Annotated in this window: 112 protein-coding genes (2 of these 112 running past the window's edge); 71 read left to right on the top strand and 41 right to left on the bottom strand. The window is 33.9% G+C overall.

Annotated features, from left to right (window positions below; all coding sequences use genetic code 11):
• Positions 1 to 971, bottom strand: partial view of a TcaA NTF2-like domain-containing protein gene (locus ACF91D_RS14155; RefSeq protein WP_107589816.1) — the 5' portion only. The gene continues 370 nt to the left of window position 1, outside the view; the window shows 971 of its 1,341 coding nt (coding positions 1–971); its start codon is at positions 969 to 971; the stop codon falls past the left edge of the window.
• Between the two features lie 4 nt (positions 972 to 975).
• Positions 976 to 1,731 carry a zinc ribbon domain-containing protein gene (locus ACF91D_RS14150; RefSeq protein WP_107589815.1) on the bottom strand — a complete coding sequence of 252 codons (756 nt, stop codon included), beginning with the start codon at positions 1,729 to 1,731 and terminating at the stop codon, positions 976 to 978.
• 312 nt (positions 1,732 to 2,043) lie between these two features.
• Here ACF91D_RS14150 and ACF91D_RS14145 point away from each other — a divergent pair, with 312 nt between their 5' ends.
• The gene (locus ACF91D_RS14145; RefSeq protein WP_107513220.1) at positions 2,044 to 2,700 is read left to right on the top strand and encodes an HXXEE domain-containing protein; all 657 of its coding nucleotides are present in this window, start codon (positions 2,044 to 2,046) and stop codon (positions 2,698 to 2,700) included.
• Between the two features lie 45 nt (positions 2,701 to 2,745).
• Here ACF91D_RS14145 and ACF91D_RS14140 read toward each other — a convergent pair whose 3' ends face one another.
• The 5 genes from ACF91D_RS14140 to dcuS all read right to left on the bottom strand — a co-directional run bounded on the left by ACF91D_RS14140 (position 2,746) and on the right by dcuS (position 8,535).
• On the bottom strand, positions 2,746 to 3,225 hold the full coding sequence (locus tag ACF91D_RS14140; RefSeq protein WP_107589814.1) for a GNAT family N-acetyltransferase: 480 nt from the start codon (positions 3,223 to 3,225) through the stop codon (positions 2,746 to 2,748).
• Between the two features lie 170 nt (positions 3,226 to 3,395).
• A complete protein-coding gene (locus ACF91D_RS14135; RefSeq protein ID WP_107589813.1) occupies positions 3,396 to 4,580 on the bottom strand; it encodes an NAD(P)-dependent malic enzyme in 1,185 nt (394 codons plus the stop codon).
• A 50-nt stretch (positions 4,581 to 4,630) separates the two neighbouring features.
• Positions 4,631 to 6,001, bottom strand: coding sequence for a 2-hydroxycarboxylate transporter family protein (locus tag ACF91D_RS14130; RefSeq protein WP_107527333.1), 1,371 nt, complete (start codon positions 5,999 to 6,001; stop codon positions 4,631 to 4,633).
• Positions 6,002 to 6,217: 216 nt separating this feature from the next.
• Positions 6,218 to 6,931 carry a response regulator gene (locus ACF91D_RS14125; protein ID WP_107589812.1) on the bottom strand — a complete coding sequence of 238 codons (714 nt, stop codon included), beginning with the start codon at positions 6,929 to 6,931 and terminating at the stop codon, positions 6,218 to 6,220.
• A complete protein-coding gene (gene dcuS / locus ACF91D_RS14120; RefSeq protein WP_107589811.1) occupies positions 6,931 to 8,535 on the bottom strand; it encodes a DcuS/MalK family sensor histidine kinase in 1,605 nt (534 codons plus the stop codon). Before dcuS ends, ACF91D_RS14125 begins: the two co-directional genes overlap by 1 nt.
• Before the next feature lie 379 nt (positions 8,536 to 8,914).
• On the opposite strand from dcuS, the gene ACF91D_RS14115 reads away from it, so the two are divergent.
• Positions 8,915 to 9,751, top strand: a complete 837-nt coding sequence (locus tag ACF91D_RS14115) for a MerR family transcriptional regulator (RefSeq protein ID WP_107589810.1) — start codon at positions 8,915 to 8,917, stop codon at positions 9,749 to 9,751.
• Positions 9,752 to 9,839: 88 nt separating this feature from the next.
• Positions 9,840 to 11,336, top strand: a complete 1,497-nt coding sequence (locus tag ACF91D_RS14110; RefSeq protein WP_107589809.1) for an MFS transporter — start codon at positions 9,840 to 9,842, stop codon at positions 11,334 to 11,336.
• A gap of 319 nt (positions 11,337 to 11,655) precedes the next feature.
• Here ACF91D_RS14110 and ACF91D_RS14105 read toward each other — a convergent pair whose 3' ends face one another.
• Genes ACF91D_RS14105 through ACF91D_RS14095 form a run of 3 tightly spaced genes read right to left on the bottom strand, consistent with a single transcriptional unit; the run spans position 11,656 to position 14,825 of the window.
• Positions 11,656 to 13,263, bottom strand: coding sequence for an ABC transporter permease (locus tag ACF91D_RS14105; protein WP_107589808.1), 1,608 nt, complete (start codon positions 13,261 to 13,263; stop codon positions 11,656 to 11,658).
• Positions 13,264 to 13,277: 14 nt separating this feature from the next.
• Positions 13,278 to 14,168, bottom strand: a complete 891-nt coding sequence (locus ACF91D_RS14100) for an ABC transporter ATP-binding protein (protein ID WP_103298476.1) — start codon at positions 14,166 to 14,168, stop codon at positions 13,278 to 13,280.
• Between the two features lie 33 nt (positions 14,169 to 14,201).
• The gene (locus ACF91D_RS14095; protein WP_232166640.1) at positions 14,202 to 14,825 is read right to left on the bottom strand and encodes a TetR/AcrR family transcriptional regulator; all 624 of its coding nucleotides are present in this window, start codon (positions 14,823 to 14,825) and stop codon (positions 14,202 to 14,204) included.
• 300 nt (positions 14,826 to 15,125) lie between these two features.
• Here ACF91D_RS14095 and ACF91D_RS14090 point away from each other — a divergent pair, with 300 nt between their 5' ends.
• The 4 genes from ACF91D_RS14090 to ACF91D_RS14075 all read left to right on the top strand — a co-directional run bounded on the left by ACF91D_RS14090 (position 15,126) and on the right by ACF91D_RS14075 (position 18,690).
• Positions 15,126 to 15,695: an LPXTG cell wall anchor domain-containing protein gene (locus ACF91D_RS14090; protein WP_107589807.1), complete on the top strand. Its 570-nt coding sequence runs from the start codon at positions 15,126 to 15,128 to the stop codon at positions 15,693 to 15,695.
• A 595-nt stretch (positions 15,696 to 16,290) separates the two neighbouring features.
• A complete protein-coding gene (locus ACF91D_RS14085) occupies positions 16,291 to 16,845 on the top strand; it encodes a TetR/AcrR family transcriptional regulator (RefSeq protein ID WP_107589806.1) in 555 nt (184 codons plus the stop codon).
• A gap of 88 nt (positions 16,846 to 16,933) precedes the next feature.
• Positions 16,934 to 18,133, top strand: a complete 1,200-nt coding sequence (locus ACF91D_RS14080) for an MFS transporter (protein WP_107589805.1) — start codon at positions 16,934 to 16,936, stop codon at positions 18,131 to 18,133.
• Positions 18,134 to 18,339: 206 nt separating this feature from the next.
• Positions 18,340 to 18,690, top strand: a complete 351-nt coding sequence (locus tag ACF91D_RS14075; protein WP_042737758.1) for a zinc ribbon domain-containing protein YjdM — start codon at positions 18,340 to 18,342, stop codon at positions 18,688 to 18,690.
• A 100-nt stretch (positions 18,691 to 18,790) separates the two neighbouring features.
• Here the strand turns inward: ACF91D_RS14075 and ACF91D_RS14070 are convergent, their stop codons facing one another.
• From ACF91D_RS14070 to lepB, 7 genes are all read right to left on the bottom strand, one after another.
• Positions 18,791 to 19,303 (bottom strand): hypothetical protein, encoded by a 513-nt coding sequence (locus ACF91D_RS14070; protein WP_107591380.1) that lies wholly within the window; start codon positions 19,301 to 19,303, stop codon positions 18,791 to 18,793.
• A gap of 493 nt (positions 19,304 to 19,796) precedes the next feature.
• Positions 19,797 to 20,414, bottom strand: a complete 618-nt coding sequence (locus ACF91D_RS14065; protein ID WP_107589802.1) for an ATP-binding cassette domain-containing protein — start codon at positions 20,412 to 20,414, stop codon at positions 19,797 to 19,799.
• Complete coding sequence (locus ACF91D_RS14060; RefSeq protein WP_107589801.1) at positions 20,407 to 21,741, bottom strand: hypothetical protein; 1,335 nt, start codon at positions 21,739 to 21,741, stop codon at positions 20,407 to 20,409. Before ACF91D_RS14060 ends, ACF91D_RS14065 begins: the two co-directional genes overlap by 8 nt.
• Positions 21,742 to 21,767: 26 nt before the next feature.
• Positions 21,768 to 22,049 (bottom strand): hypothetical protein, encoded by a 282-nt coding sequence (locus ACF91D_RS14055; protein ID WP_107512486.1) that lies wholly within the window; start codon positions 22,047 to 22,049, stop codon positions 21,768 to 21,770.
• A 281-nt stretch (positions 22,050 to 22,330) separates the two neighbouring features.
• Entirely contained in the window at positions 22,331 to 23,524 is a 1,194-nt protein-coding gene (locus ACF91D_RS14050; RefSeq protein ID WP_107526889.1) for a GTP-binding protein, read from the bottom strand.
• A 233-nt stretch (positions 23,525 to 23,757) separates the two neighbouring features.
• Positions 23,758 to 25,263, bottom strand: a complete 1,506-nt coding sequence (locus tag ACF91D_RS14045; RefSeq protein WP_107589800.1) for a flotillin family protein — start codon at positions 25,261 to 25,263, stop codon at positions 23,758 to 23,760.
• Positions 25,264 to 25,505: 242 nt separating this feature from the next.
• The gene (lepB, locus tag ACF91D_RS14040; protein WP_107526887.1) at positions 25,506 to 26,090 is read right to left on the bottom strand and encodes a signal peptidase I; all 585 of its coding nucleotides are present in this window, start codon (positions 26,088 to 26,090) and stop codon (positions 25,506 to 25,508) included.
• 198 nt (positions 26,091 to 26,288) lie between these two features.
• Between lepB and ACF91D_RS14035 the strand changes: the two genes are divergently transcribed.
• The 10 genes from ACF91D_RS14035 (at position 26,289) to ACF91D_RS13990 (ending at position 36,181) form a co-directional block, all read left to right on the top strand.
• Positions 26,289 to 26,762 (top strand): DUF805 domain-containing protein, encoded by a 474-nt coding sequence (locus ACF91D_RS14035; protein ID WP_107589799.1) that lies wholly within the window; start codon positions 26,289 to 26,291, stop codon positions 26,760 to 26,762.
• Between the two features lie 65 nt (positions 26,763 to 26,827).
• Positions 26,828 to 27,097, top strand: a complete 270-nt coding sequence (locus ACF91D_RS14030) for a hypothetical protein (RefSeq protein ID WP_107512490.1) — start codon at positions 26,828 to 26,830, stop codon at positions 27,095 to 27,097.
• Positions 27,051 to 27,473 carry a hypothetical protein gene (locus tag ACF91D_RS14025; RefSeq protein ID WP_107512491.1) on the top strand — a complete coding sequence of 141 codons (423 nt, stop codon included), beginning with the start codon at positions 27,051 to 27,053 and terminating at the stop codon, positions 27,471 to 27,473. Before ACF91D_RS14030 ends, ACF91D_RS14025 begins: the two co-directional genes overlap by 47 nt.
• 293 nt (positions 27,474 to 27,766) lie before the next feature.
• A complete protein-coding gene (locus ACF91D_RS14020; protein ID WP_042737751.1) occupies positions 27,767 to 29,080 on the top strand; it encodes an NtaA/DmoA family FMN-dependent monooxygenase in 1,314 nt (437 codons plus the stop codon).
• Positions 29,076 to 30,650: a BCCT family transporter gene (locus ACF91D_RS14015; RefSeq protein WP_107526885.1), complete on the top strand. Its 1,575-nt coding sequence runs from the start codon at positions 29,076 to 29,078 to the stop codon at positions 30,648 to 30,650. The genes ACF91D_RS14020 and ACF91D_RS14015 overlap by 5 nt, the downstream gene beginning before the upstream one ends.
• A 258-nt stretch (positions 30,651 to 30,908) precedes the next feature.
• Positions 30,909 to 31,892, top strand: coding sequence for an aldo/keto reductase (locus ACF91D_RS14010; protein ID WP_107589798.1), 984 nt, complete (start codon positions 30,909 to 30,911; stop codon positions 31,890 to 31,892).
• A gap of 279 nt (positions 31,893 to 32,171) precedes the next feature.
• A complete protein-coding gene (locus ACF91D_RS14005; RefSeq protein WP_042737748.1) occupies positions 32,172 to 32,918 on the top strand; it encodes an SDR family NAD(P)-dependent oxidoreductase in 747 nt (248 codons plus the stop codon).
• Between the two features lie 168 nt (positions 32,919 to 33,086).
• Complete coding sequence (gene solA, locus ACF91D_RS14000; protein WP_107589797.1) at positions 33,087 to 34,271, top strand: N-methyl-L-tryptophan oxidase; 1,185 nt, start codon at positions 33,087 to 33,089, stop codon at positions 34,269 to 34,271.
• Between the two features lie 3 nt (positions 34,272 to 34,274).
• Positions 34,275 to 35,405 carry a M20 family metallopeptidase gene (locus ACF91D_RS13995; RefSeq protein WP_107589796.1) on the top strand — a complete coding sequence of 377 codons (1,131 nt, stop codon included), beginning with the start codon at positions 34,275 to 34,277 and terminating at the stop codon, positions 35,403 to 35,405.
• A gap of 98 nt (positions 35,406 to 35,503) precedes the next feature.
• Complete coding sequence (locus tag ACF91D_RS13990) at positions 35,504 to 36,181, top strand: LysR family transcriptional regulator (RefSeq protein WP_232166641.1); 678 nt, start codon at positions 35,504 to 35,506, stop codon at positions 36,179 to 36,181.
• A 236-nt stretch (positions 36,182 to 36,417) separates the two neighbouring features.
• Here the strand turns inward: ACF91D_RS13990 and ACF91D_RS13985 are convergent, their stop codons facing one another.
• Entirely contained in the window at positions 36,418 to 37,335 is a 918-nt protein-coding gene (locus ACF91D_RS13985; protein WP_107526881.1) for an AEC family transporter, read from the bottom strand.
• A gap of 315 nt (positions 37,336 to 37,650) precedes the next feature.
• Between ACF91D_RS13985 and ACF91D_RS13980 the strand changes: the two genes are divergently transcribed.
• A complete protein-coding gene (locus ACF91D_RS13980; RefSeq protein ID WP_042737743.1) occupies positions 37,651 to 38,151 on the top strand; it encodes a GNAT family N-acetyltransferase in 501 nt (166 codons plus the stop codon).
• 84 nt (positions 38,152 to 38,235) lie between these two features.
• Here the strand turns inward: ACF91D_RS13980 and ACF91D_RS13975 are convergent, their stop codons facing one another.
• Together ACF91D_RS13975 and glpT are read right to left on the bottom strand one after the other, a co-directional pair.
• Positions 38,236 to 39,021: an arylamine N-acetyltransferase gene (locus ACF91D_RS13975; RefSeq protein ID WP_107589795.1), complete on the bottom strand. Its 786-nt coding sequence runs from the start codon at positions 39,019 to 39,021 to the stop codon at positions 38,236 to 38,238.
• Positions 39,022 to 39,112: 91 nt separating this feature from the next.
• Complete coding sequence (glpT, locus tag ACF91D_RS13970) at positions 39,113 to 40,471, bottom strand: glycerol-3-phosphate transporter (RefSeq protein ID WP_182476712.1); 1,359 nt, start codon at positions 40,469 to 40,471, stop codon at positions 39,113 to 39,115.
• Positions 40,472 to 41,056: 585 nt separating this feature from the next.
• Between glpT and ACF91D_RS13965 the strand changes: the two genes are divergently transcribed.
• Together ACF91D_RS13965 and ACF91D_RS13960 are read left to right on the top strand one after the other, a co-directional pair.
• Positions 41,057 to 41,701, top strand: coding sequence for an aggregation-promoting factor C-terminal-like domain-containing protein (locus ACF91D_RS13965; protein ID WP_107526877.1), 645 nt, complete (start codon positions 41,057 to 41,059; stop codon positions 41,699 to 41,701).
• A 252-nt stretch (positions 41,702 to 41,953) separates the two neighbouring features.
• Positions 41,954 to 42,163 (top strand): XRE family transcriptional regulator, encoded by a 210-nt coding sequence (locus ACF91D_RS13960; RefSeq protein WP_232166642.1) that lies wholly within the window; start codon positions 41,954 to 41,956, stop codon positions 42,161 to 42,163.
• A gap of 243 nt (positions 42,164 to 42,406) precedes the next feature.
• On the opposite strand, the gene ACF91D_RS13955 is transcribed toward ACF91D_RS13960, so the two are convergent.
• Positions 42,407 to 42,502, bottom strand: a complete 96-nt coding sequence (locus ACF91D_RS13955; RefSeq protein WP_107512500.1) for a type I toxin-antitoxin system Fst family toxin — start codon at positions 42,500 to 42,502, stop codon at positions 42,407 to 42,409.
• Between the two features lie 167 nt (positions 42,503 to 42,669).
• Positions 42,670 to 43,215, bottom strand: coding sequence for a TetR/AcrR family transcriptional regulator (locus ACF91D_RS13950; RefSeq protein WP_107589793.1), 546 nt, complete (start codon positions 43,213 to 43,215; stop codon positions 42,670 to 42,672).
• 151 nt (positions 43,216 to 43,366) lie between these two features.
• Between ACF91D_RS13950 and ACF91D_RS13945 the strand changes: the two genes are divergently transcribed.
• On the top strand, positions 43,367 to 44,044 hold the full coding sequence (locus ACF91D_RS13945; protein ID WP_107589792.1) for an SDR family NAD(P)-dependent oxidoreductase: 678 nt from the start codon (positions 43,367 to 43,369) through the stop codon (positions 44,042 to 44,044).
• Positions 44,045 to 44,340: 296 nt separating this feature from the next.
• Here the strand turns inward: ACF91D_RS13945 and ACF91D_RS13940 are convergent, their stop codons facing one another.
• Entirely contained in the window at positions 44,341 to 44,859 is a 519-nt protein-coding gene (locus ACF91D_RS13940) for a TetR/AcrR family transcriptional regulator (protein ID WP_107589791.1), read from the bottom strand.
• A gap of 143 nt (positions 44,860 to 45,002) precedes the next feature.
• On the opposite strand from ACF91D_RS13940, the gene ACF91D_RS13935 reads away from it, so the two are divergent.
• The 10 genes from ACF91D_RS13935 (at position 45,003) to ACF91D_RS13890 (ending at position 53,252) form a co-directional block, all read left to right on the top strand.
• The gene (locus ACF91D_RS13935) at positions 45,003 to 45,920 is read left to right on the top strand and encodes a ketopantoate reductase family protein (protein ID WP_107589790.1); all 918 of its coding nucleotides are present in this window, start codon (positions 45,003 to 45,005) and stop codon (positions 45,918 to 45,920) included.
• Between the two features lie 178 nt (positions 45,921 to 46,098).
• The gene (locus ACF91D_RS13930; protein WP_232166649.1) at positions 46,099 to 47,364 is read left to right on the top strand and encodes a condensation domain-containing protein; all 1,266 of its coding nucleotides are present in this window, start codon (positions 46,099 to 46,101) and stop codon (positions 47,362 to 47,364) included.
• A gap of 86 nt (positions 47,365 to 47,450) precedes the next feature.
• The gene (locus ACF91D_RS13925; protein ID WP_142400635.1) at positions 47,451 to 47,636 is read left to right on the top strand and encodes a hypothetical protein; all 186 of its coding nucleotides are present in this window, start codon (positions 47,451 to 47,453) and stop codon (positions 47,634 to 47,636) included.
• Between the two features lie 33 nt (positions 47,637 to 47,669).
• Positions 47,670 to 47,867 carry a hypothetical protein gene (locus ACF91D_RS13920; protein WP_107589788.1) on the top strand — a complete coding sequence of 66 codons (198 nt, stop codon included), beginning with the start codon at positions 47,670 to 47,672 and terminating at the stop codon, positions 47,865 to 47,867.
• 295 nt (positions 47,868 to 48,162) lie between these two features.
• The gene (locus tag ACF91D_RS13915) at positions 48,163 to 48,957 is read left to right on the top strand and encodes an SDR family oxidoreductase (protein ID WP_107589787.1); all 795 of its coding nucleotides are present in this window, start codon (positions 48,163 to 48,165) and stop codon (positions 48,955 to 48,957) included.
• Between the two features lie 23 nt (positions 48,958 to 48,980).
• The gene (locus tag ACF91D_RS13910) at positions 48,981 to 50,855 is read left to right on the top strand and encodes a BglG family transcription antiterminator (RefSeq protein ID WP_107589786.1); all 1,875 of its coding nucleotides are present in this window, start codon (positions 48,981 to 48,983) and stop codon (positions 50,853 to 50,855) included.
• Position 50,856: 1 nt separating this feature from the next.
• Complete coding sequence (locus ACF91D_RS13905) at positions 50,857 to 51,330, top strand: transcriptional regulator GutM (protein WP_107589785.1); 474 nt, start codon at positions 50,857 to 50,859, stop codon at positions 51,328 to 51,330.
• Positions 51,314 to 51,865, top strand: coding sequence for a PTS glucitol/sorbitol transporter subunit IIC (gene srlA / locus ACF91D_RS13900; RefSeq protein WP_107589784.1), 552 nt, complete (start codon positions 51,314 to 51,316; stop codon positions 51,863 to 51,865). The genes ACF91D_RS13905 and srlA overlap by 17 nt, the downstream gene beginning before the upstream one ends.
• 10 nt (positions 51,866 to 51,875) lie before the next feature.
• A complete protein-coding gene (gene srlE, locus ACF91D_RS13895; RefSeq protein WP_182476699.1) occupies positions 51,876 to 52,883 on the top strand; it encodes a PTS glucitol/sorbitol transporter subunit IIB in 1,008 nt (335 codons plus the stop codon).
• Positions 52,884 to 52,901: 18 nt separating this feature from the next.
• Positions 52,902 to 53,252 (top strand): PTS glucitol/sorbitol transporter subunit IIA, encoded by a 351-nt coding sequence (locus tag ACF91D_RS13890; protein WP_107589783.1) that lies wholly within the window; start codon positions 52,902 to 52,904, stop codon positions 53,250 to 53,252.
• A 68-nt stretch (positions 53,253 to 53,320) separates the two neighbouring features.
• On the opposite strand, the gene ACF91D_RS13885 is transcribed toward ACF91D_RS13890, so the two are convergent.
• Positions 53,321 to 54,172 carry an NAD-dependent epimerase/dehydratase family protein gene (locus ACF91D_RS13885; protein ID WP_107589782.1) on the bottom strand — a complete coding sequence of 284 codons (852 nt, stop codon included), beginning with the start codon at positions 54,170 to 54,172 and terminating at the stop codon, positions 53,321 to 53,323.
• Between the two features lie 200 nt (positions 54,173 to 54,372).
• A complete protein-coding gene (locus ACF91D_RS13880) occupies positions 54,373 to 54,960 on the bottom strand; it encodes a TetR/AcrR family transcriptional regulator (protein WP_107589781.1) in 588 nt (195 codons plus the stop codon).
• Positions 54,961 to 55,194: 234 nt separating this feature from the next.
• Between ACF91D_RS13880 and ACF91D_RS13875 the strand changes: the two genes are divergently transcribed.
• The 5 genes from ACF91D_RS13875 to ACF91D_RS13855 all read left to right on the top strand — a co-directional run bounded on the left by ACF91D_RS13875 (position 55,195) and on the right by ACF91D_RS13855 (position 62,173).
• Positions 55,195 to 56,694 carry a CoA transferase gene (locus tag ACF91D_RS13875; protein ID WP_392437208.1) on the top strand — a complete coding sequence of 500 codons (1,500 nt, stop codon included), beginning with the start codon at positions 55,195 to 55,197 and terminating at the stop codon, positions 56,692 to 56,694.
• A gap of 287 nt (positions 56,695 to 56,981) precedes the next feature.
• Positions 56,982 to 58,409 (top strand): sugar porter family MFS transporter, encoded by a 1,428-nt coding sequence (locus ACF91D_RS13870; RefSeq protein ID WP_107589779.1) that lies wholly within the window; start codon positions 56,982 to 56,984, stop codon positions 58,407 to 58,409.
• A 108-nt stretch (positions 58,410 to 58,517) separates the two neighbouring features.
• A complete protein-coding gene (gene iolD / locus ACF91D_RS13865) occupies positions 58,518 to 60,434 on the top strand; it encodes a 3D-(3,5/4)-trihydroxycyclohexane-1,2-dione acylhydrolase (decyclizing) (protein WP_107589778.1) in 1,917 nt (638 codons plus the stop codon).
• A gap of 19 nt (positions 60,435 to 60,453) precedes the next feature.
• Positions 60,454 to 61,311 (top strand): sugar phosphate isomerase/epimerase family protein, encoded by an 858-nt coding sequence (locus ACF91D_RS13860; protein WP_042737718.1) that lies wholly within the window; start codon positions 60,454 to 60,456, stop codon positions 61,309 to 61,311.
• A 25-nt stretch (positions 61,312 to 61,336) separates the two neighbouring features.
• Complete coding sequence (locus ACF91D_RS13855) at positions 61,337 to 62,173, top strand: sugar phosphate isomerase/epimerase family protein (protein ID WP_107589777.1); 837 nt, start codon at positions 61,337 to 61,339, stop codon at positions 62,171 to 62,173.
• A gap of 433 nt (positions 62,174 to 62,606) precedes the next feature.
• Here ACF91D_RS13855 and ACF91D_RS13850 read toward each other — a convergent pair whose 3' ends face one another.
• Positions 62,607 to 63,365, bottom strand: a complete 759-nt coding sequence (locus ACF91D_RS13850; protein ID WP_042737716.1) for a DeoR/GlpR family DNA-binding transcription regulator — start codon at positions 63,363 to 63,365, stop codon at positions 62,607 to 62,609.
• A gap of 181 nt (positions 63,366 to 63,546) precedes the next feature.
• On the opposite strand from ACF91D_RS13850, the gene ACF91D_RS13845 reads away from it, so the two are divergent.
• From ACF91D_RS13845 to ACF91D_RS13815, 7 genes are read left to right on the top strand one after another with little or no spacing between them, the layout of a single operon-like run.
• Positions 63,547 to 65,001 (top strand): CoA-acylating methylmalonate-semialdehyde dehydrogenase, encoded by a 1,455-nt coding sequence (locus ACF91D_RS13845; protein ID WP_042737715.1) that lies wholly within the window; start codon positions 63,547 to 63,549, stop codon positions 64,999 to 65,001.
• 15 nt (positions 65,002 to 65,016) lie between these two features.
• Positions 65,017 to 65,835, top strand: a complete 819-nt coding sequence (iolB, locus tag ACF91D_RS13840; RefSeq protein WP_107526723.1) for a 5-deoxy-glucuronate isomerase — start codon at positions 65,017 to 65,019, stop codon at positions 65,833 to 65,835.
• 8 nt (positions 65,836 to 65,843) lie between these two features.
• Positions 65,844 to 66,815, top strand: coding sequence for a 5-dehydro-2-deoxygluconokinase (gene iolC / locus ACF91D_RS13835; protein WP_107526722.1), 972 nt, complete (start codon positions 65,844 to 65,846; stop codon positions 66,813 to 66,815).
• Positions 66,816 to 66,854: 39 nt separating this feature from the next.
• A complete protein-coding gene (gene iolE / locus ACF91D_RS13830) occupies positions 66,855 to 67,766 on the top strand; it encodes a myo-inosose-2 dehydratase (protein WP_042737712.1) in 912 nt (303 codons plus the stop codon).
• A 12-nt stretch (positions 67,767 to 67,778) separates the two neighbouring features.
• On the top strand, positions 67,779 to 68,642 hold the full coding sequence (locus tag ACF91D_RS13825; RefSeq protein ID WP_229366792.1) for a class II fructose-bisphosphate aldolase: 864 nt from the start codon (positions 67,779 to 67,781) through the stop codon (positions 68,640 to 68,642).
• Positions 68,643 to 68,659: 17 nt separating this feature from the next.
• Positions 68,660 to 69,667 carry a Gfo/Idh/MocA family protein gene (locus ACF91D_RS13820; protein ID WP_042737711.1) on the top strand — a complete coding sequence of 336 codons (1,008 nt, stop codon included), beginning with the start codon at positions 68,660 to 68,662 and terminating at the stop codon, positions 69,665 to 69,667.
• A gap of 18 nt (positions 69,668 to 69,685) precedes the next feature.
• A complete protein-coding gene (locus tag ACF91D_RS13815) occupies positions 69,686 to 70,624 on the top strand; it encodes a sugar phosphate isomerase/epimerase family protein (RefSeq protein ID WP_107526721.1) in 939 nt (312 codons plus the stop codon).
• 123 nt (positions 70,625 to 70,747) lie between these two features.
• On the opposite strand, the gene ACF91D_RS13810 is transcribed toward ACF91D_RS13815, so the two are convergent.
• The 5 genes from ACF91D_RS13810 to ACF91D_RS13790 form a co-directional block, all read right to left on the bottom strand.
• Positions 70,748 to 71,269, bottom strand: coding sequence for a hypothetical protein (locus tag ACF91D_RS13810; RefSeq protein WP_042737709.1), 522 nt, complete (start codon positions 71,267 to 71,269; stop codon positions 70,748 to 70,750).
• 112 nt (positions 71,270 to 71,381) lie between these two features.
• The gene (locus ACF91D_RS13805; protein ID WP_107589776.1) at positions 71,382 to 73,286 is read right to left on the bottom strand and encodes a coiled-coil domain-containing protein; all 1,905 of its coding nucleotides are present in this window, start codon (positions 73,284 to 73,286) and stop codon (positions 71,382 to 71,384) included.
• A gap of 634 nt (positions 73,287 to 73,920) precedes the next feature.
• On the bottom strand, positions 73,921 to 74,103 hold the full coding sequence (locus ACF91D_RS13800) for a FeoB-associated Cys-rich membrane protein (RefSeq protein WP_107589775.1): 183 nt from the start codon (positions 74,101 to 74,103) through the stop codon (positions 73,921 to 73,923).
• 12 nt (positions 74,104 to 74,115) lie between these two features.
• Positions 74,116 to 76,110, bottom strand: coding sequence for a ferrous iron transport protein B (gene feoB / locus ACF91D_RS13795; protein WP_107589774.1), 1,995 nt, complete (start codon positions 76,108 to 76,110; stop codon positions 74,116 to 74,118).
• The gene (locus tag ACF91D_RS13790) at positions 76,103 to 76,339 is read right to left on the bottom strand and encodes a FeoA family protein (RefSeq protein WP_042737706.1); all 237 of its coding nucleotides are present in this window, start codon (positions 76,337 to 76,339) and stop codon (positions 76,103 to 76,105) included. Before ACF91D_RS13790 ends, feoB begins: the two co-directional genes overlap by 8 nt.
• A 361-nt stretch (positions 76,340 to 76,700) precedes the next feature.
• On the opposite strand from ACF91D_RS13790, the gene ACF91D_RS13785 reads away from it, so the two are divergent.
• From ACF91D_RS13785 to ACF91D_RS13760, 6 genes are all read left to right on the top strand, one after another.
• A complete protein-coding gene (locus ACF91D_RS13785; RefSeq protein ID WP_042737705.1) occupies positions 76,701 to 76,997 on the top strand; it encodes a hypothetical protein in 297 nt (98 codons plus the stop codon).
• A 262-nt stretch (positions 76,998 to 77,259) separates the two neighbouring features.
• Positions 77,260 to 78,162 (top strand): ABC transporter substrate-binding protein, encoded by a 903-nt coding sequence (locus ACF91D_RS13780; RefSeq protein WP_107589773.1) that lies wholly within the window; start codon positions 77,260 to 77,262, stop codon positions 78,160 to 78,162.
• Positions 78,163 to 78,336: 174 nt separating this feature from the next.
• Positions 78,337 to 79,236: a LysR family transcriptional regulator gene (locus tag ACF91D_RS13775; RefSeq protein WP_107589772.1), complete on the top strand. Its 900-nt coding sequence runs from the start codon at positions 78,337 to 78,339 to the stop codon at positions 79,234 to 79,236.
• 131 nt (positions 79,237 to 79,367) lie between these two features.
• A complete protein-coding gene (locus ACF91D_RS13770) occupies positions 79,368 to 80,348 on the top strand; it encodes an aldo/keto reductase (protein WP_107589771.1) in 981 nt (326 codons plus the stop codon).
• Positions 80,349 to 80,418: 70 nt separating this feature from the next.
• A complete protein-coding gene (locus ACF91D_RS13765) occupies positions 80,419 to 81,270 on the top strand; it encodes an aldo/keto reductase (RefSeq protein ID WP_107589770.1) in 852 nt (283 codons plus the stop codon).
• Between the two features lie 35 nt (positions 81,271 to 81,305).
• The gene (locus ACF91D_RS13760; RefSeq protein WP_107589769.1) at positions 81,306 to 82,313 is read left to right on the top strand and encodes a quinone oxidoreductase family protein; all 1,008 of its coding nucleotides are present in this window, start codon (positions 81,306 to 81,308) and stop codon (positions 82,311 to 82,313) included.
• A gap of 172 nt (positions 82,314 to 82,485) precedes the next feature.
• Here the strand turns inward: ACF91D_RS13760 and ACF91D_RS13755 are convergent, their stop codons facing one another.
• Positions 82,486 to 83,319 (bottom strand): aldo/keto reductase, encoded by an 834-nt coding sequence (locus tag ACF91D_RS13755; RefSeq protein WP_107589768.1) that lies wholly within the window; start codon positions 83,317 to 83,319, stop codon positions 82,486 to 82,488.
• A gap of 186 nt (positions 83,320 to 83,505) precedes the next feature.
• Here ACF91D_RS13755 and ACF91D_RS13750 point away from each other — a divergent pair, with 186 nt between their 5' ends.
• The 9 genes from ACF91D_RS13750 to ACF91D_RS13710 all read left to right on the top strand — a co-directional run bounded on the left by ACF91D_RS13750 (position 83,506) and on the right by ACF91D_RS13710 (position 91,814).
• Entirely contained in the window at positions 83,506 to 84,549 is a 1,044-nt protein-coding gene (locus ACF91D_RS13750; RefSeq protein WP_107589767.1) for an NADH:flavin oxidoreductase/NADH oxidase, read from the top strand.
• Between the two features lie 21 nt (positions 84,550 to 84,570).
• Positions 84,571 to 85,581 carry an LLM class flavin-dependent oxidoreductase gene (locus ACF91D_RS13745; RefSeq protein ID WP_107589766.1) on the top strand — a complete coding sequence of 337 codons (1,011 nt, stop codon included), beginning with the start codon at positions 84,571 to 84,573 and terminating at the stop codon, positions 85,579 to 85,581.
• A 200-nt stretch (positions 85,582 to 85,781) separates the two neighbouring features.
• Positions 85,782 to 87,212: an APC family permease gene (locus tag ACF91D_RS13740; protein WP_042737696.1), complete on the top strand. Its 1,431-nt coding sequence runs from the start codon at positions 85,782 to 85,784 to the stop codon at positions 87,210 to 87,212.
• Positions 87,213 to 87,358: 146 nt separating this feature from the next.
• Positions 87,359 to 87,811 carry a MarR family winged helix-turn-helix transcriptional regulator gene (locus ACF91D_RS13735; protein WP_107591278.1) on the top strand — a complete coding sequence of 151 codons (453 nt, stop codon included), beginning with the start codon at positions 87,359 to 87,361 and terminating at the stop codon, positions 87,809 to 87,811.
• Positions 87,812 to 87,826: 15 nt separating this feature from the next.
• A complete protein-coding gene (locus tag ACF91D_RS13730) occupies positions 87,827 to 88,342 on the top strand; it encodes a GNAT family N-acetyltransferase (protein WP_107526548.1) in 516 nt (171 codons plus the stop codon).
• Between the two features lie 7 nt (positions 88,343 to 88,349).
• A complete protein-coding gene (locus ACF91D_RS13725; protein WP_107589764.1) occupies positions 88,350 to 88,970 on the top strand; it encodes an FMN-binding negative transcriptional regulator in 621 nt (206 codons plus the stop codon).
• Between the two features lie 180 nt (positions 88,971 to 89,150).
• On the top strand, positions 89,151 to 89,510 hold the full coding sequence (locus tag ACF91D_RS13720) for a DUF1304 domain-containing protein (protein WP_042737692.1): 360 nt from the start codon (positions 89,151 to 89,153) through the stop codon (positions 89,508 to 89,510).
• 107 nt (positions 89,511 to 89,617) lie between these two features.
• Positions 89,618 to 89,995: a nuclear transport factor 2 family protein gene (locus tag ACF91D_RS13715; RefSeq protein ID WP_042737691.1), complete on the top strand. Its 378-nt coding sequence runs from the start codon at positions 89,618 to 89,620 to the stop codon at positions 89,993 to 89,995.
• A gap of 445 nt (positions 89,996 to 90,440) precedes the next feature.
• A complete protein-coding gene (locus ACF91D_RS13710) occupies positions 90,441 to 91,814 on the top strand; it encodes an MFS transporter (RefSeq protein ID WP_107589763.1) in 1,374 nt (457 codons plus the stop codon).
• Positions 91,815 to 91,978: 164 nt separating this feature from the next.
• Here the strand turns inward: ACF91D_RS13710 and ACF91D_RS13705 are convergent, their stop codons facing one another.
• A complete protein-coding gene (locus ACF91D_RS13705) occupies positions 91,979 to 92,350 on the bottom strand; it encodes a hypothetical protein (protein WP_042737689.1) in 372 nt (123 codons plus the stop codon).
• Positions 92,351 to 92,735: 385 nt separating this feature from the next.
• Here ACF91D_RS13705 and ACF91D_RS13700 point away from each other — a divergent pair, with 385 nt between their 5' ends.
• The 7 genes from ACF91D_RS13700 to ACF91D_RS13670 all read left to right on the top strand — a co-directional run bounded on the left by ACF91D_RS13700 (position 92,736) and on the right by ACF91D_RS13670 (position 95,911).
• Positions 92,736 to 93,128, top strand: a complete 393-nt coding sequence (locus tag ACF91D_RS13700; protein WP_392437196.1) for a hypothetical protein — start codon at positions 92,736 to 92,738, stop codon at positions 93,126 to 93,128.
• The gene (locus tag ACF91D_RS13695; RefSeq protein WP_107526545.1) at positions 93,118 to 93,714 is read left to right on the top strand and encodes a hypothetical protein; all 597 of its coding nucleotides are present in this window, start codon (positions 93,118 to 93,120) and stop codon (positions 93,712 to 93,714) included. Before ACF91D_RS13700 ends, ACF91D_RS13695 begins: the two co-directional genes overlap by 11 nt.
• A gap of 147 nt (positions 93,715 to 93,861) precedes the next feature.
• Positions 93,862 to 94,593 carry a CPBP family intramembrane glutamic endopeptidase gene (locus tag ACF91D_RS13690; RefSeq protein WP_157946362.1) on the top strand — a complete coding sequence of 244 codons (732 nt, stop codon included), beginning with the start codon at positions 93,862 to 93,864 and terminating at the stop codon, positions 94,591 to 94,593.
• 310 nt (positions 94,594 to 94,903) lie between these two features.
• A complete protein-coding gene (locus ACF91D_RS13685) occupies positions 94,904 to 95,113 on the top strand; it encodes a hypothetical protein (protein WP_107589762.1) in 210 nt (69 codons plus the stop codon).
• Positions 95,103 to 95,456 (top strand): hypothetical protein, encoded by a 354-nt coding sequence (locus tag ACF91D_RS13680; protein ID WP_107589761.1) that lies wholly within the window; start codon positions 95,103 to 95,105, stop codon positions 95,454 to 95,456. The genes ACF91D_RS13685 and ACF91D_RS13680 overlap by 11 nt, the downstream gene beginning before the upstream one ends.
• A 19-nt stretch (positions 95,457 to 95,475) precedes the next feature.
• A complete protein-coding gene (locus tag ACF91D_RS13675; protein WP_142400634.1) occupies positions 95,476 to 95,664 on the top strand; it encodes a hypothetical protein in 189 nt (62 codons plus the stop codon).
• A gap of 52 nt (positions 95,665 to 95,716) precedes the next feature.
• Positions 95,717 to 95,911: a hypothetical protein gene (locus ACF91D_RS13670; RefSeq protein WP_107589760.1), complete on the top strand. Its 195-nt coding sequence runs from the start codon at positions 95,717 to 95,719 to the stop codon at positions 95,909 to 95,911.
• 300 nt (positions 95,912 to 96,211) lie between these two features.
• Here the strand turns inward: ACF91D_RS13670 and ACF91D_RS13665 are convergent, their stop codons facing one another.
• Together ACF91D_RS13665 and ACF91D_RS13660 are read right to left on the bottom strand one after the other, a co-directional pair.
• Positions 96,212 to 96,481 (bottom strand): Txe/YoeB family addiction module toxin, encoded by a 270-nt coding sequence (locus ACF91D_RS13665; protein WP_107589759.1) that lies wholly within the window; start codon positions 96,479 to 96,481, stop codon positions 96,212 to 96,214.
• Positions 96,482 to 96,730, bottom strand: a complete 249-nt coding sequence (locus ACF91D_RS13660; RefSeq protein ID WP_042737684.1) for a type II toxin-antitoxin system Phd/YefM family antitoxin — start codon at positions 96,728 to 96,730, stop codon at positions 96,482 to 96,484.
• 467 nt (positions 96,731 to 97,197) lie between these two features.
• Between ACF91D_RS13660 and fadX the strand changes: the two genes are divergently transcribed.
• The 5 genes from fadX (at position 97,198) to ACF91D_RS13635 (ending at position 105,160) form a co-directional block, all read left to right on the top strand.
• The gene (fadX, locus tag ACF91D_RS13655) at positions 97,198 to 98,772 is read left to right on the top strand and encodes a fatty acid degradation protein FadX (protein WP_107589758.1); all 1,575 of its coding nucleotides are present in this window, start codon (positions 97,198 to 97,200) and stop codon (positions 98,770 to 98,772) included.
• 14 nt (positions 98,773 to 98,786) lie between these two features.
• Positions 98,787 to 100,310 carry a long-chain-fatty-acid--CoA ligase FadD gene (gene fadD, locus ACF91D_RS13650; RefSeq protein ID WP_107526541.1) on the top strand — a complete coding sequence of 508 codons (1,524 nt, stop codon included), beginning with the start codon at positions 98,787 to 98,789 and terminating at the stop codon, positions 100,308 to 100,310.
• 93 nt (positions 100,311 to 100,403) lie between these two features.
• The gene (gene fadE, locus ACF91D_RS13645; RefSeq protein ID WP_107526540.1) at positions 100,404 to 101,612 is read left to right on the top strand and encodes an acyl-CoA dehydrogenase FadE; all 1,209 of its coding nucleotides are present in this window, start codon (positions 100,404 to 100,406) and stop codon (positions 101,610 to 101,612) included.
• A gap of 51 nt (positions 101,613 to 101,663) precedes the next feature.
• Positions 101,664 to 103,922 carry a 3-hydroxyacyl-CoA dehydrogenase/crotonase FadB gene (gene fadB, locus ACF91D_RS13640; RefSeq protein WP_107589757.1) on the top strand — a complete coding sequence of 753 codons (2,259 nt, stop codon included), beginning with the start codon at positions 101,664 to 101,666 and terminating at the stop codon, positions 103,920 to 103,922.
• A gap of 41 nt (positions 103,923 to 103,963) precedes the next feature.
• A complete protein-coding gene (locus tag ACF91D_RS13635) occupies positions 103,964 to 105,160 on the top strand; it encodes a thiolase family protein (protein WP_107589756.1) in 1,197 nt (398 codons plus the stop codon).
• A gap of 92 nt (positions 105,161 to 105,252) precedes the next feature.
• Here ACF91D_RS13635 and ACF91D_RS13630 read toward each other — a convergent pair whose 3' ends face one another.
• The 6 genes from ACF91D_RS13630 to ACF91D_RS13605 form a co-directional block, all read right to left on the bottom strand.
• Positions 105,253 to 107,130: a diflavin oxidoreductase gene (locus tag ACF91D_RS13630; RefSeq protein ID WP_241959797.1), complete on the bottom strand. Its 1,878-nt coding sequence runs from the start codon at positions 107,128 to 107,130 to the stop codon at positions 105,253 to 105,255.
• 359 nt (positions 107,131 to 107,489) lie between these two features.
• Complete coding sequence (locus ACF91D_RS13625; RefSeq protein WP_042737677.1) at positions 107,490 to 108,230, bottom strand: cyclase family protein; 741 nt, start codon at positions 108,228 to 108,230, stop codon at positions 107,490 to 107,492.
• A 24-nt stretch (positions 108,231 to 108,254) separates the two neighbouring features.
• Positions 108,255 to 110,501 (bottom strand): 5-methyltetrahydropteroyltriglutamate--homocysteine S-methyltransferase, encoded by a 2,247-nt coding sequence (metE, locus tag ACF91D_RS13620; RefSeq protein ID WP_107589754.1) that lies wholly within the window; start codon positions 110,499 to 110,501, stop codon positions 108,255 to 108,257.
• Complete coding sequence (locus ACF91D_RS13615) at positions 110,495 to 112,339, bottom strand: bifunctional homocysteine S-methyltransferase/methylenetetrahydrofolate reductase (RefSeq protein ID WP_042737675.1); 1,845 nt, start codon at positions 112,337 to 112,339, stop codon at positions 110,495 to 110,497. Before ACF91D_RS13615 ends, metE begins: the two co-directional genes overlap by 7 nt.
• Positions 112,293 to 113,468, bottom strand: coding sequence for a cystathionine beta-lyase MetC (gene metC / locus ACF91D_RS13610; protein ID WP_107589753.1), 1,176 nt, complete (start codon positions 113,466 to 113,468; stop codon positions 112,293 to 112,295). The genes ACF91D_RS13615 and metC overlap by 47 nt, the downstream gene beginning before the upstream one ends.
• Positions 113,465 to 114,568 carry a PLP-dependent transferase gene (locus tag ACF91D_RS13605; protein WP_107589752.1) on the bottom strand — a complete coding sequence of 368 codons (1,104 nt, stop codon included), beginning with the start codon at positions 114,566 to 114,568 and terminating at the stop codon, positions 113,465 to 113,467. Before ACF91D_RS13605 ends, metC begins: the two co-directional genes overlap by 4 nt.
• 646 nt (positions 114,569 to 115,214) lie before the next feature.
• On the opposite strand from ACF91D_RS13605, the gene ACF91D_RS13600 reads away from it, so the two are divergent.
• Positions 115,215 to 115,343, top strand: partial view of a ParB/RepB/Spo0J family partition protein gene (locus ACF91D_RS13600; protein WP_107526532.1) — the beginning only. The gene runs 711 nt beyond the window's last position; 129 of the gene's 840 nt are visible here — the first part of the coding sequence; the start codon lies at positions 115,215 to 115,217; its stop codon lies off the right edge, out of view.

Raw genomic sequence — 115,343 nt, 5'->3', positions numbered from 1 at the left:
TTAACAGGCACTGTTTTTTTACCTTTTTCTAACGTAGGTGCTTCTACTGAGTCTGTTTTAAATGTTTTGCCATCAACAGTTGTTTGTGCAAAGACATTTAATTTAGCATCTGGTTTATAGGGGCCATATAGATAATCATCATATATATCATAAGTTGATGTTTTCTTGTTATTTACATATAAATATATTTTTGAATTATCATTAATTGCTTCCTCATTGATACTAACATCTAAATATTTTTCGTTGAAATCTTCACTTACAGTATCATCATCAGACATTTTAATAACGATATAACCATCAAATGTATCTTTGCCTATCGTTTTCTTTGCTTTAAGTTTATAATCGCCGATTGGTAGTGTGGCAAAAACCTTTTCTTCATCTTGCGATAATTTGATTTTATGGTCTTTGTTATTATATTTGTATTCGATTGTACTGTTGCTATCAGGGTCGATTTTCACACTTTGTTTACCAACAGTGAAATCATAGTTATTGAAAATCCCATACTTCTTACCATTTTTTCTTATGTTTATAATTTCAGTATCATTCGCACTTACTGAAGCAATACCAGTTTTGTTTTCTTTCATGCTTTTAACATTACTTTCAATTTCATTTGCAATTCGATCTGGACTATCTGTTTCTTCAATATATTTGTATAGTGCTTTAGATTCTGTTTTATTTAAATTTCTTCCATTAAATTCTAAATCTTTTGCTAAGTTGTTAGTGTTACCCTTTTTTAAATCCTGAGCAACTGCTTTCGCTTGGTTTGTTGGAGATAATGTTGATTCAATAATTTTAAATAATACGAAAAACAAAATTAATATAATAACGATTACACCAACAATGATTAAAGTTTTTTTATTACTTTTATTGCTTTTGTTACTTTGCTTATTATCTTCTAAAGATTTTCCGCAATTGGTACAATTCTTTTGGTGGTCTTTTACTTTTGCGCCACAATTTCTACAATAATTCATCTGTTTAAACTCCTAAATATGATTGGAAAAGATCTATTGTACTTGAAATACTGCTTTCAACTATTATTCTTATAATAATTGCGATGATAATAAAATAAATTAAAATTCCATATACGACAGGAATACGTAAGTTACTTGATGAACTGTATTTAGCGAATAAATAAATAGGAGAAATAATAAATAGTAATAAACTGACAATAATTAAGAAAATAGCAAAGCTAGGTACTTGTATTAACAGGAAAATTGCACCGATAAAAAATAACAATGTAGCATATGTATTAAATGCAATGAAATCAGATAAAGTTTTATGGATGGTTGTTTTAATATTTAAAATTTTATTAATACCAACCGTAATTGCAAAGAGAACTACTAATGCGATAATTACAAAGAAGAATATTTTTGCAACGATAGATCCCTTTGAAATACCAAGATAACTTATCTCAGTAGGGATTAAGATAGAAGTGAAAATAAGCAATAAAATTAAGCCAATACCTAAAAGGGTTGCTATAAATTTATATGAGAAGGTCCTCGTACTTTCAATTTCTGAATCTAATTTTGTAAATACAGATTGGAAAAACCGCTTACCCTCAGCAAAAATATTACTTGAATACTGAGTAACATTTTGCTTGAATATCTCTACTCTTTCGTTGTTATTATTTGATGATTCAGGGGATTGAGAATTGGTTTGTAGTTGATTACCACATTCTCCACAAAAACGATCATTTTCACTTACTAATGAGCCGCAATTTGAGCAATGCATTGTAAACACTCCTTATTTTTAAGTTTATTTAGAGTTTACCATATTTTTTTGTAAAATTTTATAGAATTTTTAGAAAATACAATCAATTTACTAGTATTAAAATTAAAATGTTATGTTGTGGCATATGTTTTTTATTTGAAACAAAATGAGCACACTGCAAATTGACAAAATCTAAGTAAAAAGCCAGTGTTGTTTTCTTTTATTACAAAAGTGGTATAGATAACTTAATTTGAAATTATAAATTACATAAAGTATTAATTTCTTTGTGTATTTAAAAATTAGTTAAATATACTTGGTGCTTGGAGAGAGAACATGAAATTTATCAGCAATTATTGGCAATACCTTACTGTGTTCGTTGTGATTATACTTAGTTTATATATGGTTTTTTGGGGTTATCAACGTTTAGATGGACTGCAAATGATATTGATGTTTAGCATAATTGCGTTAGCTATACATCAATTTGAAGAATTTGTTTATCCTGGCGGGGCACCTATTGTAGTTAATAAAGCAAGTTTCAGAGAAGAAGTTGATTTTAGCCATTACCCAGGAAATACTTTGTCGACATTTGTCGTCAATATGAGTGTATATGTTCTTTATATATGCGCTTTAATATTTCCTCAACTTATTTGGTTAGGATTAGCGACTATGATATTTAATTTAATGCAGTTTTTTGGACATGGTTATTCAATAAATAGGGCACTAGGCACTTGGTATAATCCTGGGCTCGTATCTAGTGTGGTATTCTTTTTACCAATAAGTATTTATTATGTCTATTACGTTCATCATTTTCATCTAGTCAATTTTGTTACATGGATTTTAGCGATTTTAGTCTATTTCATAGCGGTCTTTTTAACTATTACTTTGCCATTTGAGAAGTTGAAAAGTAGAAAGTCGCAGTATGTCATTTCTGACTGGCAACATGAACGGTATAATAAAGTATTGGAATTTGCTAAATTTAAAAAAGGATAAAGCAAAGGCCCCTAATCTCTAGATAAAGAGTTAGGGGCTTATTTATTAGAAATTATCTAATGGTTTAAACATGGAAACAATGGTTAACGGATGTGATGTATCTTTATAGATTTGTTCTTGCTTATAAATATGGTAACCACTTTGTTTATAGAGATTAATGTTTTTCCAAATGTTAGCACGAACTTTACATTTAATTTTAGAAATTTGATGCTTCATACAGTAATCTTCTAAATGATTTAATAAAGATTTTGCAACTCCTTGTCTTTGATAAATAGGGAGTACAGAAAGGCGATAGAAATATAATTCTGTTTCTTCTATTTGAAAGCGTAACATACCGATTGCTTTGTCATCTTGATATGCTATTAAGGCACATTCCCCTTTATTAAATGCATTTTTTATTGTATTTATGGTCTCCTTTAATGCACTTGATGGTACGTTATCATATTGATACTCAGAAAAGGATTGTAGCATTATTTCATGAATAGTCATGACATCCGACTCTGAGTTTGTTGCAGATATGTTCAAATAATCACCTTCATTATTAAGATTTTCAACTAGTATAGTTGAAACTATTTAATTCGTAAATTATTTGGCAAAGGCCCCTAATCTCTAGATAAAGAGTTAGGGGCTTATTTAGATGTAAAAAAGCCAACGATTGAAGTACGTCACTCAATCGTTGGCTTATGATATAAAACTTATTTTGTCGGTATTGCGATTTCTTTTAATGCATTTTCTTGAACGGCTTTGGCTACTTCTGAGATAACGCGAGGATCTAAGGCATTTGGAATAACGAACTCGGGGTTTAGTTCATCTTCCGTGATGACACTGGCGATTGCTGTCGCTGCAGCAACTTTTGTATCCATTGAGATATATTTAGTTTTTGCATCTAAAATTCCTCTGAATATGCCAGGGAATGCAAGTAGATTGTTAATTTGGTTAGCGAAATCAGAGCGACCGGTACCTACTACTGCAGCACCTGCAGCTAATGCTTCTTCTGGATAGATTTCAGGTACTGGATTCGCTAGTGCAAAGATGATAGGTTGGTCATTCATAGATTTAATATGTGCTTGAGTAAGCACTTTTGGACCAGATACACCGATAAATACATCGGCACCATCAATAACTTGAGTTAAGTTACCACGCTGATGTGTACGATTAGTGCGCTGTGCAATGTCTTGTTGCGCAGTGTTCATCCAAGTTTCACCTTCACAAACTACACCTTCTAGACTGACAAGTGTTATATCTGTATAACCAGCTTCGAGCAGTAATTTAGCAATTGCAATACCAGCTGAACCGGCACCATTAATGATTATTTTAATGTCATAGTGTTCCTTTTCAACTACTTTAATAGCGTTAATTAATGCGGCTAAGACAACGATGGCTGTACCGTGTTGATCGTCATGGAATACAGGAATATCAAGTTCTTCGATAAGTCTTTTTTCAATTTCAAAGCAACGTGGTGCGGAAATATCTTCTAAATTGATTCCAGCAAAGTTAGGTTGTAATGCTTTGACAATTGAGATAATCTCTTCAGTGTCTTTAGTATCAAGCGAAATAGGGAAAGCATCAACACCTGCTAATTGCTTGAATAGAATACTTTTACCTTCCATAACTGGAATAGCAGCCTTAGGTCCAATGTCTCCTAAACCAAGAACGGCTGTACCATCGGTGATGACACCGATCATGTTACCGCGAGATGTAAGCGTGTTTGCCTTCGTTTCATCATTTGCGATAGCTGTACATACTTGTGAAACGCCAGGTGTATAAACAACACTCAAATCTTCTTCTGAATAGACATCAACTTTACTATTGATTGCTATCTTACCTGCATGTTGTTCGTGAAATTTAACTGGGTCTAACTTTTCTTCTTCTACTGACATTATGATTACTCCTTAATCCTTATTTAGTCTCTTATATTCATCATGCTATGTTAACTGAATAACTTTAATAATAAAGTGGCTAATATGACTGTTGATACGCCACCAATTCTTGTAGCGACTTGTGCGAAAGGCATTAACGCCATACGTTTAGATGCAGATAGAATAGCAACATCACCAGTTCCTCCTAAACCACTATGACAACCTGTAACGATGGCTGCATCGACAGGGTACATCTTCATAATTTTTCCAACAAAGTAGCCTGATGCAATCATCGTTAAGACAACTGCGGCACAAATAATGACATAGGCAGGTGTTACGATTTTAACGACATCACCTAGTGGAATATATAACATCCCTAAACCAACCATGAGTGGCCATGTTAAGCTAGTTGAGATAAATTTATATAAATGGTGTGCGCCTTCTTCCATTTTATTAGGCATCCAGCTTAAGCATTTAATGAATGTTGCAAATAAAATCATAATAACTGGTCCAGGAATACCAATAAATTTATGTCCAAGTGTACCTACAATAAAGAATGTACATGCGATTAATAAGCCAGCTCCCATTAGTGAAAAATCTACAGGTTTATCGCTCGCATCTTTTTCTTGTAATAAATCATCACCTTTATCTGCTTTTACTAGTGAACCATTACCAGATAGGTGTGTTTTCTTTTCACCTAAGCGCATCATTAAACCAGCACAGACTACTGCGAGTATATTACCGATAACGGCTGCCGGAATCATTTGCCCTACAAAGGATTCTGCAGATTCACCTAAAATAGATGAATACGCAATCGAAAGTGGTAAGATACCTTCACCAATTCCACCACCAATGATTGGCACAATGATAAAGAATAATGTATGTTTAACATCATATCCAAATAAAAGACCAACCAAGATACCCATACCTACAGCGGATAGTGTGCCGACGACTAATGGGACAAACATACGTGTAAAGCCTTGAATCAATACTTTTCCATTCATGCCTAAGATACTACCAACGACTAAGCAAGAAATGTAGAAATATAGGAAGTTGGAAGTTTTCATTAATGTTGTTACAGCTTTCATTGATGCCGGGTTAATCAAGTTTAAAAATACTAAAATGGACGGTATGAGTAATGCCAAAATTGCAGGACCGCCAATGTCCTTTAATATGGGTATACGGTTACCTAGATCACCTAATAAAATACCTAAGATCATGATGACTGCGAATCCGCCAATCATATCTGGTGGCAATGTATTGTAAACTGATGCAGCAAAGATAATGGCTGCCAATGTAACATAGAGTGGTAAAGGAACGACGCCAATCTTTATCTGCATGAGCTTAGCCCAAATCCCCTTTGACTTACCTTCTTGAACGTCATATTTCGCCTGTTCTTCGCCATCAACAGTAAGCGCTTTCATTTCGCTTTTTGAAATCATATTAATCCCCCTTAATTATCATATGCATATCATAGGATTAAATAAGGGAATTGCACAGTTTATGAAAGTTTAATAATCTTTTTGTAATTAAAAAAAGAGCAACAGTATCTTACATTTGTATACAACTGATATAGATGCTGTATAGTCTGCAAGGGTACTGCTGCTTTTAATTATGGTTAATAAAAATTTAACCCATACGCTATATATTCGAATAGCTTAATTTAAATAGGGCGTTAAATAATGTAAATTATCTTGCCTGAATTTATATTGATATACGGGACGACCAATGCCGTATGTTAGTGATTCTTCTAACACATTAATATCTGCAAGGAATTTCAGATATTTTCTAACTGAAACTCTAGAAACATCTGCAATTTCTGCTATTTCATCTGTTGAAAAGGTTTGTTTGCCAGAGTGGTTTACCTTATCGATAATAGCTTGAAGTGTACCTTTTGTTAAACCTTTAGGTAAGGTAGCTGTTCCATCGCTTTTTGTTTCTGATTTATTAAATAATCTACTGTCTAACGTTGATTGATCAAAGCTTTGATTTTCATTGAAAAATTGGTGCTTGTGTTTATATTGTAATAGCGACTGTTTAAAGCGCTCAAATTCAAATGGCTTTATGAGATAATCGATTGCACCATAACGCATTGCTGTTTGTATTTTATCTGCATCAGAAGCGGCAGTTATTAAAATTGCGTCTATTTTATAGTGATGTTCTCTTATATAAGTTAATAATGTTAGACCGTTTTCGTCTGGCATATAGACATCTAATAATACTAAGTCGATGGGTTGAGTTTCGATGACTGAAGTAGCGTCTTTTACATTATGTGTAATGTCGACTAAATCGTATCCTTCAACTTTTTCTATAAATTGTTTGTTTAGTTGAGCTACCATTGGATCGTCTTCCACTATAAGTACTCGTATCATTATTGATTCCTCTTTTCTGCATATGGCACTACTACTGTAAAGTGTGTATTTCCTCGAGTATTTGTCTGGAGGGTAATTTGACCTTCAAGGTTGTCGATACTTTGTTTAACAAGGTACAATCCATACCCCCTATGATCTCCTTTGGTAGAATAGCCTTTTTTGAAAATATCTGCCTCAGATGATTCAGATAAACCATGACCTGAATCGATCACATCTATTGTTAATATATCATTATTATATTGTAAATAAACTTCGATCGATTTGTGCTTAAGTTCAGCATTAGTTAAGGCTTCTAGACTGTTGTCAATCAGATTTCCAATAATTGTAATCGTATCGTGTGTTAAATATGAATGTTGTGGTTCTGGAATGACGGTTTGATTGATGATTTCAAGTTCAATATTATGTTCTCTTGCAAGGCTTAATTTTCCGATTAAAAAACCAGCCAAGGCTGCATCTTTGATATTGACTGCGATATTCTCATTTTCCTGGGTACCGTGTTCAACTATTTCATAAATATATTGCTTTAAGTCATTATAATTTTCCATTTGAATCATGCCTAAGATAACATGTAGGCGATTACTAAATTCGTGTGACTGTGCGCGCAAAGTTTCTGCATAAGTCTTTACACCAACTAATTGCTCAGATAATTGGCTGATTTCTGTTTTGTCTCTAAATGTTGAAATTGCACCGACAATTTCGTTATTCACATAGAGTGGCACACGATTTACTAATATTTTAATGCCATTAATATTTTGTTCTTCATCGACTTCCGGACGACCATTTTCTAATACTTTCGGAAGTTGGGTAGACTGCATATAGTCATTAATTTTGACGCCAATCGCTTTGTCTGGAAGACCTGCCTTACGGAAAATATCTTTCGCTGAACGATTAACTAAATTAATCTTACCTTCGTGGTCAACAGCCACAATACCTTCATGCACAGATTGTAGCATTGTATTACGTTCTTCTAGTAATTTAGCTATAGCAGAAGGTTCTAAACCGAGCAGTGTTTTTTTAATATAACGGGATACTAGAAAGGCACCTATAATACCTACCAAGATACCTAATACCGTACCGATTAAAATTTTCTTATTTCCATCGGCAAATGCCTCATTAACGTGTTTCATTGGTACACCAACAGCGACGACACCAATCTGCTTGTCATGACTGTCGTATATAGGAGTAAATGAGCGTAATGATTTACCGAGCGTTCCTTCTGAAATCGAAGACGTACTGTGACCGTGTAAAGCTTTAGTCTCATCGCCGCCTTGGAATCGCTCACCGATTAATTTTGGATTCGGATGCGATTTACGGATACCGTGCATGTCCATAACGACAATAAATTGGACACCCGTAGCCTTTTGTATTTCAGAAGTATATTTTTGAATCGACTGTGCTTCTTGTTTATGTTTTAAACCAGTTTTGACAATATCTGATTGTGCAATAGTACGTGAAATAACTTCAGACTTTTCTTCTGCAGTTTTTTGTACGGCATGACGTACTGTATTACTAATCAGTAAACTGGTGATTAACAGTGAAAATATAACCACTAAACAGACGTATATAATGATGATTGTACTAAGTTTAAGTTGTCGTTTTTGCAAAATAATTCCCATCCTAACTATGTTTAAACAATATATAAGTCAAATCATATCAGTTCTTAAAATTTTGATTCATTACATAAATTGTTACTAAATATATACTTATTTCTTCTAAATAAGAATATCTCAAAATTATAATTTTACAACCTTTAAATGGGAAATTAAGATATTTAAGGATTTAAAATACTACAATAGAAATGAGTTAATTAAACTAAAAGAGATTGTCACTATAAAGGTTAGTTTTTTATTATCATTGAAAAATCAGTTAAAATAAAAATAATACAATGCAGTTATTGTGATAGTGTAGTGATGTTATTTTGTGAGAGAAAAATGTTTTTCTCAAACATTGAATAGAATCTGTGAAAGATTGAGGAGATAAATAATGAGTGTATCAGAGGCGATATTTACAACAGGCGAATTTGCAACATTATGTGGAGTGAAAAAGCAAACACTGTTCCATTATGATGAAATCGGTATTTTACAACCAGAGTATAGAAATGACAAAGGCTATCGCTATTATTCCTTAAAGCAGCTTGAAATATTTAGTGTGATTGAGATATTAAAGGACTTACAGCTATCGTTGACTGAAATCAAGACATTTTTAGATGATAGATCAGTTACAGAAACGATTAAGTTGTTGGAGCATAAAGCGCATGAAATCGACCGGCAGATAAAGGAGATGGAGCAACTTAAATTATCAATTCAAAATCGTAGACAGCATTTAATAGAATCTAATGAAGCGGATTTCACGAATATCGAAATCGTTACTCTGCCTGAAAGTTATTATTTGCTTAGCGAAAGTGTTACAGGCAACTCGATGAAGGAGACATCTCATGCTTTAATGCGCTTTATTCGAGACAACCGGTTAGACTTCGGTCACCCTATCGGCGCACTGCTCTCTCAAGACCATATTATGAATGGGAATTATGATGACTATCAATATTTCTATATAAAGATAGATTATGGTATTGATCAGGCGCATCATATGCGAGCAGCAGGGCAGTTCGTTGTTGCCTATCATGAAGGTCACGATGATACGATATATAAGACACATAAGAGAATTAAGGCATTTTTAAAGCTGAAGGGTTATCAAATTGATGGTGATAGTTACGAAGAGTATGTTGTAGATGAGGTAAGTACAGACGGACCGGATAAATACGTCACAAAAATATGTATACCAGTAAAACAGAATGATTCATTTGAAAGGACATTATTGTAGTAATTGTAAAAAAATAAATCTCACTTGTTGACTATACGGTTACCGTATAGTTTATATTTTTTATTGTAGAGAAAGCAGGTGAGTATACATGACATTTAAAAAAGCAACGGTATTAGCATTAGTATCTAGTGCACTATTCTTAATCGTCATTGACATGACTGTATTATATACAGCGCTACCGATACTAACGCATGATTTACATGCTACAGCAACGGAAAAACTATGGATTGTTAATGCATACGCACTCGTCGTGGCAGGGTTATTACCAGGTTTAGGTACATTGGGTGACTATGTGGGGCATAAGCGTATGTTTTTAACAGGATTAATGATATTTGGAGCTGCCTCTGTGCTAGCTGCTAGTGCAACATCACCAGAGATGTTAATTATTGCAAGAGTGATACTAGCGATAGGCGCAGCAGCAATGATGCCACCCACATTATCTATAATTAAACGTACATTTGTCGATGAACAAGAGCGTGCATTTGCGTTAGGCGTATGGTCTGCAATCACAGCTGCAGGAGCAGGTTTAGGACCTGTAATTGGTGGTGGTTTGTTGGCCTACTTCTCTTGGCATTCAGTATTTATAATAAATATACCAATTGTGGTTATTGTCTTAATATTATCTTATTTATTTGTACCGAATTATCCTGTCCAGAAAACGGGGCGTTGGGATGTTATCAGTTCTATACAGATTATGGTTGGACTGATTAGTGTTGTTTACGCGATTAAAGAAGTTACTAAACAAGGACCGAATTTCATAATAGCAGGGACGACTTTGGTGATTGGTTTAATAGCGATTACTTTATTTATTATGAGACAACGTAAGGTTCAACAACCATTAATTAATTTGAAAATCTTTAAGAATATCCACTTTACGGTGGGGACGTTAGTTGCGATTGTTACAGCATTTACGATGATGGGATTTGAATATATCTTGTCTCAGCGATTACAATTTGTATTAGATTTAACAGCATTTCAAGCTGGATTAATAGTGATGACAATGTCCGTAGCTTCATTAGTTGGGGCAATAGGTATCGGCATGATTTTAACGAAGTATGGCACAATAAAGTTACAGTGGGTAACATTGATGATTGCTTGGGTTGGAATCATCTTGTTCTATTGGATACTTGATAGCTCTTTAGTGATTCAAATTATTACATTGATGCTAGTAGGATTAGGGCTCGGTGGTGCCATGACATTGGCATCTACAGCTATAATGACAAATACATCCGATGAAAATTCAAGTATGGCAGCATCTATAGAGGAAGTGTCATTTGAGTTTGGTGGATCATTAGGTATCGCAGTACTTGGAGGTTTGTTTTCAATGTTTTATAGCTTATCATTTAACTTTAAAGATAGTGGAATAGATTTGGCTAAGGCTAAAGGAAGTCTTGACGAAACTTTGATTCAAGCTGAACAGCAACCAGAGTCTATCAGCAAACCATTGATTGCAGCAGGGAAACTTGCATTTGATCAGTCATTTTCCATTATTATGATGATTGGTAGTGTGATTATAGGAGCAACTATTATTCTATTGATATTATTAGATTATAAAAACAAACGACAAACTTCAGTCATTGAATAAGTGAGCGCTGATATTATATTAGCTAAAATAAACTACTGACACTTAGGAGATGGAAAAAGGCAGCACAGATATAATCTATGAAAAAGGCAGTAAATGAGTTTATACATTCATTTACTGCCTTTATATTTATAATCATTTATCTGTTTAGTTCACTTATTTAATTACACTATCCTAGAAGTCATCTTTGACTGGTATGACTACCTATAAAACCGCGTTTAAAAGTATCTTAGTTCTATGTGTATTGTTTTTGCCATAAATATAAGGATTGGTAATTTATAATGAAATGTATTGTTTAGTTCGTTTTTTTCAAATAAATTGTTTATCCAATTAAATCTCGATTTCTATAGCCAACATAACCTAGAATAATCAAGATGATACTAATTAAAGTCATAATCGTAAATGGCATGATTTCAAAGCTTTCTTTTGGCATTTGAGGAAGCCAATTAAATAGTGCTGTTTTTGAAAACCAGTCAGGTAAATCTAAAATACCACCAAAATAATTGATAGCAAAATTATAGCCAAGATAAGCATAAGTTAATTTGCCAAGTCTCGGTGCCCAGCCAAGCGCCAAAGTAGCTAGCCCTGTGAAAAATAATATTGCTGGAAAATAGTTGCACCCAGCGGCAAGAAAATCTATAAGCTTTAACTCAACATGTCCATCCATTACAGTTAATGCAGTTCCACCTAGGCTAAGGGTAACCGCTAAAATACCAATAATGATAAACAATAATGCTAATCCAATCGTGGTCCAATAAAGTCTACCGCGCGTTACTTTAGTAGGGAAGATTTGACTAAAACGAAATTTACTTTCTTCAGAGAATAATTTATTAACAATTGCAATTGGTAATATCGTTACAAGACTCACCATAATGATCATTATCGTACTAGTGAATGAAGATTCTAGAGAATCGTTAGAATTAGCAAACATTTGTTTAATCATTGCATTACCTTCTATGAAATTCTGCATATCGCCATAAATTGAACCGTAAGCTATACCCATAGTTATAAAGGCAATAATCCAGCTAATAATTGCTGTTTTATTAATTTTAAATAATAAGCCATGGATAGACAATAATGATTTTTTAGCATGTGCTTTTCCTTTTAGCTCAGGTATATAACTCGCACCCATATCGCGTTTGCCTTCAAGTATCATAGCGATAATAACGACTACCATATTAAATAGGGTTGCCATGATGATTGGATACCAATGATTATCTGTAAAAGGATATCCAAGATAGCTCCAACCAAGCGGGTTAGCATAAGACAAATCAATATTAGAAACGTCTGTACCGGCACGAAGGATATATAATAAACCTACAATACCAAGAGATGCACCAGTAGCAGATGAAGCGGATGGCATGATTTGAGACATTATGAGTGCAATGCTACCTCCCATAATCCCAGTCATACCTATTGAGATGCCAAAGAGCAATGAGCCTTGCATTGTAATTGTATCTACATTAAAGCTCATCATAATCCCAAATATAAGCAACGATATTAACACGTTAACTAATAAGATTTCTATAAATGCAGCAAGAGAATTTGCTTGTCGCCCAACATGAAATGAACGTACTAGTTCAGTAAGTCCCAATTCCTCTTCTTTACGTGTATGACTAATCACATGTAACATGGACACAATCATTGAACATAGTCCGCAAAACAGTAGCATTTCATGTGCATACATCGCGCCCAAAGTGTAGTCTTTCGCTGTTTCTATAGGAGTAGGGCCAATGATAGAGATCATCGCAGGGTTTTGTAATGTTTCAAACATACCAATGAGCCCATTTCCTTTGGACATTTCTTTAAAAGAAGGAACAAATCCTGCAGAAAATATAGCAACAGATAGCACCCAAATCATTAATTTTTTCCAGTCGCGCTTTAAATACTGTAAAAAAAGTATGTGCCAAAGAGCAAATTTTTCACTCATCTCAAATGTACCTCCTAACTATTTTTATTTTCATAATGGCGCATAAACAACTCTTCCAAAGTTGGTGGTGTAGATTCAAATTTCTTAACACCTAATTTTGCGGCTTCATTCAAAATATGACTTAGCTGCTTATTATCTGCAGAAAATGTTGCTTGATTAAGGTGTTGCTTAAAGTCAAATACGCCTTCAACATTTGATAATTTAGACACATCTGTTTCTGTTTCTAGTGTTATCGTTGAAGATGTTAAATGTCTTAATTCATCGAGTGTTCCACTTTCTACAATTTCTCCTTGTCGAATAATAGCCACTCTATCTGCTAAACGTTCCACTTCACTTAAAATATGTGACGATAATAAAATGGATTTCCCATTATTTTTAATTTTTTCCACTTCTTCTTGAAATACGACTTCCATTAATGGATCTAATCCAGAAGTAGGTTCATCAAAAATATATAAATCTGAATCTACAGATAATGCTGATATCAAACCTACTTTTTGACGATTACCTTTTGAATAGCCCTTTGCTTTTTTCTTAGGATCTAGCTCGAAACGTTTTATGAGTTCATCACGTTTATCCGTATCACCATTACCATGTAATTTCATAAATAAATCGATGATTTCTCCGCCAGTCATATTACCCCATAATGCAACGTCTCCAGGTACATAAGATATATGTTTATGAATTTTTAAGCTCTCTTTCCACACATCTTTTCCGAAAATTTCTGCACTTCCTGCGTCACGTTTAATAGTTCCTAACAATATACGTAACGTGGTAGATTTCCCTGCACCATTAGGACCAATAAAGCCTAAGACTTCTCCTTTATTTACTGTAAAAGAAACGTTGTTTAAAGCTTTGAAATTTCCAAAACTTTTTTGTAAATGACTTATCTTTACAACTTCCTCCATAATAATTCTCCCCTTATAAAATGATTTGATTAATCATAGCTCGCCTTCATTATAGAAACTTCGCTTTAATATTTGAGCGTATACTTTCCATTCATTAAAGTACTGATTTCCAAATTCAGAAAAATTTTCAAACGAATTGATTTGATGAATCGCTTTTTCTCCAAAACCATACATTGTCCAATTAAGAATTTCTATTGCCTTGTTAATATCTATATCATCACGAAACTTTGAATAGTCTATGCCACTATATATTTTTTCATTTCCATGCTTATAGATAAGATTGATATTTTCCTCAATATAAGGTTTTACTTCTTCTGCTGATTCCTCATTTATAGATTTTAGAAAATCAAAAATTTCTGGATGATTCTGTTGTATATATAGTTTTTGCATACCGATATTCTCGAGTCGATTGAATACATCTGTTTCACTTAAATCAATTTCCGCATACATATTTTCTATAATTTGAACACTATAGCTAATTAAATAGCTATAAAGGTCCTTTTTATTATTAAAATAATTAAACAGTGATCCTTTAGATATTTGAGCATTCTTCACAATTTCATTTGTTGATGCCTTGTCATAGCCACTTTTCACAAATTCCTTAATAGCAGCATTTACAATAGTTCTTTGCTTAGCTGGCTTTAGATTATTAAACAAACTATTAATAAAAAGACCTCCCTTAAAATATAAATGACTACTTTGGTCATTTATAATATACAATGAATGACCAATGTGGTCAATGTATAAAATTTTGCAGATTAGATATAAAAAAGATTTATAAAGCCGTAGATTTTTAGTTCATAATACTTTAAATAAAACAGGAGAGGTGTGCTAGTATAATTTGATAAGTTAGAATATTTTGGATTAAATTTGGAAAATTGACTTAACAGACATATTTTGTCCCCTCTGTTGTTTAAATTAACGGAGTAAATAAATTTATTAGGGGGATTTTAGAATATGAAAAAGGCTTTGGTAGCAGCAACAATAGCAAGTTCGATTTTGGGTAGTGGAATTTATACAAGTCAAGCACATGCAGATGAAGAGAAAAGACAAATTAATGTGTTTACAGAAAAGGAATTTAATGAACATAGAACGGGTGCAACTGAAGGATTTGGAGGTGGGCCAGGCAGTGATGTGAGAATAGTTGATGGAAATGAAACTTACCAAGAATATCTTAACAGAGTGAAAAAAGGGCAAGCACTAAGTGAAAGTGCTGCTCCAATTGAATATATCTATCCAGAGGAAGCACAAAATATTCTGCAAGGAAATGCAACTAATAATGCAGTAAATCAAAATTCTGAAAATGCGAATAATGCAGCACAAGCTAATAATACTGTTACTAAGCAAAACAGTACATCTGTTAATAATGCTTCTGCTAATACAACAAATGAAGAATCAAAAGTACAAAGTTTGCCAGAAACTGGAGAACAACATTCAAATACTACATTAGGAACGTGGTTTGCATTTGCTATGTTAACAGTTGGTTCAATATTAACATTCAAACGATTTTTAAAAAATCACAAATAGCATGTTAAAATTGTCAGTGTTCACAATAGTTAAATTTATTGAAACATAAAAATAGTGTACTGATAATAACTCATAATCATTTTACTTTTTATATCAAATTGGTATGTTGAGACTAATTTCTTATAATACCAATTTAGTATGGAACTTAAATATCCCCTCACTATTAGGTTGGTGAGGGGATTAATTTATTAATGAAACAATTATTTTATGGCTATTGGTCTTAACTCGTATTACCTTCCCATAATTCAACCGGTAGTACATACCCCTTTTCTGTAGCTTCGTTTGCCAAACGCTTTTTTAAGATGTCTAGTGCAGTTTCAGCCATACGATCAATGGGGTGGATAAACGTTGTTTTTCGGTGAGGCTGTATTATACTTCAGTATTATAATATAATGTCCCAAAGACTAATTTATTTTCAAAGTCATAGTTAACTTTATCAGTTTTTAAATTAAGTTATAAGTAAAGTGGAGTTATGAAAGAGATAGATAAGTCAATTGGGAAAGCACTATTCTTTAAATTTTCCACATTTTGACAGTCAAATTAATATTTGATAAATTTAAGTAGAATGATTATTCTACTTAAATGAGTGATGACTATGTCGAAAAAAAAGGCTGATTTGTTAGAAGTTGCTGAAAATTTATTCTATAAATATGGTTTTAATGGTGTGGGTTTGAAGCAAATAATTCAAGAAGCGAATGTGGCAACTATGACCATGTATAATCACTTTTCTTCAAAGGAAAGATTAGTTGAAGAAGTGTTAGTTCAACGTGAAAAGCGCTATTGGTCATACCTTGATAATAGCGTTGAAAGTAGCGAGACGCAACCTTTCATTATGGCTGTTAAAGGACATTGTAACTGGTTAAAAGATTATTCTTACCAAGGAGATATGTTTCTTCGTGCAATTGAAGATTATTCTGGTGTAGATGCTGAAATCGAAAATGTTGCGAGAGGTCATAAACAGCGTTTATTAAATTATTTAGAGACCATAGCTGAGAAATCTGGACTGAGAAATGGTCATGATTTGGCTATTCGTTACACACTTTTGATGGAAGGTACTACGTCAATGACTACTTTGATTGGTGTTGATAAAGCGACTGATCATGCATTGGATATTGCTGCACTATTTGTGAGTGAAGCAACGAAAGCATAGAAACAATTAAGAGATTGATAAGTTATCAATCTCTTAAAAAATCGACTTAACTATAATGAACGTTCTATATAAAAAAAGGGGGGTCGGAATGAGATTTTCTAAATTAGTATTGCCTGGTATTGCAATGATAGCAACGACTTATGGATTAGCAAGATTTAGCTTTGGACTATTTTTACCTAATATTTCACATGATTTAAACCTAAGTGCATCTCAAGCTGGAATAATCTCATCTTTATTTTATTTATCGTATTGTTTCACTATTGTCTTTTCAACATTAAGAACCGATAAAATTGGACCTAAAAATATGATATTACTTGCAGGTTTATCTGCTTTAATTGGACTATTATTAATTGCTGTTTCGCAAGGTTCAATTTTACTTGCTATTGCAGTTATTTTTGCAGGAGGCAGTACAGGATTAGTTTCTCCTCCTTATGGTTATACTATTTCATTGTGGATAAAATGGTCGGAACAAGGTAAAGCCAATACATGGATTAATTCAGGAACGAGTTTGGGACTAATGTTTACAGGAATTACTGCTATGATTGCGTTCTTGGATTGGAGAATGACTTATTTTGTTTACAGTGCCATTGCTTTAATAGTCATAGTGTGGAATTTTATCGCAATCCCTTCTTTAGATAGAAACCTTAAGATTGAAACAGGAACGTTAAATATAAGGGATATTAATAGTAGTAAAAAAATAATGCTTGCTTCTATAATCATAGGCTTTTCAACTGCTCCGTTTTGGACATTTTCTAAATCATTTGTCGAAAGTACGGGAAAGTATTCTAATATAGAACTATCCATATTTTGGATTCTTATTGGTCTTTTTGGAGTTATAGGAGGAATGTCAGGTCATATCATTGATAAGTATAGTTTACATGTTGCTTATAACATTGGTGTGATTCTAGTTTCATTTTCTTCGATATTACTTGCGTTTATACGTTATATTTGGGTGCTTCCTTTTGCAACTTCTTCAATATTTGGTATGAGTTATATATTTATAACAGGTGTATTACTGGTTTGGGGTGTGAAAATTTTTGTGAAAAATGCTTCTTTAGGCATTGGCATACCTTTTTTAATGTTGGCTTTAGGACAAGTTATCGGATCAATGATGTCAGGTAGTTTAATAGATAGTCTTAATTATAGTGCGACATTCATTATTTATGGCTTAGTTGGTTTATTAGCATTAATTCTGTATCCAACAATTGAAGTAAAACCAACTAAAATAAATAAAGATGAACAATACACTGAGCTTCAGAAAGTAAATAAAACATTTAAAGAAATTTAAAAGTGTATGTATTGGATTTTATTGAAAAATAAGTATTTCAGACGTTGAATCTATATTACATTGTGATGGTGTGTGAAGGATATATTGGGATTTCGACATTTTTGTTAACGATGAATAAAGAATAAGAAAATATATGAAATTAATTCATCTTTTAGTAGATGAATTGTGGTAAATTAAGTTAGAAAATATATTTTGGAGGTTGGATGATGGAATCAACATTACCGAATTGTCCTGAATGTGGTTCAGAATACACATATGAGGATGGGAATTTATTGGTTTGCCCAATGTGTAATCATGAATGGTCTGCTGAAGATGATACTGCTGTAGAAGAGAATGAAATTAAAGATGTTAATGGTCAAGTGTTAAATGATGGTGATGATGTCACTGTAATTAAAGACTTGAAAGTTAAAGGTGTGTCTTCTGTAATCAAGCAAGGTACTAAAGTAAAAGGTATTCGCTTAGTAGATCCAGAAGATGGTCACGATATTGATTGCAAAGTTCCAGGTATTGGACAAGTGGGTTTAAAATCTTCTGTAGTTAAAAAAGTGAATAAGTAATTTATTAATATACTGAAATACAAATTAGACCCCAGAGGTTAGATGGAATCTAGCTTTTGGGGTTCTTAGGCGTTGAAAAAATAAATTGTTATTGAATTTGTTACAGTAATTTAAATAAACTAACGAGAGCGTTTAATATAGTAATAATTAAAAATACTAATTTAATTTTAGATTTATCAATAATTGAAAAACACCACAAAATCACACTATATAAACCTGCAGATAATAGTATTGTGAAGATTATGATTAAGAAATTTTGAGAAACATTTTCTCCATTGTTTAGCAGTGTCAATACAGCAGTTATCACTGCCCCTGGTAAAATTGAAGTTATAAAGAGAAAAACATTTAAACCAATAGAGAATTTTTGCTTCGTACCTAATACGCCAACGATGATTTTATAAATTAAAGACTGAAAAATAATGAGAATGAGTCCACAAAGGACTGTTAAAATGTTTAACCAGAATAAGGCTAATGCGGAATTTATATGTATATCTATTGGCATATGTTCTACTTTATTTTCTAAAATTGATTTAGCTGATATTTGAATAGTCGCAGTATAAATAATGACAAATAAAACAGTTAAAACAACCTGATACTTTGTTAGTTTAATCATAAGCACCATCCTTTCAAAGATAAATAAATTTCAAGAGATTCTATTAATGCAGCTATCAAATAAATTGGAAATAGATAAACGAGTACTTTAGTAACGAGTTCCTTAAAATTTGTTCTTTCCTTTTTAATAAGCCTAAATAAATCTAAATTTTCTAGAGAAATGTAAAATTAATATCCAACCTATTAACTCGAAAGGGATATGAATAGTCGAAAATAATAAATGCTCTAAGTTAGTAGATTTCATGATACTTCCTATAATAATTCCAAGATAAAAACTATTGATAATGATGATCGGAATAGCAGTTATATCTGTTAGAGTAATTAATAATAAGCCGATTAACATATTATGGATAAATATAGTTAATACATTTTTCTCTTCTATAAAAGAAGAGTTTTTTGGTAAGTCAATAGATAGACAAAAAGCAATTGAGATTATTATCGGTACTATTATGATTAAGCTATATGCTAAAAATAGCATTAACACATTCTTACGTTTAATCATAATTTTTATCCATTTCTATAATTTTAAAATCTGATATGTAAAATCTTTTATCAATTGGGACCTCAACATCATTATGTGATATATAAATAATTGTTCTCTTTAATTTTTTGGATAAATTAATAAAAATATTCGATAACGATGCTTTAGATGCTTTGTCCAATGCATTAAAAGGTTCATCCAATAGAACAATTTTATCTTTATTAATAAAGGAAATAATGATAGTTAATTTTTGCTGTTGTCCTAACGACATATTTTTATATCTTGTTGTAAACAAGGGTTGTATATTTAATTCTTGAAATATTTGGATATAGTCCACAAATTCATCAGCTTTTTTATTGTTTAATTTAAAGAATAATAATATTAATTCTTTACCAGTTAATTCATTAAAGGGTAGACATTCGGTGGTAATAAATTCAAAATCTTGATTTGGAGAAATAGTGAATTCAGTTTGAAGATTTCCTGATAAGATATGGAATAGAGTTGTTTTTCCGATACCATTATCTCCGTCAATCCTATTTATAGTTTCTTTGCTAATTGTAAAATTGGTGTTTTGAAAGATAACTTTATCTGCATATTGAAAAGTTAAATTTGAGATTTTAATATCAGTCATTAATATTCGCCTCAATTCTATTTTTAAAATTAGTTTTACCTTCTTTTTTAAATATAACGGCCAATACGACTAATAGTATGTATGAAATAACGATAACTATAGTTAATTTACTTGTCAGATGATAAAAAATATTTTTGCTCGTTATTAACATTATGCTTATACCTATCAAAAAAATATAAGGTAATTGTTTTTTTGTATGTTGTCTTAAGTTTTCTCTTTGGGAAATGGATAATATTTTAAAGCTATATAATGAAAATGCACTGTCTATATACCAAATTAAAATCAATAAAGGAAATAACCACCATGCCCAGTAATTAAATAGATATCTGCATTCTATTAAAAATACTAAAGCCATTGAATTAAGTATTAATAAATTATTACGATCTAATATTTTTAATAAATCTACTTCTATAGTCATTGATTTAAGAGTATATTTAACAAAGTTAGCGTACCAATCTATATTAATAAGTATAGGATTTTGAATTTGTATAGTAATGATTGAAATACAATATAGTAGCAAGATATAGCCAATAAATTGTATATGAGTTAGGGAAATAGATAAAGCCTTAGGAAGCGATATAGCAAGGTATTGACCGATTAATAAAAATATTGGAACATTTAAAAATACAGGATATTTAAGCTTGAGTATTTGATTGAAGATAATAAATTGGCATTTTCTATTATTACGATTACAGGGTTTATTAACAAACAGATGATAACAAGTTGCCAATAAGGTAATCATAGCGCCCCCATACCAAATACGTGGTTCTATATTTAAACTAAAGAAAATAGCAACATTATATAAGCAAAGTCCAGTGAAAAATATATAAGCTGAGTTTATAAGTATTTGATGATAACATCTAATTATTATAAATATGAATATTAATAACAATAACGTAATCCATACATTATAGAATCGACCTAGCACACATAAAATTAAAATTATGGAAGCTAAGTATTCTTGTCCAAAAATAAGTTTATATAGTAAGTTTAAATAAAAAGATCGCTTATTTATGGTATTACCTCTATTTATAGAAATGAGAATAGCAGTTAGTTTTGTAATTAATACGATTAAAAGTGAAAGCACCATTATTTGAAAATTTAAGTCATTGATGTCTACTGAATATTTATCTAGAAGTATTTGTGCATTAATTGGTATGAACAATATTATACATATAGCACCTACTAAAGAAATGATATTCATTAAAAAACTTGATTTAACAAAAAGAAGAGAGTAAGGTTCAAGTTCTATAAAATATCTTTGTAAATATACTCTCAATTTACTTTCTTTTTGGCGGATATATTGCATTACAAGATACTTTAGCACATGAACCCACTCCCACTAAATTAAATTCACCATTTTATAAATGATCTTAAAGCCATTCTTTTAACTGCAGCCCATATCGTATATGCACCTATACTAGCTAAACCAAATGAGGCAACAATACTTGCTACAGTTGCACCCCAACCAACGAAGTTCAAAGCATAATAAAGTGATGTTGCAGTTGCTGCATTAAGTCCCATTGCTGCAGCAGCATTAAATAAAGGTCCAATTAACAAAACGGCTAACGAGGATATTGTAATAAACATCGCAATCTTTATTTCTTCTTTGCTATTCTTCAATCTTAGAAACATAAAAAGCGCTTCCTCTAAATTTAGTTAATAATGGTATTTCTAAGGCAAGAATATAATTACAATTTACACCGGTCAATACTAATTAAGCTTTATTAATAAGAGTATATGTTAGATTAATAAAAATATAATTCAGAGATTTAACTTTAAAATTCAAAAATGTTTTATAAAGCTACTATCAAAAATAGCCCTCTAATCTAATTCATAGAATAGAGGGCTGTTTCTTTAATTTGAAAGTAATAACAATTAATGCTGTATAATTTAAACATTTATTACTCTATAGATTATTGTAATACCCATCCAAATGGGTCTTTCAATGTGTGCCAGTTCATGTCAATTTCATCATGCTGTAATAAGCATTGATCTAGTTCTTGTTCAATTTGTGCAACATCCAAATGGGTACCGATAATGACGAATTGTGTATTACGGTCTCCATATTCAGGATCCCACATTTCGCGTACATCTTCACGTTCGTTTAAAATTGTACGTTGCGCAGATTCGTCCATAGATGCTACCCAATATGTAACAGGGTGCAGTTCTACTGCTGAACCAGCTTGTGAGAACAAGCAAGCAACATTGTTATACTGTGCTAACCAGACAATGCCTTTGGCTCTGACAATATGCTTACCCATTGTTTCAATCCAATGATTAAATCGTTCAGCATGAAATGGTAATCTTCGTCGATATACAAACGAGGAAATGCCATATTCTTCAGTTTCTGGTGTATGCGTTTCGTGACCGCCATGTGTCAATTCTCTAATCCAACCAGCTGAACTACTTGCAGTTTCAAAATCAAATCTTTGCGTATTTAATACATCTGATAGTTTGACTCTTCCACGAATTGTACGAATCAATTTAGCTTCAGGTTGTAGTTTGCGCAATATTTGTTCTAATTCATCTAGCTGTTCAGTGCTGACTAAATCTGTCTTGTTTAAGATTAGAACATTGCAAAATTCGATTTGATCAATTAATAAATCAGCAATTGTACGTTCATCATCCTCGCTAACGCCTTGCCCTCTATCATTTAATAGGTCTTGTGATTGGAGATCATTGATAAATCGATTTGCATCTACAACAGTGACCATTGTGTCTAAGCGACATAATTTTGATAAATCAATACCCATTTCTTCATCCATATAGGAAAATGTTTGAGCAACAGGTACAGGTTCAGAAATACCTGTGGACTCAATAATAATTTGTTCTATGTCACCCTTTTTACATAACTGTTCAACTTCTTGAAGTAAGTCTTCGCGCAATGTACAGCAGATACACCCATTTGATAGTTCTACCAATTTCTCATCCGTTCTAGAAATACCTCCACCATCTGCAATCAAGTCCTTATCGATATTTACTTCACTCATATCATTGACGATAACTGCAATTTTAAGGCCTTGGCGATTATTTAAAATATTATTTAAAACAGTTGTTTTACCTGCTCCTAAATAGCCACTAAGTACTGTTACTGGTATTTCAGTCATAAAAATCCTCCTAATCTATTAAATCGTAACCATTACGATTTAATAGATTATATTATACTTATTCTAAAATAACAATAGGTTAAAATTATTTATAATTTGAAATGACCTCATTATTAGAGGTTAAAGAAAGAAGGCATAAAAAATCTATATAGCGAGTAAAGGGGATTCAAAATTAATATAATCATTGGAAAATAAGTTTACATTAAAAAAGGTGAAGAACAGTTGATAGAAAGCTAGTTTTCGTCATTCTTTATGTCAGCATGCTCATTTTCAACTTTAGAGTCAGTATCTTCACATGATAAAGTAGATTCGTTTTCAAAATTTTTATTTGTTTCGTGTTGTTCAAATGCATAGGTTTTCTTCTGATTTGAGACATTTTCTAGCATTTGCGTTAAGTTAAAACCGGTCATTTGATTTAACCCTTCTTCAGCATTAGCCATTTGAGCAATGATACCATTGGATAGTGAATTGACACCTTCGCCATTACCACCATCTAATATGCGAATATTTTCTACATTAGATAGCGGTTCTGCAATGGCTCTAGCAAATTCAGGCATCGTTTTAATCATTAATTCTGCTAAAATAACATCTTTATTTTCTGCAAGTGCATTTGCTCTTTCTCTTAAACCGTCTGCTTTTGCTTTTTCTTGTTCTCTGATAACTTCAGCTTCAGCTTTACCTTCTTTAATACGTGCTTCATAGTCAGCTTCAGCTTGTTTAATACGAATTGATGCATCAGTTTCTGATTGTTGACGACGGACATCATCTTTTTGACGTTGAATACGTACATCATTTTCGCGTTCCATTTGAATTAAATGTAATTCGTTTTCCTTTTCGGTACGTTCTACACTTAATTGCTTTTCTTTAATTTCTAATGCCCTAGATTCTCTTTCTAATTGTCCTGAAGCCTCTGCTTGAGCCTGAGCTTTGTTTGTTTCACTTAAGATTGCTTGTTCTTTTAGGTCCTTTTCTCTACGTGAATCAGCGACATTCATCTGACGAGAAATTTTCTCTTTTTCGGTAAGTTCAGTATTTTCAGCTAATTTCATTTCAGTTTCACGAGCAGCATCACTTTCAGCGATATCTGCTTTTTTCTTAATTTTTGCGATTTCAGGCTTACCTAAGTTTTCTAAATAACCTTCATTATCGCTAATATCAGATAAACCTAATGAAGTGATGCTGAATCCCATGTTGTTTAATTGTGATTGTGCAACTTCTGTTACTTTATTGTTAAAGGCCTCTCTATCAGAGTTGATTTCCTCAACAGTCATTTTAGATAAAATTGCTCTAAGATTCGTATTCAATACTTGTGAAATTTCATCAGAGACCTCATCCTTTGATTTACCTAAGAATTGTTCAGCATATTTTACGATACCTTCTAATTGATCCGCGACTTTTACAGTTGCTACTGCTTCTGCTTCAATACCGACGCCAGCTTTGGTCCACACAAGTGGGGTTTTAATTTCAAGTTGAAATGATTTTAATGAAATACGTGTTGATGATTGGAACATTTTCATTCTATAGCCACCACCACGAACAACTCTTAAATGTCGACCTTCATCATCTTGATAAACATTCGATTCAGTTTTTGGGTCACCAATGTTTGGCCCTGTAATAATTAATGCTTCATTAGATGGTACAGTTTTAAATCTTGCTTTCATATAAAGGTACCAAACGATGGCGATTAATAATACCAGTCCAACGATGACTGAAATGCCAATTAATACTAATAAATTCATATGTATAATCTCCTAATTCTGTATGTAATTAAAAATATTTATATATACAATTTTATTATATAAATATTATAAAGTATATAGTTTATTAAAGTTTTTGTAATTTTAAGATAAAGCTTTGAAATTTATTATTATAAATATATAAAGTGTAGAGTTAATAGTAAATGCTAATGCTAGTATGAAAAAATCCTTCCATTATTTATGGAAGGATTTTTTAAACTCTATAATATCGCGTATAGAAAGTGTTATTCATTTACTTTGTCGAATGATTTTGGATAAAAACTAAATTTCATTTCACTCATTGGTAACCATCTGAACCACACTTTACCTACAACAGAATCTTTTGAAATTAGGCCTAAGTCCTTGCGGCTATCATTACTTACGAATCTATTGTCTCCTAGGACTAAGTATTTACCTTTTGGAATTTTCTTTTTACCACCGGAGTGCTTTGTATCTGATACATCAAAGTTTTCAGTGAGGTATTTATCGATTTTATTTTTCTTGTTTAATGTTAAATATGGTTCTTTTACTAGTTTACCATTAATATAAAGTTTGTCTTTTTTACTTTCTACGGTGTCTCCAGGTTTACCAATTAAGCGTTTAATATAATCATCTTTCTTCGTTGCATGGAAAATAATGACATCACCTCTATCAATCGTGTTCATACGTGTTGATAGTTTATTGACGACAAGTTTATCGCCATCTTCGAACGTAGGTGCCATAGAACTTCCGCTTACCGTGTAACCTGTTAATAAAAATGCAGTTACAATCCAAGCAACCGCTACACCTATTGCAATAGAAACAATCCATTCAATAATATTTTTCATCAACTATTCCACCCTATTTTCATCAATTTTATTACTTGTATTTATAAGAAAAGTCTACTATTAAAAATGTGTAGAGTCTATATATAAACATTTATAATTTTTTGATAAATATAATTATTATATTTTATTGTATTGTGTAAATTGTTGTTATATCATTATGAACTGAAGGAAACATTATTATATAAAGAAAGGGTTAGAATTATGTTTCATTATTACAAGTTGTTTTGGCTTAATATGTTTAATATTAATGGCAGGGCAAGACGTAAAGCGTTTTGGTACCCAGTTTTGATGAATATTATTGTATCAATAGTAGGTTCATTACTAAATAGCGTGTTACCTATACCCAATTGGTTTGCTTTAACTATAGCAATTATTTTTAATATAGCAACGACAATTGGAATGTATACTGTAACAGTTAGACGTAATCATGACATCGGTATGACTATGAAATTTGCAACGGTCCTTTATGGACTAACGATACTATTTAGTATTTTAGAATTTGGTCCAGTTTATCAAGGCATTAATAATCTACCGATACCAGAGAGTATTATTATGGCAATAGGGGGCATCTTAATAGTTGTTTTTTTAGTACTATGTATTATTTCAATTGCACTTTGTGCGACAAGTGGACAAAAAGAACCGAATCAATATGGTGAAAATCCAAAATATACATAACTCATAGTCACTTAATTTGTAATTTGTATTGGGAATGAATTTAATTTGAATGAAGGTAGGACAAAATGAATAGAACATATCTAGGTAATATCATATTTGCTATTTGGTGTGTCGGTGTATGGGGCATACTTGCTATTATGACTGTATTTGATATTAAGGTAGTTCAACAGATAGGGGCATTCATTATATTTGTAGTTTTATCTGTTGTAATAAAATATTTAATTCAAAAATTTGTAGTTAATGTTAAATCAAAAGCACAAATAATCAAATTCAAAGGCGGGTTAACGTATGGAAGCTCCAAAGATATTGAAATGGGAGCGAAAGATCAGAATTAGTTTAGTAATACTCTTTTTTATTGTGTCGATGATAAATATTATTGGTAGTGATGCGATGGGCCTTGGGGACTATGCCGAAAACCAATTCATAATTATGTGTATATACAGTGTACTGTTGATATTGAACGGCATATTATATACATGGGGAAAGTTTAGAAATAGCAAGATACGTAATTTTATTTTCAATTTTCAAGCTTTGGCGTTTCTCAATATTATAATAGTTGGACTGATACTATACTTTAATGTGGATGAAATCATGGATAAATGGATATTGTGGAGTCTATTTGCCCTGATTAATGGTATTTATTTAGGTATTATCGAACATCATTATAAAAAATCATCAACTGTATCGACTACAAATCATACATATGAATAAATAGGCGAAGTAAATAACCTCCAGTGCGCTGTGTTTTTAGCTGCATTGGAGGTTTTGTATTTATAGGGAGACTGTAGTCCTACATTAAAAATAATTAAGACATCCGGGCGTCTTGTATTTCAAAAATCTCGTATAAATATAGAACTATTTTAATGATTATACTTACTTTGTTTACAAATTATTTTTATTTTTAAAAAAATTAATTTATTTTCAAATAACACATCAATAGTCTGTGTAAGTTTGTTACACTAATACATAAGTTTTTTAATTTGTGACCCAATCAGGAGGTTATTATGAAGAAGCAAATGCATTTGGCTTCACTTGTTTATAGTACGGGTTTGCATCCGTCATCTTGGAGATTAGAGGATTCTAAGATTGAGCAAATTGGTTCTATCGCTTATCAGCAAGAATTAGCTCAAATAGCTGAGCGTGGATGTCTTGATGCAATATTTTTAGCAGATGGACAATACATATCAGGTGAACATACAGGTCATTTATCTTATTTTCTAGAACCTATAACAGCTTTAACAGCGATATCTCAAGTCACCAAACATATTGGTTTAATCGGTACAATATCTACGACGTTCTATGATCCATATAATGTAGCAAGACTACTAGGTAGTTTGGATCATATTAGTAATGGTAGAGCAGGACTTAATATCGTCACTTCACAACTTGATATTGAAGGACAGAACCATTCGATGGAAGCCTTGCCACCTTTAGAACAGCGATATGAACGCGCGGATGAATTTGTAACTGTATTAAAGAAACTGTGGCAATCGTTTGACTATAGGGCGCTCATTCATAATAGACAATCGGGGAAAGGTATTGATTTTTCACTTGTGAAGGAAATCAACCATAAAGGTAAGTATTTCCAAGTCAAAGGACCGATTAACTTACCATCAAGCCCACAGGTATATCCGGTATTATGTCAGGCTGGCACATCCATACCTGGACGTAAGTTAGCGGCGAAACATGTGGATATGATCTTTTCTATTGCTTGGAATCAAGCTGATGCTAAGCAATTTAAAGCAGATATTGAATCGCGAGTAGCACAACTTGACGATAATGCAGCGGGACCATTGGTATTGCCTGGGTTATCTGTTTATGTGGCAGATACTCTTGCAGAAGCAGAGCAAAAGGTTGCTGCGTTAAATGTCTATACAGATATTGAAAAGAAGATTCAGCAAATCGAGCAAAGTATCGGTCAAGATACAACTGAATGGCATTTAGATGACCCGGTACCTCAATTACCTCCTTATGAATCATTAACCGTGAAGGTTGGGTCGAAAGCACGTTATCAAGCGATACAACGAGCAGTGGAGGTTGAACGATTAACATTTAGAGATTTAATTGCACGCGTAGATACTTGGATGGGACATAAGACGATTGTCGGTGATCCAATAATGGTTGCCGATATGATGCAAACATGGTTTGAGAGCGGAAGTTGTGACGGCTTTATTTTAATGCCGCCGACATATCCTGACATGTTTGAAGCATTTATCGATAAAGTGATTCCCATCTTGCAAGAAAGAGGATTATTTAGAACTGAATACACTGAACAAACATTAAGAGAACGTATAAAAAGAGAGGTAACTTCACATTAAATTTTCAAATTGGAAAGATAAAATAGATTGGCCAGTATTTTCCGTTAGTGGTGGCATACTCGTATTATTTGTAATTATGTCATCACTGTTTACTCAAGCAACGTCGCACGTAGTTAAGACAGGATTTCAATTATCGATTACTTATTTTGGTGCTTTTTGGCAGGTGTTATTATTAGCTACCTTTGCGGTTGGATTGTTCCTAGCATTTTCAAAATATGGAAACGTCCGTTTAGGGAATGCTACTGAACCGGAAATGAGTTATTTTAAATGGGCTGCTATTGTTATTACATCTGGGTTAGGTGCCGGGGCTATATTTTGGGCGGCTGCTGAACCGATGTATTACTTTATTGATGTGCCACCAACTATGGGAAGTGGTATTAAAGATAAGAGTATGGCTGCAGTACCTGCTGCAATGGCACAGAGTTTTACTTCGTGGGGCTTCACGGCATGGGCAATTTATGGTGCAGTGAGTGGTATCGTCATTATGTATGCACATTACAATAAAGGTATGAAATTAAGACCGAGAACTTTGCTTTATCCAGTATTTGGAGACAAAATAGAACGAAATTATACAGGATCAGTTATCGATGTATTCTGTATTCTAGGTGCAGTAGCTGGAACGATAGGGACGATAGGTTTCTTCGGTTTCCAATTTAGTTATTGGTTGCATAGTATTCTAGGTATACCAGATAATTTAACGACTCAAGTATTGTCTGTCGTAGGTTTAATGATTATCGTTACAATTTCAGCTACTACAGGTATTGAAAAGGGAATTCAGTTTCTGAGTAAATTAAATGTTTGGCTGGCAATTGGTGTAGCGGTATTTATCGTATTAATTGGTCCAGGTAGATTTATTATTGATACACTGATTTCATCTTACGGTGTGTACTTAACGAAGTTTCTAGAAATTAGTACATTTAGAGGAGATAACAAATGGGCTGGGTCATGGATGTTATTCTTCTTTGGTTGGTTTATTGGTTATGGTCCACTAATGGGCATGCTAGTCGCTCGTGTATCAAAAGGACGTACGATTCGTGAGATATTTATTTTAGTATCTATTGTTGCAAGTGTCGTATCTCATGTTTGGTTTACAATTTTGGGTGGCAGTGGTTTATTTTATGAAACTAAGGATAGTGGTGCGATTAGTAATCCATTATCTGAAAAGGGCTTGCCAGCAGCAGTTATCTCAATTGCGAACCATTTACCATTAGGTACAGTGTTAGTGATTGTATTGTTAATATTAACGCTTATCTTTGTCATTACTACAGCAGATACAATGTCGTTTTCAATTTCGATGTCGGTTACTGGTGAGGGAGATCCACCTAAGATGGTTCGAGTATTCTGGGTAGCAATTATGGCAGTGATTTCAATTATCTTGATTAATATAGGAGAAGGTAGTATTGATGCGATTCAGTCGTTTATCATTGTCACCGCAGTACCAATATCTATTATTATGTTACCTGTGGTATGGACGGCTCCGAAGATTGCGCACAAATTGGCAGTTGCGCAAAACCTTGTTCCTGAAAAACAATCTAAAAAGCATAAAGAGAAGATAATTAGTAAAGATTAAACAAAGCATTGTTGATATGTTTTAACTGTATTAATAACCTATTGGTTCAGTCCAATAGGTTATTTTTTTATATTCAGTACTCAAAGCAATTTCATTTGTCATTGTAATATTTATTGATATAATCGGATTAAATTTATGGGTTGTACGGACAAAAAACACTTTATGTGTGGGCTGTAATCTGCAGTAGGTATTCAGTTACTAGATATTTTCAGCATCTATTTCATAAATTGACTTTCAAAGGAAAAGGGGTTAAATATAATGCAATATCGTGAACTAGGAAAGACAGGCATGAAAATTAGTGAGGTAAGTTTTGGAACTTGGGCCATCGGTGGTGCATGGGGAAAAACAAATGATGAAGCTGCTTTAGCGTCACTTGAGTATGCCATTGAGCAAGGGGTGAATTTCTTTGACACTGCAGATGTCTATGGCGATGCTCATAGTGAGGAGTTATTAGCACAAGCGACAAAAGGAAAAGAAGACGAAATCTATATAGCCACAAAGTTTTGTAGACAAGGAGATATTGCAGATCCAAATAATTACACTTATGAAACGGTTAATGCATATTGTGAGGATAGCTTACGCCGTTTAAATAGAAAGTCTATTGATTTATTTCAAATTCACTGTCCTGCCACTGAAATTTTAAGAGAAGGTAGTGTCTTTAAAGTTCTAGATCAATTGAAAGCAGAAGGGAAAATTAAGCACTATGGTGTGAGTGTAGAATCAGTTGAGGAAGGACTGATTTGTTTACAGTATCCTAATGTAGAAAGTCTACAAATCATCTTTAATATATTCCGACAAAAACCATTGGAGCGCTTGCTTTCTGAAGCGCATCAACAAGGTGTTGGTATACTTACGCGCTTACCATTAGCAAGTGGATTGTTAACAGGTAAATTTACTGTCGATAGTACATTTGAAGCGGATGATCATCGTAATTTTAATGAAAATGGTGAATCATTTAATGTGGGAGAGACGTTTGCTGGTCTTGGATTAAGAAAAGGTGTTGAGTTAGCAGATCAATTAAGATGGATTGCTGATAATCGACCATCAATGACAAATGCAGCACTGCGTTGGATTCTTGACCATGAAGCTGTTACTGCCGTGATACCAGGCTTTAAAAATTTAGAGCAAGTTAAAGGTAATTTAGAAACATTAAATACACAATCATTTTCTGAAGCAGAGTATGAACAATTGAGACAGTTTTATCAAGATGAGGTAGCAGAACACATTAGAGGTGTATATTAATATAGCAGAGTGAAGCGATTGGATAAACTCATCCACCAAAGCGTTATTGAATCATGAAATCTATCGGTTTATTTAAATCGATGGATTTTTTGCGTTTTATAATGCGTATTAAATACGAATGATGATACGTGAACATGTGACCCAGTAGGACTATTTATCATACTTATTATATTTAGATTTCTAAAAAGATTAATTCTAAACATAATTATAAATACGAGTAAATATAATTGTTGTTTGTTATACTTTTGATAATTAAAAGTACGTTCAAGGGGGATGTTTATGCCTGATTTAACTAAGAAAGTTGCGTTAATAACAGGAGCAAATCGTGGACAAGGTAAGGTGATTGCACAACACTTTGATGCACTAGGAGCCAATGTTGTAGTAGGAGCGCGTAATTTAAGAGATGCGATAGACGTTGAAGAAACATTGGAAAATGATGCGTTATCAATTCAATTAAACGTGACTGACGAAGATGATTGGAAATATGCTATACAGAAAACGGTAAAGACGTTTGGTAAAATTGATATTCTTGTGAACAATGCGGGAATTTACTTGAATAAACCATTTTTAGAAACGACCTTAGCTTCATACAAAAAGTTAATCCAAACGAATCAAATCGGGACATTTTTAGGTATGCAATATGTAGCTAAACAGATGAAAGTACAGCTATCAGGATCTATAATCAACACGGTCTCTGTTTCTTCATTTTCACCTATTCATGAATCATCATTATATGCTTCAACTAAAGCTGCAGTGACAACAATGTCAAAAGCAGCGGCAATGGAGCTAGGAGACTATGGCATACGCGTGAATATGGTACATCCAGGTGGCGTGAATACAGGTATGTTCTCAGATAGTAATGAAGGGAATGAATTTTATGAGCAAATACCATTAAAGCGTATTGGGCAACCGATGGATATTGCTCAAGCAGTTGCATTTTTAGCTTCTGATGAAAGTGCATATTGTACGGGAACGGAAATTGTAGTAGACGGTGGTATGACGTTAGGAACGACAGATCATAAATAATGAATGAGGTCAGAACAAGATGCTTAGTGCATTTATTGTTCTGGCTTTTTTATGTATTGAATTTATATTTAATATCTCATATTGAGATAGTAGCTATCTCTGATACCTATTTTACGAGGGGAAAGTGCTCCAATTATACTTAATTATAGAAAATGGGGGGAGATAGTTATGACAAATAAATATGACGTTATCGTAGTAGGCGCTGGTTCTATGGGCATGGCAGCAGGCTATTATTTAGCTGAGCAAGGCAAAAAGACTTTACTCATTGATGCATTTGATCCACCACATGAAAATGGAAGTCATAGTGGCGACACACGTTTAATCAGGCATGCATGTGGAGAGGGTTATGCATATGTTCCATTAGCCTTACGCGCACAAGAGTTATGGCATGCACTGCAAGCAAAGACGAATGAACGAATATTTACACAGACAGGTGTCTTAACGTTTGGTCCTGCAGCATCTGGTTTTGTTCAAACGGCAATTGAAGGTGGTCAGAAATATGGTCTGAATATTGAGACACTAACTGCAGACGATGTAAATGCAAGATGGCCTGGAATAACTATGCCTCAAGAAGAAATTGGGTGTTATGAACCTGAAGCAGGTATATTGTTTTCTAGTGCTTGTATTAGAACATTGAAACGACTTGCCTTATCAGTAGGTGCAGAGTTAAAGGTTAATTCACCCGTAATGGATATTGAAATATTTGATGACTCTGTAAAGGTGTATACCCCAGATGATACGTTTGAGGCTAATAAACTGATCATTTCAGGAGGTGCTTGGAATAAGAAATTACTAAATGAGTTAAATATTAATATTAACATCCAACCGTCGAGACAAACGATTGCGTGGTTTGATTCTGATGACATTTTATATAAATCTGATGGCTTTCCAGGATTTTTTGCGGATGTGCCTTCTGGTGTTTATTATGGATTCCCTTCAATCGATGGTACGGGGTTAAAGATAGGGCGTTATGATAATGGAGATGATATAGATCCAAGTTATTATAACAAGACCTTTGGTGCCTATGAAAAAGATGAGAAAGATATTCGAGGATTTTTATCTAATTATATGCAAGCAGCACATGGCAATATCAATGTAGGTAAGACATGTATGTTTACTAATACGCCAGATGAAAACTTTATCATAGATACACATCCTGATTATAATCATGTTGCTATTGCAGCTGGTTTTTCGGGACATGGCTATAAATTTTCCAGTGCAGTAGGTGAAGCTTTAGGAGAACTCATTATCCATGGTGAAACGACTCAAGACATCTCGCCCTTTAAGATTACACGTGATAGTTTACAACCAGAAAATAAAGACGAAGTATACTTCAAGGCAAGGGGGAAATAATGTATGCAAAGTTATTTAGCCTTTTTACAATCGTTAATTCAAATTGATAGCACCAATCCTCCAGGTAATGAACAAGCAATCATTCAACAATTTATTAATAGAAGTGAGGCAACCGGACTTCCATATCAGGTTATGACTGTTGATAATAATAGAAGTAATTTTTCAGTCAGAATTAATGGTTCAAACACTGACAAAGGAAAGTTATTGTTGAATGGGCATACGGATACAGTAAAAATTGGTAGCCAGAAATGGCAATATAATCCATTTGATGCGCATATAGAAGACGGTAAGTTATATGGCAGAGGAACGACAGATATGAAGAGTGGTCTCGCTGCATTATATTTAGCATTAGAATCATTATATTTGGAAAATTATCCTTTGACGAAGGATGTTGAGTTTTTAGCAACGGCAGGAGAAGAAGTAGATTCGATTGGTGCAACACATTATGTTAATACACAAGGTATGTCAGACGTGGAAGCCATTGTTATAGCCGAACCAACTCATGAACAAGTAGTTGTTGGACATAAAGGTGCATTATGGATTGAGGTTAAAGTGACAGGTAAAACCGCTCACGGGGCAATGCCTGAGCAAGGTGTAAATGCAATTGAAGCGGCGAGCGAAATTATACATTTAGTAGAGCGATTAAAAACTGAATGGAAAGTTAGACACGATCCATTAGGTACGAGTAGTATTTCTGTAAATATGATTCAAGGAGGTATTCAAACTAATGTAATACCTGATGAATGCAAATTGTATGTAGATATTAGGTCAGTGATACCCAATTGTCATGACAAGCTATATCATGATTTTAATCAGGCATTACAATCTCTATTTGAAGGTGCCACACTTCCTAATGTGGAAGCGAAGATTATACTAAATCGCGAGGCAGTCTTAACGAATGAACAAAGTCAAATTATCCAGGATGCACTTACTATTGCACAGCAACAGCAAGTAGGTGGCGTATCTTATTACACAGATGCCTCTGTATTAAATAGTAACAGTGATATTCCAACACTAATATATGGACCAGGTATTGAAACATTGGCGCATCAACCAGATGAATATGTTGAGGTGGCTGCTTTCGAGCGCAGCATTGCGTTCTATAAATCCCTGATTATTCAATATGCAGGATAAATATAAGAAGATTGCCAAATCGTTTGGCAGTCTTTTTTTAGTATATTTAACTGAAAATTCTGTATAATAGCAATTAATATTTATGTGGGGGGATTTCAATGGAGTTTAAAGATTTGAAAATTTTCCAAAGTGTAGCAGAACATCAAAGTATTAGTAAAGCCGCAACATCTCTATGTTATGTACAATCATATGTGACCTCGCGAATTAAGATGTTAGAACAAGAGTTGAATGCACAATTATTTATTAGGCGACGTAATGGCACAACTTTAACTTCGGAAGGGTTGAAATTGCAAATATATGCTGAACAAATTCGTAAGGTAATGTGTGAAATTGATAGAGCCTTTCATGATAATGAGATGCCTACGGGTAAATTAAATATAGGCACAGTTGAGACAATAACAAGACTACCAGAAATATTGTCTAAATATCAGCAGTTATGTTCTGATGTATCACTCGCTTTGTATAGTGGTGTGACTGAAAGTATTATCACTAAAGTGCGTGATCGTAAGTTGGATTGTGCGTTTGTTACAGGATTTACGAAACAAGTAGGCATCAATAAAGTCGAATTATTTCATGAACAATTAATCTTAATTGCTAATCAACCACTAGACTCAATTGACCAACTAAAATCTAAGTCGATGTTAGTCTTTACAGAAGGATGTAATTATAGAAAGAAATTGGAAATGTGGTTAGATTCAGAGCACATTGATTACTCTAATATGTTAGAGTTTGGTACATTAGAAACGATTGTAGGCAGTGTGAAATCTGGTCTATGAGTAAGCCTTGTTCCAGAATCTACTGTTACAAACGATGTTACATCCCAACAACTTTATGCTTATCGATTACCTGAGTACTATAGTACGATTTCTACCGACTTTATTTGGAATGACGAAGCGTATGTAACACCTGCTATTGATAGATTTATCCAGATGATTATGGATTTTAAAAATTTAGCACCTGTTGAATATTAGTAAGTTTCTGCTAAAAATATACTGCTCTAACACAAACCACGTTAGAACAGTATATATGAGAGGTAAATTACAGTTGTTACAGTTATAGCACTGAGTAATGTTGAAAAGAGTACGATCTGGGCATGTAATTCAGGTTCAACTTGATACTCCATTGCAATTGTTGAGGTATTTCTTGAAGTTGGGAATGAACTAGCAATAAATAGTGATTGTGCGACAATACCATCTATATGCAATAAGTAGATGAGAGCAAGTGATAACGCCGGACCTACTATGAGACGGCCAACAAGAGACCATGTGATAACACGTTGAAAGAAATTTATTTTAATTTTGGCGAGTTGTGCTCCTAACACGATTAAAGCTATAGCAATAAATGCATCTGCTAAATGGTTTAATGGTAATAATATAGGCTTAGGAAGAGATAATTTAAAATAGTTGAATATTATTCCTAATATTAAGGCATGGAATACAGGTAATCGTAAAAATGAAATAATAATTTCTTTAAATGTCTTTGTTGTTGAAAGAATATTGTAAATGCCATAGGTATAAGTTAGTAAATTTTGAAAGATGAGGATAAATACTTGGATGGAGACACCGATTGGGTTATGGCTAAAGATTAAATTGCTTACTGGTAAACCATAGTTGCCCGAGTTCATGAGTGAAATACTATTTTTTAGAGCAGCATCTTGTCCAGGATTTAATTTTAAAAATTTACAGATAATGTGGCTAAAAATAATTAATATGATGCTATATAGCACTACATAATAAATAATTTGTAGTAACACATCTGCCTTGATATTAACATTTAGAATATTGACGAATACGGAAGCAGGCATTAAACAATAAGTGATTAAAGCTGAAAACTGACGTAAATCAAATTCAAATTTAATTTGAAGTACAACACCTAGAAGGATGAGTAATAAGATAGGTACAAGGACCTCTAGTATGATGAACAAGAACATATATATTACCTCTTTTAGTAATAATGTAGCATAACAAATTATTATAAGATAATAAGAATAAACAATCTTTTATAATAGTATTTTATTAATTTTTATTTTACAGATTAATTCAAGGTATTAAATTCTGGTAATAGTGTGTTAATCTGAAAAATATAATTACTATTATTATGAATGAAAGTCAAATACGTCTATGTAATAGATTTTATAAATGAGGTGTAACACGCTAAAGACTTAATCATAGTTAAGTTGTGGCACGTGTGTGTTTAACACTTTATAAAAGTAGGTAAGTACAGACAAATTGAGGAGTGGCACATTATGGATTTTTATACTAGAGATTTACAAGCAAGTGATATTCAAGGAGTGTATGAACTATACGCGCATCCAGAAGTCGCAAAGTATCAATTATGGGATGTTGCTACGTATGAAGAAACAGAACAATTTATTAATTCAGTATTAGAAAAGGAAGAACATTGGATTTATAATGTGATCATCAATGCAGATACAGATAAAATCATCGGAATTGTACAACTTATTGTTGATAACGACAATAAAAGTGCAGAAATTGGATTTATTGTACACCCTGATTTTTGGGAGCAAGGTATTGCTTCAGACATTGCTGCTACGATGGTTAAATACGGCTTTAAAGTTCTAAAATTAAACAGAATTTGGGGTTCATTAGATGCTAGAAACGTCGCTGCACGTATCGTATTACAGAATGCAAATATGAAACATGAAGCGGTGTTACGTGAGGACAAGGCAGTTGAAGATGGGTTTAGAGATACATTGATTTTCGCGATTATTAAAAGTGAATACTAAATTACAAGTAAGGTGCTTTATAATACTCGCAAAATTAAGAAACAAGTCACTCAAATTTTTCGATTTGAGTGACTTGTTTTAATGTTATTTTTCTAATCTGTTGATCGTTACATCTAAATTAAAATATTTTTGTAGCAGTTGTCTATAGTTGTTTGAAGTTACCGGATATTTTTCTTTCTGTGGCCCTTTGGTCAATGTAAGTTGTTCGTGTGACATGGTTGCTCGCCCAAAGGATTGTGGTTGTGTAATTAATAATCTCTGTACAAAAATAGAGTCTGGATGATATTGATTATACTCAATGTTATAGCCAAATGCTTCAATAGACTTTGGAATTAATACAGCTTCATATTGAGTTACCCAAGCACCTTCGATCAATTTTTGGCTATAAACGAGGTGATTGTCATTAGTAATAGCACGATATTGACCGTTGATATCAATAATGATCTGTGCATCTTCTACATTAGTAATGGGAAGAGCTTGAACAGGTAAATCACCAAAACCTACATCTGTCATATAACGTTGTTCGTCAATTGTTACAATGAGTGAAACGTGTGAGCCGTCTAAACTTTTTCCGCCCCCAGGGATATGAATCGTTGCAGAAACCATGTGTACGACAAACCCTTTAGCTTCAAGATATGCTTTGAACAGACTGTTAAGTTCATAACAAAAACCGCCACGTTTGTGATTAACTACCTTATTGTAAATCGTCTCAAGATTAACGGATATTGCTACACCATTTTGAACATCAATATTTTCAAAAGGTACTGTAAACATGAAACGTTGCATGTAATAATTTAATGCTTCAAGCGAAGGTTCAGTATAAAAGTTAGCATCAATATTTAAATGTTGTTCTAATTGTTGAATATTCATAAGAATAACCTGCTTTTTATTTATAGATTATACTGTGTATTGTAAATTGAATAGTTAAATTAACAAGGAAAAGGCCTTGTCGATAAAAAAATTAGTGTTTAACCGTTTCTTGACCTCGTTTATTCCAAGTAAATGTAAAGCTAATCATCGCTAAGATACTAATGCCAGTCAATAGCATGAACCCGGCATCCCAGCCAAGGTGGTCTACTAACAATCCCATGATAATATTAGCCATTACTGCACCGCCTAAGTAACCGAATAAACCTGTAAGTCCAGCTGCCGTTCCAGCAGCTTTCTTTGGAACATAGTCTAGTGCTTGTAAACCGATTAACATTACCGGACCATAAATTAAGAAACCAATAGCGATAAGTGCAATATTATCAATTAAAGGATTACCTGGTGGGTTTAACCAATAAACTACTACAGCTATTGTTACACCTAGCATAAAGATAAATCCTGCTGGACCACGTCGTCCTTTAAAGACTTTGTCTGAAATATATCCACATAATAATGTACCTGGGATACCTGCCCATTCATATAAGAAATATGCCCAACCAGATGCCTCTAAGTTAAAATCTTTCTCTTCGCTTAAATAGGTAGGCGCCCAGTCTAATACACCATAACGCACGAAATAGACAAAAATATTAGCGATAGCAATTGCCCATACCCATTTATTATTTAAAACATATTTGAACAATATTTCTTTAGTAGTTAATTCAGTTTCTAAAGTTTGCTTAGACTTTGTATCATAATCATCCTTATATGCCTCTATAGGTGGTAAACCTTGAGATTGTGGTGTATCTCTAATTAAAGCGTAGGCAATAATAGCAATTATAACTGCTACAAGTGCTGGTAATATAAAGGTACCTTCAAACCCTTTTAAATAACCAAATGAAAATGTACTAACTAATGTCACACCAAATAAAGCTAGGGGAGCCATTAATCCGCCACCGACATTATGCGCCACATTCCAAATGGCAGTCTTACCTCCACGTTCACTAACGCTATACCAATGAACTAAGACACGACCAGACGGCGGCCATCCCATACCTTGGAACCAACCATTAAGAAACATCATGATAAATATAATGAAGATACTAGAAGTTAGAGCAGGAATAAATCCTAATAGTAAGTTCACTACTGCAGTTAAAATTAAACCAAGTGTTAAAAATGTGCGTGCATTACTTCTATCGCTCACAGTTCCCATCACAAATTTACTAATACCATAAGCAATGGACACCGCAGATAAGGCGATTCCAAGACCAGATTTACTAAAACCCTCATCAATTAAATAGGGCATAGCAAGTGAAAAGTTCTTACGTAAGAGATAATAACCCGCATAGCCTAAAAAGATACCAATAAAAACTTGTAGCCTTAATCGCTTATAAGTTTCATCGATTTCATCATTAGGTAAAGGCTCGATGTGCTGAGCTGGCTTTAAAAAATTCAACATAGATGGACCTCCTATAAAATAATGTAAAAATTTTATTAATTTAGTGTTAATTTTATATGAAGATGTAAGCGTTAACAACACTATATTGATTATTAATGGTAAAAATATTGCACTTGAAAGATTACAGGATGGAAAGTTGAGTCTATTTTGTTCATGAGAGTTACAGCGTTTAAATGTTAATAACATAGAAAGTTAATTAATGTTGGCTGTATTGGAAGTGAACCAATGATGGAGGGGATGTTGTATGTTGAGTGTATTATTATACTGTTGTGTATCAATTAAATTGCTATTGTAACCAATTTATTGCAATTTAAAGACATCGGATCGCGCTTAGAACCATCTTAATTTCAACGATTTTTATAAGTACAAAGTCGTAGAAAATATTTCAAAAACATCTCTCTGACAACATCTAAATGCAATAAATGTCTTTATTTATACAACTTATGCAACCATTTTATTAATAGGCTGTAACCTATGAAATCAAATTATGCGCTATAGTATTTTGTGTAATCTAATTAAAAGATTAGAAATTTTGTTGCTTAACAGTTTTTAAAACTGATAGGCATTGGGAGGATTTTAATTATGAGAAAAACATTATTAACTACAATAGCAGCAATCTCATTGGGAGCTACAGGATTAGGAACAAGCGCACATGCGGCAGAACAAAATAACAACTGTGGACCAAATGGTCAACCACAAGCGTCACAACATGGTCAACAAATGTCGCAACAACACAACCAAAGTGAGCATAAATTTAATCAACCAAAGCAAGTTAAATTTAATAACGACAATAATAAATCATATAATACTCAACAAGTTTCAACGACACAAAATCAACAAAACGACAATTCAAACGATGACAACACTTCAACGACAACGTCAAACCAATCATCATCTAATACGTCAACAAACTCATCAGATGATTCAGACTCATCTAGCTCATCGGATTCATCTACAACAAGTAGTGACAGTACAAGCTCAGTTTATCAACAATTTTTAGCGGCGGGTGGTACGAAAGAATTGTGGGAAAGCATTGTATTACCTGAATCAGGTGGAGATCCAGATGCAGTGAATTCAGCAGGTTATAGAGGATTAGGCCAAACGAAAGAATCATGGGGTACAGGATCAGTCGCTACTCAAACCAAAGGTATGATCAACTATGCCAAAGAACGCTATGGTTCAATCGAAGCTGCCATCGAATTCCGTGAGGCTAACGGTTGGTGGTAAAATTCACCAAAATCACAATTTAAAAAGTAAATTATATGTCTAATTAAAAGTTAAATAATAATAAAATTCCCAGTTTAGTAAAGCAGGTGCAACTTCACAAAAGAGTGAGGTTGCACCTGCTTTTTGTTGTAATGTAAGAAAACTTCACAAATAAATGTTAGGTTAATTCACGGAAATTCGTACTTGTATCTATCTCATGTTATCTTCGACAAAAATATATTTCACAAATTGAAATATTGGTGGAAAGTAGGGATGGATATGGAAATTTTAACTGACTTACGTGAAGAGAAGCATTTAAGTATCTCGAAATTAGTTATTTTACTTAATGATAAGTATGAAAAGAATTATAAGATCTATCAAATAATTAATTGGGAAAATGGACATGAACAAATTCCTCAGAAGGATTTAGAACTTTTGTGTGATTACTATGAATATCCGATAGAAAAGTTATCATATTCATGAATCATTAAACTTGTTCAAGTAGGGTGTCATGAAAATCAACTTTAAAAAGGTAATAGCAATAAACTAAGAATGATGACACTCAAAACCATCAATGTACTCTTTTAACTCATTTCATTAAGTATAATTATATTGCATATTGTTCATAATAGTGTTATAATACACTTGCCAAGTGGTTTAATCATGTAAACACCGAATCCCCTTACTAGGGTTATAGTAAGGGGATTTTTTGGTGTGGTTAGTCGCCTATTTATCATTACGCTTGCCTAACCAATAAACAAATAGCGCAACGAGACAACCACTTAATGTTGTGGTTATGATGTCGACCAGTGGTTTAAACATCTTGTAAACACCTCTCCTCTACGTCAAATTGACGCCTGAGGTAGGCGACACTTTAAGTATTTAATCAATAGTATTTTATTTGTATTTAATTGTTATTAAATTAAAAAAATAGCATATCAGATGTAGAAAAGGTGGAAAAATGTATTTAGTTTTTACAGATCAAAATATTAATACCTTCCAATTATAAATAGTGCGATTTTGTTAGCCAATACTTCTTGTTCCATATTATTAGCTATCTGTAAAGCGCCTTCGTGAATCATTTGTGCGATGATTGGGATGAATATGTCTTGGTCCTTGTTTGTGTAAGTATTTTTCAAACTATTTTCTAAAACTATAGTGAGTTGCTCTAGTATTTTCTCTTTCATTTGAGGCAATGCCAATCCAGCATAGCTGCTACGGCACTCCACATTTGGTTTTTGATAGAAATCATGAACTGCTAAGATTAAGTTGCTTACATTTTCTTGATTAAAAATCATAGGATCTGAAATGTGCTCCTCAAAAGATACTGTAGCAAAATCCTCTACAATATAATCGACTAAATCATATTTATCTTCAAAATGTGCATAAAATGTTGCTCTGTTCACTTGAGCCCCGTTTGTAATGTCGGCGATAGTTATTTTCTCAAAATCCTTTGTACTAACTAATGCAAAAAAGGCGTTAATTATGGATTGTTTAGTATGTGTCATTCTAATATTTTTCACTTTATCTGCCATATGAATCTACCCCCAATAATTTAAGTTATCTGTGGCTATAGCAACAATTTAGTATACATTGTTGATTGTTATATTATTTTAATAGCTTTATCCTGTAATTAAAAGCAACACGATATTGCTTTAAGGTATCATAGAAAAGGAGAGATTTAAAATGAAAACAATAGCAATTGTGGGTGCAGGTACAGGTTTAGGTTTATCACTAGCAAAGAAATTTGGAGCTGAAGGATTTAAAGTAGCAGCTATATCAAGAAATGCAGAAAAATTAAAAGTGATTCATGAAGATTTGAGTAACTTAAATATAGAAGTAAAAACATATGTAGCCGATATTGTGGATTTAGAATCATTGAAGCAAACAATCCAATCAATTAAAGCGGATTTTGGTTCAATTGACGTTATAGAATTTAGTCCTAATGCCAAGGAACAGCAATTTACCAATATATTGGAAACTACACCAGAAAGTGTTTCAGAAATATTAAATAGTTATCTCTATCCAGCCATTCAATTAGTTAACGAGGTGTTACCTGATATGATAAATAAAGGAGCAGGTTCAATCTTATTTACGACAGGTGTAGCTACAATATTTCCACTCCCATTTGCAGGAAATGCTGGTATTATAGGCTCTGGATTAAGAAGCTATGCTGAAAATCTCTACAATGCAGTAGAAAATAAGGGGATTTTTGTAAGACATCTTTCAATAGGAACAGCGATTGAATCCGGGACTTTAGGCGATCCAGATACAATTGCAAAGGCTTGGTATGACTTATATACTACAAAAGGGAAATTTGAAGAGACATTTCCTCAAGGAATTAAAAAATCAGATATGATTTAAACAGTAAATTGTTTCATATTAGTGTTATATTAAATAAAAATATACTAAGACGTTAAATAATAATGAATAAAGAGTCTGGGACATAAATACCCAGCATTAAGCCCATCAAAGATTTTGATCTTTGATGGGCTTGTTATTGTATCAATACTTCGTATTGTTGTTATTGCTCGCTTACCTAGGGCGCTGTGTCGAGCCTCGTCCTCGACACGTATCCTACTCCCTCAGGTGTCTCGCAAACAATACGCAGTTCTTATATGTTTTACAGAAATATTTGCGACGACTTTGCATTAAATAACTTATAGATTATCCATATAAGGTTCTAATAATACCGTTAATTCCTCGGCTAATTCATTAATGCTACATGGTTTTGATTGCTCTATCCACCAAATTATTACTCCAACTATTGCGGATGATAGAAATTGTGCTGTTATTTCATTATTAAGGCGAGTTAGATTATTTAATACTTTATCAGATAACAACTTCTTCAATAAATTTAAGTCAGATTTAACTATAAGTATTTTCAATGCTTCATACTGTTTATCAATTTCATATAAAATTTCTTGTAGAATGGATGGATTGTTTTCAGGAGTGAGCTTATATGTTTCACATTTCTCAATAGCCTCACTTAAAGTGTGGTCTATGACATGATTTAAAATATCGTATTTGTCCATAAAGTTGAGATAGATAGTACCACGATTAATATTAGCTAATTGTGCGATATCATTCATTGAGATTTTGTCAAAATCTTTCTTTTTCAACAACGTCATAAAGGCATCCAAGATTAATTTTTGTGATTTTTCTTTTCGTTTATCCATAGTAAATCCTTTCGTTTAACTCAACAAAATGAGCCAAGTGTTGATTAATAATCAAATAGTATATTTTGTTTATTGAGTATATACATTTTTGGTGTTAACTTCAAGATATTGAACAACTGTTTATTAAAAAGGAGAGATTAGTTATGAGAATATTAATATATGGAGCAGGCGTACAAGGAAGATTTTTAGCTCATGCATTGAATGGAGAAAATAATGACGTGACCTTGTTTGCAAGAAATGAAACGAAACGTATTTTAGAAAAAAATGGGGTCAAACTTAAACACACGATACAGAAGAAAGTTACACATGATCATTTTCGTTTGATTGATGTATTAGAGGAAAATGATATTTATGATGTCATTTTTGTAACAATGAAATATTCGGATTTTTATAATGTCATTCCTAGTTTGGCGAAAAATAATAGTAAGAATATTGTGTTTGTAGGTAATAATGCAAATCCGCAAGCATTATATAATTCAGTACAAAATGAATCTTTATCAGTGAAAAATATAGGATTTGGATTTCTAATGACAGGTGGCGAAAAAATAGACGACTATGCAACGGTATTGAGATTTAATAAAGGTGAATTGAAAGTTGGTCTTTCAACAGAAAATAAAGACTTGAATCAAGTACTGGATAATATTTTTGAAAATGTAAATATAAAATTGACATATCAAAAGCAATTTGATGAATGGTTATTGTCACATGCTGCATTTATTTTACCGTTAAATATGACAACTGTAGTAAGGGAACAAAATGGTATAAATAATAAGTTGTTAAATGAAACTGTGGCAGCATATAACGAAATATACCGATTAATAGAAAATAATGGATATGCGCTTATTCCTAAAGCGCCAGCATTTTTGTTTAAGTATTTTAAACGCACTTCAGCTATGATGATTAAATTATTGTTTAAATCAGGGGTGTTAGATCAAGCCAAAGGATCTACAAAAGAATTAGATGCTTTATATTTGGATTTTAAAAAATTAAGTAACAATACCGCTATATCAACTACCAATTTGGACTCATTGTATCAACAAACAATGAGTGTGAGTGATTAGCAAAAAAAGATTTTAATAATAAATCTCACTTTTTTATAAGAGTGAGATTTTTTTAGTTATTCTAGGGTAAAAGTTAATAAAACATTAATTATAAAAAATGAATAAAAGAACTAAGTTAAATTGATGTTTTTAAAATTTTAAATATACTTATAAAATTAAGGAGCGTATAAAATTGGAGATGTACCCACTAACAATAGCACAAATGAAATTTATGAAATTAGAAACAAAAATAGAAGGGTCTAGTGTTAATAATATTCCTGGGTTATTAAATTTAGGTACAAAGTTTAATTATGAGCAAATAAATAAAGCCATAAATAAATTAATATTAAATCATGATAATCATAGGATACAAGTGTCAATGAAAAACGAAGAATATAAACAATATATTGTAAAATATGAAGAAATATCATATCCTTATTTAGATTTTTACCAAGATCAACTGAATTTTGATGATTGGTTAGATGAAAAAGCTAATGCAAATCTTTTTGATTTTGATGAAAAATTATATGAATATTATATATTAAAAATGCCCAGTGGTGATTTAGCTTTGTTTACGGTTCAAAATCATTTAATAGCAGATGGGTGGAGTATGACACTATTAATTAATTATTTCATAGATTATTTGATAGGTGGAGTTAACAAATCCGTACCCAATTGCAATTTATCGTTTGTGCATGCTACAGAAGAGGAAGCACAGTATTTTCAATCTAAAAAGTTTGAGAAAGATGAAATTTATTGGAGGAATAAGTTAAATCAGCAAAAGCGACAATCAAATAGTGAATTAATTCATTCAGACCATATACATTGTCAAAGAAGTACGATTAAGTTAACGGCAGAAACAACTAAAAAAATAAATAATTATTGTATGAATAATGATGTTAGTGTTAGTAATTTATTTGCTGGTATTATGTTAGCACTTATTGATAAAGAAACTGTTGATAAAATTAAAAAAATTGGGTTATTAATTCATAATAGAGTAAATAAAAATGAAAAATTAACAACTGGTAATTATACAAAGTTTTTGCCACTTATAATTGATTTAAATGACGATCTGTTTTTAAGTGAATATATAACAAAAGTTAAAAAAGAGTCATTTAAACTTTTAAAACATAGAAGATATCCTATTGATAAAATGTTATCAGAGCTTAAAATTAATTATGACATATTAGATTGTTTAATCTCTTTCCAAACAGTAAATTATAGTTCAGAGTTTATAGAAAATGGTTTTTATGAAAAAAAACTTGAAATTGATACTATAGGCATCCCTTTAGTAATTCAAATTTTCAATAAGAATAGTGAAAGTGGTTATTTATTACATTATGATTATCAAAGTGAAGTACTAAGTGCATATGAAATAGAGCAATTGCATGAAAATATTTTGAAGATGCTTAACGAATTGGTAATAGATACAGAGCAACAATTAGAAGAAAATATCATTTTATAACAATGAAAATGAATATTTAAGCAAAAAAGTACATTGCTTGTATTTTAAAATATTGATAAATTAGAAGAAAAAGGTTGGGAAAACACATGCATTCCTTAAAATTCTTTTTACTAATTTTCATCATCTTTTTTGTATTATCTAGCATTAGTGATGTTCTATTCTTAGGTGGATTTGAATTTATGAATGTGTTATTAAGCACTTCGATATTTGCCGTTATTATGACAGGATTTCAATTTTTTGCTAAAAATCTATCTAAAGATAAATCACATTAGTAAACAATACATAATGAAAGGAAATTTTTTAATATGAACGATAAAAAGCAACAAACCAAATGGGTTTTAGTAGTTTTATGTTGTATTGTTTACAGTGTGACAAATTTATATGAACATTTTAACTTATGGTTTCTTATGTTACTTGCTATCGTGGCAGGTACATTAATTCATTATTTAGTCGACTTTATTTTTATTTTGATCAATAAATTCCCAAGCTTTAAATCAAAATAATCCAACATAGCACAATTTCAAAAATTATTTCCTGGAAAATACTGAAATAAAAAACTCTTCAAACTGTTTAACAAGTTTGAAGAGTTTTTTTGAATATCTATATTTAAGGTGTTTTCAGATAAAACTTCTATTTGCCTACAAATTAATGAGAAAATATTACTGTTTAAATTGCATTGGGTGTTAATACACATAATTATTCACCAAATTTCTTAAAACTTCATAAAACATTGTATTAATTATGTAAGCGAATACAAATACAATGTAATAAAACAATATCTTAATAGGAGGATGAAAAATGTCTAATTGGTTGGATATAGATAATAGTGTTGTAGTTATTACAGGTGGTAGTTCAGGTATAGGAAGTGTTATTGTTGAAACATTATTAGCTAATGGCGCAATAGTTTATAATGTGGATTTAAAAAATGGTGAGGAAAATCACGGAAATTATCATTTTTTTGAAGTAGACGTAACTGATAAACATAGAGTGCAAGAAGTTGTTTCATTGATATTTAATCAAGAACAAAAGATAGATGTCTTAATTAATAATGCGGGTGTTAATTTACCAAGAGTATTGGCTGATACGCAAGATACTCATCCAGAATATGAAATTAACGAGCGTGATTTGGATTTCATGTTCAATGTGAATTTAAAAGGACCTATTTGGTTTAGTCAAGCGGTAGCAAAATATTTCATTAAACAACGGAAGGGTAAGATAATCAATATTTCGAGTGAGGCTGGGCAAGAGGGGTCAGAGGGCCAAAGTTTATATTCAGCCACTAAAGCTGCACTCATCGGTTTGACGAGGAGTTGGGCAAAAGAACTTGGCAAATATAACATTAATGTTACTGCAATTGCTCCAGGTATTATAGAAGAAACTGGACTACGTACTCCAGAATATGAAAGTGCATTAGCTTATAGTAGAAATATTACGGTTGATCAACTGAATGGGGATTATTCTAAATCCATACCTTTAAAAAGAGTAGGAAAGTTAGATGAAATAGCAGATTTGGTATGTTATTTAAGTTCTAATAAATCTAGTTACATTACTGGGACTACTATTAATATTTCAGGAGGTAAGTCACGAGGATAATCCCATAAGGTTAGGGGAGTATAATGAAGCTTAATAAAAAACATACACAGATAATTAAAATATTACTCGACTCACATACTTCGATTGAAAAATTATCATTTTTAGTAAATGTTAGTGAAAAAACGTTAATTAATTATGTTAAACAAATAAATGATTATTTTGATGAAACGATTTTTATTTCTAAGCAGTACCACAACTTAATGATTCATATTGAAGATAATAATCGTTTTCTTGAATTAATGAATACGCTAACTGAATCAACTCAAAGTGATTCAATTAACAAAATGGAGAACATATTCTTCCAAATTTTACATCAAAATGTAGTTACTATTGATGATTTAGCTGAATTTAATTTTATGAGTAAAACAAGCATCAATAATATGCTAAAAGAGATGAAACATGAACTTACTAAATATAATGTTTCGATTATTGGTAAGCCAAATGTAGGTTTATATGTCGATGGTAGAGAATATGATATTAGAAAATTAATAATTGAATATTTCAATAATCAATATAGTAATAAAGATATAGATAGCGAATTACTTGTACAGTTAGAAAGTCTTAAAGTGCAACTGAAATTAGATGAACAATCTTATAAGCGATTGAAACTAGCAATCAAAGTTACCATTGAACGGTTAGAAATGGGAGACAAGATAGATGATGATATAAGTATTGATAATAATGTGTATAGTTCAATTGATTATAAAAATATAGCATTTGTAAAATCTTATTTGAACCAGACTTATAAAGATATTGATGCAAATAAAGAAATGCTCCTAATTGTTATCACTTTACTTGGACGACGAGCATCTATATTAAATGAATTAATCACTTCATCTGAAGCTACAATTATACAAGAGATTATTGACGGAACAATTCGAGATGTATATGAATATTATGGGATTGAGTTAGATAATAAATTATTTACGAAAGATATTCGCTTGCACATTAAGTATTTAATAAATCGCATAGTATTTAATATGAATATCAATGATGAGAGTGTAAGCAATATGAATGAAAGATTCCCTTTTGCTTTTGAGTTGTCAAAAATATTGGGTGAAAATATAACCAAGCATATTCAAATTCAAGTCTCCGAAGAAGAGTTAAGTTATCTTACTATTTATTTTAGTATTTATCTTGAAAAAATAGAAAAAGAAGTGAAATCCATATCAAAAGTTGCTATTATTACTGATTTTGGCCTAAGTATTCAAAAATTATTACAAAACAATATAATGAAAATTTTTGGCCCGAATGTAGAGATTGTTATTATTGAACAATCAAATTTTGATGAATCTTCAGTAAATAACTATGAAATCATAATTTCAACTATACGACTCAATAGATTGTTTAACAAAATCATTTATTTAGAAAATGTTTTTGATGAACAGAAACTAAAATTAAAAATTGAACAATTTTTAATTTATAAAGACTTAAATCATAAAAATGTTTTTAATAAGAGTGTCATTGTAGATCTAATTAATTCTGAAGATTTTGAACATTTTGATAATAACAACTCTTATATATCATTAATAGAAATTTTAGCAGATGAATTAGTGAGTGAAGGTAAGGTAGAAAATGATTTTAAACAACGTTTATTGATAAGAGAATCTGATAAATCAACGGCAGATAAATATTTAGGTTTCCCTCATGCATCTCATATAGGGACAACGATAAATATTAAAGTTGCAATTTTAGATGAAGGATGTAGAGATTTGCCTGATTTAAAAATAATTATACTAATTGCTACTCCAGATGAAATGGTTAATGAAACACTACTGATTCGAGTTTATGAAGAAGTATTAGCAATTTCTAATAATGCATATTTAATAAGTAAATTCTCTGAAAAAACCACGTTTCAAGACTTTATACAATTATTAAATCAAGAAATGAAGGGATAAAATGTTCATATTATTACTAATTATTTTAGCTGCAGCAGGTTTTGTCATACAACATTTATTAGGCTGGTTACAAATTAAGAATTTTACTAAGCATTATATAGAGCTGCGACGTAAAGGTAAGGTGGCAATTGGAAGAAGACCCGCAATTTTCAAATCAGGGACATTAGTCTTACTACAATTAAATGGGAAAAATGAGATTGAAGAAGCGCGATTTATGCAAGGTGTTACAGTTTTTAGCAAGTTCAAGCCATTAGCTGGATTAAAGGGATTGAAAATAAACAAAATCACAGATCAAGAAATTAGTAATTATAATAAGCTGCTGATAAAAGCAATACTAGATGCTCAACATACATTTAATGTAGTCAGTAATGGAGGGGAAATTGAAAAAATTCCATCTCCTATGATGAAAGCGGTCAAAAAAGTGAATAAATTAATTAGAAATGAAAGGGGATTAAAAAATGGATTACATCGTTAAGTTTGCAGAAGGTTTTATAAAATTATTTCAAACTGGTGCCGATACATTCATAGATTGGATGGGGACCATAGTACCATTAGTTTTAATGCTATTAATTGCTATGAATACATTAATACAATTAATAGGTGAAGACAGAATTAATTTAATAGCTCAAAAATCTGCTAAAAATCCACTTATGCGTTATTTAGTATTACCATTTTTAGGTTCATTTATGTTGGCGAATCCAATGGTTCATTCGTTAGGACGATTTATGCCTGAAAAGTATAAGCCGAGTTATTTTGCTGCAGCAGCACAATTTGCTCACACAAGTAACGGGATATTTCCACACATCAATCCAGCTGAACTGTTTGTATTTTTAGGTATAGCCAATGGTATTCAAAAATTAGGATTACCGACAACAGATTTAGCAGTTCGCTATTTATTAGTTGGTTTAGCTATGAATTTTATAGGTGGTTGGGTAACTGATTTAACTACAAGCTTTGTGGAAAAACAACAAAAAGTCAAATTGAGTAAAGAGATAAATTTAGAAGGTTGAGGTGAAAATAATGAAAAAAGTTAAAGTAACTAAAGGCTCTGGAGGCTTTGGTGGTCCATTAACGTTTGGCGTAGAGGGAAATAAGACGAAATTAGTGTATATTACAGGTGGTCATAAACCAGCTATAGTCGATAAAATAGCAGAAATTACAGGGGCAGAACCTGTGAATGGATTTGAAACTTCTGTACCTGAAGATGAAATGATGGCGATTATTATAGATTGTGGTGGTACATTAAGATGCGGTATTTATCCTAAAAAACGTATTCCAACTATAAATATTATGGCAACAGGAAAAAGTGGTCCATTGAGACAATATATTACTGAAGATATCTACGTATCAAATGTAGATGTTAATCAAGTGGTTGAACTTGGTGAAAGCATTCATTCAGAAGTGGATGGTAAGCAGGATGAACCAGTTGCTACTGAACAAAACGATAATCAATATTCAAAGAATAAGAAAATTATGGAGACGCGTGCTGAACAAGAGAACAAATCCATTTTAACTAAAATTGGTTTAGGTGCAGGTAAAGTTATCAATACATTTTATCAAGCAGCAAGAGATGCTGTAGAAACGATGTTACACACGATTATTCCATTTATGGGATTTGTAGCATTACTTATAGGCATTATTCAAGGATCTGGCATTGGTAAGTTATTCGCTAATGTAATGTCTCCATTAGCTGGTAATATTTGGGGATTGATGGCGATAGGTCTAATTTGTTCGCTTCCTTTTTTAAGTCCTTTGCTAGGACCAGGAGGGGTCATCGGCCAAGTATTAGGCACATTGATTGGAGTCGAAATTGGGAAAGGGAATATTCCACCTCATTTAGCATTACCAGCATTATTTGCAATTAATACACAAAATGCTGCTGATTTTATTCCTGTTGGTTTAGGATTGGCAGAGGCTGAAACAAGAACAATTGAAGTTGGTGTTCCTTCTGTATTGTATTCAAGATTTTTAAATGGTGTCCCCCGTGTGTTTGTAGCATGGCTTGCTAGTTTTGGATTATACAAATAAAAAAAGAGGAGATTTACTATGTATAAAACTATTGTGAAAGATGTAGGCAGTGAGGCAAGTGCATTTGTCGAAGAAGGAATGATCATTTTGTTTGGTGATAATGCACCTGATGAGTTAATTGATTATTGTTATATCATTGATATTAATAGCATTGAAGGAGAAATAACAGAGTCTCAAAAATTATTGATTGGTGAAAAATTATTTGAAATTACTAAGGTTGGTGCTTCTGTTCAAAAGAATTTAGCAGAGTTAGGTCACATTACCTTAAAGTTTGACGGTAGTCACGAAGCTGAACAATCTGGAACATTATATTTAGAAGAGGCGGAAGTCCCTAATATTGAAATTGGAACAGAATTAAAGATAGTGTAACTTTACGCTAGCTACGTTAAAAGGCCATTGAATGACTTTGTCACTCAAAGGCTTTTTCTTAATGTCTATTATTTTATTGGATTCATGCCATTTTTCCAGGTGCTGTATTGTAATGTTCCACCTTGATCTTTAAACTTCAAATTGTTCACACCGCGTTCAAAAGGAGCTGCGGATTGCACGTTAATATCTGGGTTTATGTCTAATAAATCGGCGTACCATTGTGCCCATATGTTACCTGGTACTGGCTCATCATCAGCTACATTATAAGTGCCTGACTCAAAGTTTAAGGCTTGAATGGCTGCTTCTACAGCATCATCTATGTGTATAAAAGATTGAATACCGTTCGTAATCGTAACATGACCATTCATGAATTGATTGTATATCATGCCATTTTTACCGTACCAAGTTCCTGGGCCGTAGAGTAGGCCATAACGTAAGATAACGTGGTTGTCGATACGTTTTGTTTCTTGTTCTAATCCTTTAACGCCATTAACTGTCACTTGGCGTTCGCCTGTGGATTGATAGTCGAGTGGTGTTGCTTCTGTGGCTAAATCATCACCTGCTTCATAAGCAAAGGCAATGCTTTGCGATTGTATTTGTCTGACATTGTATTTAATTGCAGTATCTACAAGATTTTTTGTTCCTTCTATTCTGACTTTTGTATTAGCGGACATATCAACTTGCTTTAAATCTGTAATTTCATGCATGATAATGTCTGGTTTGAAATCAGCAATTACAGTATCTATAGTATCGATTTCAAGTATATTTCCAATGTACGCTTGGACTCCGATATTGTTCAACTTTACTTTGCCATGTTGTGAAGTTGTCAATCCAGCTACATCATAGCCTTCGTCTAGTAAACGTTTCGTTAATTTCATGCCTATTAGACCTGTTGCTCCTGTTACAAGTATTTTTGTCAATGTCTGTCACCTCTATAATAATTATTAGTTCAATGTTAATTATATTTTCTAATGGGTTCAGGATAAGACACCATTGAAGTGATAGTTTAAATTAATTTAAAAATCTTAATTTAGGTTCCGCTTATCTGAACATTTCCTTTAAGTTGCTTATACTCTGATTTCGTTCTTTTAACACTGTTCATGCCTATCACATATATCCTTCATTTTATTCTTTTTTCTGCTTCAGTTAGTAATCTAATAGGACCATTGGAATTAAGGGTGATTAACCTCTCTGCCATTGTATTGGGCGATTCTTGTAGTTGACGATTGATCCACCCTTGTATCATGCCTGTGTAAGCAGATGCAATATATTCAGCAACGACATTTTTATCAAGTGCCATATGATTGGCGACACCTGTATCTTCAAAAAGTTGCATATAACGTACAGTAATGAAATCTTTTAAAGTTATATAAAAATTGGGGTAGCGTTTAAACATGATATGGTAGAAATCGTAATCATGTCTGATGTGGCTAAAAATATTATTAGCAATATAAAATTGTGATTCTTCTATGCTTTGATGTTTTAGGTAAAATTTGTAAGTTTCTCCAAATAGTAGTCCGAAATGACGCTCAATGGTGGCTGTCGTGAGTTGTGATATGGAACGGAAATGTCTATAAAAGGTGGAACGATTAATTTCTGCATGATTGCATAGTGCGCGGACAGTGATTTTTGCTAATGGTAGGTATTCGAGTAGTTCGATAAATGCGTTTTGAATTTTAATTTGTGATTTTTTATTTTTTGGTGTCATATGTTTTCTCACCCTTTATTGCAACATATGTTATATATGTGTTGCTTTTTTACTTTGTACATGATTGTTTTGTTTAGCAAATCGTTTTTATAATGTATTTATACAGTAATTTAAACGTTTGTATTTGTAAATTATTTAAAATGAGTTGCTATATTTGTAACAAGTATTAGAGATGGTTAAGTATTTTAAATGTTAAAAAATAAACGAAGCAAGTGTAAGTATCAGGAGGAATGAATGATGATTAATAATGCTAATGAGTTAAAGGCGCATCTTTTGCAACAAAATAAAAATCGATTGCAAAGTGATCAATTTGATATGCATGCTGCGTTGGAAGATATTTTAAATTCAGTTGGTTATTCAACTGCTGATAGTGGTGGCAAGGTTACGTTTTATGGTAAGGACCCAGTTATGCCTAGTACGTTAAGGTTAGCGTCGTTAGCTGGATTAGGGTTAGCAGCTAAATCGGTGGCATTAGCACATTTATGGCAAGTCAGAGGTGGCAAAGGTCAAGATATTCACATAGATATTCGTAAGGCAGTGAAACGTCTGTCACCCTTCTATGAAAGAAAATGGGAAACTTTGAATGGTTTTCCTGCAAAGGGGCAAGAGGATCCTCATACACCATTTCGCTTTGATTTTTACCAAACTAAAGATAAGCGCTGGGTAATGCCACTAAACCCATATCCTAATGCTAAGGCACATGTGTTGGAACTATTAAATTGTCGTTCAACGAAAGAGGCTGTTGCAGAAGCTATTAAGGGTTGGAATGGTCAGGATTTAGAAATTGCAGGTGCTGAAAAAGGTGTCGTTATGCCAATGGTACGTTCGCTTGAAGAATTTGTAGAAGAGGAACAATTTCAACATATTGCGGAGACGGAATTAATCGAAATTAAAAAAATAGCTGATTCTAAGCCGGAAGCATTTTCAGAGGAACCCGAACAACCTTTAAGTGGTGTGAGGGCGCTTGGAATGGGACACGTCATCGCAGGTGCTGGATTAGGAAGAGGATTAGCCTTGCATGGTGCAGATGTATTAAATGTGTGGCGACCGTCAGAATTAGAAGTTGAAACAATGTATCTCACTTCTAATGTTGGTATGCGTTCAACATATTTGGATATAGATCATAATCAAGAACATAGAAGTCGATTTGATGCATTACTTCAAGGTGCAGATATATTCTTTATAAATAAAAGATATGGCTTTATGGAAAAGTATAGTCTGACGCCAAATGACTTAGCCCAAAAAAGACCCGGTATCATTCATGCATCGGTTAATTTACACGGGCATACGGGACCTTGGAAGAATCGTAACGGCTTTGATCAAACTGCCGGCAGTGTGACGGGAGTCATGACACTTGAAGGTTCAGTTGATAAACCGAAATTACCACCTATCGTTGTGGTTAATGATTATGTCATCTCGTGGTTGTTAGAGTTAGGAGTTATTAAAGCTTTAGAACGTCGAGCTAAGGAAGGTGGTAGCTATAGTGTGAGTGTATCTTTAAGTAAAGTATCAGCTTATTTAATGTCGTTAGGTATCTTTGATAAAGACTACGCAAAAACCATGTCGAATAGTAACGAAGAACATCAAATCGTCGCACCAGATCAATTTGAAGCGGAGACCCCTTTAGGAACGTATAAAGGCGTGACAGACCAAGTTTATATGTCAGAAACACCAGGGGAATATGACACCGTCTTGATGGTTCGAGGCTCTGATAAACCTCGGTGGAAAGCTTGATTCAAAGTTAAATTAAACTGAAAATCATATTCCAAATAATTTTAAGTCGTCTAACTAAGTAAATCTTACTAGTTAGGCGCTTTTTTTTATTATGAAAGAGTCAGTACGTCTGGTTAAGTGAATTTCGCAAGTTGAGCTTATTTTTTATTGTGGAAAGAATACATATAAAGTGTAAAGATTATAAAAATAATTGACTGAAAGCGCTATCAGTATTACTATAATTATTAAATATTGGTTATGTTTTAGTGTAATTTTGGATTTTATCACCAAAAACAAGGGGTGTTTTCATGAAAAAATCAGAATGTGACATAAAACGACGCAAAATGAAAAGGATTACATTGATTGCGACGTTTGGTGGATTGCTATTTGGGTTTGATACAGGGGTTATTAATGGTGCTTTACCGTATATGTCTTTATCGAATCAGTTAGATTTATCACCTGCTACTGAAGGTTTGGTATCGAGTTCGCTTGTATTTGGAGCTGCATTTGGTGCAATTACAGGTGGAAGGTTATCCGATACTTTAGGAAGAAAGAAAATGATTATGGTATTAGCAATTATTTTCTTTTTTGCAACGTTAGGTTGTGGGTTATCACCTAATGTATTCTCGATGGTTATTTTTAGATTGATATTAGGTTTAGCTGTCGGTGGCGCTTCAGTAATCGTACCGACTTTCCTTTCTGAAATGTCTTCTAAAGAGGATCGAGGAAGAATGGTCACACAAAATGAATTGATGATTGTTTCTGGTCAGTTGATGGCTTATGTTATCAATGGTGTTTTAGGAAATTTAGTAGATAATCCAGGTATTTGGAGAGTGATGTTATTAGTTGCTACATTACCAGCGGTTATCTTGTGGTTTGGTATGCTGCGTGTACCTGAAAGTCCGAGATGGCACGCGAGTAAGAGTAAATATTGGCCAGCTTATACGATTTTAAGAACACTAAGAGATGAACAGACGGCAGCAGAAGAAATAAAAGAAATTAAAACAGTGATAGATAAAGAGAAATTAATTAAAGGGAAGTCGAAAAATGAATTTACTAAACCATGGATTCGTAAGATTTTGTTAATTGGTATAGGTTTAGGTGTTGTACAACAAATCACGGGTGTTAACTCTATTATGTATTACGGTACTGAAATACTGCGTAATGCAGGCTTTGGTACGAAGGCAGCTCTAGTTGGAAATATTGCGAATGGTGTGATATCGGTTATAGCAACGTTTGTTGGTATTTGGCTATTAGGCAAGATTGGTAGACGAACGATGTTAATTACGGGTCAATTAGGTATTGTAGCAACATTGATATTGTTAAGTATTGTTCCATTATTTTTAAAGGGAACAGTCGTATTACCATTTATTATATTGTTATTAACGGTAACATTTTTAGCGTTTCAACAAGGGTGTGTATCACCAGTCACTTGGCTAATGTTATCTGAAATATTCCCATTAAAGGTTAGAGGATTAGGAATGGGAGCGAGTGTGTTCTTTTGTTGGATGACGAATTTCTTAGTAAGTTTGTTGTTCCCTATCTTACTGGGACATTTAGGTTTAGCATCCACGTTTACGATATTCGTAGTCTTGAATTTAGTAGCAGTTATATTCGTTAAAAAATTCTTGCCGGAAACGAAGGATAAATCACTAGAAGAAATTGAAGAATACTTTAAAGCAACGGTAAAAAAGGACGAAGTAATTGGAAAGAACGTGGTTAAGGAAGCGAAATAATTTATAAATTAAAGTAATTATGATTGACTGAAAGCGGTAACAAATATATGATGGTCATAAGTTGATTAAGTTTTGGTATCTTTGAATAGGTTAAGAGAGGGTGGTTTTATGGCAAAGAAAATAAGATTAACAACAGGTCAAGCGGTAGTGAAGTTTTTAAAACAGCAGTATATCAGTGTTGATGGTGAAGAATCACCATTTGTAGAAGGGGTACTCGATATATTTGGGCATGGCAATGTCGTGGGTATTGGTCAAGCTTTGGAGGAAAGTCCAGGTGACTTAAACATTATTCAAGGTAAAAATGAACAAGGTATGGCGCATGCAGCGATTGCATTTGCGAAACAACGTTTACGTCGCCAAATCTATGCAGTAACCACTTCAGTTGGACCAGGATCTGCCAATTTAACAGCTGCAGCAGGAACAGCACTCGCAAATAATATTCCTGTATTGCTGTTACCAAGTGATACCTTTGCAACGAGACAACCTGATCCAGTGTTACAACAAGTTGAACATGAATCGAATTTAACAACAACTACTAACGACGCACTTAAAGCTGTATCTCGTTATTGGGATAGAGTTACTCGTCCAGAACAATTAATGTCTAGCTTAATAAGAGCATTTGAGGTATTGACGAACCCAGCTCAGGCAGGACCAGCTACGGTATGTATTTCACAAGATGTGCAAGGTGAAGCCTTTGACTTTGATGAGTCTTTCTTTGAGAAACGTGTACATTATATTGATCGTCCAGAACCGGTAGCAAGAGAAATAGATTTAATGATTGAAACAATTAAAAATAGTGAAAAGCCAATCATACTTGTTGGTGGTGGTGCGAAATATTCAGGTGCACGCGCTGAATTAATTGAAATTTCAGATAAATATAATATTCCATTAGTTGAAACACAAGCAGGTAAATCAACAGTAGAAGCAACGTTTAAGCATAATTTAGGTGGCATGGGAATTACTGGTACATTGGCTGCAAACAAAGTAGCATATGCGGCTGACCTAGTCATTGGTATTGGTACACGTTATACAGATTTTGCGACTTCTTCTAAGACTGCGTTTGATTTTGATAAGACTAAGTTTTTAAATATAAATGTTAATCGCATGCAAGCTTATAAATTAGATGCAGTACAAGTTGTTGCTGATGCAAAAGTTACATTGCAACACCTCTTGAACCGGCTTGGAGATGACTATCAAACGGGTTATGGTGAATCGATAAATGAGGTTAAGACTGAGTGGCTGAATGAACGTTCGCGCTTGAGTCAAATTCAATTTAATCGTGAGCATTTTGATCCGGAGATTAAGGAACAATTTGATCAAAATATCTTAAATGAGTATGCAGATGCGTTAGGTACAGAATTAACACAAAGTTCAGTTGTCTTGAAGTTAAACGAAGTGGTATCACCTGACAGTAATGTCATCACATCTGCGGGGTCTCTTCCGGGGGACTTACAGAGATTATGGAATGCTTCTGTACCGAACACTTACCATGTTGAATATGGTTATTCTTGTATGGGATACGAAATATCTGGTGCACTTGGTGTCAGATTAGCAGAACCAGAGCATGAAGTATATTCGTTCGTAGGTGACGGTAGTTTCTTAATGTTACATTCTGAATTTATAACATCACTACAATATAACAAGAAGATTAATCTATTGTTATTTGATAACTCTGGATACGGTTGTATCAATAATTTACAAATGGAAAACGGAGTGAATAGTTATCACACTGAATTCCGAACAGCAAATAATGAAATTCTGAATATTGATTATGCCAAAGTAGCTGAGGGTTATGGAGCTAAGGTTTATAAAGTGTATTCATTAGAGGAGTTAGAAGCTGCTATTAAAGATGCTGAACAACAAGACATTAGTACGTTAATTGAGATTAAAGTATTACCAAAAACAATGACGGACGGTTATGAGAGTTGGTGGCATGTTGGTGTTCCGGAGGTTTCTAATTCTGAAAAAACACAAGCTGCTTTTGATTTAAAAGCGGGAAAGCTAGCACAAGGTAAACAATATTAAACAAGGGGCGTGTAATAATATGAAATTAGCATTAGATCCAGCAATGTATACAGATTTATCAATGAAGGAAGTTATCGATAAGGCAGCTAGGCTTGGTTATGATTATATTGAATTGTCTCCAAGAGAAGACTTTATTCCTTTTTATAAGTATCCAAAAGTGGATAAAGCAATGATTAAAAATGTAAAAAAATGGTGTAGTGATGCGGGGGTCCAATTGTCTTCGATATTACCTGTAATGGCGTGGTCAGGGCCTGATGAAGAGCAACGACAAGGTGCAGTACGTAATTGGAAACGTGCGATTGAAATTGCGAGTGATTTGAACGTGGATGTGATGAATACAGAATTTAATGGTAGTAAATATGAACAACAAAGATGTGAAGAGAAGTTTATCAAATCAATGGATGAATTATTGCCGATTTTTGAAAAGGAAGGTATGAAATTAAATTTACAAGCGCATCCCTATGACTTTATAGAGCGTAATGATGAAGCATTGCGCATGATTCGTGGTTTGGATAGAGAGTGGATTAACTTAGTGTTCTCGACTGCGCATACATTCTTCCATGATGATGGTATAGGCGATATTGAAACAATGTTCGATGATGCGGGCGACAAGTTACAACATGTATTGTTCTCTGATACATTTAACCACACAGCTGCGAATGGATTACGTTATATTGTGAATCCACCAGGAGCGGAAGTAACTGTGCACCAACATTTGAATATTGGTGAAGGTGAAGTGGACTTTGAAACGATATTTAGAAAGTTAAAAGAAATGAAATTTGATGGTATTGCTACAAATTCTGTATTTGCTTGGGTTGATAGAGCGGATGAATCTGCACAATTTATGTTGGAGCGATTGAAGAAGGAGTTATTTTAAGTCTAGATAATGGATGAGGTGTGCTATGAAATTAGGATATAATGTGGCTACTACAAAGGAAAATGCAACATTGCAACAGGAATTAGAATTATGTGATAAACATGGTTATGACTTTATTGAAATACAAATGGATAAGATGCCGGAGTATTTAGAAACACATACGCTTGAAGATATGAAAGCATTTTTCGATACACATCATATTAAGCCGTTAAGTCTCAATGCATTGCAGTTCTTTAATAATAGAAATGATGCGGATTATAGAGCTGTCTTAGATGAATTTAAAGAATGGCTAGAAATTGCGCATTATCTAGGGGCAAAATATATCGTTCTCGTGCCATTGGTTACAGAAACTAAAATACTCAATAAGGCGATTCATGATAGTTGTGTTAAGGTTATGACAGAATTTGCAACGTTAGCCGAAGCATATCATATTAAGATTGCGTTAGAGTTTTTAGGGGCACCATATGCAACGGTTAACACATTCCAACAAGCGTATGATATCGTCGAGGACGTGGCGAAACCGAATGTAGGATTGGTATTAGATTTCTTTCATTTTCATGCAATGGGATCTAATTTAGCAGATTTGCGCAAGGCTAAGGCAGAAAATATATTTTTGTTACATATTAATGATGTAGATGACTACCCGATTGGTATATTAACGGATGAAGATAGATGTTTCCCAGGTCGTGGTGTCATTGATATTAAAGGTATATTTAATACACTTCGTGAGATTGGCTTTCAAGGTGAGTTTATTTCGATTGAGCTCTTTCGTCCGGAATATTATCGATTGCCAGCTGAAGATGTCATTGTGAAATCTAAGGAAACGGTTAAGGAAAGTGTGCAACCGTTCTATCCAATTTAATTTAAAATTTAAACTGTAATCAGGTTGAGACAGTATGTGGTTTGTGATCTTTACAATCTTTATGTTAAAGAGCTCATGCTAACGATCGTCTCAACCTTTTTGTGTCATAATGTGCGCATTATTAAGCTAAATTACTAAAGCTGAAGATGAATTACAGACTGATAGCGTTCTTAAGGGGCCTATATAAGCGAGATTGTTATTATGGCATGTACGAGTTAAGTTAAGTCCAGTTAAGCAAAATTGCAACATTGTAAGTAATACATAGTTAAATCTAAGTAAATTATTTGTAGCGTTATGATCATGTATCGATACGTATGACGTTGAATTTAGTCACAGTTGCAACCGTTGATCGGTCGGTGAACCAAAAGAGGTAACACCTGAATGAACAGGTGTTACCTCTAATGTTAATATTGATGAACTTTTGTATAAATGGTTATGTTTCAATTGTGACATTTGCAGATTTAAGAAAATCTACAAATTCTTGAGACGGTGTCTTGTCGGTAATTAATGTGTCGAGTTCTGCGCATTCCATAAATGTAAGAAGTGTAGAACGGCCCATTTTTGTGTGATCCGCCAGTGCATAAACATACTTTGAACGAGAGACGATTAATTTTTTAATAATATTTTCTTCTAATTCGGCATTTGAGAGGCCGTTTTTTATATCGACACCTGTCGCGGCCATAAATGCTTTGTCGATGTTGAATTTTTCAATAAGATTATTTGATTCGATACCGATAAATGAACGCGTACGGAATTTAAATTGTTCACCGATAATAAATAGTGACACATTTTTAAAGACGGAAGCTTTATTAATAATGTCTAAACTATTTGAGATAATAGTAAAAGGTAGTTCTGTATCGACGTAATCTAAAATATGGACTGTTGTAGTCCCAGTATCAAGATATACGACATCATGTGCCTTTATACGTTTGGCTGCCTTTTTGGCAATGTGAATTTTCTCTTCATAGTGTTCAATATTTCGCTTCGAGTAGTCGACAGCTTGTGTAATAGAACTATCAACCGCCTTCACACCACCGTAAACCTTTTTAACTTTATTCATATCGGCTAATACTGTGATATCGCGACGTATTGTATTAATTGAAACGTTGAAGTAATCACTTAATTCATCAATAGACGCAGCTTGATTTTCGTTAATATAGGATTCAATCGCGTGTATCCTTTTCGTTTTCATATTTGTTACCCCCAATAATTTATATAATACACAACATTTCTTTATTACTCAACACTTAATAAAAAAATGACAAAAAGTTGACAATAATCACTCCTTTTTATAAAATAACCAATAAGTAATCAATATTTAACCAAAATTATACTAAAAAATGGAAGCGTTTTCCAAGGAGGAGGAACAAGAAATGGCAGAAATCTTAAAAAATTATATTAATGGTGAATGGGTGAATTCAAAATCACAGGAAACAATTGAAGTTTATAACCCGGCAACAAAGGAAGTTATCGCAGAAGTACCATTATCAACTAGAGCAGAATTAGACGAAGTGGCAGAAATTGCTCAAAGTGCATTTGAAGAGTGGAGTCAGGTTGCAGTTCCAAAAAGAGCACGCTTATTATTCAACTTACAACAAATTTTACAAGAAAATAAACAAGAGTTAGCAGAAATTATTACGAAAGAAAATGGTAAAAGTGTTGGCGAAGCCTTAGGCGAGGTGCAACGCGGTATTGAAAATGTAGAATTTGCTGCAGGCGCACCATCACTAATGATGGGAGATTCCTTATCAAGTATTGCTACAAATATTGAAGGTACAAGTTATCGATATCCTGTTGGCGTTGTAGGCGGTATCACACCTTTCAATTTCCCGATGATGGTACCTTGTTGGATGTTCCCAATGGCAATTGCGCTAGGTAACACATTTATTATTAAACCTTCAGAGAAAACACCGTTACTTGTAAATAAATTGGCAGAATTGGTTGAGCAAGCTGGGTTCCCTAAAGGTGTATTCAATGTAGTGCATGGTGCACATGATATTGTAAATGGTATTTGTGAAAACGAAAAAATAAAAGCGGTTTCATTTGTAGGCTCTAAACCAGTTGGTGAATATGTATATAAAAAGGCAACAGAAAATTTAAAACGAGCTCAGTGTTTAACAGGTGCTAAAAATCATACGATTATCTTAAATGATGCCAACATTGATTCAGCTGTGAAAGACGTTATCGGTGCAGCCTTTGGCTCGGCTGGCGAGCGTTGTATGGCAGCAGCGGTAGTTGCGGTTCAAGAGGGTGTATATGATGAATTTAAAGAAAAATTAGTACAAGCAGCTAAGGATATTGTCATCGGTAATGGTTTAGAAGATAACGTATTCTTAGGTCCAGTTATCAGAGAAGAGAATAAAGAACGCACATTAAACTATGTAGATCAAGGTGTTGAAGAAGGTGCGACGCTTGTATTAGATGGTCGTGAAGATAATAAAGATGAAGGTTACTTTGTTAAGCCAACTATTTTTGAAGATGTCACAACAGATATGAAGTTGTGGCAAGATGAAATATTTGCACCTGTATTATCGTTAGTAAAAGTAACAGATCTTAAAGAAGGTATTGCGTTAGCTAATAAATCAGAATTTGCTAATGGCGCTTGCTTATTTACAGATAGTGCTTCATCTATAAGATACTTTAGAGAATTCATCGATGCCGGCATGTTAGGTATTAACCTTGGTGTGCCAGCTCCAATGGCAGTATTCCCATTCTCTGGTTGGAAATCATCGTTCTTTGGCTCATTACATGCGAATGGTAAAGATAGTATTGATTTCTTTACACATCGTAAAGTAGTAACAGCTCGTCACGGCGAACCTCAATATTAAGGAGTGTATAGAGATATGGCTGAATTATTAAAGAAACCCGTACACCATCCATTGGCAGAGGGTGTTGAAATAATACAAGACTTTAAACCATCAGATGTAGATTTAGAATATACCGGTATTAAAGTGATTGACCTTAAAGCCGCAGCAACATTTAGTGAGTCGACAAATGACTATGAAGCTTGTGTTGTTGCCTTGACGGGGCAAATTGATGTTTCAGATGGCAGCGATAAATATGAAGGTTTAGGTACGAGAGATTCAGTATTTGAAAAGGTCCCTACAGATAGTATTTATATATCTAAAGCACATGAAATCGTGATTACAGCACAGAGAGATGCACGTGTTGTCATTTGTTATTCACCTTGTGAACAGGAACGTGCAACACAACTTATTCCGGCAGCAGAAAATGCTGTCGAAGATAGAGGTAAATATTCTAATAAGCGACATGTGCATAATATATTGCCTGATTCACATACTGCTAGTGAAAAGCTATTAGTCGTAGAAGTGTATACAGATCAAGGAAACTGGTCTAGTTATCCACCACATAAGCATGATGTAGATAATCTGCCACATGAGTCATTTCTTGAAGAAATCTATTACCATGAAATGGATCCACCACAGGGGTTTGTCTTTCAACGTGTTTATACAGACGATAAATCTTTAGACGAAACAATGGCTGTTGAACATAGTGATGTAGTCATCGTCCCTAAGGGATATCACCCAGTTGCAGTTCCAGACGGTTACAATGGTTATTATTTAAATGTAATGGCAGGTCCTCAAAAGGTATGGAAGTTCCATAATCAAAAAGATCATGAATGGATTATAGATAGAAAGTAGGGATAGGAATGGCAAATCAGAAAGATATCGTAGCGATTGGTAGAGCAGCAATTGATTTAAACGCAGTAGAGATCAATAGACCGATGGAAGAGACAGAAACATTTCGCAAATATGTCGGTGGTTCTCCGGTGAATATCAGTATTGGAGCATCTAAATTAGGTTTGAATGTAGGATTAATTGCTAATGTTTCGGATGATCAACATGGCCGTTATATCACAGATTATTTAAATCAATTAGGTGTAGATACATCCCAAATCCATGTTGATGAACATGGTCACAAGACAGGTCTTACCTTTACAGAAATAAAAAGTCCTACTGAATCTAATATTCTGATGTATCGAGAAGAAGTAGCCGATTTATACTTAGCACCTGAGCATGTTGATGCAGCGTATATTAAAGAAAGTAAATATTTGCTGATTTCAGGTACAGCGTTGGCTCAATCTCCTTCTAGAGAAGCGGTATTAAAAGCGTTGTCTATTGCTAAAGCGAATAATGTAAAGGTTGTCTTTGAAATAGATTATCGTCCTTACACGTGGAAGAGTTTAGAAGAAACTTCAATTTATTATGAATTGGTTGCACAACAAGCTGACATTGTTATTGGTACCCGAGATGAATACGATATGATTCACCGTTACGTTAATGAAACAGATGAATCAATTAGTCAAATTTTGTTTAGTTATCAACCAGAACTTGTCATTGTTAAACACGGTGTCCAAGGTTCTAAAGCTTATACCAAAGATGGTGCGTATTATGAAGGTAAAGCATTTAAGGCACAAGTCATTAAAACATTTGGTGCTGGTGATTCATATGCTGCAGCTTTCTTATATGCATTGGTTAAAGGTAAAGCTATTGATGAAGCATTAAAATATGGTGCAGCTTCTGCCGCTATTGTGGTAAGCAGCCATAGTTCATCGGAAGCAATGCCGACAAGTGAAAAGTTAGAAAGTTTTATCGAAGCGCAAGAGAATCAAACAATTTAGTATCAAATGTAAGCGATTTCTTAAAAGGCGGATGATGTTATGACTGAAAATATACGTTTTGGATGTGCACCAATTGCATGGACGAATGATGACTTGCCTGAGTTAGGTAAGGAAAATACCTTTGAACAATGTATTAGTGAAATGGCATTAGCTGGATATGAAGGGACAGAAATTGGTAACAAGTATCCTAAAGTAGCCAGTCAATTGCTGGATTATTTAAAGCCTAGAAACTTGAGTGTTGCGAGTGCGTGGTTGAGTTTATTTTTAACGACAAAGCCATATGAAGAAACAGAAAGTGCGTTTATCAACCACAGAGATTTCTTATATGAATTAGGTGCAAAGGTCATTGTTGTTTGTGAACAAGGTAAGAGCATTCAACAACGAGAAGATATGTCAGTTTTCACGGAAAAACCGCACTTTACAGATGAAGAATGGTTAAAGCTCACGCAAGGGTTAGAGCATCTTGGTAGGTTGGCGCGCGAGAAAGATATGAGAATTGTATATCACCATCATATGGGGACAGGGGTTCAAACAACTGCTGAAATTCAACGTTTAATGGATAACACGGACCCTGAAACAGTCTCATTATTATTTGATACTGGTCATTTAGCATTATCAGGTGAACTGCCATTAGCTGTGTTCGAACAATATAAATCAAGAATTCACCATATCCATTTCAAGGATATTCGTCCGGATGTGCAACAAAGAGCACAGATACAAGACAGTAGCTTTCTTGACAGTATCAAGCAAGGTATATTTACAGTGCCGGGCGATGGTTATATTGACTTTGAACCCATACTACAAGCAATAGAAGCTGCTGATTATAAAGGATGGATTGTTGTAGAAGCAGAACAAGATCCTGCTAAAGCCAACCCCTTTATTTATGCAAAAAATGCGAAAAATTATTTGAATCAAATACAACGTAAGCAAGAGAAAAAATATATTTCGTAAAGGGGGAATTCTTTGGAAAAACATATGATTCGTTATGCGAAGTCACAAGGATTTGCAATTCCACAAATGAATATCAACGGCTTAATTTGGATTGAAGGTGTCTTGCAAGCTGCAGAAAATATGCAATCTCCAATTATTATCGGCACGACGGATAAGAATATTGCCTATCTTGGTGGCTACAAATTTATCTTACAGACGATAAAAAATAAAATTACAGCGATGGGTATAACGGTCCCTGTATCGATTCATTTAGATCATGGTTTAACGGTAGAGGGCTGTAAGCAAGCAGTTGATGCAGGCTATGATTCTGTTATGTTTGATGGTTCAAAGTTACCGATTGAAGAGAATATTAGGCAAACGAAGGAAGTTGTCGAATATGCGCATGCCCATGGTGTCATTGTGGAAGGTGAAGTAGGTGCTGTAGGTGGCGTAGAAGATGGTTTGGTAGGACAAGTTAAATACGCAGATATTGATGAATGCGTGGCATTAGTACAACAAACGCATTTAGATACATTAGCACCTGCATTGGGCTCTGTACATGGCAAGTACAAGGGTGAACCTAACTTAGGATTTGCAGAGATGGAGGCAATTGGGTCTAAAGTAGATGTACCACTCGTCTTGCATGGTGCATCAGGTATTCCGAATGCAGATTTACAACGTGCGATTCAATTGGGCCATGCTAAGATTAATTTTAATACTGAAATTAATATCTCTTGGTCAAACCAATTGCGCAAGACACTCAATGAATCAACAGAGCTATTCAACCCACAAGAAATATTGAAGCCTAGTATACAAGCTATTATTACGATAGCTGAAAAGATAATTCAAACATGTGGTTCGGAAAATAAAAATACAGCATTTATAAAAAACAGATGACAGGAGCTGAATAAGGTATGGAATTAAGAATTGGTGTAATCGGTATTGGTGCAATGGGTAGAGATCACGTAGATAGAATCAACAATAGAGTCAATGGCGCAAAGGTTTCGGCAATTAGTGATATTAATGTTGAAGTAGCTACGGCTTATGCAAAGGAAATTGGAGCGACATTTTACGAAGATGCTGAGGCACTTATTGCTGCAGATGAAATAGATGGTATTGTCGTTACATCTTGGGATCCAACACATGAAGGTTATGTATTAGAAGCAATTAAACATGACAAGTATGTATTCTGTGAAAAGCCATTAGCCTTAGAAGCTTCAGGCTGTACAAACATTGTGAATGCAGAAACAGCGAAGCAAAAGCGCTTAGTGCAGGTTGGATTTATGCGTCGTTATGATAGAGGTTATGAAGAGATGAAACGTGAATTAGACACTGGCGTATTAGGTGAACCATTGTTATTACATTGTACGCACAGAAATGAAACGGTCGATTCGAAATACGATACACCAATGGCTGTTGAAAATACGGCAGTACATGAAGTGGATGCTTTAAGATGGTTATTACAAGAAGATTTTGTATCGGCGCAAGTTATTCTGCCTAAAAAGCAAACGCAATATACACATCCAAAGTTACACGATCCACAGTTAATCTTATTACAGACTGAATCAGGTGTCTGTATTGATTTAGAAGTATTTGTGAATTGCCAATTTGGTTATGATATTAATTGTAAAGTGGTTTGCGAAAAAGGTGAAATCGGCTTAACGAATCCAACTTATTTCAATGTTAAAACAGAGCAAAAAGATTATACGCGTGTACCTAGTGATTGGAAAGAGCGTTTTATCTCAGCGTATGATAAAGAGTTACAATTATGGGTAGACGGAATTAAGCATGATGAAATTACTGGGCCATCTGCTTGGGATGGTTATATGGCTTCTGTCACGACTAACGCATGTTCTGAGTCTAGAGACAATGGTTATAAAGTAGAGATTAAATTTGATGAAAAGCCAAGCTTATACCAATAAGAAGCGGAGTGATGATCGGTGAAATTATCATACGTAACAGATAGTTTAGCGCATTTATCATTAGAGGAAGTATTAGCATATATCACAAAGCAGGATGTGTACCACATTGAACTTGCTACAGGTGGTTGGTCACCAGCGCCACATGTTAATTTACAGCAATTGTTGAATGATGAACAAAGTTTCACTGAGTTCAAACAGTTATTGGAAAGTTATCAAGTTGATGTTGTTGCACTGAACTGTTCAGGTAATCCATTAGCGCCAGGTGAACTGGGGAAGGAACATCGTAAAGTAACAACGGATACCTTTAAACTGGCTGAAAAGTTAGGGGTTAAGAAAATTGTTATGATGAGTGGTTTGCCTGCTGCTTCTCCAAAAGATACGATGCCGAATTGGATAACGACGACCGTAAGTTGGCCACCAGAGTTAAAGGATGCACTTGATTATCAATGGAATGATGTAGCGATACCCTACTGGAAACAATTGGTAGAAGTAGCGAAATCGCATGGTATAGAGAAGATTGCACTTGAGAACTTTAGTGCTCAACTGGTCTATAATCCAGAAACATTGCTCTATTTAAGAAATGCAGTTGATCCAATCATAGGCATGAATTTGGATCCGAGTCATCTATTATGGATGGGGGCTGACCCAATACAATGTGCACGTCGATTAGAAGGGGCAATTCACCATGTACATGGCAAAGATGTGCGTATTGAAGATGGTGTTGCTGATGTGACAACGCTACTTGAAACAAGAGAGATTGATGATGTTAAACATCGTGCATGGAATTATGTTGCTGTCGGTTATGGGCAAGATTTGCAATGGTGGAAGACATTCTTCTCAGTGGTGCGTATGGTTGGTTACGAAGGCTTCGTATCTTTAGAAATGGAAGACTTGACGATGTCACCGGAAGCGGGTGTGGATGCTTCTATAGCTGCCCTAAAGCAAGTATTAGTTTAAGGCTTTGTAATGAGAGATGCTAGATTACAAAAAGGGATTTTATATTAAAAAAGACGAAGACATAGTTGATGTCTTCGTCTTTTTACGTACTGCTTGATGTTGATATAGTAACTAATTCCTATATTACATGTGTTCATTGTTAATTTGAGCTTGCAAGGATTGAGAATTAGCTTGTGCGACACTGAGTAAATACTTTGCTTTAGATAACGACTGCTTACATCTATAGTATGTTGCTTCGGTTTGCTTTGATAATACGAATAGAACAATCGAACCAATAGCAGCTATAATTGAAATAATGATATAAGGTACGATTGTCGCAGTAGAATCTATAAAGAAAGTAATCACAGCTATAATGATTGATATAACTGCGATAGCAATGGCGATTAATGTTGCATACATATATTGCATCGCTTGCTTTAATACTTTTTGGAAAGATGCCTTTTCTTTGTCGTAGTGTAAATTATTTTGATGTAATTTTAAGTCTACATTTGCATCTATTGCGCCGGCAAAGTGAGCAACGTCTGTATTTCTGTCCTTTTTTAATTTGTCGATAATGGGTTGATAACCATAAGTTAATGCAATCTTTTTCTCTTTAACTGTACCTCGTGCAAGTCGATTGAGTTCGTCTAGTTTATTTTGGTTCATGTGCTCACTCCCACATTGTTTGTATAAGGATTATTTGAATCAAATTAAGGTAGTTATCTTATAACACCTAATAGTGTCTCTATAGCACTATAGTAGTGTATTCTACGATGCATTATTTTTTCTTATCTATTTCTTTTTTTGCTGATTGTTCTACTTTTGGTTGTTCTTGGTGTGCTGTGTCTTTAGCGTTTGCTACGTGACTGCCAAATAATGTTCCAGTTCCTAGGACAGCGCATAAGAATAGACCACCTAACCAAGTGAAGAATGAAGGTTTCTTACTTCGCTCGTAGCGTTTAGCCAACTCAGCATCATCACCTAGTAAATGATTTAAGTCACCATTCTGTGTTGAAACAACTCTGCTAAGGACAGGCTGGCTGTTTTCCTTTTGGGCAAAGCTAAGTGCTTGTTGTTTAATCTCTAAGGCTTGAGCTGAGATGCTCAAACTCGTTTGATTACTTTGTTCGAGTTGTTGATTTAATCGATCCAATTGCGCGCGGTTATTTTTAAGTTCCATTTCTTTTGCGCGAATGGCTTCGTTCTTATCTGAGTTTTCGCGTTTAATCTTTTCAATTTCAACACGTAGAAAATTGATTTCATCAGTCATTTGCGCATCTTTCAGTTCATAATCATTCATTCTTTTTTCAACGGCTAGTTCTAGACGTTCATTAAATGTTGTTTCGTTATGAATGATATCTTGTTCTAATTTGCTTATTTCTTGGCGCAAATGATCTACATCATCGCTACGCTTTTGAATTAGGCTTGCTACATCATGGTCCATTAGCTGTTGTAGCTCTGCTTTTTTGTCATCTATTGTTTGTTGGTGTCGATGTATAACATCGTCGACAATTTTTGAAATTTGTAATTCGTAATTATTTTGTACTTCGGCATGGAGTACTTTAATTTGGTTATTATAAGATTGATTTGCTTTAGTAGTAAGTGTCGTTTCAAGTTCTTGTATTTTATTATTTAATAATGGGCGCTCTTCACGTTCAATCTTATCTTCCATGTCTCTACGTGCTTTGTCAGCACGAGATTGTTTATCTTGTTCGAATTGTTCTTCTAATTGTTGAGCATGTGTTGCTACCGTTGATGGAATTACGCTTAATGCATCTGCTAATTTCTGCTCAATTGCTGTATAGTCATTGTGGTAAGTGGAATCAGCAGATTTGTAGTTTTTCAGCGTATCAGCTTCGATATTTTTACTCCATAAATCGGTAACAAGCTGGTTATAAATACTATTGATGATATCTTCACGCTTTTTTTGCAAAGTGTTTAATTTATCACTTTTAGCTTGGTTAAAGTCATCTTCAGTTAATTGCTCTAATTTTTGATATGTAGGTAAAACCTTCTCATCATAATCTTTATCTTTGATAATACTATTAAATTGTAGTTTTTCGTCATCTAAATAAATTTTATCTATTAAACCGTCTAATGTATTATATAAATTGTTTTTTAATAGTTTAATGTCAGAATGTTCGACATTATGAGGTATTGTAGTTGCTTGTGCCTCTTCATCATTCACTGCATGGTTGTTATGGTTCTTCTGTTGAATTTGCTCGATGATTGCATCTCTTAACGGTACAAGTGTTTCGAAATTTAAGTCTTTACTCATATTTGCCGTGCCAAAATCAGGCATATTTGATGCATTTAAAATATCGTTGTTAATCACCTTTAATTGGTATGCATTCTCTGATGGTATATAGAGTCTTAAACCAAAATTACAGTCGTCATACTTTTCTTCTTTAATATTTTGTAGTGAAGCGAAATCTGTAACACAGTACTCATGATCGGCAAAAATTTTGAAAGGCTCGTTGTCGTCTTTAGGATTAATGGTTACATCAAATGATTGGACAAGTTTTGTAGAGCATAAGATTTGTTTGAAATTATCAACGGCTTCACCTTTAGATTTTCCTAAGATTAAATTAGGTGCTACGACAGGTACAATATAAATCTTTGTGTCGCCCACTTCTGCATAATCCATTTCTAAATAGCTAATGTCTAAAACATTGTTAGTCATGTATTGGTCATCCTTCCATTCGTTTAATGTCTAAACGGTTATGAATTAGTATCTGTAGTAACAGAATATGATTTAATTTGAGTGTAGTGTATATTCTAGAAGTCAATTGATAATTAAGGCGTATTTCGCTATGTAAAAAAATTAATTATATAAAAACAAATATTAATTATCAGATTTTTATGATAACACATAAGTTGGTTATATAATATAAATATTTATTTAAATTTTATATATTATTGTTTTTATTAATGGCTCTAAGATTAATAACTTTTATTACTTTTGAAAATGACTTTATCGTAAGTAAGTATGACTAGATTACATTCCAAGGCTAAATGATGTATGTGACGTATTGTTTATTCAATTTCTGTATATTATGGATGAGGTTATATAATAAATAGGTGAATATGTAAGGGGTCCGTATCATTATATTAGTTTAGTTCAAGCAGGGTGTTTCGTATGCAGTACGTGTAAGTATAAATATAATGTGATAGAGAAATCATTGTGAAATGTAATTGGTCCCATCTCTTTAACTGACGACGCAAGAATAGTTATAAAAAACCTTCAAAGTATAGTTAATCAATCATACTTTGAAGGTTTAGTCATGTTTTAAATTATAAGATAAAATTTTGTCGATTTAATTAGAATTATGGTCATTAGATGAGAAAATGTGGCTTGGTGGCTTAGGTGTATTACAATGCTTGCTAGATCCACATGAAGAACATTTTCCTGATTTAGATTTTTTTATAAATTTTGTTAAAGTATAAGCAGCATACCCAAATATAGCTACAAATAATATGATGTTAAAAATGATAGTCATGTGTTCACTTCCTTAGATAAATAATTGTCCGATTTGGTAAAGTGCTAAAGATAATACATAAGCTACAGCGATAGGATAAACGACTGCTAAAACAGTCCATTTTACGGAATATGTCTCTTTACGAATGGTAGCGACGGTAGATAAACATGGAATATATAAAAGGATGAATACCATAAATGAATATGCTGTCAATGGTGTGAAGTGACTTTGGACTACATTGACAAGTCCTGCTTCATCCGATGAATAAATGATTGCCATTGAACTGACAATGACTTCTTTTGCTAAGAATCCAGGTATCAAAGTAGCACCGGCTTGCCATGTACCAAATCCCAATGGTGCAACTAATACAGCAAAGAAGCTACCAATCATGTGCAAGAAACTTTGATTAATTTCTACATCAAAGCCACCTGGACCTGTGTAGTTTAATAACCAAATGACAACGGAACCACCGAATATAAATGTTCCAGCTTTTTTAACAAATCCTTTGGCCTTTTCCCAAGTACTTCTCCATAAAGTCTTGATTGAAGGTAAGCGATATGTAGGCAATTCAATAATAAATACAGAATCATCATTTTTTAGCACTGTCTTGGTAAGTAATACACTCGTCAATAAAGCGACGATGATACCTAAGACGTATAAGCTTAGTACAATAAGCGCTTGATGCGATTTAAAGAATATACCTACAAATAAGGCGTAGACTGGTAATCTCGCAGAACAAGACATGAATGGTGCAATTAATATAGTAGTTAATCGTTCTTTTTCACTCTCGATACTACGTGCAGCCATAATACTTGGTACGTTACAACCAAACCCAATAATCATTGGAATAAATGATTTACCACTTAAGCCAAAGACCTCCATTATTCTGTCCATCAGAATAGCAATACGGGCCATGTATCCTGAATCTTCTAATAATGATATAAAGAAGAATAGGACGAGAATTTGTGGTACGAACACTAATACAGCGCCTACACCTGCGATGATGCCATCAGTAACTAGATCCTGTAAAAATGGGAAAATATGCAAATAATCCATGCTTGCTTTTACCGAATCAGTAAGGGTGCCACCAAAGAAATCATCGAGTTGATCGGATATCGGTGTCCCAACCCAGGTGAATGTAATTTGGAAAATTAACCACATGATGCTAAGAAATATTGGAATACCAAGAATGCGATGTGTTAATAACTTATCTAAGCGATTTGAGAAATATTGCTTTTCTTCATCTGGATATTCAACGACACCCTCTAATAATGTATCTATGTATGTAGCTCGAGCATCGTGAATACATGTACGAATAGATTGTGACAAGGTATTTGCTAGTGCGACTCTTAAAGGTTCGATTTGAGCGATTACAGTGGCATCGAGTTGGTCATATATTTTAGGATTATTGAGTAAAAATTGTATCGCAACAAAACGCAGATGATGCTTGTTAATAGCAGAATGTTGACCGATAAGGTGTTGAATCTTCATAAGTGTTTCTTCTATGTCGTCACCATAGTTTATTTTTAAAGGAGAGCGACGTGTGAGGCAATCATCTTTCAGCGCGTCCAACACTTTCTGTGTGCCTTTACCCTTACGTGCAATAATAGGCATAAGTGGTGTCTTTAACTTGCGCATGAGGGCTTGATGATCGATATGTATTCCACGTTTAGCAGCTACATCCACCATATTGAGCCCAATAATTAGAGGCGCACCAAGTTCCATCAGTTGTACTGTAAGTTGTAAATTACGTTTCAGCTGACTTGCATCGACAATATTAAGCATGCCTGTGTAAGAATCGTTTAATAGATAATCCGTAACAACAGTTTCGTCTTTGGAAATAGGCGATACTTCGTAAATACCAGGTAAATCTACAAGATCCCCTAAATTATCCTTTAATCGGCCAACTTTCTTTTCAACGGTAACTCCGCTCCAGTTGCCTACATATTCGTATGTGCCAGTAAGTGCGTTAAACAAAGATGTCTTTCCTACATTGGGGTTTCCTAAGATACAATAACTATTAGCCATGAGCTTCCTCTAGAAAGATCTGACATGCATCACAACCGCGAATACTCAAATGTTGTCCGTTTACCTCTAAGATACAAGGTCCTTTAAATAAACATCTTTGTTTGATCTTCAAATCGGTTCCGTGGTTTAAACCTAAGGCGTTTAAACGCTGTACCATGCTATCATTTTTAATGTTCATGTGCTTTACTGTGTAGCGCTTATTTAAGCTTCCAGTCTTAATATTCAACATATTGATCACTCTTTCTTAAATACAAATAATAATCGTTATCAATTATACTACTGCGACAAAACAAATTGTATAAAATTATTATAATGATTTTGAATATTCTGTTAAATAGATTTGAATATAGCATAGGAATTTATCTGTACTAAAAAATATATAAAATAAATATAGTAATAAATTAAAAATTGAGCAAAAGGGTTGTGTTTTCCCTGTTGTAATATTACACTGTAGTAAATAGAGGTAGTTATATTGTAATCACAAATGGATGTTACATAGCCAAGATGCAAGATAATCACAGAAGTACATCATTTATTAGCTATGAATCTTTTATATACGGATGAACATGTATATTAAGGAGGGAGTTCAAATGGTCGTACGCGAGAATAAACGTATTAAAGTCAAACGTATAAACGAAACACGCTCTAATGACATTTCTGTCATGATTGATGAAGGTGGACTAGGTGCTGACCAATATTATCAAATTATTAAAGAGAATACGAACACATCCGAAGCCCATTTACATCAGTTTGAACATGAAGTTAGCGAGAAAACAAATGAATTCCTAATTGATTTGTTGATTGTCAATGCCCAAGAAAGTAGTAACAAGGATTATAACGAAGCGATAAAGGTTATTAAAGCAGAGCTATTGCACAGACTTGAATAAGGAAGGGAATTTATAATTGAATATGATGCAGACGAGATATTAGCTGTTATGAGTGAAGTGATTAACTTTATTTGTAACAGCTTTTTTGTGTGAAATGAATTCAGAGTACACAGAATATATCATTGTAAGTGGCAAATAGTTATCAAAATTTAAATTATTGCATTATTTAATTATATATAAATTTATTAAAGTCATTGATTATTGATTGTAAAACCCATAAAATTGATAATGATAATCGTTTTCAATAAAAGGGAGTGTAGTGATGAGAAAGTATAGTATCATAGTATTGTTAGCCGTACTGTTATTAGCTTCATGTAGTGCACAGTCTAAATCGACTAAGAAAGTAGAAACAAGGGATTATACATTGGATAGTGGTAAAAAGGTACAAGTCCCCAAAGATCCTAAGCGAATTGTTGTTGTAGCAAATACCTATGCCGGTGGATTAAAATATTTAGGCGGCAATATAGTTGGTGTGACGAAAGATATAGAAAAAAGTACAGTTTTAAAAGAAAAGTTCAAAGGTACGCATAAGTTAAATGAGAATGATGTCGAAAAAGTGGCTAAATTGAAACCAGATTTAATTATTGTGGATTCAACTGATAAAAATATTAAAAAGTATAATAAAATAGCGACAACAATACCTATAACCTATGGTAAAAAAGACTACTTAGCTACACAAGTTGAATTAGGGAAGATTTTAGGTAAAGAAACAGAAGCAAAACAATGGGTAAATAGTTGGAATAAGCAAACGAAAAGAGATGCACATGAAATTAAACAGCATATAGGTGAAGATGCTACAGTTTCTATATTTGATGATTTCAGCAAGACAATTTATGCCTTTGGTAAATCATGGGGGCGTGGTGGCGAAGTTGTTTATCAAGCGTTTGATTTAAATATGCCAACCGCGTTGCAGAAAGCTGTGAAGAAAGAGGGATGGAAAGAGTTATCCCAAGAAAAATTACCGCAGTATTCAGGAGATTATATTATCACGATGAGTGAAGGTAAAGCTCAACCTGAATTTGAAAAAACAGAAATGTGGAAAAACATTCCAGCAGTTAAGCAGGGACGAGTGATTAATGTGAAGGCTGAAACGTATTGGTTTAACGACCCTTATTCATTAGATTATGAACGAAAAGAGTTAAAAAACAAACTATTGGGTAAATAATATCAAAACATTCGACTGTCTAATTTAATAGGTGGTTGAATGTTTTTAAGTTTAAGCGTACAGCATTCAAAATTTAATTTGCTATACTTAACGTATTCATATATGGCTGATTATTATATCTGAAAGGGGTTAACAGCAGTAATTCATATATTATGATTATAGTAAGGAGTAAAAATGTATAATTTACAGATTAAAACCTTTTTAAAGGTAGTAGATTTAGGTAGCTTTAATAAAGCGTCTATAGAGTTATATATTTCAGCATCTGCCGTTATTAAACAAATCAATGCATTAGAGAAAAATTTGGGTTTAACTTTATTGAATAGAAATGCTCAAGGTGTGACATTGACAGAATCTGGAAAGATTATTTATGAAGCAAGTAAAAATTTAATTAACTACGCGGATGATGCATTGTCGAAAGCGAAAAAGATAGAAGAACAGAACCAACAAGTTATCAATTTGGGTGTATCACCAATGACCCCTGGTGATGTGTTAGTAAAACATTGGCCTACTATCAAGGCGAATCGTGATCATTTGCAGTTGAATATCGTACCATTTGAAAATTCTGAAGATAAAATTAACCATATATTACAAAACATAGGCGAATCGATTGATATTGTCATCGGCTTTTTAGATCATGCATTGCTTAATTACTTTCAATGTGAAGGCGTAGAATTGTATCAAACGCCGGTTCGAATCGGTGTCCCACCTCAAAATAAATTGTTTAATCAAAGTGGTACATTGACTGTTCAAGATTTGAACCATCAAAAGATTATTATGTTGGAAGAGGGTATTAGTGATGCCTTTGATGTTGTACGTCAACAATTACAACAACTCCCTGATATTCAAATTGAAGATACAACTATCTACAATACACATACGTTTAATGATGCAGTACGTAAGGACTGTTTGGTACTGACATCGGATGAATGGGATAATGTGCATCCGTTAGTACAACTACAGCCATTAGCATGGGATTGTGAATTTACCTTTGGTGTCTTTTATTCTGATTTGCTACCGGCGCATGTTGTCGATGTTATACAGCAACTACAACAAGTATTAACAAATAAAATTTAATAGTTAGTTATAACCATTTGGTTATAACGTTGGTCTAAAGAACATCTTCTACATAAGGTGTTCTTTTTTTATACTGTGATTGTATTCAAAAATATGAAATATCGTGTTGTAGAAAAATAGGGGGTCAGACAATGAATTTTAGAAAACTTAGAAATATCGAGGTTTCTAGTATCGGTTATGGCTGTATGGGCTTTAGTCATGGATATGGCGAGATACCTAGTGAAGAAGAAGCAATTAGATTAATGCGATTGGCTTATGACAAAGGATGTACATTTTTTGATACTGCTGAGGCATACGGAGATGGACATAATGAAAGATTAGTAGGGAAAGCTATAGAACCATTTAGGGAGCACATTATTCTAGCGTCTAAGTTATTTATTGATAGTGAGGCTGTTGGGGATTCATTTGAGTCATTAGAAGCGCATATTAGAGCACATTTAGATGCCTCTCTTGATAAATTACGCACGGATTATTTAGATATTTATTACCAACATCGCGTGAATGATGATATCCCTGTCGAAGATGTAGCAAGGGTAATGGGTAAACTGATTGTTGAAGGTAAGATTCGTGGTTGGGGGCAATCGCAACCAACAGCAGAGCAAATAAGAAGGGCGCATGAGATTACACCACTTACTGCAGTTCAAAGTGAATATTCAATGATGGAACGTCAATTTGAACAAGATGTTATTCCTACTTGTAAGGAATTGAACATTGGATTTGTACCATTCTCACCTTTGGCAAGTGGTTTTCTATCTGGAAAATATAGTAATGAAGATCAATATCAAGGTGATGATGTCCGACGTGTAATTACACGATTCAACAAAGAAAATGTAAATAAAAATCAACCACTCATCGATTTGATACAAAAGTATGCTGACGAACAACAAGCAACACCTGCTCAAATTTCATTAGCATGGATGATGTATAAAGAACCATTTATTGTACCTATTCCAGGTATGAGGAAGGAAAATAGAGTAGATGAAAATTTAGGAGCGGCAGATGTTAAATTAACTGATGAAGCATATTTAGCGTTAGAGCATGAACTGTCAAAGATACAAGTATATGGAAATCGTACAGATAAAGATATCGCTAAGTTACAAGATATGGAGTAACGATGATGATGTAAGATTTGATCCAACTTATGCATTATGATTAAACAATTAAATTGGAGGAATTACACATATGGAATACGTAACATTAAATAATGGTGTTGAAATGCCAAGTGAAGGATTTGGTGTATTTACAATAGAAGATTTAGACGTTTGTGAACAAGCCGTGTTAGATGCATTAGATGCAGGCTATAGATTAATTGATACGGCTTCAGCATATATGAATGAAGAGGCTGTAGGAGCTGCAATTCGAAAGTCTAATGTGCCAAGAGAAGAATTATTTATTACGACAAAGTTATGGGTGCAAGATGCAGGATATGAAGCAGCAAAACAAGCTTTTGAAACCTCATTAGAGAAATTAGGATTAGAGTATATTGATTTGTATCTAATTCACCAGCCATTCAATGATTATTATGGTTCTTGGCGTGCTATGGAAAAGCTTTATGAAGAAGGGAAAATTAGAGCAATTGGTCTAAGTAACTTTGATAATGCACCTTTGGTAGATTTGATTATGAATAGTAAAATTGTTCCAGCAGTATTACAAATTGAAATGCATCCTTTCTTCCAACAGCAAGCAGCAATTGATGTGATGAAAGCATATGATATTCAACCACAAGCGTGGTCACCATTAGCTAAAACTTCAGAAGAAGTATTAAACAATAGTATCTTAAGTGATATTGCTAAAGTACATCAAAAAACAGTACCTCAAATTATGTTACGTTGGCATATTCAACGTGGTATCTCAGTCATTCCGAAATCCACGCATAGAAATAGAATAGAAGAAAATCTTGATGTGTGGGATTTTGAATTAACAGAAGAAGAAATGAATAAGATTAAAACACTAGATCAAGGAAAAAGTTTATATATTGACCGACAGACTGTTGAGACAGTAGAGATGTTTAATAATTGGAAGATACATGACTAATTGAGAGGATTTTTGAAGGGAGATAATGTAAATAGATGAAAGCTATCGTATTAAACAATATAGAAGATAATTATCGTTTAGCTGTAGAAGAAGTGCCAATACCAGTTGCTGGTGAAGGCGATGTTGTTGTTAAGTTAAAGGCTGCTGCCTTAAATAGACGTGACGTGATGATAGCAAGTGGCAGTTATCCAGGAACAGAAGTGCCAAAAATCATTGGTTCTGATGGTGCTGGAGAAGTTGTTGCAGTTGGTGATGGTGTAGCAGATGTTTCTGTAGGTGATGAAATAATTATTAATCCTGGCTTGAATTGGGGAGATAATCCTAAAGTTAAAAGTGCAGACTTTACCATTTTAGGAATGCCTTATGATGGCACATTTGCAGAATTTGTTAAAATCCCAGTCGAAAATGTTTATCCTAAACCTCAACATTTAACATGGGAAGAAGCTGCTGCACTACCATTATCAGGATTAACAGGATATCGCGCACTCATTACAAAAGGTAAGGTGCAAGAAAACGAAAATGTGTTTATTCCTGGTGCTGGTGGCGGTGTTGCAACGTACTTAATTCAATTTGCTAAAGCCTTAGGAGCGAATGTATATGTATCTTCAAGCCAACAAGAGAAACTTGATTTTGCACTTAAACTTGGAGCACAAGCCGGTGTGAACTATAAGGATGCGGATTGGGAAAATGAATTGCTAAATCAATCACAAGGTATAGATTTAACTATAGATAGTATTGGTGGAGAGTCATTTAAATCCTTTATCCATATTGGTAAATTAGGCAGCCGAATTGTTAGCTTTGGGGCAACACGTGGCCCTGTACCCAATTTATTATTGCCGACAATGACATTAAAAGAAATGACTTTATTAGGTTCAACAATGGGCAGTCCTGATGACTTTAAAGATATGATTGATCTTGTTGAACAACACCAAATTAAACCTGTCATAGGTGCACGTTATAATCTAGATGAAACACCAAAGGCATTGGAATCATTATCGAATGGTGAAAATTTTGGTAAAATTGTTATTCGTATTTCAGAATAGTTGAATGATATAGTAAGTTATTATAAGAATAAGGTATATCTATAACGAAAGCCCTTAAATGAAATTGAATTCATTTAAGGGCTTTTATAGATTATATGATTACTTTCATAAGGATTCACTTTAGTCTATATTCTGTATCTACTGCTTTGTTATATCATACAATATGCTATTCTTATCCGTTAAATTCAACAGGGTTTGGACCAATTCTTCTATCTTGATTTAATGCATCAATACGCTCAATTTGTTCTGTTGATAATGAGAAGTCAAAGACATTTAAATTTTCGTCTATTCTATGAGGTGTAATAGATTTAGGTATAGTGACGACACCATGATCAATATTCCATCTGATTACGACTTGGGCAGGTGATTTACCTAATTCTTGCGCAATATCATTTACAGTTTCGTCTGTTAAAATTTCAGCGTTCATTAATGGTGACCATGATTCTGCTTGAATATTTTCACTCGCCAAATAATTTCTTAAATTACGTTGAGTTAAATAAGGATGAAATTCAACTTGGTTGATTACTGGTTTGATTGAAGTATGTGCCTTTAATGTTTCCAAGTGATCTTCTGTAAAGTTACTTACGCCGATGTTCTTCACTTTGCCAGCTTCATACAATGCTTCCATACCTTTCCAAGTATCAATCATGACTGCTTCATCAGTACCTGGCCAGTGGATTAAGTATAAGTCTAAATAATCTAAACCAAGACTATCTAACGACTTCTGATAACCAGCAGCTACATTGTCTTGACCGTAGTCAGTTAACCATAATTTTGAAGTAATGAATAAATCTTCTCTAGTAATTCCAGCTTCTGCAATACCTTCTTTAATACCTAAGCCAACATGTTCTTCATTACCATAAATTAATGCTGTGTCAATACTACGATAGCCATTAACAATTGCATGTTTGACTGCATCTTTGGCTGTGTCATCATTTTCTACTCTGAATACACCTAAACCTAATTGTGGCATTGTGTTACCATTATAAAATTCAATATGTTGCATAATAACGCTCCTTTAAATTATATGCTTGTGCATATATAAGATTTATGATTTTCATTGTAAACATTTATTTTAAAAAATAAAAGTACGCACTTTTAAGTAACTATAAAAAATTAATTATTTGACTATAGGAATTTCGTGTGTAATTATATGCGTGTGCATACAAAATATAAAGTGAGGTCGTTAAAAATGAAAGATAATCACCTATTTACGCCAGTCGATTTGAAAGGTTTAACATTAAAGAATCGCATTATGATGTCACCGATGTGTCAATATAGTGTGGTAGAAAAGGATGGAATAGCTACAGATTGGCATGAACATCATTATATTAGTAGAGCAATTGGTGGTTCAGGATTAGTCATGGTTGAAATGACTAACATTGAACCAGATGGTAGGATTACAGATTTTTGTTTGGGATTATGGAATGAAACTCAGAAAACAAAATTACAGGCTATTGTTGATGGCATTCATCAATACGGTGCTAAAGCGGCGATTCAAATAGGACATGCAGGTAGAAAGGCAGAGCATGCAGAAACACCAGTTGGTCCTTCTGCGATTCCATTTGATGAAACATTTAAGACACCCCGTGCATTGGAGAATGCGGAAGTGTATCAAATGATTGAGAAATATCGCTATTCTGTAAGGGCTGCAGTAGAAGCGGGATTTGATGCAATTGAAATACATGGCGCACATGGATATTTAATACATCAATTTCATTCGCCACGTTCTAATCAACGCGGAGATGAATTTGGTGAAAGACTTACATTATTTGGTGAAAAAGTTATTGCTGCTGCTAGAGCAGAAATGCCAAACGAAATGCCACTTATCGTACGTATTTCTGCAACAGAATTTGTTGATGATGGATATGGTATAGAAACAGGAATTGATATTGCGCGTACATATTATGAAGCGGGTGCTGATGTAATTGATGTTTCTGCTGGTGGAGAAGGACCTATATCGCCGCATGGTAGACCTGGCACACATGCTGGATATCAACTACCATATGCCAGAAAGGTAAAGGAAGCATTAAACATACCAGTTATTGCGGTTGGCCGTTTGGATGATCCAATTTTAGCTAATGCCGTTATTGGTAATAATGAAGCGGATATGGTAGCGATTGGTAGAGGCTTATTGCGTAATCCGTATTGGCCATTGACTGCTAATGAACAATTGAGAAAGATTGCTAAAGAAGAGATTGTACCAACACAATATCAACCTGGATTTAGAGGTTAAATTGAACGAGGAGTGAGTATGATGGATGTCAGTATTTTAGATCAAACACAATTGATCGAAGGGGAGTCGAGTGAGCGAGAATTTAGTAATACTGTAGCTTTGGCACAATATTTAGATGAACTGGGCTATACACGCTATTGGTTATCCGAACATCATAGTACAGATGCACTTGCAGGGTCTGCCCCTGAGGTATTGGCTTCATATCTACTTGCTAAGACGGCAAACATTCGTGTTGGTACTGGTGGAGTGATGCTTACTCATTACAGCTCTTATAAGGTAGCGGAAATGTTTAATGTTATGAGTGCATTGGCACCTGGTAGAGTAGATTTAGGAGTGGGTCGAGCACCTGGTGGCCATCACCTGTCCAACATCGCATTACAAAGCGGTGTCATTGCTAAACGAAATGTAGATCAATTTCCACAAAAATTGAATGAAATCGCACATTACTTTAAGAATACAGTGCCCGAAGGTTCTGTAGTCAAAGGATTGCAGACGACACCTAAAATTATGGAGCCAGCAGAATTATGGTTGCTAGGATCGAGTAATGATTCGGCAAAGTTAGCTGCAGAACAAGGTTTACCTTATGTTTTTGCGCATTTTATTAATTATGAAACAGGTGCGATGGAAGAAGCGATTACACTGTATCGTGAACAATTTCAGCCGTCAGCTATACTTTCAGAACCTAAGGTGATCGTAGCAATTAAAACAATTATGGCAGATACAAATGAACATGCACAAACACTTGCTAAAAGTGCATTACATGCGCAATTTTATCTGCATAGAGGTGTGTTATCAAGGCTTATAGCACCTGATAAAGCGTTAAGTGAAGTACAAACTGACAAAGAATGGGCAGAAATAGAAATGATTAAGGATACGTATGTTATAGGTGATAAAGCTACTGCTACAAAGCAATTGAAGTCATTAAAATTTGAGTTAGCTATAGATGAAGTGATGACGTTGAGTCCTATTTATGACTTTGAAGCGAGAAAAAATTCGCTCAAATTATTAAAAGAGGTAACTGATACATTATAGTATAGAAATAATATGAATAATGTTTGTAACAATAAGTGAAAATTAACGTTAAGTTCTATAATAAATGAAATTATAAGCAAAAATTATAAAGGATATCCAAAAATGTTAATAATTCCTCAAAAATTCATATATACATTATATTCAAAAATGATTATACTTAAAAACGTGTTTGTTTTTAATACATCAAGGAGTAATTTAGAATGAATTTTATTAAAAGAATATTGAAAAAAGAGGATTTTTCACTTTATCAAAATAAAGATGCGCATTTAGAGCGTACGCTTAGGGTTAGAGACTTTCTTGCATTAGGTGTAGGGACAATCGTTTCTACGGCAATATTTACCTTACCGGGTGTTGTTGCGGCTGACCATACAGGCCCTTCTGTAAGTTTGTCATTTCTTGTTTCTGCTATTGTAGCGGCACTGGTTGCCTTTGTTTATGCAGAGATGTCATCAGCCATGCCAGTTGCAGGTTCGGCATATACTTGGATTAGTATATTGTATGGTGAATTTTTTGGCTGGTTAGTAGGTTGGGCATTAATTGCTGAATATATTATTGCCGTCGCATTTGTTGCGTCTGGATTTTCTGCGAATTTAAGGGGATTGTTTGAACCTTTCCATGTGAAGTTACCGGATGCACTATCTAATTCATTAGGGACAAATGGCGGTATCATTGATTTAATTGCGGCTATCGTAATTATTATTACTGCTTTGTTATTATCTCGTGGGGCATCAGAAACCGCACGTGTACAAAATATATTAGTAGTGCTAAAAGTATTAGCAATATTACTATTTTTAATTGTTGGTTTAAGTGTAGTAGATATAGGACACTATGTGCCATTTATTCCTGAATATAAGATGACTGCTGATGGTGCCTTTGGTGGTTGGCAAGGTATCTATGCCGGAAGTTCAGTCATATTTATTTCGTATATCGGTTTTGATTCGATTGCTGCGAACTCGGGTGAAGCCATTAATCCACATAAGACAATGCCACGTGGTATTCTTGGGTCATTGGTCATTGCGGTGACATTGTTTGTAGCTGTGTCTTTAGTACTCGTAGGTATGTTTGACTATTCTCAGTATAAAGACAACGCTGAACCTGTAGGTTGGGCATTACGTACGAGCGGTCATGAAACGGTAGCTATTATTGTTCAAGCAGTGTCGGTAATCGGTATGTTTACGGCATTAATTGGTATGATGTTAGCTGGTTCCCGTCTGTTGTATTCATTTGGTAGAGATGGTATCTTGCCAGCTTGGATTGGACGATTAAACAATAAACATTTACCGAATAGAGCTTTATTAGTCTTAACAGTTGTTGCAGTATTAGTAGGATCGGTCTTCCCATTTGCATTCTTAGCACAGCTCATATCTGCAGGTACACTTGTTGCATTTATGTTTGTGACAGTTGGTATGTACGGACTACGTAGAAGAGAAGGTAAAGATTTACCAGAGCCTGGATTTAAATTACCACTTTATCCAGTAATGCCATTAATTATCTTTATTTGTATCTTTGCGGTATTTTGGGGATTGAGTGGTCAAGCTAAATTCTATACGTTGATGTGGTTTGTCATAGGGATTGCCTATTACCTATTTTACGTTACAAAAAGCATGATAAAAGAAAAGAAAGTACAGTGATTTATGGAATATCAAGCTGTGACAGATGGTTAACATCTGTTGCAGCTTTTTTTATTTGAAATATTTAAAGTATTAGAGGGTTTTAATTTTCAAAAAGTGTGGTATATTGGAATTATGTTGCAAATGCAACAAAAAGGAGTTTGGAAATGAAAGATATATTGAGAGATATAGGTGTTATTGCCAGGGCACTTGATTCAATTAGTAATATTGAATTTAAAGAATTGAATTTAGCTAAAGGGCAATTTGTTTATTTAGTTAGAATTTGTGAGCATCCTGGAATTATTCAAGAAAAATTAGCTGAAATGTTGAAAATTGATAGAACTACGGCATCACGCGCTGTGAGCAATTTGGTTAAGAATGGATTTGTTGAGAAAATAGCAGATGATGATAATAAGAAGAATAAATTACTATATGCGACTGAAAAAGGCCAAGCTTTATATCCATTGATTATTAGAGAAAATGAACATTCTAATAAGGTGGCACTTAATCATTTTTCAGAAACAGAAATTACAGAATTAGCATCTATGCTTCAAAGAGTTAAAGATAATATTTCAGATGATTGGTTGTATGTCAAAAAAGGTAATAAGCGTGATTATTAAAGGTGGGGTGAAAAATTGATACAAGCATGTACTAAAGCAGATATCGACACTTTGAAGGATTTAAGTATTCAAACATTTGATGAAACGTTTAGATCACAGAATAAACCAGAGAATATTGATCAATATTTGGCAAATGCTTTTACGACAGCTAAATTATTAAGTGAAATTGAACATCCACATTCATATTTTTATGTGATTTATTATCATCAACAATTGGCTGGTTATTTGAAAGTAAATATTTTAGATGCACAAACGGAACAGTACCCAGGAAATAATTTAGAAATTGAACGTATCTATATAGCAAAGGATTATCAAAAGTTTGGCTTAGGAAAGCAGTTATTTGAGCATGCTTTAACTGTGGCAACTGAAAATAACTGTAATCGTATATGGCTCGGTGTATGGGAGAAGAATGATAATGCTATACAATTTTATGAACGTTTAGGATTTACCAAAATTGATGAGCATGCATTTTACATGGGGGATGAAAGACAAATTGATTATATTATGTCTCGTCCTATAAAGGAGGATTAGCATAGCAATGTACATTCCAAAACAATATACTAAAGAGGATTATCAAGAGATCAAAGCATTTATGCAACGTCATAACTTTGTTACTGTTATTTCGACTGTGGAAGGCAGACCAATAGCGACACATGTTCCTGTAAATGTTCAGGAAGATGAGGAAACATTATATATTACAGGACACGTTGCGAAGGGGAACCAGCAATGGCGAACATTAGATTATGGAGAGCATATCTTAGTTATTTTTCAAGGGCCTCATGCGTATATTTCTTCTACTTGGTACGAAGATGAAGATGTTCCGACCTGGAATTATCAAAGTGTACAAGTATATGGTAAGAGTCGTTTGTTAACGGAAGAGGAACTGGTATCAGATTTGACGAAACTATTGGATAAATATGAAGGGCAACGAGATCAAGGTGCTACTTGGAACAATATGTCTGAAAGAACAAAGCGTCAGATGAAAGGTGTTAAGGGATTCCGTATAAAAGTAACAGAAATTTTTGCGGCGTATAAATTAAGTCAAAGTCGTAGTACGACAGACAAAGATCATATTATTGATACACTGGATCATTCTGACAATCATTTAGACCGTGCAGTTGCCGAAGCAATGGCGAAAGAACAAGGACGCTCGAAATAAGGAATTCGTTGTTATAGAAGTACTGAATCATGATTATAACTATGGTGAAAGAAAAAATTCTGGTAGTCCACGATTAAGTACAGTAGAATGTAGGAATCAACTTATTTATGCTAATAATTGTAGGTAATTAGCATATTAAAAGATTAAATGACAAAATTTATTTAAATGGAGATGACCTTAATGAATATTGTTTCAGTCATTTTAACTGTATTAGTGGCTTTGGAGTTCTTTTATATTATGTATTTAGAAACCTTTGCTACCACTTCTGCTAGTACGAGTAGAGTATTTAAGATTTCAAAAGAGAAGTTACAAGATGCTAATGTCAACGTACTACTTAAGAATCAAGGTGTGTATAATGGTGTAATTGGTCTTGTACTATTGTACGCCGTTGCATTTGCAAGTCACCCCAAAGAAATGGTTGCAGTGATATTGGTTTATATCATTATCGTTGCGATTTATGGTGGGCTATCTAGTGATAAGAGTATTATATTGAAACAAGGTGGTTTGCCAATTATTACATTAATCTCATTGTTCTTTTAAATTGCATTTGTGAGAATAGGAAAGTCGCTACGTTGTTGTGTAGTGGCTTAATTCCCGGGAAATAACCGAATAGGTTGAAATAAGCTAAGAAATTGTAGGTGAATGTAATGGAAACATTGGATGCATATTTTAAATTATTTGATGACTCGCGTGTGAGCGAAGAGAGTTTCAATCGTTTAGTGGCACTATTTAGTGAAGATATTACCTTTGTATTGAATGGTCAAGCTTATCACGGCATTGAGGCTTGGAAACAGTTTGTACGTAAAGTGTTTGAAATCAATGCAGATTTGAAACATATGTATGATGGTTGGATAGAAAATGAAGATGGCAGTTTTCAAACGCGATGGGCGGTTTGTGGTAAACGTTATGAAACAGGTGTTTATACGCAAGAAGGTATAGATATTGCGAAATTAAATGAACATCATCAAATTACTTATTTGGAAAATAAACCAGATGATAGTGGCTTATTTTCATCAGTAAATTAAATTATATTACTATCGAAACAGGTAACAATGTGTCTTGAGTAGTGGTTGAACGGTTAACAACTTAAAGTTAAACGTTAAGTAGGTATACCACATACGTTTATGAGACGCGATGTTACCTTTTTTTGTTGAAATATTGAATAATGTTGCGGATGGTAATTGAATTAATACTGACTTGCGCTTGCTTTGAAAAATTACTGAAAAAATAGGACTCCATTAATATAAATTTGTGGTACCATCATACTTGTGTATATTTTTCTAAGATTACAATATTCGAGTAATAGCAACGAATATTTATAGATAGATAAGACGTTAAACGTGTTATCACTAGAAAAGTATGACCAGTAATGACTTGATGTGTGGGGAAAGTCTAATCATATAAGTGCTCGACAAGCAATATTGTAATTGAAATATATACATCAATATAGATTAGGAGGTCAAACACATCATGGTTACCAAGCAAAAATCGGGAAACAAATTGATTTTAGCTATAGTATTTAGTGTGTTAACGTATTGGCTATTTGCACAATCGTTTATAAATATATCTACGGAAGTACAAGCAACATATCACACGATGACTGGTGTCGTTAATTTATCAGTGAGCCTGGCATCGTTTGCTACGGGCATTTTTATGGTGGGAGCTGGAGACGTCGCAGATAAAATTGGTAAGTTGAAAATGACGTATATCGGTATTATCTTAAGTGTGATTGGCTCATTGCTAATCATTATTTCTAGTGTCACTGCGCTACTAATTGTGGGTAGGATTCTACAAGGATTATCAGCAGCAATACTATTACCAGCAACGGTCGGTGTATTGAATGATCAATTTAAAGGACAGGCTCTGCGTAAAGCCTTTAGTTATTTAATGATTGCAAGTGTAGGAGGCGTTGGCTTTGCATCGATGGTCGGCGGTTTTGTAGCGACTTATATGACCTGGCAAGTTAACTTTGTCATTTCAATAGTAATCGCACTAATTGCATTTGTATTGTTGATAGGAACTAAAGAAGTAGAGAAGGAAATCATTGATCGTCAACCTTTTGACTATATCGGCATGTGTTTGTTTGCCATTATGATAGGCAGTGTTACTTTGTTTATGACGCAAGGTTTCGAACGTGGTTGGTTAAGTGTATTTTCAGTAAGCTGCCTCGTTGTATTTTTAATTTCAGGTATAGTATTTGTATTATTTGAACGTAAAAAGGCAATGCCGTTTATTGATTTTTCATTATTTAAACACCGTGCATTTGTAGGATCTTCGTTAAGTAATGTAATCTTGAATTCAGGTATTGGCATGATGACCGTATTTAATATGTATGTACAAACCGCAATTGGCTTAAATGCCTTTCAAGCTGGCCTGGTTACAGTGCCTTATGTGTTAATGGCGATCTTTATGGTGCGCATAGGAGAACGATTATCAGTGCGATATGGTGGTAAACCGATGTTGTTAGTAGGGCCACTGTTCCCAACAATGGGTCTCGTACTGATTAGTTTGACTATGTTACCAGCCCAGTGGTACATCATGGCTGCGACAATTGGCTTTGTTATTTGTGCTGTCGGTAATGGCTTATGCGCAACCCCAGGACTAACGGTTGCCTTATTAACTGTGCCGGATGAAAAGGTAGGGCTAGCCACAGGTTTATATAAAATGTGTGCGACACTTGGTGGAGCCTTTGGTATTGCAGTAAGTACTACAGTTTATGCAATATTACAAACACATACGACAATAGAAATGGCTGCTATGGGTACGTTTCTAATCACATTGTGCATTATGGCAACAGGTGTTATTATGACACAATTGATTATTCCTAAGCATACAAAAGCTTAAGTACTAGTATGTATAAAGTGAATTAAGTAGATTAAATAAAGAGGTAACATCATTAATAACTGTGCAGTTTATTGTGCAACAGGTGAATAATGAATGTTACCTCTTTTTGTGTTTGGCGTTAATGCTTACTATTACTATACAATTTAACTTTGAATGAATGTTAGTCATATCTGTGTATTATAATGCACCTTTACTTGAACTTTATTGATATCTAAATTTATTAATAACGTAGGGTCGCTCGCATAAATAATGAATACAGTTTTTAAATAAGTATTATTTTGTGGAAAACGATAACTAACGATATATTTATTACCATCTTTGAAATAATCATATTTATAAGTTGGCGCAACAAGACGTGTCAGTTTATCTAAGTATTGTTCTTTAACAAAGCGATTAATACTTTTATATTTTTTATTCGTATACATTCGTTTACGAATGCGAGAAAGAGAATTTGGACATAATAAACTACAAAATAGTTCGGCGTCCCTTTTAACAATACTATTCATAAAATCTTCAATACATTGTTCTATTTTCATCATACCACCGCCTAATCATAATCTTTGAAAAGCTATACTTAAAACAGTGAATATCTAACAAAATGGAAAACAAAGCGTAGGAACAGTTGATGTCATTATTTATTGAGCAGGCAAAAACGTGTGACGTCATCATGCATATTCATAGTAATCTAAATTATTAATCACTTGTTATAATATGTACAAAACCATTTTCAAACAAAATTTTAATAATTTTAGAATTGAATATATTTCCATATTTTCCACTAATATTAGAAAATAAACATTTTTACTGTAAAATAACACTTTTGTATTGGTGCTACTTTATATTTTATTAACATATAAATTAAATTTAATTAATAACAAATGGTTTTATATTTGTTAATATGTAGTATGGGAGGTATACAATATGAAAATCAAAAATATTATAAGTTTAATTGGTATTGCAATAATTGCCGTCTTAATTGTCGGTTGTGATGATGGTGAAGAAAAAAAGCCAAAGCAAGAAACGGTTAACAAGCATAAGCAAGAGCTCGTATATTTTGAACAGTTAGCCAACGGTGATGAAGATTATCCAAGAGCAGAAATTGGATATAAAGACAAAAAAGGCAAAACGCATACATATACAACGAAAAGTAAAAATGTTTATGAACATATCTTGAAAGATAGTAAGCAAAAACCATACGTTGTAAAAGATGGTAAGAAGTATCACGTCTATCGACTGCCATATATGACATACGATAATAATGAAATTGAAGGTGAAGTTAAAGATAAAGGAGAGGTAAGTAAAGATGATAAATAAGGTCAGCGTTTGGGTTTGTACGCTTGCCATGTTGGGACTTGTCTTTTCACCTGTGACGGAAGCTATTGGTAGTAGTGGTTCAAGTAGCTCAAGCAGTACGAGCAGTTCAAGTAGTTCAAGTAGCAGTTCGTCAACAAGTAGTACGACGAGTACGTCTTCAAGTGCTCGTGCGAGTGTGGCATCACGTGCTGCACAAAGTAATATGTCTACTAATATCAATAGTTCGAGAAATGCGACCTCACAAAAAGCGAATAGTAAAACAAGTAGTACGAAACCTTTATCAAGACCTTATCATTCCTTTATTACGCCTACTGCACCTTATAATGATCAGCGATTGGCATCAATGTATTTCAACAATACTTTGTTTTTTTGGATTGTAATGCAACATCATAATCTCGACATCAAGCAGCAACATCATATATTACAGAATAATATGACTGCAAAAGATAAGCTATATACGATTACAATTAAAGATAAACGAGATAAAGAACATTTAATTGTTGTGCCTAAAAAGGATTACGATGCAATTCAAAAGGGTGCACATGTGAAATATAAGAATGGTAAGTTGATAACGACTCATAAGTAACATGGTTATTTAACCACGAAGTTTACAATTTTATATGAAAAAGACAGAAAATAATAGATATAAAAGTGTAAACAATAATGTGGCACTCAGTGATACTATGCTATTATCTAATGTGTAGTATAAAAAGAGTTAAAAAGGATGGGAATCATGAACCACTCAAATAGTGTTAAACCAAAAGGGAATCGCATTATTAATATATTAATATTTATAGGATTAATGTTCCTAGTGTCATCACCTACGATGATTGCGGGATCAATTATTTATTCTGTCGTCAATCATGCAAGTTTATGGATTGTTATAGGCATAACAGTGTTGGGTATTATTTGGACTATATTTATAATGTGGTTATTTAGATGGTATTACCATAAAAAAAGCTATGAAACACTTCAACATCGATTTAGATTAAAAGATATTTTGATTAATATTTTGTGGTTTATTGCTTTACGTATTACGATTGGTGTTTTTACTCTTATTATGCAATCGGTATTTGGCGATAACATTTCGGAAAATGATAAAATCTTGCTAAATCAAATGGAACAATTGAACGATTTAAGTGTTGGATCAGTAATAGGATTGCTATTTTTCTTAATTGTCATTATTTTTGTAGCCCCATTTTTAGAAGAATTATTGTTTAGAGGTATTTTTAAGGAAACTATATTTAAAAAGTCGGCGTTTCTTTTACCATTGATTATATCTTCAGCAATATTCTCATCACTCCATGGCTCTACAAACTGGATTAGCTTTTTGATGTATATGACTTTGGGTATGTTTTTTTACTTAGTTTACAACAGACGTAAAAACTTAAAAGATAGCATGATGGTACATATGTTGAACAATGCTATGGCAGGTATTGCTATGTTAGTTATGGTATTTACGTAATATTTATTGGCAATATTGTTTATAAATAGCACAAAAAAAGACGGTTAATAGCCGTCTTTTTTTATTGTCTTTTTATTGTTGTTAACTAACTAATATATTAGGTGAAGTTTAGAAACGATAAATTTGAACAATTGAAGATTTGATGTTAATTGAACAATATAATCTCAAAGTTTATGTGATTGATGTATATATGAAACAATGTGTGTGCCAGTCATAGTCAAGCAAAAAAATAAAAACAATATAGACTATCAATAAATATAATATTGCGTTAACATAGTTTGTGTTTTAAATATAATTCCAAGGAGTATATATGCAAATTAATAAATTGAGGATAGCTTTATTTATACTATGGTATATCATATGGGTTTTAGTCATTGTGTTTTTTATTAATAACAATTTTGAATCAAATGGTAGTTATTTGATTGTCTTACCATTCTTAATTTTAAGTATTTTTATTAGACCTTTAATTGATAAATTAGCACCTAAAAAGAAAAGAAAAGAAAGAAAAAATGAAAAGTAAATTAAAAGAGTATATGTATATTTTAGCGGTATTACCTATAGAATATTTAGCAATCGTAACAGACTACTATACGAGTACAATGTGGGGTTATATACCTTTCTTATTACTTGTAGCAATAGCGTTTATGTATGCAGGAACGTATACAAAATTAGCCATACTATCACTCACTAGATTACTAGGTGGCATTATTGCCTATATATTGATCTATTTGTCGTCAGAGCGTTTGATTACAACCGGTTATTTTAAGCCAGTTGAGACAAGTGAATTTTCAATAATTCTAAGTGTAGTTAGTCTTGTTGTCATTATTATGGTTTATACATATAAAAAAGTAGGGTTGAAATAATTTAAAAGGAGGTTGTAAATTGAGAGATATTATAGTCGTATGTTCGTACTTCATTATTTCTGTGTCGTTATCGTTAAGTGGTTTTTACGAAAAGCATAATGTGTTTATTTGTATGTTAGTATCTATACCACTTCTAGTGATTGCCCACTATATCATTGACTATATAGCTAAAATATTTAAGAGATACAAACGAAGTGACGAAAAGTAAACTCAAACATGAATAAGTATTATTTAATATAACAATTGTTAGGGGTGAAATTATGAATGGTTTGATTTTAGGAGCATTTTCTTTAAGTACAACATTCGTTACATTAATCAACATTAGTATAGCGTTTGTGGTGATTTTAATTATATATGGAATCCGATACCTTATTTCATACATTAAAAAAGTTGATCATTTAGAAAGAGAATTAAATGATTTAAAAAAAGAGTATTACGAAAAGGAGCGAGGATAAATTTATGGAACCAATATTAAAAGCAATCGCGAGTATATTAGAGTCAGTATTTTTATTTTGGAAAGACCCAATAGATAAGACCAAGAAGTCTAAAACCAAAAAAAGGTGACAGCTTCAGCTTGCCCTGTTCCCTCAGGAGTCTCGCTAAAATACAGTCCAGGTATTAAGGTTTTACATTAAATACCTTGAGATTCTCGAGTTAAATGTGTCTTATTTGTATTTGAGCATAAATCATTCAATATACAATAACGCATCTACAGGCTTCTGATGTTTGTCCTAGAACTTTATATATGAGAATCTTTATTTGTAGTGATATCTACAAGATGCCACTAATATAGCACTGTCATTTACCGTATATACTAGTCTATGTTCTTGATTAATTCGTCTACTATAATACCCAGAAAAATTGCCAACTAGCTTTTCTGGTTTGCCTATACCCTCTAAAGCACCATCTCTAGAGATACTTTGTAATAATTGATTAATTCTTTTAACCATCTTTCTATCCTTGTTTTGAAAAAATTCATAATCATCAAATGCTTGTGGCGAAAAGGTAATGTTCAATTTAGTCATTTATATCAAAATGTCCTTAGTTTTTACATTTCCACGTTCCAAGTTTTCAATGGATTCTGATAGATGTTTCGCATTAGCAGGATTTTGTTGTAAGTATAGAGTTTCCATGATTTCATTATAATTATCTTCTGACATCAGAACTGCATTACGATCTTTTGTAGTAATAGTTATTGTGTCACTATCATCATTAACTTTATTAATCATATCTTTAAAATGTTCACGTACATATGAATAAGATTTAACAGTCATATAAAATGCCTCCTTATAGTGGTTAAATTATAATTACTATAATTGTACAATTTATTGTACAAATTTTCAATCTGTATAAACTTTCAATGTACTAACAATCAATAATTATTTCGATAGGTTGAATTATGCTGATTATAATTTTCAAGGTAGCCAATAAAATTAATATTGTTTTGAATCAGGTATATTCTGTCTGATATCTTTTAACAACCACAAAAATAGCAAAATCCAAATTTATATTATGAATAAGTAAATAACCTTGCCTCTTGTGGTTTCTATTTACACGCAAAGTTACGTATCGTTTCATAAGTGTATCATCCTATAATAGTTATAAAATTTTAAATTTTTGCATATTTCTCAAAATTAATGGTATATTACATGAAAGGGCTTACATATTTAAAGGGGGATGATGGTTAAACTTAGCGTCGAATTGTTGTGTTGCATTTAATGAATGATAGGAGATTATTGGTATGAAGATTATTCCATTATCTGAAGTAACAGACATTATAAAGGACGATCATACAATTGCTATAGCTGCTTTGTCATCAGCTAACTTGCCGGTAGCCTTACTAAAGGCATTGGTTGATCACTATGATGAGTTGCAGGCACCTAAGAATTTAACGTTTATGTTAGCCAATGATATCAGCGACTATCGGGGGGATGGTGTTGATTTAGATTCATTTGTAACAAGAAATATGATAAAAAGGTTGATTACGAGCATTATAACAGCATCACCAGAAACAATTCGTGCGATGAAGGACAATGAAATTGAGGCATACTATATACCTCAAGGTGTACTGACGACACATTATCGTAATCATACAGCTGCTTCACCTGACTATTTAACACGAATTGGTTTGCATACGAATGTTGATCCTAGATATCGAGGAGGTAAAGTGAATCAACGAACTACAAAAGATTTGGTGAGCCTAGTAGAAGTTGATCATCGACAATATTTGAAATATAATTTTCCAAATATTGATATTGCTCTGTTAAGAGGAACTTATGCAGATCAAGATGGGAATATTTATATGACGCATGAAGCCCATCTTGGTGAGGGTTATAGTGTAGCACTAAAGGCACATAATAATGGTGGTAAAGTCATCGTGCAAGTTAAAGCGGTTATTGAGAATGGAAAATTTAATCCGCGAGATGTCTTTATTCCTGGAAAATTAGTTGATTATATCGTTGTAAATGAAAATCCAAAATACCATAGACAAGTAATGCAGCATTATTATGATCCTGCACTTGCTGGTGAATATCGTATTCCAGAAATTCGAGAACCTTTCTTACCATTAAGCATTCGCAAAGTAATATTGCGTCGAGCTGCTCAATTTTTAAAGGCAGAAGATGTAGTGAGTATAGGCTTTGGCATCAATAATGACTTGTCGAATGTATTAATTGAAGAGAATGCGAATCATCTTGTGCAATTGAATATTGATACAGGTGTGTTTGGAGGCATGATTAGTAGCGGACAAAACTTTGGAATGAATTACAATGTTAGTGCGCAAATGAGGCATGATCAAACTTGGGATTTTATTTATAACGGTGGAGTAGATGTTGCTTATTTAAGTTTTGCAGAGGTTGATGCGGTAGGTAATGTCAATGTTTCAAAATTTGGTGACAAAATGAATGGTTGTGGTGGCTTTATTGATATTAGTCAGACGGTAAAGCGCATTGTTTTTTCAGGAACAATGGTTGCCGGGGGTCAACTTGATTTCAAGGATGGCCAGATTGATATAAATAAACAAGGACACACGCATAAATTTGTGCAACATGTGGGCAGTGTAGACTTTAATGCACAATATGCACAGGAACTTGGTCAGGAAGTTTACTTTGTCACTGAACGGGGTGTATTTGAACTCATGAATAACGGCTTGAAATTAATTGAAATCGCACCAGGTCTAGACATCGAGAAAGATATTCTGGCACATATGGATTTCAAACCAATGGTTGCAGAGGATATAAAGGTGACTAATCCGGCGATTTATCATGACAAATGGGGAGGTTTAGATCAAGTCATTAGGTCGGAAGATCGTATTTAAAGGGGGAGAAGAATATGAATTACGACTGGATTAAAACGAGAGCAGCATATGATGAAGTCAAACCAGCAGTGATCGATCCGTTTAAAGGCACATCGTGGTCTTATCAAGATTTGAATAAACGAGCAGAAAATTTAGCGACACATTTACAAGAAGCAGGGGTCAAACAAGGGGATGTCGTCGGTATTTTCGCACCAAATGATGTTTCATTGCTCGACTTGTTATTTGCTACAACAAAATTAGGCGCTGTATATTTACCGATAAATTGGAGACTTAAGCCAAAGGAAATAGAAAGTGTCATTTCAGATTCTAATGTGAAACACATATTTTATGCAGCAAAGCATTTATCAACATTACAAGGTATGGCTGATGATTTGTTATATATGGATGTTGACTCTGCTGAATATGATGAGATTGTCGATCCAACGAATCATAAACCATTTGAGTCAGTAGCTATTGATGGTGATAAATTAGCTATATTGATGTATACAAGTGGTACGACTGGATTGCCAAAAGGTGTGATGTTCTCATATGATTCACTGGTCAATAATCTGATTAACACAGTTCTAACTTATAAGATTAATGCGACATATAAAACGATTATCGCCACGCCAATGTTCCATGTATTAGGTTTCAATGATTTGATATTGCCATTGTTGATGGCAGGGGGAACGGCAGTACTGCAACGTTACTTTAATGGTGAAGATTTAAATGATTTGATGACTGAACATAAGCCGAATTATTTAATTTTAATACCGACTATGTATTATGCTATGCTCGTTTCGAAAAACTTTAACATAGACAACTTTAAAGAGGTTGAGTTCTTAGTACAGGGTGGATCCGCACCTCTTGCCGGAGTTCAACAAAAATTCACGGGAATGGGTCATCATATTATTAATGGTTATGGTCTAACAGAGGCCCCATTAGTAATGGTTAATACACCTGAAAATAGCATAAATAAACCTGGTAGTATAGGTAAACCAATTATGTTTGTTGATATCCGTGTCTTAGATGATAATCATGAGGATGTATTAGCAGGTGAAATTGGAGAATTGGCAGTAAGAGGTAAAAATGTAACGCCAGGTTATTGGAATAAACCCGAGGAGACTGAAAAAGCATTTGTTGATGGGTATTTTTTAACAGGGGATTTAGCTAGAGTAGATGAGGATGGCGATGTTTTTATAGTAGACCGTCGTAAAGAAATGATTATAACAGGTGGAGAAAATGTTCTACCTTCAGAAGTAGAAGCGGTTCTCACGACGCACCCATTAGTAGCACAAGGTGTTGTGTTAAGCTTTGATAGTCCAAAATATGGGGAATCTGTGGCAGCAGCAGTTGTATTAACAGAGAATGATCCAGACTTTGAACAGAAATTAGATGAGCACATGCGTGAAAAGTTAGCTGGCTATAAAGTACCACGTATGTATTTAAAAGTAACACACATGCCACTGAATTCAACTTCTAAACCAGATAAGTTAGAATTACAAAAGCTAATGAATCAAAAAGCACAAGATGGCAAAGCACATGCAGACGAGATTTAACCATTACATCATACTAACAATATTAAATAAAAAATTTTGTGCAATTATGTAAGCGTTATCATCATTTAAATAATAAGGATGGGGGTCCTAATTATGACTACAAAAGAAGAAGTAATTAAAGCGTTATATCCAGAAGATATATTAAGTGTGGCGAAAGATTTAACAGAAGGAGAAGTTAAATTATTAAAGCAACTCAATGACATGTTAGAAGAAAAGTATCGTGATTCAGTAAATGAGCATTGGTTAAATGCAACCGAGCCTGAGGGCTACTTTGAAGCATTAGGGAAATTAAATTACTTTAACAATCCGCTATTGTTTGAAGGACGTGAGGGTGCTCACACACCAAGTCAGTTATTCCAATTCTTTATGTCATATACAATCGCTAGATTTGATGTGTCATTAGCGACATTACTCGGCGTGCATCAAGGTTTAGGGCATAATTCATTTTGGTTTGGTGGCAGTAAAGAACAACAAGCATATTACTTACCTAAATTACAATCACATGAATTGCGAACTTGCTTTGCACTCACTGAACCTGAACATGGTTCAGACGTTGCTGGTGGACTCGAAACGACCGCTAAACGCCAAGGTGATGAATGGATTATCAATGGTGAGAAGAAATGGATCGGTGGTGCGAATGTTGCTGATGTGATGCCAGTCTATGCTGTAGATGTTGATACAGGGAAACCTAAAGGATTTATTATAGAACCAGCGCAAGATGGTGTGGAAATAGAAATACTCGAGCATAAAATTGCGCTTCGCATCGTTCCCAATGCGCGAATACGCTTTAAAAATGTTGTAGTTAAAGAGGAGAATAGATTACAGAACATCAACGGATTTAAAGATATTGCGAAAGTATTATATTCAACGCGTGCTGGTGTAGCATATATGGCGACGGGAGCAATGGCTGGTGCATTAAAGGCAACGACAGATTATGTGACAAAACGTAAACAGTTTGGTAAAGAAATTAGCAAGTTTCAATTGATTCAAGAGAAGTTAGCAATGATGCAAGGTAATCTTGCACAAGCAATGGCGACATGCGCCCAACTTGCACGTATGCAAGCAAATGGTGAATATGATGAAGTAGCGACTTCTACTGCTAAGATGATGAATTCATTGAGATTACGAGAAACAGTTGCTATGGGCAGAGGTGTTCATGGTGGTAATGGTATCTTAGCAGGTGAGTATGATATTGCACGTTTCTTTGCTGATGCAGAAGCGATATACACATATGAAGGTACACATGAAGTCAATGCACTTGTTATAGGTCGTGCGATTACTGGAGATTCAGCTTTTATATAAGTAAGTGTATGGTCACGAAAATGCAAAATTAATATATTTGGAGGGTTTAGTATGACGATAAGAAAAGCAGTCGTATTAGGTGCAGGCACGATGGGAAGTCAAATCGCTGCATTACTTGTAAATGCAGGTCTGAAAGTAAAGATACTAGATATCGTGATTGATGAACAAGAACCAAATAAAATTTCTAAAAAAGCATATGAAACAATTACCAATCCAAAACGTCCATTGTTGTTTGACTTGGATTTTGCATCTAATCTATCATATGGAAATTTCAATGATGATTTAACGGAAGATGAAGATGCGGATATTTATATTGAAGCGGTAAAAGAAGAATTAGAAATCAAACATCAAATATGGGATAAAGTGAAATCAGTAGCACAATCGGATGCATTGTTTGCTACAAATACTTCAGGTATTCCAATTGAAGCTATTGCACAAGCTTTTGATCAAGAAGATAAGCAAAGATTCTTTGGTATGCATTTCTTCAATCCACCACGCATTATGAAATTGGTAGAAATTATTCCGAACGCAAATACTGCACAAGAATATATTGATCGAGTACAAGAATTTGCAGAGGATGTATTAGGTAAGGGTGTCGTGGTCGCAAATGATGTGCCTGGATTTGTTGCCAACCGTGTGGGTACACAAACAATGAACGATATTATGTATAGAGCAGAATCTAGTGGTTTATCAATTACTGAAGTCGATGCGTTGACAGGCAAGAGTATTGGTCGTCCTAAGATGGGGACATACGGTTTGTCAGACTTAGTAGGTCTAGATATTGCTAAAGCAGTCATCGGTGGCTTGCAAAAAGTGCCAGAAGAACAACCGTATTTCCATGATACAAAAATTGCTGATAAATTATATGAAAATGGTGCACTTGGTAATAAGACGAAACAAGGCTTTTATAAAAAGGAAGGCAAACGACGCTTAGTGTACGACTATGAAAGTGGTACGTATGTTGAGCCTACGCCACCACAACAACCTATCTTAAATGAGTTTGGTAAAGATTTAGCGCACAATTTAGATATTATCTTTAATGCACAGGACGATGCAGGTGTGTTTTTATGGGAAACATTAAGAAATAACTTCTACTATTCTGCATTAAATGTGCCGAAAGCTGCAGCCGATTATAAAGATGTTGACCGTGCGATTGTCTGGGGATTTAACTGGAAGCAAGGTCCATTCCAATTATGGGATATGATTGGCTTTGAACGTGTGAAATCTAGAATGAAACAAGAATTGGGTAAATTACCTGATTGGGTAGAGCAACGTAATGAGCCATTTTATGAAGAAGGAGAGACAATTCAACGTACAACTTCGGTAACAGAGTATATAGATAAGGATATATGGGACCACTCTGATTCTAAATTATCCGTAGTTCATGGTAATCAATTATTATTAAAATTACAAAGTGTCAAAAATGTAGTGTCTGATGATTTCGTTAAAGATTTAGCTGCAGCGATAGATTTACTTGAAAATGAAGACTATTCAAGCATGGTAATTTATGCAGATGGCAATAACTTTAGTGTAGGTGCTAACTTGAAATTAATGATGAAAGCCCATGAAGAAGGCACAGTCGATCGAGATATAGGCGAAGGTGTCGATAATTTACACTATAGTTTCAGTAGATTGAAATATGCTTTGAAACCTGTTGTTACAGCTGTTCAAGGTAGAGCACTAGGCGGTGGTTGTGAATTAGTGCTACATTCACCAATAGTAGTAGCTTCTAGCGAATCATATATCGGTTTGGTTGAGACAGGTGTAGGTTTATTGCCGGCAGGTGGTGGACTTGCAGAATTGTCAGATAGAATCTTACGTGGAAACCATAAACATGATGACAAACAACAAGCTATTACCAAAGTGTTAATGAATATTGGCTTAGCTAAAGTATCGACAAATGCATATGAAGCGATTCGCTATGGTTATTTAAGAGAAACAGATACAGTCATATTTAACACTGAAAAGCGTGTTGAAATTGCTTTGAAAAGAGCACAATATGAAGCGGAAACAAATTATGTACCTAAGACAAAAGGACAATATATTGCACTTGGCAGAGACTTTAAAGCATTGGCAGAAGGACAGTTAGATGCACAGCGTTTGGGTCATTTTATCAGTGATTATGATTATGAGATTACGCTTAAAGTGGCAGAGGTTTTAGCTGGTGGAGATGTTCCAAGAAACACATATATCAATCAACGTTATCTACAAAAATTGGAAAAAGAACGCTTTTTAACATTACTCAAGAATCAAAAAACGTATGACAGAATTTCACATATGTTGAAAAAAGGGAAACCGTTACGTAATTAATTTAGAAGTCATTTTATAGATAACAGAAAGGATGATCTTAAATGCGAGATGCATATATTGTAGCGTATGGACGTTCGGCAGCAGGTAAAGCAAAGTTAGGCGGTGCGATGGCACACGAAAGACCTGATGAAGTAGCAGCAAAGGTATTGAAAGGTGTATTAGAACGTGTTGGAGGTAAGTTTGAGCCAGGGATGGTGGAAGATGTTATCGTAGGTAACTCGTTCCCAGAAGGTCTACAAGGACAAAATATTGCAAGAACGATTGCACTATTAGCCGGCTTACCACAAGAGGTACCTGGACAAACGGTCAATCGATACTGTTCTTCAGGATTGCAAACAGTGGCACTTGCAGCTAATCAAATTATTGCGGATCAAGCCGATGTCATTGTTGCAGGTGGTGTCGAATTGATGAGTGCAGTGCCAATGGGAGGTAATGAACCGACGAATAACCCTATTTTACAAGATCAAGATTCAGGAGTATCTCATCCGATGGGATTAACGGCTGAAAATGTAGCCGAAACTTATAAAGTCTCTCGTGAAGATCAAGATGCCTACGCAGTACAAAGTCATCAGCGTGCCAAACAAGCGCAAGATGCAGGCAAATTTGATGATGAAATTATTCCGATAGAAGTAAATAAGGTGACATATGATGCGAATGGTCCAGTAGTTTCCAAGGCTGTGCTAAAAGAAGATGAATTGATTAGACCAGACACAAATGCTGAATCTTTAGCTAAATTGCCAACCGTATTTAAAGCTGACGGCACAGTGACGGCAGGTTCATCTGCACCATTGACAGATGGTACAGGATTCGTAGTTGTGATGTCTGGTGATAAAGTAAAAGAATTAGGTGTCGAGCCGATTGCACGCTTCGTAGGATTTAAAGCGGTAGGTGTCGATCCTAAATTGATGGGCATAGGTCCAGCATATGCAATTCCAGAAGTCTTGAAGTTAACGAATCTTGAAGTGGGAGATATTGATTTAGTGGAACTCAATGAAGCCTTTGCCTCACAAACATTAGCATCTATCCGTGAGGTTGGATTAGATATTGAGAAGACAAATGTAAATGGCGGGGCGATTGCTTTAGGCCATCCGTTAGGTGCAACAGGTGCCATGTTAGTAGGGCGACTATTATCAGAAATGAAGAAACGTCCAGATACTCAATACGGTATGGTAACAATGTGTATCGGTGTTGGTATGGGCGCAGCAGGTATATTTGAATATGTAGGTAAACGTAGCTAAATTTTGATAATGTAATTAAATCTTTGATATGAGCGGAAATAATGAGTCATATTAAAAAGCAGTGTATATTTTACACTGCTTTTTAATCTTTATTAATATACATCACGTTGGTAACGTTGCGCTTTGATAAGTTCTGTTAAATAATGTTCTGCTGCAGTTTCATCATAGCCACCGTGTTGCATTACTACATTAACAAGTGATTGATGTACGCCTTTAGCCATGTCCTCTTTATCACCACAAAGATAGATTGTTGCGCCATCTTCAAGCCAACGATAAAATTCAGCACCATTGTCTTCAATTCGATGTTGTACGTAGATTTTATTTTCTGTATCTCTAGAAAATGCTAAATCTAATTTACTCAATACGCCATCATTTAACCAGCGTTCTAGATCTGTTTGATAGAGGTAATCAGTACTATAATTTTGATTTCCAAAGATTAACCATTGATTGCCAGCTAATCCTAAGTATTCGCGTTCTTGTAAATAAGCACGATATGGAGCAATACCAGTGCCCGCACCAATCATAATTGTTGCCGTGTTATTGTCATATGAGAATTTAAAGTTTGGATTTTTCTTTAAATATACAGGTAAGCTATCCCCAATTGGTGTACGTTCTGCAAGTTGTCCTGAGCATACGCCAAGACGTTCACGGTGATAGGCATCATAACGTACGACGCGTACTGTAAGATGCACGCTATCTGCATTTACTTTATTGCTGCTTGCAATAGAATACTCTCTTGGCGGTAACTTTCTCAAAATATCAAATAATGTTTGAGGTTCTATGCTATAAGGTGAGAAATCTGTGACCAGATCTATTAAATCTCTACCATAAATATAGTTAGTTATCCAAGTATCTTTTTGAGCATTTGCTCTCAGCATTGGGTTTTTAAATACGTCTGCTGCTTGTTTAATGAGTGACGGACTTAGTTTTGAAATTTCAAAATGCTTTGTGAATGCTTCTTTGACAGTAATGGTTGCAGCGTCTTTGCCTATTTGAACTGTCGTATCTGCTTCCCATCCTAAGACATGTATCAGTTTGTTGACTAATGATGGTGCATTTTCAGGAATAATTACTAAACTGTCGCCTGGTTCATAAGATTCGCCATAACCTGCTAAAGATAAAGATAAATGTCTTACTTCTCTCGTTGCCTCTGGTGCAGTCAATACAGTATTATCAATAACTTTAGCTTCATAAGGTTGGTCCTTAGAATAACCCTCCTCATGTGTCTCTAGCGCTACTTCTTCAGCGGTAGCTGTTTCTTTAGCTTTATCGGGTGCACGAGCAGATAATAGTTCGACCATATCTGCCATCCATTGTTCTGATGTTTCTTCAAAATCGAAGTCGCAATCCACACGTTCTGCGATACGGTTGGCACCTAATTGTTCGAGTATATGATCAAAGTCTTTTCCAGCTTGGCAAAAGTCAGGGAAATCTTGATCCCCCAATGCTAATACTGAGTAATTTAATGATTCTAAACGTGGTGCTGTATCACCGTGTAAATACTCATATAAATCAATGGCATTTATTGGTGGTTCACCAACACCTTGGGTCGAACAAATAATAAATACATAGTCTACGGTTGTAAGTTTATCCTTTGGAAAGTCATCCATATCCCACAAATGTACATTAAAGTTGTGAGATTTTAATGTTGTTTCAAACTGTTCTGATACCTCTTCGGCATTACCTGTTTCAGTACCAAATAGAATATGAACATCTAAAGGCTCTGTTACAGTTTGAGTGTCTTCGGTAGCTACTGTTTCAACTGATGGTGCGGCAGAAGTTGAAGACGAAGAAGATGCCGTAGACGTAGTGTCAGTTTCTGAAGCGTAATCCTCTACGGATGTGTTGATAAGATAGCCACTTAACCAATGCTTTTGTTCGGCAGAGAGCATGGGCAGTAACTGATTTATGAGATCCAATTGATTCGTATCAAAAGGAGTATTTGATTGATTGAGTTGCAAAAATGTCACCTCGTTCTTAAATGTATAAAGTACAAAAATTCCACATATATACTATTTTTATATGAAATTTATAAAAATTATAACATTATTTTATAGTTTTATTAATTATTTGTAGAAACTTTTGTTATTTTGTATTGTCAATAAATACTAAAACTTTGATGTTTGTTGCTAAACTGTAACCTTAGTAAATATCGTCAATAATATCTTACATTCTTATGATACAAGTTAACCCCAAATCATTCCAAGGGATAGAATCGATTTGGGGTTATTGTTTATATTTATAGAAAGGAGAATAATAGTTATAAAAAGGGCTCAATTTTTTATAACTATCATTTATAATGGCTAGATTTTAGTTTTAATTGATTAATTTAAGGTTTGATTGCAAATGCACGAACAGGAAATCCTGGTGCGTCATTTGGTTTCGGGCTAATCGTATAAATGATTGCGCCACGGGTTGGTAATTGATCTAAATTTGTTAACAGCTCAATTTGGTAGGTGTCTTGAGATAAGACGTAACGTTCGCCGACAATATCACCATTTTTGGCTACATCTACTGAGGCATCTGTGTCAAAGGTTTCATGACCAATCGCTTTGATATGCCTTGCTTCAAATAAGAATTGTAAGGCGTCCAACCCCCAACCGGGTAAATGGAGATTTCCTTCAGTATCTCTATTTTCGAAACGTTCAATGTCTGGCCAACGTTTTGACCAATCGCTACGTAAAGCAACGAATGTGCCAGGCTCAATTTTGCCATGTTCAGCTTCCCACTGTGCGATATGATTTTGCGTTAAAATGAAATCAGCATCTTTCGCAACTTCATCCGAGAAGTCTAACACAATCAGTGGAAGTGCGAGTTCTGTAAGTTCAATTTCATGTAAGTATCTGGTATTTTCTACAAAATGTATTGGCGCATCAATATGTGTACCATACTGTGTAACGAGGTTCCAATTTTGTACGTAAAATCCATCGTCTTGCACATTGAACAAGGTAGATACTTTAGCACGTTCAAATTCACTGAAACATGGGATTGTTTCATCAAACGCGTGGGTCAAGTCGACCCACGTTAATGTCTTAAGTTGTTCTAACTGTTTCCACAAAGGATAGCTCATAAGAATCACCTACAATAAGATTTATTAAACTGTTGCTGAATTTGTTGTTTTACGTAATTTATCAACTGAATTAACTAATACAGTTAATGCTTCGACAACTTCGTCTTCTTTACGTGTTTTTAGACCACAGTCAGGGTTAACCCAGAATAGTGAACGGTCGATTTCTTGTAAAGCACGGTCGATCGCAGTCGTGATTTCTTCTTCAGTTGGAATACGTGGACTGTGAATATCGTAGACACCAAGGCCAATGCCTAAGTCATACGTAATGTCTTCAAAGTCTTGGATTAAATCACCATGGCTACGTGAAGTTTCGATTGAGATTACATCTGCATCTAAATCATAGATTGCGTGAATGATTTGTCCAAATTGAGAATAACACATATGCGTATGAATTTGTGTTTCATCAGCCACTGAAGAAGTTGAAAGTTTGAATGAACGCACAGCTTTATCTAAATAGTCTGCATGATATTCTGAACGTAATGGTAAACCTTCACGTAATGCCGGCTCATCTACTTGGATGATTTGGATACCAGCTTCTTCTAAAGCAAGTACTTCTTCATTGATAGCAAGTGCGATTTGGTCTTGAACTTCTTCACGAGGTAAATCTACACGTTCGAATGACCAGTTTAAGATTGTAACTGGACCAGTTAACATACCTTTGACAGGTTTGTCTGTTAAACTTTGTGCGTATAAAGTTTCTTTCACAGTTAATGGTTCAGTCCATTTAACATCTCCATAGATGATTGGTGGCTTAACAGCACGTGAACCGTATGATTGAACCCAACCGAATTTAGTAACTAAGAAACCTTGTAATTTCTCACCGAAGAATTCTACCATGTCATTACGTTCGAACTCACCGTGTACTAACACATCTAAACCGATATCTTCTTGAATCTTAATCCAACGAGCGATCTCATTATCTAAGAATGTTCTGTATGCTTCGTCTGTGATACGGTTATTTTTCCAATCTGCGCGTTGTTTACGTACTTCTTGTGATTGAGGGAATGAACCAATTGTTGTTGTTGGTAAATCTGGTAAGTTTAAGCGTGCATCTTGTGCTTTTTTACGCTCAGCAAATACTGATTTACGAGATGTTGGTACACTATCAAAGTCATATTCAAGGTTTTTGAATGATTGGTTTTGGAAACGTTCATAGCTTGCTTTTAACTCATTATATTTAGCATCATCGTTATCATTAAACAATCTTCGTAATGCATCAAGTTCGTCTAACTTTTCAGTTGCAAAGCTTAAGCCTTCAGCGATTGAATCGTCTAATGTTTCATCATCTAATGATACTGGAACGTGTAATAAAGAAGATGACGGTTGAATGACAAGATCATCTGTATACGATTGTAATGTTTCGATTAATTCTTTCTTTGCTTCGATATCTGTTGCCCAAACATTACGGCCATCGATGATACCAGCATAAAGTGTCTTAGAACGATCTAAATCGCCAGCTTTAATTTGCTCAAGGTTGAAGTTACGATCATGAACGAAGTCTAAACCTAAACCTTTAACCGGTAGACTGTTTAAGAATTTTAAATTTACGCGTTCGAAGTATGTTTGGATGACTAGTTTATCTTCTAGTCCTGCTTCAGCAAAATACTTATACGCTGCAGCAGTGATGTCTTCATAATCGGCACTATCATCTTCAACTAATGCTGGTTCATCAACTTGGATGTATTCAGCACCTGCATCAGCAAGTGATTGCAATACTTCTTTATATAATGGAAGTAATGTGTTTACTTTTTCTTCAAAAGTTTGGTTGCCGCCTTTTGATAATTTAACAAAAGTGATTGGACCAACGATAACTGGGTGTGCGTTAACATTTAAAGATTGCGCATATTTAAAGCGTTCTAACAAAACGTTATTGTTTAATTTTGGCTCTACATTATCCCATTCAGGTACGATATAGTGATAGTTTGTGTTAAACCATTTAATCAATGCGCTTGCAACATGTTCTTTGTTACCACGAGCAATATCGAATAATAAATCATCATTAACATCTCTACCTTGGAAACGCTCAGGAATAATGTTAAATAATAAAGATGTATCAAGAATGTGGTCGTAAAGTGAGAAGTCACCAACTGGAATACTTGATAAATTATAGTTCTTTTGTAGTAATAAGTTTTCTTTGTGTAAATCAGTTAATTGTTGGTGTAATGTGTCTAAGTCTACTTTCTTTGACCAGTATCCTTCGATCGCTTTTTTCCATTCTCTCTTTCTACCTAATCTTGGAAAACCTAAATTTGATGTTTGAATTGTCATAATATTGCCTCCTGTTTATTTGAAGTAATCGTTTTTGAATATGATGCAAGTTCAAGTGTATAATCGACGCTTTGGAATGGTGTGATTAAATATAGACCATTAAAGTATTGATGAACGGTATCGATTAATTCCTTTGAAAGTTTCAAGCTTAAAGCTTTTGTTTTTTCTTTATCGTCTTTTACGGCTTCAAATTGACTGAGTATTTCTTCAGATAATTTGATACCTGGCACCTCATTATGTAAAAACAAGGCATTCTTATAACTTGTTACAGGCATGATGCCGATAAAAAACGGAGCGTCTAAATGTTTAGTTGCTTCATATACTTCTTTGATTTTTTCAGCACTGTAGACGGGTTGGGTGATGAAGTAATTCATCCCACTTTCTAACTTTCTTTCTAACCGTCGTACTGCACCATCTAACTTTCTTACATTCGGATCAAACGCGCCGGCGATGTTGAAGTTGGTATTGACCTTCAGCGCATCACCATCAGTATTGATACCTTGGTTAAAGCGTAATGCAATTTCAGTTAAACCTTTGGAATTTACATCATATACATTGGACGCACCTGGCAAGTGCCCAATCTTTGATGGATCACCAGTAATCGTTAAAATTTCATTAACGCCAATGAGTGATAGTCCGAGTAAATGTGACTGTAAACCGATAAGGTTTCTATCTCGACATGTGATATGAACGAGTGGCTCGATATCATATTGTTGCTTGATAATACTTGCTGCCGCAATATTACTAACACGAACGGTAGCGAGTGAATTGTCGGCAAGTGTGACTGCATCAATATCAGCCTCGTCAAGTTTTTTGATATTTCTGAAAAATTTATCTGTGTCTAAATGCTTTGGTGTATCTAATTCAACAATAACAGTAGGTCGTGCTTTGACTTTATCTGTAAGATTTTGTTTAATTGTCGATTGATTACTTTGTTTTTTTACTTTTTTAGTGATTGGAATTACATTTTTGTCTGTAATGGGTGACAGTTCAGCTACAGATGATTTAATAAATTTGATATGTTCTGGTGTTGTGCCACAACATCCACCAATTAAACGAACACCTTCACTGATGAGTTGTTGTGCTACTTTGCCGAAATATACTGCATTATCACTATACTTAAATTCACTGTTATCTATGTCTAATAGGCTAGCATTGGGATAGCATGATAGATAAGCGTCATCAGGTAATTCTATATGAGAAAATGATTCCTTCATATGATGTGGGCCGTGATGACAATTTAAGCCGACAATATCTGCACCGCTAGCTATCAATGTCTTTAAAGCTTCATTAATTTCAGTTCCATCTCGTAAATAATTAGTATTTAGCGCTGTGAGTTGAGCGATAATAGGGATATTGTATTTACGTTTAGTAGCTGTAATAATGTTAGTTAATTCATCTAAATCGTAATAGGTTTCGAAGAGTAAACCATCGACACCTTCTTCTATTAAAGTATCTACTTGTATTTCTGTGTGATACTGAATTGCGGTCAGTTCTAAATCCTCTTGTTTAATACCTCTAAATCCACCTACAGTACCGAGAATAAATGTATCTTCGTTTGCTGCATTTTTAGCAATGCGCACAGCAGCTTGGTGTATTTCTTTAACCTTGTGCTCTAACCCAAAGACCTTTAACTTTTCAAAGTTTGCACCATACGTATTGGTTTGGATGATATCTGCACCTGCATCAATATAACTTTGATGTATACGTTGTACCTTTTCAGGATATGTTAAGTTGTACGCTTCTGGGCAAGTATCCAGGCCTTCAGAGTAAAATATAGTTCCGATTGCACCGTCAGCGACTAGAATATTGTTCTGTAATGCCTTGAGTAATTGACTCATTGAAAGCCTCCTTAAATGCATAGTTTAAATCTGCAATTAATTCTTCTGGTTGTTCTAAACCAACACTTAATCTAAACAAGCCAAATGTGATATTACGTGCTTCGCGCACTTCTTGTGGTACCGCTGCATGTGACATTGTAGCTGGATGTGACAAGATTGTTTCGACACCGCCTAAACTAACTGAAACGAGTGGCAATGTTAATGCGTCTACAAATGCTTGTGCTTTGGATTCGTCTTTTAATCTAAATCCGAGTACTGCGCCACCATGGCTCGCTTGTGCCAAATGTAATGAATCATTACCTGGGTAATAGACTTCTGCGATTTCAGTTCTTTCTATTAAAAAGTCATATATTTTTTGAGCATTTGATACGGATTGATTAAAACGTACAGGCAATGTTTTTAAATGTTTAGCCAGTGTCCAACTATCCTGAGCAGATAGAGCAGTTCCTGTACCATTTTGTAATAGGTATAACGCATCAGCTACTTCTTTGTTACTAGTGATAGCTACACCTGCAATAATGTCGCTATGACCTCCTAAAAATTTAGTAGCACTATGTACCACAATATCAGCTCCCAAAGAGAGAGGGGATTGTCCAAGTGGTGTCATAAACGTATTGTCTACTGCGACTAATAATTCATGTTGTTGAGCGATTTGAACAATACCCTTGATGTCCGTAACTTTGAATAAAGGGTTAGACGGTGTTTCGATATAAATTAATTTGGTATTATCTTGAATCGCTGCTTCAACACTTTCTAACTCTGTAGTGTCAACTGTTGTAAATTGAATGTTATAACGTGTTAATATCTGTTCAGTTAATCGGAATGTGCCACCGTATACATCGTCTGGCAGAATAACATGATCACCTGCGCTGAGTGTTAATAACACTGCAGAAATTGCTGCAATACCTGAAGCATAAGCAAAGGCATAGTCTCCACCTTCAAGTTTGGCTAACTTTTCTTCGAGTAATGCTCTGTTAGGATTACCACTTCTTGCATAGTCATAAGTAGCATTGCCACCTAATACTTTTTGATGAAAAGTTGATGAATCATATAAAGGAGGATTAGCAGAATCATAATCAGTCCCTCTATGTGCGTCGAAAATTACTTCGGTTTCTTTTGATAAACTCATGAAATCACTCCTTCTTTAGATTTTTCTAATGCTTGTATAATATCGCTTTCGATATCGTCATAGTCTTCAATCCCAATAGATAGTCTAAGTAGATGCTCATCAATGCCACGTTTATCCTTTTCTTCATCAGGCATATCGACATGGGTTTGTGTGTAAGGGAATGTAATAAAGGTTTCCGTTCCACCAAGACTTTCTGCAAAGATACAAATTTCTAAATTTTCCAAAAATTTATTCGCTTTAAAGTTCTTATTTAATCGTAAGCTCAGCATACCTGTTTGTCCGCTATAGAGAACTTCGTCAATTGCTTCTAAGTTACTACATCGTTCAGCGAGTAATTTGGCGTTATATTCTGAACGATCCATTCTGAGGTGCAAAGTCTTCAATCCGCGCTGTAGTAAGTAGCTATCGATTGGAGCAAGCGTAGCGCCAATCATGTTGTGAAAATCAGCGAATTGTTCTGCTAACGCGTCATCTTTAACTGTTACTACACCAGCTAATACATCATTGTGACCACCGATATATTTAGTGGCTGAATGTAATACGATGTCTGCACCATCTTCGAGAGGTGTAGAGAGATAAGGTGTTAAAAATGTATTATCTACAATTGTTAACAGATTATATTCTTTGCCTAAAATGTAATACGGGTCTAAGTCAATCTTAATCATTTGAGGATTTGAGATTGGTTCAATGAATAAGGCTTTAGTATTGTCAGTGATTTGGCCTTTTACTTCTTCGTAATTTAGGAAATCTACGTATTTGAAACGAATACCGTATTGTTTCTCATAAAAATCAAATAGTCTAAATGTGCCACCATATAAATCAAATGAGACGAGTACTTCATCACCTGATTTAAATAAATTACAAACCAGTTGAATGGCTGCCATACCACTTGAAGTTGCGAAGGAAGCTGTTCCGCGTTCTAATTTTGCAAAAGCTTCTTCAAAGGCAGAGCGTGTTGGGTTCTTGGTACGAGTGTAATCGTAACCTGTAGACGCCCCTAAATGTGGATGTTGATATGCCGTTGATAAATATATTGGATTGGCGATTGCACCCGTTTGATCTTCAGATAATGCAATTTGTGCTAGTTCAGTATTTTTCATAATCGATAACCTCCTTGTTGGAAATAAAAAAAGCCTCCGTCCTTTAAACCCGAATAAATCGGATGTAAAGGACGAAAGCTTAGCTCGCGGTACCACCTTAATTTGTCACGTTATCACTAACGTAACCTTATCCAGTACGCCATCTTGTTAATTTAACCTAACGTCTGAATTGTGTCATCATATAGTGCATTAAAAAACTCACCTTAATATATAAAAATTAAAATGAGTATTAACGACGTATACGACGTGTGGATAAATCCAGTACGCCATTCAACAAAATGTTAATACTGTATCGCTGTAACGGGCGATCCCGTTGAAACCTCATATTGGCAACAACACTCAAAGGCCATTTTCGAACTTTCTTTCTGTGTCTTCTTTCAGCGTATCAAAGACTCTCTGTGTCAGCAGTGTAAGTTTTACTTTCCTTATTACTGTGTTTGGTTTGTTTCTGTTGTAAATTTGATATACCTAAGATTACACACTCGAATTCAATTTGTCAACAACTTATCAGAAAATTTTGATTTAACTAAAAATAATGTGATTCTATTCAGCAATAAATTAGCAATGCTATACTAGAACATATATCAAAAAAGTATAGGGCACTTTATTTTAGACTGGTTATTATAGAGGGAGAGGTGTAGCAATTATGAATGTAGAAGATCAACGATTACAGTTAGTAGGGGATGCTGAAATACAAGAGATAAAGCTTGATGAAATTAAAGCCAACCCCTATCAGCCGAGAAAGACCTTTGATGAGGAGAAGCTAGATGACTTA

The sequence above is a fragment of the Staphylococcus sp. 231237_7MaSpsaltlick genome (assembly GCF_043107035.1).
Note: the sequence above shows the minus strand (reverse complement) of the source record. Positions and strands in the feature narration are given on the sequence as shown.

Coding starts and splice junctions, on each gene's coding strand:
- ACF91D_RS13670 (WP_107589760.1), top strand. CDS start 95,717: ATGAATGGTTTGATTTTAGGAGCATTTTCTTTAAGTACAACATTCGTT.
- ACF91D_RS13855 (WP_107589777.1), top strand. CDS start 61,337: ATGAAATTAGGATATAATGTGGCTACTACAAAGGAAAATGCAACATTG.
- ACF91D_RS13660 (WP_042737684.1), bottom strand. CDS start 96,730: ATGACTGTTAAATCTTATTCATATGTACGTGAACATTTTAAAGATATG.
- iolD (WP_107589778.1), top strand. CDS start 58,518: ATGGCAAAGAAAATAAGATTAACAACAGGTCAAGCGGTAGTGAAGTTT.
- ACF91D_RS13965 (WP_107526877.1), top strand. CDS start 41,057: ATGAGAAAAACATTATTAACTACAATAGCAGCAATCTCATTGGGAGCT.
- ACF91D_RS13810 (WP_042737709.1), bottom strand. CDS start 71,269: ATGAACCAAAATAAACTAGACGAACTCAATCGACTTGCACGAGGTACA.
- ACF91D_RS13715 (WP_042737691.1), top strand. CDS start 89,618: ATGGAAACATTGGATGCATATTTTAAATTATTTGATGACTCGCGTGTG.
- ACF91D_RS14050 (WP_107526889.1), bottom strand. CDS start 23,524: ATGACTGAAATACCAGTAACAGTACTTAGTGGCTATTTAGGAGCAGGT.
- srlE (WP_182476699.1), top strand. CDS start 51,876: ATGAAAAAAGTTAAAGTAACTAAAGGCTCTGGAGGCTTTGGTGGTCCA.
- ACF91D_RS14070 (WP_107591380.1), bottom strand. CDS start 19,303: ATGATTAAACTAACAAAGTATCAGGTTGTTTTAACTGTTTTATTTGTC.
- ACF91D_RS14110 (WP_107589809.1), top strand. CDS start 9,840: ATGACATTTAAAAAAGCAACGGTATTAGCATTAGTATCTAGTGCACTA.
- ACF91D_RS13635 (WP_107589756.1), top strand. CDS start 103,964: ATGCGAGATGCATATATTGTAGCGTATGGACGTTCGGCAGCAGGTAAA.
- ACF91D_RS13605 (WP_107589752.1), bottom strand. CDS start 114,568: ATGAAAAATACTGAACTAGCACAAATTGCATTATCTGAAGATCAAACG.
- ACF91D_RS13975 (WP_107589795.1), bottom strand. CDS start 39,021: ATGAATATTCAACAATTAGAACAACATTTAAATATTGATGCTAACTTT.
- ACF91D_RS13780 (WP_107589773.1), top strand. CDS start 77,260: ATGAGAAAGTATAGTATCATAGTATTGTTAGCCGTACTGTTATTAGCT.
- ACF91D_RS13750 (WP_107589767.1), top strand. CDS start 83,506: ATGAAAGATAATCACCTATTTACGCCAGTCGATTTGAAAGGTTTAACA.
- ACF91D_RS14005 (WP_042737748.1), top strand. CDS start 32,172: ATGCCTGATTTAACTAAGAAAGTTGCGTTAATAACAGGAGCAAATCGT.
- ACF91D_RS13850 (WP_042737716.1), bottom strand. CDS start 63,365: ATGAAAACGAAAAGGATACACGCGATTGAATCCTATATTAACGAAAAT.
- ACF91D_RS13695 (WP_107526545.1), top strand. CDS start 93,118: ATGATAAATAAGGTCAGCGTTTGGGTTTGTACGCTTGCCATGTTGGGA.
- ACF91D_RS13990 (WP_232166641.1), top strand. CDS start 35,504: ATGGAGTTTAAAGATTTGAAAATTTTCCAAAGTGTAGCAGAACATCAA.
- ACF91D_RS13680 (WP_107589761.1), top strand. CDS start 95,103: ATGAAAAGTAAATTAAAAGAGTATATGTATATTTTAGCGGTATTACCT.
- ACF91D_RS13980 (WP_042737743.1), top strand. CDS start 37,651: ATGGATTTTTATACTAGAGATTTACAAGCAAGTGATATTCAAGGAGTG.
- ACF91D_RS13785 (WP_042737705.1), top strand. CDS start 76,701: ATGGTCGTACGCGAGAATAAACGTATTAAAGTCAAACGTATAAACGAA.
- ACF91D_RS14020 (WP_042737751.1), top strand. CDS start 27,767: ATGAAGAAGCAAATGCATTTGGCTTCACTTGTTTATAGTACGGGTTTG.
- ACF91D_RS13910 (WP_107589786.1), top strand. CDS start 48,981: ATGAAGCTTAATAAAAAACATACACAGATAATTAAAATATTACTCGAC.
- ACF91D_RS13960 (WP_232166642.1), top strand. CDS start 41,954: ATGGATATGGAAATTTTAACTGACTTACGTGAAGAGAAGCATTTAAGT.
- ACF91D_RS13665 (WP_107589759.1), bottom strand. CDS start 96,481: ATGACTAAATTGAACATTACCTTTTCGCCACAAGCATTTGATGATTAT.
- ACF91D_RS13905 (WP_107589785.1), top strand. CDS start 50,857: ATGTTCATATTATTACTAATTATTTTAGCTGCAGCAGGTTTTGTCATA.
- feoB (WP_107589774.1), bottom strand. CDS start 76,110: ATGGCTAATAGTTATTGTATCTTAGGAAACCCCAATGTAGGAAAGACA.
- ACF91D_RS14035 (WP_107589799.1), top strand. CDS start 26,289: ATGTTTCATTATTACAAGTTGTTTTGGCTTAATATGTTTAATATTAAT.
- ACF91D_RS13760 (WP_107589769.1), top strand. CDS start 81,306: ATGAAAGCTATCGTATTAAACAATATAGAAGATAATTATCGTTTAGCT.
- ACF91D_RS14090 (WP_107589807.1), top strand. CDS start 15,126: ATGAAAAAGGCTTTGGTAGCAGCAACAATAGCAAGTTCGATTTTGGGT.
- ACF91D_RS13860 (WP_042737718.1), top strand. CDS start 60,454: ATGAAATTAGCATTAGATCCAGCAATGTATACAGATTTATCAATGAAG.
- ACF91D_RS13985 (WP_107526881.1), bottom strand. CDS start 37,335: ATGTTCTTGTTCATCATACTAGAGGTCCTTGTACCTATCTTATTACTC.
- iolB (WP_107526723.1), top strand. CDS start 65,017: ATGGCTGAATTATTAAAGAAACCCGTACACCATCCATTGGCAGAGGGT.
- fadD (WP_107526541.1), top strand. CDS start 98,787: ATGAATTACGACTGGATTAAAACGAGAGCAGCATATGATGAAGTCAAA.
- ACF91D_RS13945 (WP_107589792.1), top strand. CDS start 43,367: ATGAAAACAATAGCAATTGTGGGTGCAGGTACAGGTTTAGGTTTATCA.
- ACF91D_RS14125 (WP_107589812.1), bottom strand. CDS start 6,931: ATGATACGAGTACTTATAGTGGAAGACGATCCAATGGTAGCTCAACTA.
- ACF91D_RS13740 (WP_042737696.1), top strand. CDS start 85,782: ATGAATTTTATTAAAAGAATATTGAAAAAAGAGGATTTTTCACTTTAT.
- solA (WP_107589797.1), top strand. CDS start 33,087: ATGACAAATAAATATGACGTTATCGTAGTAGGCGCTGGTTCTATGGGC.
- ACF91D_RS13775 (WP_107589772.1), top strand. CDS start 78,337: ATGTATAATTTACAGATTAAAACCTTTTTAAAGGTAGTAGATTTAGGT.
- ACF91D_RS13920 (WP_107589788.1), top strand. CDS start 47,670: ATGAACGATAAAAAGCAACAAACCAAATGGGTTTTAGTAGTTTTATGT.
- ACF91D_RS14105 (WP_107589808.1), bottom strand. CDS start 13,263: ATGAGTGAAAAATTTGCTCTTTGGCACATACTTTTTTTACAGTATTTA.
- ACF91D_RS13820 (WP_042737711.1), top strand. CDS start 68,660: ATGGAATTAAGAATTGGTGTAATCGGTATTGGTGCAATGGGTAGAGAT.
- metC (WP_107589753.1), bottom strand. CDS start 113,468: ATGAGTTTATCAAAAGAAACCGAAGTAATTTTCGACGCACATAGAGGG.
- ACF91D_RS13625 (WP_042737677.1), bottom strand. CDS start 108,230: ATGAGCTATCCTTTGTGGAAACAGTTAGAACAACTTAAGACATTAACG.
- iolC (WP_107526722.1), top strand. CDS start 65,844: ATGGCAAATCAGAAAGATATCGTAGCGATTGGTAGAGCAGCAATTGAT.
- iolE (WP_042737712.1), top strand. CDS start 66,855: ATGACTGAAAATATACGTTTTGGATGTGCACCAATTGCATGGACGAAT.
- fadB (WP_107589757.1), top strand. CDS start 101,664: ATGACGATAAGAAAAGCAGTCGTATTAGGTGCAGGCACGATGGGAAGT.
- ACF91D_RS13735 (WP_107591278.1), top strand. CDS start 87,359: ATGAAAGATATATTGAGAGATATAGGTGTTATTGCCAGGGCACTTGAT.
- ACF91D_RS14065 (WP_107589802.1), bottom strand. CDS start 20,414: ATGACTGATATTAAAATCTCAAATTTAACTTTTCAATATGCAGATAAA.
- ACF91D_RS13745 (WP_107589766.1), top strand. CDS start 84,571: ATGGATGTCAGTATTTTAGATCAAACACAATTGATCGAAGGGGAGTCG.
- ACF91D_RS13950 (WP_107589793.1), bottom strand. CDS start 43,215: ATGGCAGATAAAGTGAAAAATATTAGAATGACACATACTAAACAATCC.
- ACF91D_RS13685 (WP_107589762.1), top strand. CDS start 94,904: ATGCAAATTAATAAATTGAGGATAGCTTTATTTATACTATGGTATATC.
- ACF91D_RS14115 (WP_107589810.1), top strand. CDS start 8,915: ATGAGTGTATCAGAGGCGATATTTACAACAGGCGAATTTGCAACATTA.
- ACF91D_RS14100 (WP_103298476.1), bottom strand. CDS start 14,168: ATGGAGGAAGTTGTAAAGATAAGTCATTTACAAAAAAGTTTTGGAAAT.
- ACF91D_RS13710 (WP_107589763.1), top strand. CDS start 90,441: ATGGTTACCAAGCAAAAATCGGGAAACAAATTGATTTTAGCTATAGTA.
- ACF91D_RS13805 (WP_107589776.1), bottom strand. CDS start 73,286: ATGACTAACAATGTTTTAGACATTAGCTATTTAGAAATGGATTATGCA.
- ACF91D_RS13720 (WP_042737692.1), top strand. CDS start 89,151: ATGAATATTGTTTCAGTCATTTTAACTGTATTAGTGGCTTTGGAGTTC.
- ACF91D_RS13995 (WP_107589796.1), top strand. CDS start 34,275: ATGCAAAGTTATTTAGCCTTTTTACAATCGTTAATTCAAATTGATAGC.
- ACF91D_RS13725 (WP_107589764.1), top strand. CDS start 88,350: ATGTACATTCCAAAACAATATACTAAAGAGGATTATCAAGAGATCAAA.
- ACF91D_RS13755 (WP_107589768.1), bottom strand. CDS start 83,319: ATGCAACATATTGAATTTTATAATGGTAACACAATGCCACAATTAGGT.
- ACF91D_RS13870 (WP_107589779.1), top strand. CDS start 56,982: ATGAAAAAATCAGAATGTGACATAAAACGACGCAAAATGAAAAGGATT.
- ACF91D_RS14010 (WP_107589798.1), top strand. CDS start 30,909: ATGCAATATCGTGAACTAGGAAAGACAGGCATGAAAATTAGTGAGGTA.
- ACF91D_RS13875 (WP_392437208.1), top strand. CDS start 55,195: ATGATGATTAATAATGCTAATGAGTTAAAGGCGCATCTTTTGCAACAA.
- ACF91D_RS13935 (WP_107589790.1), top strand. CDS start 45,003: ATGAGAATATTAATATATGGAGCAGGCGTACAAGGAAGATTTTTAGCT.
- ACF91D_RS14145 (WP_107513220.1), top strand. CDS start 2,044: ATGAAATTTATCAGCAATTATTGGCAATACCTTACTGTGTTCGTTGTG.
- ACF91D_RS13705 (WP_042737689.1), bottom strand. CDS start 92,350: ATGAAAATAGAACAATGTATTGAAGATTTTATGAATAGTATTGTTAAA.
- ACF91D_RS13890 (WP_107589783.1), top strand. CDS start 52,902: ATGTATAAAACTATTGTGAAAGATGTAGGCAGTGAGGCAAGTGCATTT.
- ACF91D_RS14030 (WP_107512490.1), top strand. CDS start 26,828: ATGAATAGAACATATCTAGGTAATATCATATTTGCTATTTGGTGTGTC.
- ACF91D_RS13790 (WP_042737706.1), bottom strand. CDS start 76,339: ATGTTGAATATTAAGACTGGAAGCTTAAATAAGCGCTACACAGTAAAG.
- ACF91D_RS13940 (WP_107589791.1), bottom strand. CDS start 44,859: ATGGATAAACGAAAAGAAAAATCACAAAAATTAATCTTGGATGCCTTT.
- ACF91D_RS14135 (WP_107589813.1), bottom strand. CDS start 4,580: ATGTCAGTAGAAGAAGAAAAGTTAGACCCAGTTAAATTTCACGAACAA.
- ACF91D_RS13930 (WP_232166649.1), top strand. CDS start 46,099: ATGTACCCACTAACAATAGCACAAATGAAATTTATGAAATTAGAAACA.
- ACF91D_RS14080 (WP_107589805.1), top strand. CDS start 16,934: ATGAGATTTTCTAAATTAGTATTGCCTGGTATTGCAATGATAGCAACG.
- ACF91D_RS14075 (WP_042737758.1), top strand. CDS start 18,340: ATGGAATCAACATTACCGAATTGTCCTGAATGTGGTTCAGAATACACA.
- ACF91D_RS13700 (WP_392437196.1), top strand. CDS start 92,736: ATGAAAATCAAAAATATTATAAGTTTAATTGGTATTGCAATAATTGCC.
- ACF91D_RS14085 (WP_107589806.1), top strand. CDS start 16,291: ATGTCGAAAAAAAAGGCTGATTTGTTAGAAGTTGCTGAAAATTTATTC.
- ACF91D_RS14150 (WP_107589815.1), bottom strand. CDS start 1,731: ATGCATTGCTCAAATTGCGGCTCATTAGTAAGTGAAAATGATCGTTTT.
- ACF91D_RS13915 (WP_107589787.1), top strand. CDS start 48,163: ATGTCTAATTGGTTGGATATAGATAATAGTGTTGTAGTTATTACAGGT.
- srlA (WP_107589784.1), top strand. CDS start 51,314: ATGGATTACATCGTTAAGTTTGCAGAAGGTTTTATAAAATTATTTCAA.
- ACF91D_RS14045 (WP_107589800.1), bottom strand. CDS start 25,263: ATGAATTTATTAGTATTAATTGGCATTTCAGTCATCGTTGGACTGGTA.
- fadX (WP_107589758.1), top strand. CDS start 97,198: ATGAAGATTATTCCATTATCTGAAGTAACAGACATTATAAAGGACGAT.
- ACF91D_RS13925 (WP_142400635.1), top strand. CDS start 47,451: ATGCATTCCTTAAAATTCTTTTTACTAATTTTCATCATCTTTTTTGTA.
- ACF91D_RS13690 (WP_157946362.1), top strand. CDS start 93,862: ATGAACCACTCAAATAGTGTTAAACCAAAAGGGAATCGCATTATTAAT.
- ACF91D_RS13770 (WP_107589771.1), top strand. CDS start 79,368: ATGAATTTTAGAAAACTTAGAAATATCGAGGTTTCTAGTATCGGTTAT.
- fadE (WP_107526540.1), top strand. CDS start 100,404: ATGACTACAAAAGAAGAAGTAATTAAAGCGTTATATCCAGAAGATATA.
- ACF91D_RS14130 (WP_107527333.1), bottom strand. CDS start 6,001: ATGATTTCAAAAAGCGAAATGAAAGCGCTTACTGTTGATGGCGAAGAA.
- ACF91D_RS13615 (WP_042737675.1), bottom strand. CDS start 112,339: ATGAGTCAATTACTCAAGGCATTACAGAACAATATTCTAGTCGCTGAC.
- ACF91D_RS14025 (WP_107512491.1), top strand. CDS start 27,051: ATGGAAGCTCCAAAGATATTGAAATGGGAGCGAAAGATCAGAATTAGT.
- ACF91D_RS13765 (WP_107589770.1), top strand. CDS start 80,419: ATGGAATACGTAACATTAAATAATGGTGTTGAAATGCCAAGTGAAGGA.
- ACF91D_RS13955 (WP_107512500.1), bottom strand. CDS start 42,502: ATGTTTAAACCACTGGTCGACATCATAACCACAACATTAAGTGGTTGT.
- ACF91D_RS13800 (WP_107589775.1), bottom strand. CDS start 74,103: ATGACTATCATTTTTAACATCATATTATTTGTAGCTATATTTGGGTAT.
- ACF91D_RS14055 (WP_107512486.1), bottom strand. CDS start 22,049: ATGTTTCTAAGATTGAAGAATAGCAAAGAAGAAATAAAGATTGCGATG.
- ACF91D_RS13845 (WP_042737715.1), top strand. CDS start 63,547: ATGGCAGAAATCTTAAAAAATTATATTAATGGTGAATGGGTGAATTCA.
- ACF91D_RS13880 (WP_107589781.1), bottom strand. CDS start 54,960: ATGACACCAAAAAATAAAAAATCACAAATTAAAATTCAAAACGCATTT.